Annotated in this window: 71 protein-coding genes and 1 pseudogene (1 of these 72 running past the window's edge); 28 read left to right on the top strand and 44 right to left on the bottom strand. The window is 58.2% G+C overall.

Translation table 11 applies throughout. From position 1 onward, the window contains the following. Positions 1–84: 84 nt before the first annotated feature. From ACIOWA_RS02905 to tssI, 7 genes are all read right to left on the bottom strand, one after another. Positions 85–321 carry a hypothetical protein gene (locus ACIOWA_RS02905; protein WP_401158083.1) on the bottom strand — a complete coding sequence of 79 codons (237 nt, stop codon included), beginning with the start codon at positions 319–321 and terminating at the stop codon, positions 85–87. Positions 322–329: 8 nt separating this feature from the next. Further along, complete coding sequence (locus ACIOWA_RS02900) at positions 330–1,271, bottom strand: PoNe immunity protein domain-containing protein (RefSeq protein WP_401158081.1); 942 nt, start codon at positions 1,269–1,271, stop codon at positions 330–332. A gap of 2 nt (positions 1,272–1,273) precedes the next feature. Beyond that, entirely contained in the window at positions 1,274–2,065 is a 792-nt protein-coding gene (locus tag ACIOWA_RS02895) for a PoNe immunity protein domain-containing protein (protein ID WP_401158079.1), read from the bottom strand. Positions 2,066–2,274: 209 nt separating this feature from the next. Further along, positions 2,275–3,399 (bottom strand): DUF3396 domain-containing protein, encoded by a 1,125-nt coding sequence (locus tag ACIOWA_RS02890; RefSeq protein WP_401158077.1) that lies wholly within the window; start codon positions 3,397–3,399, stop codon positions 2,275–2,277. A 173-nt stretch (positions 3,400–3,572) separates the two neighbouring features. Next, positions 3,573–4,697, bottom strand: coding sequence for a type VI immunity family protein (locus tag ACIOWA_RS02885; protein WP_339507765.1), 1,125 nt, complete (start codon positions 4,695–4,697; stop codon positions 3,573–3,575). Between the two features lie 19 nt (positions 4,698–4,716). After that, positions 4,717–6,003 (bottom strand): VRR-NUC domain-containing protein, encoded by a 1,287-nt coding sequence (locus ACIOWA_RS02880; RefSeq protein ID WP_401158075.1) that lies wholly within the window; start codon positions 6,001–6,003, stop codon positions 4,717–4,719. A gap of 3 nt (positions 6,004–6,006) precedes the next feature. Next, the gene (gene tssI, locus ACIOWA_RS02875) at positions 6,007–8,247 is read right to left on the bottom strand and encodes a type VI secretion system tip protein TssI/VgrG (RefSeq protein WP_401158073.1); all 2,241 of its coding nucleotides are present in this window, start codon (positions 8,245–8,247) and stop codon (positions 6,007–6,009) included. A 348-nt stretch (positions 8,248–8,595) separates the two neighbouring features. On the opposite strand from tssI, the pseudogene ACIOWA_RS02870 reads away from it, so the two are divergent. Further along, positions 8,596–8,848 (top strand): annotated as a pseudogene (locus ACIOWA_RS02870) (hypothetical protein); the annotation flags it as partial. A 117-nt stretch (positions 8,849–8,965) separates the two neighbouring features. Here the strand turns inward: ACIOWA_RS02870 and ACIOWA_RS02865 are convergent. From ACIOWA_RS02865 to ACIOWA_RS02810, 12 genes are all read right to left on the bottom strand, one after another. Next, positions 8,966–9,586 carry a hypothetical protein gene (locus ACIOWA_RS02865; protein ID WP_401158071.1) on the bottom strand — a complete coding sequence of 207 codons (621 nt, stop codon included), beginning with the start codon at positions 9,584–9,586 and terminating at the stop codon, positions 8,966–8,968. A 47-nt stretch (positions 9,587–9,633) separates the two neighbouring features. Beyond that, positions 9,634–10,572, bottom strand: coding sequence for a carbohydrate kinase (locus ACIOWA_RS02860; protein ID WP_401158069.1), 939 nt, complete (start codon positions 10,570–10,572; stop codon positions 9,634–9,636). Between the two features lie 13 nt (positions 10,573–10,585). Next, positions 10,586–12,082, bottom strand: a complete 1,497-nt coding sequence (gene xylB, locus ACIOWA_RS02855; RefSeq protein ID WP_401158067.1) for a xylulokinase — start codon at positions 12,080–12,082, stop codon at positions 10,586–10,588. 113 nt (positions 12,083–12,195) lie between these two features. Beyond that, a complete protein-coding gene (locus ACIOWA_RS02850) occupies positions 12,196–13,668 on the bottom strand; it encodes a mannitol dehydrogenase family protein (RefSeq protein WP_401158064.1) in 1,473 nt (490 codons plus the stop codon). Positions 13,669–13,684: 16 nt separating this feature from the next. After that, positions 13,685–14,788: a sn-glycerol-3-phosphate ABC transporter ATP-binding protein UgpC gene (locus ACIOWA_RS02845; protein ID WP_339464300.1), complete on the bottom strand. Its 1,104-nt coding sequence runs from the start codon at positions 14,786–14,788 to the stop codon at positions 13,685–13,687. Between the two features lie 160 nt (positions 14,789–14,948). Then, positions 14,949–15,779 (bottom strand): carbohydrate ABC transporter permease, encoded by an 831-nt coding sequence (locus ACIOWA_RS02840; protein ID WP_339464299.1) that lies wholly within the window; start codon positions 15,777–15,779, stop codon positions 14,949–14,951. An 8-nt stretch (positions 15,780–15,787) separates the two neighbouring features. Then, positions 15,788–16,714 carry a sugar ABC transporter permease gene (locus ACIOWA_RS02835; protein ID WP_339464298.1) on the bottom strand — a complete coding sequence of 309 codons (927 nt, stop codon included), beginning with the start codon at positions 16,712–16,714 and terminating at the stop codon, positions 15,788–15,790. 152 nt (positions 16,715–16,866) lie between these two features. After that, positions 16,867–18,177, bottom strand: a complete 1,311-nt coding sequence (locus ACIOWA_RS02830; protein WP_339464297.1) for a sugar ABC transporter substrate-binding protein — start codon at positions 18,175–18,177, stop codon at positions 16,867–16,869. Positions 18,178–18,430: 253 nt separating this feature from the next. Next, the gene (locus ACIOWA_RS02825) at positions 18,431–19,336 is read right to left on the bottom strand and encodes an AraC family transcriptional regulator (RefSeq protein ID WP_339464296.1); all 906 of its coding nucleotides are present in this window, start codon (positions 19,334–19,336) and stop codon (positions 18,431–18,433) included. A 90-nt stretch (positions 19,337–19,426) separates the two neighbouring features. Beyond that, complete coding sequence (locus tag ACIOWA_RS02820; RefSeq protein ID WP_339464295.1) at positions 19,427–20,320, bottom strand: phospholipase; 894 nt, start codon at positions 20,318–20,320, stop codon at positions 19,427–19,429. A 113-nt stretch (positions 20,321–20,433) separates the two neighbouring features. Further along, positions 20,434–21,396: a phospholipase gene (locus tag ACIOWA_RS02815; RefSeq protein ID WP_401158059.1), complete on the bottom strand. Its 963-nt coding sequence runs from the start codon at positions 21,394–21,396 to the stop codon at positions 20,434–20,436. A 120-nt stretch (positions 21,397–21,516) separates the two neighbouring features. Beyond that, complete coding sequence (locus ACIOWA_RS02810) at positions 21,517–22,827, bottom strand: glycosyltransferase (protein WP_401158057.1); 1,311 nt, start codon at positions 22,825–22,827, stop codon at positions 21,517–21,519. A gap of 293 nt (positions 22,828–23,120) precedes the next feature. Here ACIOWA_RS02810 and ACIOWA_RS02805 point away from each other — a divergent pair, with 293 nt between their 5' ends. Beyond that, positions 23,121–25,454 (top strand): hypothetical protein, encoded by a 2,334-nt coding sequence (locus ACIOWA_RS02805; protein ID WP_401158055.1) that lies wholly within the window; start codon positions 23,121–23,123, stop codon positions 25,452–25,454. Between the two features lie 99 nt (positions 25,455–25,553). Here ACIOWA_RS02805 and ACIOWA_RS02800 read toward each other — a convergent pair whose 3' ends face one another. After that, on the bottom strand, positions 25,554–25,916 hold the full coding sequence (locus ACIOWA_RS02800) for a response regulator (protein ID WP_401158053.1): 363 nt from the start codon (positions 25,914–25,916) through the stop codon (positions 25,554–25,556). A gap of 264 nt (positions 25,917–26,180) precedes the next feature. On the opposite strand from ACIOWA_RS02800, the gene ACIOWA_RS02795 reads away from it, so the two are divergent. The 5 genes from ACIOWA_RS02795 to ACIOWA_RS02775 are packed head-to-tail and all read left to right on the top strand — an operon-like array spanning position 26,181 to position 32,731. Next, complete coding sequence (locus tag ACIOWA_RS02795) at positions 26,181–29,678, top strand: response regulator (RefSeq protein WP_401158051.1); 3,498 nt, start codon at positions 26,181–26,183, stop codon at positions 29,676–29,678. Further along, a complete protein-coding gene (locus ACIOWA_RS02790; RefSeq protein WP_339464288.1) occupies positions 29,678–30,511 on the top strand; it encodes a protein-glutamate O-methyltransferase CheR in 834 nt (277 codons plus the stop codon). The genes ACIOWA_RS02795 and ACIOWA_RS02790 overlap by 1 nt, the downstream gene beginning before the upstream one ends. Further along, a complete protein-coding gene (locus tag ACIOWA_RS02785; protein ID WP_401158049.1) occupies positions 30,508–31,101 on the top strand; it encodes a chemotaxis protein CheB in 594 nt (197 codons plus the stop codon). Before ACIOWA_RS02790 ends, ACIOWA_RS02785 begins: the two co-directional genes overlap by 4 nt. Next, on the top strand, positions 31,095–32,309 hold the full coding sequence (locus ACIOWA_RS02780) for a hybrid sensor histidine kinase/response regulator (protein WP_339464285.1): 1,215 nt from the start codon (positions 31,095–31,097) through the stop codon (positions 32,307–32,309). The genes ACIOWA_RS02785 and ACIOWA_RS02780 overlap by 7 nt, the downstream gene beginning before the upstream one ends. 44 nt (positions 32,310–32,353) lie before the next feature. Next, positions 32,354–32,731 (top strand): response regulator, encoded by a 378-nt coding sequence (locus ACIOWA_RS02775; protein WP_221729806.1) that lies wholly within the window; start codon positions 32,354–32,356, stop codon positions 32,729–32,731. A gap of 113 nt (positions 32,732–32,844) precedes the next feature. Here the strand turns inward: ACIOWA_RS02775 and ACIOWA_RS02770 are convergent, their stop codons facing one another. From ACIOWA_RS02770 to ACIOWA_RS02760, 3 genes are all read right to left on the bottom strand, one after another. Then, entirely contained in the window at positions 32,845–34,515 is a 1,671-nt protein-coding gene (locus tag ACIOWA_RS02770) for a response regulator (RefSeq protein ID WP_401158047.1), read from the bottom strand. After that, on the bottom strand, positions 34,512–36,014 hold the full coding sequence (locus tag ACIOWA_RS02765) for an ATPase domain-containing protein (RefSeq protein WP_401158045.1): 1,503 nt from the start codon (positions 36,012–36,014) through the stop codon (positions 34,512–34,514). The genes ACIOWA_RS02770 and ACIOWA_RS02765 overlap by 4 nt, the downstream gene beginning before the upstream one ends. Before the next feature lie 110 nt (positions 36,015–36,124). Beyond that, positions 36,125–37,180 carry a tetratricopeptide repeat protein gene (locus ACIOWA_RS02760; RefSeq protein ID WP_339507755.1) on the bottom strand — a complete coding sequence of 352 codons (1,056 nt, stop codon included), beginning with the start codon at positions 37,178–37,180 and terminating at the stop codon, positions 36,125–36,127. Between the two features lie 172 nt (positions 37,181–37,352). On the opposite strand from ACIOWA_RS02760, the gene ACIOWA_RS02755 reads away from it, so the two are divergent. The 3 genes from ACIOWA_RS02755 to ACIOWA_RS02745 are packed head-to-tail and all read left to right on the top strand — an operon-like array spanning position 37,353 to position 40,663. Next, positions 37,353–39,488 carry an FUSC family protein gene (locus tag ACIOWA_RS02755; RefSeq protein WP_401158043.1) on the top strand — a complete coding sequence of 712 codons (2,136 nt, stop codon included), beginning with the start codon at positions 37,353–37,355 and terminating at the stop codon, positions 39,486–39,488. After that, a complete protein-coding gene (locus ACIOWA_RS02750) occupies positions 39,478–39,678 on the top strand; it encodes a DUF1656 domain-containing protein (RefSeq protein WP_339464278.1) in 201 nt (66 codons plus the stop codon). The genes ACIOWA_RS02755 and ACIOWA_RS02750 overlap by 11 nt, the downstream gene beginning before the upstream one ends. A 4-nt stretch (positions 39,679–39,682) precedes the next feature. Beyond that, positions 39,683–40,663, top strand: coding sequence for an HlyD family secretion protein (locus tag ACIOWA_RS02745; RefSeq protein ID WP_339464277.1), 981 nt, complete (start codon positions 39,683–39,685; stop codon positions 40,661–40,663). Between the two features lie 58 nt (positions 40,664–40,721). Here the strand turns inward: ACIOWA_RS02745 and ACIOWA_RS02740 are convergent, their stop codons facing one another. The 7 genes from ACIOWA_RS02740 to ACIOWA_RS02710 form a co-directional block, all read right to left on the bottom strand. Further along, positions 40,722–42,143, bottom strand: a complete 1,422-nt coding sequence (locus ACIOWA_RS02740) for an efflux transporter outer membrane subunit (protein ID WP_221729813.1) — start codon at positions 42,141–42,143, stop codon at positions 40,722–40,724. Next, positions 42,140–45,319 carry an efflux RND transporter permease subunit gene (locus tag ACIOWA_RS02735; protein ID WP_401158040.1) on the bottom strand — a complete coding sequence of 1,060 codons (3,180 nt, stop codon included), beginning with the start codon at positions 45,317–45,319 and terminating at the stop codon, positions 42,140–42,142. Before ACIOWA_RS02735 ends, ACIOWA_RS02740 begins: the two co-directional genes overlap by 4 nt. Positions 45,320–45,334: 15 nt before the next feature. Continuing rightward, on the bottom strand, positions 45,335–46,588 hold the full coding sequence (gene mexE / locus ACIOWA_RS02730; RefSeq protein ID WP_339464272.1) for a multidrug efflux RND transporter periplasmic adaptor subunit MexE: 1,254 nt from the start codon (positions 46,586–46,588) through the stop codon (positions 45,335–45,337). Positions 46,589–46,860: 272 nt separating this feature from the next. Beyond that, the gene (locus ACIOWA_RS02725; RefSeq protein ID WP_401158038.1) at positions 46,861–48,600 is read right to left on the bottom strand and encodes a dipeptidase; all 1,740 of its coding nucleotides are present in this window, start codon (positions 48,598–48,600) and stop codon (positions 46,861–46,863) included. 195 nt (positions 48,601–48,795) lie between these two features. Further along, positions 48,796–49,767, bottom strand: a complete 972-nt coding sequence (locus tag ACIOWA_RS02720; RefSeq protein ID WP_401158090.1) for an FAD:protein FMN transferase — start codon at positions 49,765–49,767, stop codon at positions 48,796–48,798. Beyond that, complete coding sequence (locus ACIOWA_RS02715) at positions 49,757–51,937, bottom strand: PepSY domain-containing protein (RefSeq protein ID WP_401158036.1); 2,181 nt, start codon at positions 51,935–51,937, stop codon at positions 49,757–49,759. The genes ACIOWA_RS02720 and ACIOWA_RS02715 overlap by 11 nt, the downstream gene beginning before the upstream one ends. A gap of 24 nt (positions 51,938–51,961) precedes the next feature. Next, positions 51,962–52,432 carry a DUF2271 domain-containing protein gene (locus ACIOWA_RS02710; protein WP_401158034.1) on the bottom strand — a complete coding sequence of 157 codons (471 nt, stop codon included), beginning with the start codon at positions 52,430–52,432 and terminating at the stop codon, positions 51,962–51,964. A gap of 216 nt (positions 52,433–52,648) precedes the next feature. Here ACIOWA_RS02710 and ACIOWA_RS02705 point away from each other — a divergent pair, with 216 nt between their 5' ends. The 16 genes from ACIOWA_RS02705 (at position 52,649) to ACIOWA_RS02630 (ending at position 65,382) form a co-directional block, all read left to right on the top strand. Next, entirely contained in the window at positions 52,649–53,308 is a 660-nt protein-coding gene (locus ACIOWA_RS02705; RefSeq protein WP_221729819.1) for a response regulator transcription factor, read from the top strand. Next, a complete protein-coding gene (locus tag ACIOWA_RS02700; protein ID WP_339494520.1) occupies positions 53,305–54,648 on the top strand; it encodes a HAMP domain-containing sensor histidine kinase in 1,344 nt (447 codons plus the stop codon). Before ACIOWA_RS02705 ends, ACIOWA_RS02700 begins: the two co-directional genes overlap by 4 nt. 446 nt (positions 54,649–55,094) lie before the next feature. Then, positions 55,095–56,036, top strand: coding sequence for a sigma 54-interacting transcriptional regulator (locus ACIOWA_RS02695; protein ID WP_221729821.1), 942 nt, complete (start codon positions 55,095–55,097; stop codon positions 56,034–56,036). A 117-nt stretch (positions 56,037–56,153) separates the two neighbouring features. Then, positions 56,154–56,360, top strand: coding sequence for a hypothetical protein (locus tag ACIOWA_RS02690; RefSeq protein ID WP_045493062.1), 207 nt, complete (start codon positions 56,154–56,156; stop codon positions 56,358–56,360). Positions 56,361–56,428: 68 nt separating this feature from the next. Beyond that, positions 56,429–57,349, top strand: a complete 921-nt coding sequence (locus ACIOWA_RS02685; RefSeq protein ID WP_401158032.1) for a DNA-binding protein — start codon at positions 56,429–56,431, stop codon at positions 57,347–57,349. Between the two features lie 32 nt (positions 57,350–57,381). Beyond that, positions 57,382–57,738: a type III secretion system inner rod subunit SctI gene (gene sctI, locus ACIOWA_RS02680; RefSeq protein WP_339464265.1), complete on the top strand. Its 357-nt coding sequence runs from the start codon at positions 57,382–57,384 to the stop codon at positions 57,736–57,738. 9 nt (positions 57,739–57,747) lie between these two features. Further along, positions 57,748–58,539 carry a type III secretion system inner membrane ring lipoprotein SctJ gene (gene sctJ, locus ACIOWA_RS02675; RefSeq protein WP_339464264.1) on the top strand — a complete coding sequence of 264 codons (792 nt, stop codon included), beginning with the start codon at positions 57,748–57,750 and terminating at the stop codon, positions 58,537–58,539. Further along, positions 58,539–59,168, top strand: coding sequence for a hypothetical protein (locus tag ACIOWA_RS02670; protein WP_339464263.1), 630 nt, complete (start codon positions 58,539–58,541; stop codon positions 59,166–59,168). The genes sctJ and ACIOWA_RS02670 overlap by 1 nt, the downstream gene beginning before the upstream one ends. Further along, positions 59,137–59,733 carry a type III secretion system stator protein SctL gene (sctL, locus tag ACIOWA_RS02665; protein ID WP_339464262.1) on the top strand — a complete coding sequence of 199 codons (597 nt, stop codon included), beginning with the start codon at positions 59,137–59,139 and terminating at the stop codon, positions 59,731–59,733. Before ACIOWA_RS02670 ends, sctL begins: the two co-directional genes overlap by 32 nt. A 72-nt stretch (positions 59,734–59,805) precedes the next feature. Then, a complete protein-coding gene (locus tag ACIOWA_RS02660; RefSeq protein ID WP_003225084.1) occupies positions 59,806–60,027 on the top strand; it encodes an HPr kinase in 222 nt (73 codons plus the stop codon). Continuing rightward, positions 60,014–60,424, top strand: a complete 411-nt coding sequence (locus ACIOWA_RS02655) for a type III secretion system chaperone (RefSeq protein WP_401158029.1) — start codon at positions 60,014–60,016, stop codon at positions 60,422–60,424. The genes ACIOWA_RS02660 and ACIOWA_RS02655 overlap by 14 nt, the downstream gene beginning before the upstream one ends. Further along, a complete protein-coding gene (sctC, locus tag ACIOWA_RS02650) occupies positions 60,417–62,423 on the top strand; it encodes a type III secretion system outer membrane ring subunit SctC (protein WP_401158027.1) in 2,007 nt (668 codons plus the stop codon). Before ACIOWA_RS02655 ends, sctC begins: the two co-directional genes overlap by 8 nt. A 238-nt stretch (positions 62,424–62,661) precedes the next feature. Further along, positions 62,662–63,072, top strand: coding sequence for a negative regulator of hrp expression HrpV (locus ACIOWA_RS02645; protein ID WP_401158025.1), 411 nt, complete (start codon positions 62,662–62,664; stop codon positions 63,070–63,072). A 97-nt stretch (positions 63,073–63,169) separates the two neighbouring features. Continuing rightward, complete coding sequence (locus ACIOWA_RS02640) at positions 63,170–63,568, top strand: type III secretion system chaperone (protein ID WP_339494514.1); 399 nt, start codon at positions 63,170–63,172, stop codon at positions 63,566–63,568. A gap of 124 nt (positions 63,569–63,692) precedes the next feature. Beyond that, on the top strand, positions 63,693–65,069 hold the full coding sequence (locus ACIOWA_RS02635) for a pectate lyase (protein WP_339494513.1): 1,377 nt from the start codon (positions 63,693–63,695) through the stop codon (positions 65,067–65,069). A gap of 1 nt (position 65,070) precedes the next feature. Continuing rightward, positions 65,071–65,382 carry an HrpW-specific chaperone gene (locus ACIOWA_RS02630; protein ID WP_339464256.1) on the top strand — a complete coding sequence of 104 codons (312 nt, stop codon included), beginning with the start codon at positions 65,071–65,073 and terminating at the stop codon, positions 65,380–65,382. Positions 65,383–65,455: 73 nt separating this feature from the next. On the opposite strand, the gene ACIOWA_RS02625 is transcribed toward ACIOWA_RS02630, so the two are convergent. The 13 genes from ACIOWA_RS02625 to sctW form a co-directional block, all read right to left on the bottom strand. Beyond that, positions 65,456–66,085, bottom strand: coding sequence for an aspartyl/asparaginyl beta-hydroxylase domain-containing protein (locus ACIOWA_RS02625; protein ID WP_401158022.1), 630 nt, complete (start codon positions 66,083–66,085; stop codon positions 65,456–65,458). An 82-nt stretch (positions 66,086–66,167) separates the two neighbouring features. Beyond that, on the bottom strand, positions 66,168–71,132 hold the full coding sequence (locus tag ACIOWA_RS02620) for an AvrE-family type 3 secretion system effector (protein WP_401158020.1): 4,965 nt from the start codon (positions 71,130–71,132) through the stop codon (positions 66,168–66,170). A 114-nt stretch (positions 71,133–71,246) separates the two neighbouring features. Beyond that, positions 71,247–72,338, bottom strand: coding sequence for a type III secretion system export apparatus subunit SctU (sctU, locus tag ACIOWA_RS02615; protein ID WP_401158018.1), 1,092 nt, complete (start codon positions 72,336–72,338; stop codon positions 71,247–71,249). Next, positions 72,335–73,147 carry a type III secretion system export apparatus subunit SctT gene (gene sctT / locus ACIOWA_RS02610; RefSeq protein WP_339464252.1) on the bottom strand — a complete coding sequence of 271 codons (813 nt, stop codon included), beginning with the start codon at positions 73,145–73,147 and terminating at the stop codon, positions 72,335–72,337. The genes sctU and sctT overlap by 4 nt, the downstream gene beginning before the upstream one ends. A gap of 1 nt (position 73,148) precedes the next feature. Next, positions 73,149–73,409, bottom strand: coding sequence for a type III secretion system export apparatus subunit SctS (sctS, locus tag ACIOWA_RS02605; RefSeq protein WP_221729835.1), 261 nt, complete (start codon positions 73,407–73,409; stop codon positions 73,149–73,151). A 7-nt stretch (positions 73,410–73,416) separates the two neighbouring features. Continuing rightward, positions 73,417–74,070: a type III secretion system export apparatus subunit SctR gene (gene sctR, locus ACIOWA_RS02600; RefSeq protein WP_339464251.1), complete on the bottom strand. Its 654-nt coding sequence runs from the start codon at positions 74,068–74,070 to the stop codon at positions 73,417–73,419. Further along, positions 74,067–75,107: a FliM/FliN family flagellar motor switch protein gene (locus ACIOWA_RS02595; protein ID WP_401158015.1), complete on the bottom strand. Its 1,041-nt coding sequence runs from the start codon at positions 75,105–75,107 to the stop codon at positions 74,067–74,069. Before ACIOWA_RS02595 ends, sctR begins: the two co-directional genes overlap by 4 nt. Before the next feature lies 1 nt (position 75,108). Then, positions 75,109–75,657 carry a type III secretion system HrpP C-terminal domain-containing protein gene (locus tag ACIOWA_RS02590; RefSeq protein ID WP_401158013.1) on the bottom strand — a complete coding sequence of 183 codons (549 nt, stop codon included), beginning with the start codon at positions 75,655–75,657 and terminating at the stop codon, positions 75,109–75,111. After that, positions 75,654–76,118, bottom strand: coding sequence for a type III secretion protein (locus ACIOWA_RS02585; RefSeq protein ID WP_339494505.1), 465 nt, complete (start codon positions 76,116–76,118; stop codon positions 75,654–75,656). Before ACIOWA_RS02585 ends, ACIOWA_RS02590 begins: the two co-directional genes overlap by 4 nt. Beyond that, positions 76,105–77,463, bottom strand: coding sequence for a FliI/YscN family ATPase (locus ACIOWA_RS02580; protein WP_401158011.1), 1,359 nt, complete (start codon positions 77,461–77,463; stop codon positions 76,105–76,107). Before ACIOWA_RS02580 ends, ACIOWA_RS02585 begins: the two co-directional genes overlap by 14 nt. After that, a complete protein-coding gene (locus ACIOWA_RS02575) occupies positions 77,460–78,407 on the bottom strand; it encodes an FHA domain-containing protein (RefSeq protein ID WP_401158009.1) in 948 nt (315 codons plus the stop codon). The genes ACIOWA_RS02580 and ACIOWA_RS02575 overlap by 4 nt, the downstream gene beginning before the upstream one ends. Before the next feature lie 12 nt (positions 78,408–78,419). Further along, entirely contained in the window at positions 78,420–80,513 is a 2,094-nt protein-coding gene (gene sctV / locus ACIOWA_RS02570; protein WP_401158007.1) for a type III secretion system export apparatus subunit SctV, read from the bottom strand. Continuing rightward, the gene (gene sctW / locus ACIOWA_RS02565; RefSeq protein WP_401158005.1) at positions 80,510–81,619 is read right to left on the bottom strand and encodes a type III secretion system gatekeeper subunit SctW; all 1,110 of its coding nucleotides are present in this window, start codon (positions 81,617–81,619) and stop codon (positions 80,510–80,512) included. Before sctW ends, sctV begins: the two co-directional genes overlap by 4 nt. Before the next feature lie 265 nt (positions 81,620–81,884). Between sctW and ACIOWA_RS02560 the strand changes: the two genes are divergently transcribed. Continuing rightward, positions 81,885–82,442: a sigma-70 family RNA polymerase sigma factor gene (locus ACIOWA_RS02560; RefSeq protein WP_339494500.1), complete on the top strand. Its 558-nt coding sequence runs from the start codon at positions 81,885–81,887 to the stop codon at positions 82,440–82,442. Beyond that, entirely contained in the window at positions 82,439–83,029 is a 591-nt protein-coding gene (locus ACIOWA_RS02555; RefSeq protein WP_339464243.1) for a GNAT family N-acetyltransferase, read from the top strand. Before ACIOWA_RS02560 ends, ACIOWA_RS02555 begins: the two co-directional genes overlap by 4 nt. Before the next feature lie 81 nt (positions 83,030–83,110). Here ACIOWA_RS02555 and ACIOWA_RS02550 read toward each other — a convergent pair whose 3' ends face one another. Beyond that, positions 83,111–83,782 carry the 3' portion of an HTH-type transcriptional regulator ArgP gene (locus tag ACIOWA_RS02550; RefSeq protein ID WP_339464242.1) on the bottom strand. Its footprint extends 255 nt past the window's final position, so 672 of the gene's 927 nt are visible here — the last part of the coding sequence; its start codon lies off the right edge, out of view; its stop codon occupies positions 83,111–83,113.

Below are 83,782 nucleotides of genomic sequence, written 5' to 3'. Positions count from 1 at the left end.
CTCGGCGTCGGCGAAGGTCATCTGCTTCATCGGAAAACTCGGCGGGTGGAATCTGGGGATTTTGCCAAAATCAGAAAGTCTTTTTCAGAGTTTTCCTAGTGACTCCGAGGTCAGTTTTTTGTAGCTGTCCTGAAGTAATCCGTTAAGGTGTGCTCCAAATTCATCATTGAATTTTCTAAAACAGTCAATAATCTTCAGTTTTTTTCCTGCTGTGTAGCCTTCTTTAAAGTATAAGGTGGCGATCACGCCGAGTTTGACCACGGGGGTACCGTCAGGGAGTTCATATGAGAAATCTTTGGCGCGATTTTCGAGGTTTTTCATTATTTCGGTTACTCTTCGCCAGACCGATACCGGATAGTGTCGCCACAATTGGAGCCTTCATTCTTCGGCATGATCTCGCCTTGGTTAAAGTAACGGCGAGAATCTGCCTCAGCCGGAGTAAACCAGAATCCTGTTTTACTGCATGGTTGATCAGCGTCTATTCGAGCAGTCTGAGATTTGTTGGATACTTGATGATTTCTTGCGTATTCAACCAGTTCTTTCGGATACACCATGTGGTCTATATTGCGATCATCAATACCGTAAAGAAACGCTACTGCTCCTGCTTCCAGCGCCCAATAACCACAGTAGCTACCTTCATCGCCTTGTTTGTGAGAGTCATGCCAAGGTGCTTGTTCGAACGCTGGATACCAACTTTCGCAATATTTTTTTAATAGATTTGAGGCTTCGTGTTTATCCTCTACGTAAATAGCGAGGACTAAAGGTGTATAAACGTCGTGATACCAACGGTCAACATCGTATCGATCAGGTAATATTTTACAAAGTAGGTCTTCATACAGTGTGTCATTACCGCCATAGCCCGCGGGGTCGATAAGCGAAACGAAGCGCTTTAGCAAGTCAGATCGGTGAAGAAGTATGCATAGACTAAAAACCTGGACGCACTCCTCGTATTGGTCTAGCCAGTCATCAATTGTCAATGGTGTTATGTTTGGGATCCCTTCATAAACTGCTAATTTTTTCTGTAGTAGTTCGTAGCTGTTTATGAGGCTTTCCATCAGTGGGATGAGATTGTTTATCTCGTCTCCCGCTGTATAGCGAATGAGTATTTCTTTAAATATTAGTTTTTGGAAGTGTCGGGCTCGAAGAGATTTTTCTTGATCTTCTGAGTCTGCTTGAAATGTATTTTTCTCAAAAAATGCTGTTGTTTTTTCTTTGTTCTTGAAGAAATTTTGATAGCGGTTTTCGCTCAAATACTGTTGTCTTCTATGCATCTTCAAGCACCAACCTGCGATTTTTTCGTGGTTTGCTGGTTTCGGGCATATTTGACGAAGTCTTGTGGATAAATCATATGATCAATTTTGCTGTCTTCGATGTCATACAAAAAGGCAATAGCTCCAGCCTCGAATGCCCAGTATCCAACGTAGTTTCCTTCTTCACCCTGCAGGTGAGTATCATGCCAAGGTGCTTGTTCAAAGGCCGAATACCATTGATTGCAGTATCTTTGCAGAAAATTTGTAGCTTCTTCTTTTGTTTTTGCATATATGGCTTGTACTAGCGGTGAATAAACGTCGTGATACCATTGGTCTACATCAGTTCTGCCAGTCAATATTTTACAGAGTAAATCTTCGTATAACGTGTCATCGCCAGCATATCCCGCATTGTCTATCAATTTAACAAAGCGATTGAGCAGGTCTGTGCGATGCAATAGGATGCAGAGACCTATGACTTGCACGCACTCTTCATATTCGTGTAGCCAGTCGTCTATTGCTAGCGGTGAAATTCCAGGGGACTGTTCCGATATCGCTAGTGCCGTCTGCCGGATTTCATATTTTTCAATCAGATATTCCAATTGTGGAACCAGCGAAGAAATTTCTTCGCCTGCTGTATACGTGGCTGTTAGTTTTCGAAGTGCTAAGCGTTGAGCGAATCTTGAGCGAAGTGTCGCTTCACCTTCGGGGGTGTCGGACTTGAATTTAGTCGTGTTTAAAAGCTCGACAGCATCGTCATGCTCTTTTAAGAAGTTGTTGTAGTGGGCTTCATTAAAGAATTTTTGTCTATTTTTCATTTGGCGACTAAACTTAAGCGAATCTAATGTTCCATATTTTTTATCAGAACTTTCGTCCGTTCATTTACAAGGCATTCTAATTGGCTTGATTGTGATGGAAGGTTTTGTGGCTCTTATTGATCGATTCGTCTGTAAGGTCAAGGCAGAATTCTCTTTGTGCACTTCGCTCAGATCCTGAAATAGATCTAAGCGAAGGGTAGGGGGTGGGCTTAGTCTTCACCTGACCAATACCAAAGCGTATCGCCCCAATCCGAATTATCAATTTTAGGCATTAGCTCTCCCAGCTTGAAGTATTTACGAGAGTTTGGCTTTGCCGGGGTAAACCAGTAACCTTCTTTTGTGCATGACTGGTTCGACTCTATACGGGAAGGAGTGGTGATGTCGTCATTACGGTCAAAGCGCGCATACCATTTATCAGTGCTCTCTTTCTCAAAGCAATTTCCATAGGGTGAGTAGCTATGTAATTGATCCGGAACTGGTATACGTAGAGGCTTGAAAATGTTGTTTGCCGCAACATACGCTGCCGGGAGATACTCCTCAGAGGAACCAAGCTCAGGCCACTCTCCTGCTCGAACGATCAGTCCTTTTTTATAGCTGAGAATATTTATGTCACCGCGACCGCTGAAAGACTTTCTAATTATTGATTCCCCACCCAATCGTTCGATAAGGTCGTTTTCTACAATCGTGAACCAATTTACTCCCTTAATGTAACCAAGCAGTTCCCTTGCAGACGAATGAGGCATCGAATCGACTTGCAGGCCAGGATAACGCTGCGCTAATTCGTATTCTGTTGGCATATAGCTATGGTAGTCGTAAGGCAGAATGCTTGAGAGACCTGCATATCCATGCTCCGCGCCAATTTGGTCACAAAGATAAGTGATCCAATCCTGGAAGCGCTCCACGCCGTTTTCTTCATTTAAGAAAGTCCACGGCAATACAATTTTTATAAATGACCGTTTTTTGTCACCGTGTACTTCAAATGAATTGAGCATTGACATGCTATAGCTGTCGGCCTCATCAGGGCTGCCCGAGCTACCTATGAACCAGCTGAACTGATCATCCGGATCAGTTTGAAGAATATTTTCACGTGCCTTTGTGAAATTGTCTTTTGTAAGTTTTTTTCGACGCCGATAAATCATTGTTTTTAACTGGGATTCAAATTCTTCATAGAATTTAGCGAAGCATTCATCGATTTTGTTCTTTTTTTTGAGACTGTACCCCTCGTTAAAATACAGAGTGGCAATCAGCCCGAGCTTAACCTTCGGCAGGGCGTCTGACTGCTCAATCGTCAAATTATGTGCTTGCTCATTGAGGGCTTTTAAGAGTCGGTCCATGGAGAGTCTCATTTAATGGCATCAAATCGGAAAGTGCACTACCAACTTGAGAGTGGCCCTGTACAAATGTTAAGTACTTGCATAGACCTCCACCCTAGCACATAGCCAGCGATGCCGCTGGCGTCCGTCAATGGTCTTAGATGCCGACTAAAAGAGCTGCTTTATGCCCAATGCTATTTTTCGCTCGACCAGTACCATAATGTATCGCCCCAATCTGAGTCATTAAAACTTGGCATCAGTTCGCCTTGTTGAAAATAACGACTTGAATTGGCGCGTGCAGGAGTGAACCAGATACCTTCTTTCGGGCACGGTTTTCCGGACTCCACACGAGCTGGAGTAGTGACGTTGTCTTCCCGGTCGAACCGAGCATACCAATGTGCAGTGCTGTCTTTTTCGAAGCAATTCCCATGTGGGGAATAATTATGCAACTGACTGGGGGTAGGGATGCGCAGTGATTTAACTATTTTGTTGACGGCCACGTAAGAGGGCGGTGCGCCGTCATCGATTGCACCGAGTTGAGGATAATCTCCTGCTCGGATAATCAAGCCACTACCGTATCTTTCTATATGAACATCACCGCGCCCTTCAAACGCCTGGTGCAGAGCATCCTCTCCCCCAAGTTTCTGCACAAAGGTCTCTCCTAGCACAGTTTGCCAGTTCACCCCTTTGATAAAGTCGATCAAATGAATAGTCAAACTATGGGGCATTGAGTCAACGTCCAGCCCTAGGTACCGTTGAGCGAGCTCAAACTCCATTGGCAAATAGCTATCGAAATCATAAGGAAGGATTGTTGATAATCCACCATATCCGTGCTCGGCGTTGACTTTCGAGCTCAGGAAATTTATCCAGTAATTATATCGAGATAACCCTTCTTCGGTGGTTATAAGTTGCCAGGGTAGTACGATTTTTATATATGATCGAGCATGGTCGCCGTGCAACTCCCGGCTGTTCATGGTTGATATTCCGTACTCTTCAGCTTCATAAATACTGGCGGCGCTAGTAAGTTGCCATTCGTACTGCTCATTTGGGCCGGTGCGTATCGTTTTCTCTACGTTTTTTTCAAGGTTTTGTTGAGTGAGCTTTGTGTACTTATCTTTAATCTGTCCTTTCAAATGGGTCCCGAACTCTTCATAAAAAGCAAGGAAGCAGTCCATTACAGATGTTTTAACTTCGGTTGTGTATCCATTCTTGAAGTAAAGTGTTGCGATCACGCCAAGCTTCACCACGGGTGTACCGTCCGAGAGCTCAAATGACAAATCTTCAGCGCGATTTTCAAGGTTTTTCACTATTTCGTTCACGATCGTTCTCGGCAAATAATTACAAAGCGGGGCGAAGTGCGGGCATGGTGATCGCTTGGTTCAACACCTTAAACAATTCGGGCCAGAACCTCACCGCAAATTTGATTATCATCATCAGCCCAGCGATAAGTGATGCTGGAATCCCGAGCGCTACAACGACCTCACCGACAACAATGATTACTATGGCAGTTGCAACAGCTGAGCCTACGAATACCAACCAATGCACCCAATCAACTTCGCGTAAGGCTTCCAGTGTCAAATCAGTATGTTTCTGTATTTCTGACCAGATTTCGCGTATCTGATCGTCTGTCCAACGCATCACTTGACCGCCGGCCTCGCCAACCCATTCCCACGCTTTCTGTGATTCAAGACGTAGCCACTCGCTTTGAGAACTGATCCAGGCCGCTGCCTCTGCAAGATGTTCTTCAACATCTTGCGAAAGGTCACGGAGACCCCGTCCTCCTTGTTCAATGAGACTGTCCACCGCCGCATCGATTTTTTGCGTCCAACGTTCTACCTGTGCAGGTTTTGGAATTGGTTCGGGACCGTAGACCGGGACAGGTGTGGGCGCCTCTTTAGGCGGACGCTCAGGGATGGGCGGTAGCGTCCATTTGTTAGGGTCGTAAGCTTGTGTGGGTCTTTGCTCTCTGTTGAATTTCTTGTCATCCTCGCGCTCTTTTTTGCTCCGACAATCCTTTACTTCCAATACTGCAAATCGATCAAGATCTCCGGCGATGCGCTCATAGTCCACGCGCTGGCCTCTTCCCAGAACATCGCCAGGAAATTTTACTTCAACAACTCTTTCAACATTGTTTTTATGAGGGGCCCCGTCGTGGTCTAGACATTCTAATCCTGGCCAACGAATCTGGGCATTTTTGACGATGACGACATCTGGCCGACGTAAAAATCCACCCATTGAGTTACTTGGGAAGAACGTCATGGTATGGCGACGATCAGGATCCGGTGTTTTTCCACCTACCAGCGACGAGCTAAGATACGGGATAGGGGCTTGAGGAGGAGGCGGCCTCATATCAAAGCTGACTTCCGCTTTATATTCGAAGAAGAAATCACGAAGATATTCGTCGACTTTGATTAGACCACTCATGACGAGCTGCTTGAGTTCTGCATCCGACTCGCTGCCGTCTTTCAAGCGCTTAAAAGAAAGCTTTGGATATAAAAGACCATACTGAGCCTTGTCCATAAGGTAAGACTGATTCCGCGGAGACACTGTACCTATAGTGACTTGCCCCTCAATGCTAGTTGATGTGCATTTCTTCAGCGTTTCTGGCGATTCGGCTACTGCCATTTATCAGCCCTCCTTGGCATTCAAGTAGTCCATTACCATTTCGGTAGGTGCGGTTTCACCGACCCGGATCAACGGCTTTTTCTTTTCCGGTTTTCGTTCTGGTGTCAACAGTTCCACTGGTGCTGGCTCAGCAGTACGCGCTAAAAAAGTTTTGCCTTCATGGTCGGCGTAACCTGCGATACGAGTCCCATCTGCAAGCCTGAGTGTGTACGCACTACCTACCGCGGGTTCTCCGGTTTTTTCATCGAGTAGCTGATAGCGAGCCTTATGACTACGCGGTGCGCTTTGCAGCAATTTTCCTGCCTTATCCGCCGCAGCCAACCCCGGAATCAACGGAATCAAAATCCCGATCCCGGTCCCCACCCCCGGCGCCCCCCCGGTATTAACCTTCACCTCAGCCCCGCTAATCGTCACACCACCCGCATCAACCTTCACAAAACTCCCGCCAGCCTTGGCGGTCAGTTCCATCCCCCCCTCAACCACAACCTTCTCGCCAGCGTGGTAGTGAATCTCCGTCCCGGCCTCGACAAACTGCGCCGTGCCCACTTTCACATGTTGGGTCACGCCCACCGTCAGGTGGTCATCCGCGCGCATTTCGCTTTTGCGATCCAGATGCGTAATCCGGTGTTCTTCAACCTTGAATTCGCTCAGCGTATTGGCTTCAACGGTGTCATGCCGTTCATTGCCGACGCGAATCTTCTGGTCGTGCTCGATGTTTTCGTCCCAGTCGCGCTGGGCATGGATATAGATCTGCTCGACGCCTTTTTTGTCTTCGATACGGAATTCGTTGTAGCCCTTGCCGCCCGGTGAACTCAGGGTTTTGAAGGTGCTGCGGGTTTTGTTCGCCGGCAGGTCGTAGGGGACGACGTTTTCCTTGTGGTACAGGCAACCGGTGACCAGTGGCTGATCTGGATCGCCTTCAAGGAAGGTGACGAGGACTTCCATGCCGATGCGCGGGATGGCGATCCCGCCATACGCCGCGCCGGCCCAGCCGCTGGCGACGCGCATCCAGCAGGTGGTTTTGTCGTTGGACTGACCGTCGCGATCCCAGTGGAATTGCACTTTGATGCGGCCGTACTGGTCGCAGTGGATTTCTTCGCCTGCGGGTCCGGTGACGACGGCGGTCTGGCTGCCGAGGACTTTTGGTTTCGGGTGTTCAAGGGCAGGGCGGTAGTGCGCGTCCCACGGGGTGGCGAGGAAGCTGTTGCGGTAGCCCTGGTGGAAATCGCTTTTGTTGTCGGTGACGTCGCTGGTGACGTTTTCGCCGAGCACTTGCGGTTGTTTGCCTTCGTGGAAGACTTCGAGCAGCAACCACATATCGTTCCACTCGGCGCGCGGGTGTTCGGCGAGGGTGAGGAAGTGGCCGCTGGTAAGGGTCGGTTCGTCACCTTTGCCTTCGGCGAGTGTGTAGTCGCTGCGATGGCGTTCCAGCGCGCGGGCGGAGAGGACCTTGCCGCGCTCGCGCGTGGTGAAGCGGCCGGGGTAGTCGTAGTCCTCGAGGTCCGGGGCGAAGGGGCTGGTTGCCGTGCCTTCGGGGAGGATCTGCGGCTTTTCGAAGTCGTAGTCGCGGCGGCTGACGCGAGTGGTGCGGGTTTCCAGGCGCAGGTTGAAGCGCTTGATCACCGGTTTGTCAGCGCTCATGCCGGAGTCTTGCTGGTAGCTCACGGCTTTAAGTTTGCGAAACACGGTCTGGTCGTCGCCGAACACCAGTTTGTGGCCGCTACTGCTGTGCTGGAAGTGGAAGTGAATGCCTTCCTCTTCGCACAGGCGCTGGATGAAGTGCAGGTCTGATTCGTCGTACTGCACGCAGTAGTCACGCTCGGGGTACTCGGCGCCGAGCTGGAAGCTGTAGGCGTTGGCGAGGATGCCGCGATCTTCCAGCACCTGAGCGATGATCTTCGGCACTGTGAGTTGCTGAAAGATCTGCTGGTCGTGGTTGTGGCGCAGGTAGGCCAGTTGCGGCACCAGACTGATGCTGTATCGGGTCAGGGTTTTGCCGGAATCGCCTTGCTCGATGCGGTACACCAGGCCGTGGATCTTGCCTTCGCCGGTGGCGCCAAAGGTCAGCACACCGGGCTTGTGCAGCAGCTCTTCGAGCTTCAGATCGGGGCGGGCGCTGACCAGTTCGAGGTCGAAACGGAACGGTTCGTTGAGGGCTTCGCGACCGGTGAAGCTGAGGACTTGCAGGTCGGCGTTGGCGCCTTCAAGCGTGAGGGTGATGTGGGTTGCGTTGGCGTCCAGCATGCCTAGAGTTCCGTCCGTTGAATAAGCAGGTGACGGATGATGTCGGATTAGGCTGACTCGTTCAAGGCGCAAATGCCGTAGTGAGGGGCTTGGCAGCGTATGGGGGAAACCCTTAGCTGGGCCATTTGGCCTAATGAAATCGGGCGTTTTAGCCGATATACCCGCGACGGTTACGCGTATTCAACTGACCGGGCGCATGAGAATTACCAGTCAGTTTCAGACTAGAGTTGCCTGTAGCACGTCAAAGCCATCGGCCATCAACCATGTTCAACGGTGCGATGCTGACGTCCAACGACGTGAAAGATCTTACCCTCGTGGTGTCGCGACGGGACAAGTACACCGCGCGTGTTAAAGGCCGATGTACATCTGATCAAAAGTGCCGACAGCGGCGCCGAAAGAGTCGGCTCCATCGACGGCCACACGCTCAGTGGCGGTTGGCCGCGCATGAATGGCGACAACTCGATGCCTTACTTCGATGGCAGCAACCCGTATCTGGTCAACTGTGTGCAGGTCAACGACTTACCGCACCCGATACGAGAAGTTTACCCGGGATGTGGATGAGACCCGGTTGATGGTGAGTTACAACTTTTGGGTGTTGTGAACCTCAGATTTGTAGTGCTTGATCCGGCGTTTTCGTGAGCAAGCCCCCACCCACAGGTTTCTCGGGTGTTCATAAACAGAGATCCTTGTGGGAGCGGGCTTGCTCGCGAAGGCGTTGTTACAGCCAATGCCAGAATTGGCTCCAGAACCCGCGATTCAAGTCCTCCTTGCAGCCGGCATATTGCTGGGCATACACATTCGAACGACTTTGCACCTTGCCCGCCGTGGCCATCAACCACGCCTTGCTGGCATAGGTTTTCTGCCGATAGCCACCCCAGCCTTCGTGGTAGTTGAGGTACTGGCCGTAGGCGTCGTATTTGTATACGCCGTTGATCGACGTGGTCTTGTCCATGTACCAGCCAACAAAATCGATAGCGTCATCAAAGTCCTCACGGTCGGCCCAGTTGCGGCCGGTGCTTTTCTGGTAGTCGGACCAGACTTCATCCTTGGCCTGGGCGTAGCCCGAGGCGGTCGACACCCGGCCCCAGGGGATTACCCAGAGCAGGTATTTGCGCGGGGTCTTGGCGTCGTAGCGGTAGCCGGATTCCTGATACATGATGGCGAAGGGCACCTGGATCGGCACGCCCCAGCGTTTTTGCGTGACTTGCGCTGCGTCGTACCAATCACTTTTCTCGCGGAAGATCTCGCAGATGTTTTCTGGCGAACGGGGCGGCGAGGTGCCGCAACCCGTCAATAGCGCCGCGAGTATCAGTAGTCCAATCGTCTGCCCTGAATTCAAAAGCCGTTATCCCGTCTTGCGCGTAAAAAGGGCGACAGTCTACGCGCTCAGCTCAATTGGTGACGATAGGGTAAATCCGGACCGGTCTTGCTGCACGTCAGCGCCGCCGCTTGCACGGCAAACTTGAGCATCGCGTCAATCTGCTCGCGCGCAAGATGTTGCACGCCGTCCACCGAATCCAGGCCTTGTTCGGTCAACCAAGTGATCAGCGCGGCCTGGAAGGTATCGCCGGCGCCAACGGTATCGGCGATCTTTACCGAACTGGCCGGCACCGACCATGCACCATGGACGCGGCTGAAGGCCGTCGCGCCGTCACCGCCCCGGGTCAGGAATACCACTTGGCAGCGATGCTCCAGCCAGCCTTCGATGACGCGCTGCGGGTCCTGCCCGGGGTACAGCAGGCTCAAGTCTTCATCGCTGACTTTGATCAGATCCGCCAGTTGCACCAGTGTGGCGATGCGTGCGCGCCACAGATCGATATTCGGCTCGGGATTGAGGCGCACGTTGGGGTCGAGCGTGATCAGGCGTTTGCCGCTTTCGCGCTGGACCAGGGCGAGCAGGGTGTCGGCAATCGGCTGCACCACCAGTGAGAACGAACCGACATGCAGGCCGCGCACCTCGGGGCCCAACGTCGGCAGGTGCGTCAGGCTCAGTTGCCGATCCGCGCAGCCTTCACCGCGAAAGCTGTAATGCGGCGAGCCATTGGCTCCGACGGCGACCATCGCCAGGGTGGTCGGCGCGGCGAAGTCCACCAGATAGTCCGGTCGCACACCTTCATCCTGCAGCACTTGCTGCAAGCGGCCGCCGAGGTAGTCGGTGGACAGTCCGCCAAACAAGGCCGAATCCACGCCCAAGCGGCGCAAGCCGACGGCGACGTTGAACGGCGAGCCGCCGGCAATCGCCTTGAAATTCACTTTCGAGGCCAGACCGCTGGCATCGTTTTCGCTGAAGAAATCAAACAGGGCTTCGCCACACACCAAATACATAATTGTTAGCTCTTTATAGGATTGCGACATGTTGTTGATAGCGTTCATAGGCCTGCTGGAACGCTGTGACGTTGGTGGCAATCGGCAGGGTTTCACTGCTCAGGTCAAGCTTCACGCAGCGCTCGCACAGGTCGGCAAGTGTGTCTTCGTGGCCGTTCGACCATGATTTGCACCATGCCGCTTGAATCGCCGCGCCAAGGGCAGCGGCTTCGCTTTGTTCGGTGCAGATCACCGGGGTGTCCATGATGTCGGCGACGATCTGCCGCCACACGGCGCTTTTCGAGCCACCGCCGATCAGGCAAATGCTGCGGCTTTGTAAACCATTGTGCCGGAGCAAATCCAGTCCATAGCGCAGGCCGAACGTGGTGCCTTCGACGGCAGCGCGGCACAGATTGGCTTGGGTGAGGTTATCCAGCGTCAAGCCGTGCAGGCTGCCGGTGGCATGGGGCAGGGCGGGGACGCGTTCGCCGTTGAGGAACGGCAGCATGCTCACGCCCTCGGCGCCGATGGGCGCTTGCGCGACGAGCTCGTTGAACTGATCGAGATCGAGGTCGAACAACTCGCGGATGGCGACGGTGGCGTTGGTCAGGTTCATGGTGCAGATCAGCGGCAACCAGCCACCGCTGGAGGAACAGAAGGTAGCGACCGAGGCATCCGGACTGACTTTCGGCACGTCGGCATAGGCATACACCGTACCGGAGGAACCCAGGCTCATGGTGATGGCGCCGGGCTGAATGTTGGCGGTGCCGATGGCGCCCATCATGTTGTCACCGCCGCCGCTGGAGATCAGTGCGTTGGGGTTCAGGCCCAGTTGTTCGGCGATGGCTGGGAGGAGGGTCCCCACCGCTTCGTGTGCGTCGATCAACTCCGGCAGCGCTGCTTGCAGGCGTCCGCTGGCGTCGATGTCGCGCAGCAGTTGCAAGTCCCACTGGCGGGTGCGTACGTTGAAATAACCGGTGCCCGAGGCGTCGCCGTATTCGCTGCACGCGCGGCCGGTAAGCCAGTAATTGAGGTAGTCGTGGGGCAGCAGAATTCGCGATATGCGCGCAAATACCGCCGGATGCTGTTCTTTGGTCCAAAGCAGTTTCGACACGGTGTAGCCCGGCGCGATGACCACGCCGAGGCGTTCCAGCGAGCCTTTCTCGCCGCCCAGATGGGTGAGCAGTCGATCATTTTCGGCGCTGCTTTCGGTGTCGCACCAGAGTTTGGCCGGGCGCAACACTTCGCCTTGATCGTCGAGCAATACCAAACCGTGTTGCTGGCCTGACACGCCAATGCCGAGAATCGACTGACCGTCGACATTCGCCGCCAAGAGTGCTCGGCGGGTGGCGAGGGCGAAGGCTTGCAGCCATTGCTGCGTGTCTTGCTCGCGGCGACCATTGGCGCCGCTGATCATCGTGTGTGCGGCGGCGCCCTGGCCGAGGACTTGGCCGCTGGTGGCATCCAGGATGATTGCTTTGGTGCCTTGGGTGCCGCAGTCGATGCCCAGGAAGCGTTGTCGGGTTGTCACAGGAATGTCCTCAGGGTCTCAGGTCTGCCAGCAGGCTCGCCCCACAAGGGTGCGCATTTCAAAATGTGGGAGCGGGCTTGCTCGCGAGGGCGTCAGTCGTCTCACCGCTCGATTCAGGCCAGCACCCGTTCCAATGTTCGCGAAACACCCACTTCGCGCAAACTCTCGCAGCACCACTCGAACGCCGCGACAAACGCCGCCGAACGCGGGATCGCCGTGCCAAAAATCTCCTCGACCGCCAATAATCGCTGAGAGATCAACGCATCCTCCGCCACCAGCCCCTGACAAAACGCCGCGCGCGGATCTGGTATCGAATAGGTGTCGCCGTTCTCATCCATGCCTTTCAAATACAGGGCCCACGCAGCAACGACCAAGGCTGCGCGTTTGGTGTCCTGGCCATCAGCAATCAACCGATTGATCGTCGGAATCGTGAACTTGGGAAACTTCGACGACCCGTCCGAACACACCCGTTCAAGCTGATCGGCAATCGCCTGATTGGAGAACCGCGCTACCAGTGTGTCCTTGTATTCGCTCAGATCAATGCCGGGCACTGGCGCCAGTTGCGGCGTGACATCCTGATCCATGTAAGCGCGCATGTACCGCACGAACAGCGGGTCATTCATGGTCTCGTGGACAAAGCGATAACCCTTCAAAAAGCCCAGATAAGTCAGCGCCAGATGGCTGCCATTGAGCAGTTTGATCTTCATTTCTTCGTACGGCGAAACGTCGTCGGTGAACTGCACACCGACCTTTTCCCAGGCCGGACGGCCGTTGACGAACCTGTCTTCCAGCACCCACTGCACAAACGGCTCACAAACCACCGGCCAGGCATCGTCCACGCCGTGCTTGTCCGCCAGTTGCAGGCGATGCGCGGTGCTGGTCATCGGCGTGATGCGGTCAACCATGGCGTTGGGGAAACTGACGTTCTGCTCGATCCAGTCGCGCAGCACGGGGTCGCGCAACATGGCGAACGTGAGCAACGCTTTGCGGGTGACGGCGCCGTTGTGGGGCAGGTTATCGCAGGACATGATCGTGAACGCCGCCGTGCCGGCGCCACGGCGTTTCTCCAGCGCTGCGCAAAGGAAACCGAAGACGGTTTTCGGGGCTTGAGGGTGTGCCAGATCGTATTGAATCTGCGGCAAGTGCGCCATGAACTCACCGTTGCTGTCGTCGATGCAATAGCCACCTTCGGTGATGGTCAGCGAGACGATGCGGATCTGCGGATCGGCGAGTTTTTCGATGAGGGCCTGAGCACCGTCCTCGGCCAACAGCATGTCGCTGATCGCACCGATCACACGGACTTCGGTGTCGTCGCTATCGCCGAGTTCGAACAGCGTGAACAGGTAATCCTGCTCCTTGAGATCATCGCGGGCGCGGCGGTCTTCGTCGCGCAGGCCAACGCCGCAAATCGCCCAGTCCAGCGCTTCGCCGGTGTTCATCAGCGCGTCGGTGTAATACGCCTGATGCGCGCGATGAAATCCACCGACGCCAATGTGAGCAATGCCCTGACGGGTGTCGCTGAGGTTGTAGGCGGGCAGTTTCACCTCAGGAGCGAGGCGGTTGAGGTTCTGTTCGTTCAGTTTCATCGGATAGTCTCGACAATCAGGCCGCAGCGCGTAGCGGACGGGTCAACGCCAGACCTTCGGCATCGAATAAGTGGCAGTGGGCGGCGTCCAGACACAAGTTCAGTTGCTCGCCATAACGGCTGGCCAGGTCTGCGCGTACACGCATGGTCAGGGCTTCGCCGGCATTGGTTTTGACGTGGCAGAACGTGTCGCTGCCCAAGCGCTCGCTGACGTCAGCGGTGACGTGCAGGGTGCAGTCGCCCGGTTGCGCCAGTTCCAGGTGTTCGGGGCGGATGCCGAGGGTCACGTCGCTGCCAACGCTCAGATGGGCGGCGTTGAAGGGCAGCGTGATACGCGTCCCCGCGTCCAGCGCCACTTCGCAGTGTTGTCCATCGACCCGGGCGATCTTGCCCTTGAGGAAACCCATCTTCGGCGTGCCGAGGAAACCGGCGACGAACAGGTTGGCGGGGTTGTGATACAGGTCCAGCGGAGAGCCCACTTGCTCGATCTTGCCACCATTCAGCACCACGACTTTGTCAGCCATGGTCATGGCTTCAACCTGATCGTGGGTGACGTAGATCATGGTCGCTTGCAAGTCTTTGTGCAGGCGCAGCAGTTCCAGGCGCATCTGCACCCGCAGGGCCGCGTCGAGGTTGGACAGTGGTTCATCGAAGAGGAAAATTTTCGGGTTGCGCACGATGGCGCGGCCAATGGCTACGCGCTGACGCTGACCACCGGAGAGTTGTTTCGGCTTGCGCTCCAGCAACGGCCCCAGCTCAAGGATGCGCGCCGCTTCGCCGACTTTTTTCGCGACTTCGGCTTTGGGCACGCCGGCCAGATCGAGGGCGAACGACATGTTCTTTTTCACCGTCATGTGCGGATACAGCGCGTAGGTCTGGAACACCATCGCCAGATCGCGTTTGGCCGGGCTGACTTCGGTGATGTCGCGACCATCCAGTTCGATGGTGCCGCCACTGACTTCTTCAAGGCCGGCGATCAGACGCAGCAGCGTGGATTTGCCGCAACCGGACGGGCCGACGAAGACCACGAACTCTTTGTCGTTCACTTCCAGGTCGATGCCCTTGATGATGGAAAAACCTTCGAAGCCTTTTTGCAGATTCTTGATTTTCAGGTTGGCCATGGGGGCCTCCGCTTGAGTTATTTCAATTGCACCGGGCAAGCTTTTGGTGGGAGCGGGCTTGCTCGCGAAGCGGTCGTGTCAGTCGGTATCAAGGGTGGATGACACTGCGCTTTCGCGAGCAAGCCCGCTCCCACGGGACATTGCGTTGGGTTGGATAGATTCATTTCACGGCGCCGAACGACAAACCGCGCACCAGTTGTTTTTGGCTGATCCAGCCGAAGATCAGGATCGGCGCACACGCCAGGGTCGAGACTGCCGACAACTTGGCCCAGAACAACCCTTCGGGACTCGAATACGAGGCGATCAGCGCGGTCAGTGGTGCGGCTTTTGACGAGGTCAGGTTCAGCGACCAGAAAGCCTCGTTCCAGCACAGGATCAGCGACAGCAGCACCGTCGAGGCCAGGCCGCCCTTGGCGATCGGCAGCAGTACGCGAACCATTTCCTGCCACAGCGTGGCGCCGTCGAGCCGGGCGGCTTCGAGGATGTCTTTGGGAATGTCCTTGAAGTAGGTGTAAATCATCCAGACCACGATGGGCAGGTTGATCAGCGTGTAGATGACGATCAGGGCCGTGCGCGTGTCGAGCAGGCCGAAACTCTTGGCCAGCAGGTAGATCGGCATCAGCACGCCCACCGGCGGCAGCATTTTGGTGGAGAGCATCCACAGCAGCGTGCCTTTGGTGCGCTGGGTTTCGTAGAACGCCATCGAGTACGCCGCCGGCACCGCGATCAGCAGGGACAGGGCGGTGGCGCTGAAGGAAATCACCACCGAGTTCCAGGCGAAACTGAAGTAGTCGCTGCGCTCGTTGATGTGCAGGTAGTTCTCCAGCGTCGGCGTGAAGATGAACTGTGGCGGCGTGGCAAACGCGTCGATTTCGCTCTTGAAACTGGTCAGCACCATCCAGAAGATCGGGAAGAAAATCACGATCGCGATGGCCCAGGCCAGGGTGCCGAGCAGCAGGCTTTGCAGCCGGCGGGATTGTTGAAGAGTCATGGCAGGCCTCAGGCTTTGTCAGTCAGGTTTTTGCCGATCATCCGCACCAGAATGATCGCGGCGATGTTGGCGATGACCACGGCAATCAAACCGCCCGCCGAGGCCATGCCGACGTCGAACTGCACCAGTGCCTGGTTGTAGATCAGGTAGGCCAGGTTGGTCGAGGCGTAGCCAGGGCCACCGTTGGTGGTGGTGAAAATCTCGGCGAACACCGACAGCAGAAAGATCGTTTCGATCATCACCACCACGGCAATCGGCCGGGCGAGGTGCGGCAGGGTCAGGTGCCAGAAGATCGCGACGGGGCCAGCGCCGTCCAGGCGCGCCGCTTCTTTTTGTTCCTGGTCGAGGGACTGCATGGCGGTCATCAGAATCAGGATGGCGAAGGGCAGCCATTGCCACGAGACAATGATGATGATCGACAGCAGCGGGTAGTGCGCCAGCCAGTCCACCGGCTGCGCGCCGAACAGCTTCCAGACGTAGGCGAGGATTCCGGAGACCGGATGAAAGATCAGGTTCTTCCAGATCAGAGCGCCGACCGTGGGCATGATGAAGAACGGCGAAATCAGCATCACCCGCACGATTCCGCGACCGAGGAACTCGCTGGCTTCAAGCAGAGCGCTGATCAATACACCGAACACCACGCTGATCAGCAACACACTGCCGACCAGCAACAACGTATTGGTGGCGCCGGGCAGGAAGCCGGAGTCGGTCAGGAAGTAAGTGAAGTTCTCAAGCCCGACGAACTGGTTTTCACCGGGGTAAAGCAGGTTGTAGCGGATCAACGAGAAGTAGACGGTCATGCCCAGCGGCACAATCATCCAGAGCAGCAACAGGGCCACTGAAGGGCTGACCAGAAACCAGCCGGGATTGGCCAAACGGCTTTTGCGCTGTGGCTGGGCGAGGTCGATGTGGGCTTTGGCAGTTGAAGTATTCATGGTGATCACAACCGAGTCATACAGACCTATGGAGATCCCATGTGGAAGCGAGCCTGCTCGCGAAAGCGGTGATCAGTGCCATGTGTATTGGCTGGTACGACGCCTTCGCGAGCAGGCTCGCTGCCACAGGAGGCAGGAGCGAGCCTTACGGATTACTTGGGATAACCGGCGCGCTTCATCGCGCGTTCGGTGGTTTGCTGGGCGGCTTCCAAGGCTTGATCCACCGTGGTCTGGCCGATCAATGCCGCCGAGAACAGCTTGCCGACCTGGGTACCGACGGCCTGGAACTCAGGAATGGTCACCAATTGAATACCGATGTAAGGCACCGGTTTTAGCGTCGGTTTGCTCGGGTCCGCCGCCTTGAGCGATTCCAGCGTCACTTTGGCGAACGGCGCGGCGCTCATGTAGGCATCGCTGTAGGTCGAGGCACGCGTGCCTGGCGGTACGTTGGCGATACCGTCGGTTTTGGCTACCAGTTCGCCGTACTCTTTGGAGGTCGCCCAAGCACTGAATTCTTTCGCGGCGTCTTTGGCTTTGGAGCTGGTCGGAATCGCCAGCGCCCACGAATACAGCCATGCCGAACCTTTGTCGGTGACCTGATGGGGCGCAAAGGTGAAGCCGACGTGATCAGCGACCTTGCTCTGAGTCTTGTCGGTCACAAACGAGCCGGCGACGCTGGCATCGACCCAGATTGCGCATTTGCCGCTGTTGAACAAGGCGAGGTTTTCGTTGAAACCGTTGCTGGACGCACCCGGCGGGCCGGATTTCTTCATGGTGTTGACGTAGAAGTTCAGCGCGTTTTTCCACTCAGGGCCGTTGAATTGCGGCTGCCATTTTTCATCGAACCAGCGTGCGCCATAAGCGTTGGCGATGGTGGTGACCAGCGCCATGTTTTCGCCCCAACCAGCTTTGCCACGCAGGCAGATGCCGTACTGCTCTTTGTCTTTGTGGGTGAGTTTTTCGGCGAAGCCTGCAATCTGCTCCCAGGTCGGACGCTCGGGCATGGTCAGGCCGGCTTCCTTGAACAGATCGGTGCGGTAATAGGTGATCGAGCTTTCGGCATAGAACGGCAAGGCGTACAGCGAACCCTTGACCGACAGGCCTTCGCGCACCGACGGGAACACGTCGTCGAGGGCGTAACTGGCCGGCAGATCCTTCATCGGTTCCAGCCAGCCCTTGGCGCCCCACAGTGCCGCTTCGTACATGCCGATGGTCAACACGTCGAACTGGCCACCCTGGGTGGCGATGTCGGTGGTCAGGCGTTGGCGCAGGACGTTTTCTTCCAGTACCACCCAATTGAGCTTGATGTCCGGATGCTCGGTCTCGAAGGTTTTCGAGAGTTTTTGCATGCGAATCATGTCGCTGTTGTTCACGGTGGCGATGGTCAGGGTCTGGGCGCCAAGGCTGACGCTACTGAGGGTCATGCAGGTGAGGGCAAGCAGAGCTTTTGCAGTGGGTTGCATCGTGCACTCCTTTTCTGCGTCCGGAGGGAGGCAGAAGGACAGTTATTGTTTTTGTGTCTTCCTGTGCAGGAAGAATGTGCGCTGATTACAGCCTTCAATCGACGGACTGACAAATCATCCGTCGCACTCTGATCGATACTTTCTTGCACTGGGCTTTGGGGCGATTAACGCAGGGCAGGGGATTTCAGCGAAGGGAGGGTGTCGGATACGTACAGGTTGTGAGCCAAAAACAGAACAAAGCCTGTAGGAAGTGTCAGGTGTGGTTCTGTTCGGTCAGGCGCTGCACGGCGAGGCGTCGATAATGCGAGGGCGTCATGCCCTTGAGTTGCTGAAACCGCCGATTGAAGTTGGAAATGTTGTTGAAGCCCGACTCAAAACACACGTCAGTTACCGGTTTGTCGCCATCGGCCAGCAGTTCGCAGGACTTGCTGATGCGCAGGCGATTGACGAATTCGATGAAGTTGCGCCCGGTCGCCTGTTTGAACACACGGCTGAAATAGGTCGGCGTCATGCCCAGATGCTCGGCGACTTCCTCCAGTGAAATATCCCGGGCGTAGTGGCTGAAGATGTAATCAACAGCGCGGTTGGTGCGGTCGATGTTGTGCTCATCCGCCAATTGCGGCGTGGTGGCGCCGGACAACAACTGAAAATCATCGCTGGCGGCGAGCAATTCCATCAGGATGAAAAAGTGTCCGAGGCGGGTAATCCCCTGAGTGTCGGCGATCCGCTGCATCAGCGCCATGGCCTGACGGATCGTCCGTTTGCAGCGGAATTCGATGCCGTACTGAGCTCGCTCCAACAGCGGTGCCAGGGTTTTCAGTTCGGTGAACACCTGATGGCCGCTCTCGAACAACTCATCCGTGAAATTGACCAGCATGTCGCGCTTCTCGACCACTTCGTGTTCGGCCACCTGGCTGATCCAGTTGTGCGGCAGGTTGGGGCCGGTGAGAAACAGGGTTTCGGGATAGAAGTTGCCGATGTAGTCGCCAATGAACACCTTGCCTGAGCTGGCGACGATCAGGTGCAGTTCGTATTCCTTGTGGAAATGCCAACGCACCAGCGGGCAGGGGAAGCCGTGCTGGCGGTAGATGATGGACAACCCGTTGTGGTCATCCATCAACTCGTAAGAAGGGTCGGTCACGCGGGCGGTTCGGTTCATGGCCTGCTACTTTGTTGTTATCGCCTGCTGATCATGCCTCGTTCGACGTGTGATGTGCCAGTTCGCTCTGACCGCATGCTCTGACCGGGCTCAAGCGGGCTGTGCACGAAGTACCAGCGTCGACTTCTCGATGGCTTTTTCCAGATTGGCCATTTGACAAAAAGACACGATGTTCGAGTTTTTTATAAAGTCGAAGTTAATGATGTTGCACTTCTTCGCCCAGTCCGTTTGGGTGGGGTCAAACCAGGTGTCCAGTTCATTCAGAATTCGCTGCGGGCCACCGACTGTATAGCTCGTCGCAGACAGCGACCAGAGTCGCCACTGGGTCGGTGGGCTGTCTAAAACCTCTGTGATGTAACGGTGCAGGTCAGAAACAGTGACCAGCGACTGGCCAATCCATTTGTGTTGGATCTGTTCATGAAAGCGGTGGTCTCGAGTGTCCCAGCTCATGGGGGCCGCCACCAGGATCCTTTGCAGGGGGCTGATGTCTTTTAACTGACCTAGTGTCAAACCTGCGTTTTCCTGCACAATCATCCGCTCGCCCAGATGTTTCAGCATTAACTGTTTGAATTCTTCGTGATTGAATTCACTGCTGCCTCCCTTGAGTTCATGGAAGTCCAGAATGATGAATTCATTGGGACTTCTTTCCAAAAACGCCTGGACCGCGAGCATGAGATCGCCAAGGTTGCGATTGGAGCGATAGCCGTTGTGCTGAAAGCGAAACTTTTCCAGACCCTGGCCTTCTTTGTCATAAATCAATCGTGCGTCCAGCGCTCTGGCGCCACGATTGAGTTGCGAATAAAAAGAGATGTCCTGGCACGCGAGCCAGTTCTTTCCCGGGAACAAGGAGAAGGAAGCTTCCCAGTCACAGCCGGCATTATGGGCGCCGGGTAGTGTCAATTCACGCAGTGACAGATTGTCGATCTGCGGGGTTGCAGTTATCCATTGAGTCAGGGGTAAGTCGTTCGATTGGAAATCATTCATGTTGTACATCCGGCAGTATTAATAATGGTAGGTCGACGTTTCGACGTGCAGGATGTTTATAGTGGATGGCGTTTGATCAGCCAATGCTTGTTTGAATGCAAGTTATTTAACAGTTAGGGTGTTGGTAGATCTTCGTAGTTTGTTGGTTGTATTGTTTTGGCTTTTTCAACGGCTTTCTCGATATTGGCATTTTTGCAATGCGATACAATCCTGGCGTTTTCAATGAAATCAAAATTGATAATGTTGCATCTTTTAGCCCAGTCGGTGCTGGAAGGGTGAAACCAAGTGTCCAGATGGCCGAGAATGCGTTGTGGCCCGCCGAGCGTATAGCAAGTTGCGGAGAGCGACCAAAGCCATCGTTTGTCCGGGGGGTTGCTTAAAACCCGGTCGATGTAGCGGTGCAGGTCAGAAGCGTCGACAATGGATTGCCCGATCCACCGATGAATCACTGCATCATGAATCCGGTTATCGTCTGTACTTCCTGATACAGGCGCGGCCAGTAATATCCGTTGCCGCGGCGCACGTGCCTTCAATTGACCCAGGGTCAGATGCAGAGATTCCAATGGAATGAGTTGCTCGCCCAGCGTGCGCAGGATCACCTGTTTAAATTCGTCGTAATTGAACCCAGTTGCACCACTTTTCAGTTCATGAAAGTCCAGAATGATGAACTCGTCCGGATTTTTTTGAAGGAACTCCTTGACGTCACGAACAAGGTCGTCAAGCGTGCGGGAGGAACAATAGCCACCATGTTGGAATCTGAACCGTTCAATACCTCTCGCTTGGCTGTCATAAAATAATCGAAGGTCGAGTGCTCTGGCGCCACGATTCAGTTGGCCAGCAAAAGAGACATCCTGACATGCCAGCCAGTTCGCGCCAGGAAGTGGCCAGTTTACAGGGAGTAACTGACAGATCAGCCAGTTTGGACATTGGATCAGTTGATCGTAAGAGGCGTTGCAGTCACACCCGGAATTATGCGCGCCCGGTAATGTCAATTCGCGCAGTGACAAGTTGTCAATGCCCGGTGTTTTACTCATCCAGTCATGGCTGGAGAGTCTTTCAATGTATCCATTATTCATGTGGTGTGTCCTGCATGTGTTGATAGTTGTGCTATCTGAAATGACATGCAGGCTGTTTATAGGTATCAGGGTTTGATGGTGCAATCTCTATATTAATGCGAGTTGTGTGGTCGTGCGGATTCACGCGTTACGGGTCGGCTGGGTATCGCGGTTTTTTGCTTCAATCCACTGAGCCATATATTGAGTACTTTTATGAGCGTGATGGCGCAGCATGCTGCCAATAAAGTTTCGGGTCCTGCGTTCATGTAAGTGTTTTTGGCAATCACGCAGTTTTTCAATTAGCGCCGGCGCGTGTGTTGCCCGTTGGTAACGCTTGCCGAGCAGCGCGGCTCCGGCCAGGTGGGCTGCTTGCCAATCTGCCGGGCAGCGATAAAGCCGTACGGCGGCGTCGGCCAATTGCACTGCGCTGCGGGTGATCGCGCCCGGCCAGGGTTCCTCGTCATGCATGCCTTCCGCGCCAATGGGGGTGGTGACGCTGGGCGTGCCGCACAGCATGGCGTCCACCAGTTTTCCCTTGATGCCGGCGCCAAAACGCAGCGGTGCCAGACATACCCGTGCCGCTGACATGACCTGTAACGCGTCCTCCGCCCAGTTCATTATGTGAAAACCCTGCGCTGCATTGTGCAATGCCATGGCTTTAGGGGGCGTGTAGGCGCCATAGATGTGTAACTGCGCATCCGGCAGTTGTTGACGGATGAGTGGCCAGATCGTGGATTTCATCCAGAGTACGGCGTCCCAGTTAGGCGCATGACGAAAGTTACCGATGCTGAGAAAGTGCGCCCGAGCCTCAAACGCCTTCGGTTCAGTGGTGGGCAACTCCACCATCAATGGGCACCAATGCAGCAACTCGCGTGGTAATCCGAATTGTTTGACCAACAACTCGATTTCTACTTCGGAGATCATCAGATTCAGGTCGCAACGATACAGCGCCGCCACTTCCCGTTTGGCCAGATCGGTGGTGGCCATCAATTCGAATTCTTCGCGCAAGGCCGGCGCAAACAAAACGCTGAAGTCATCCTGATCGGCAGAGACTTTCAACCGCTCCTTGAGTCGCTGGTGACGGGCATGGCGCAAGCTTTGCAGATCTGACGTTTCCAGCACCCGCAGGGCGTCAGGACAGCATTTTTCGACGCGCCAGCCGAACTGCTCTTCCATCATGAACTGGTCGAACAGCACGATATCCGGACGCAGCTCGCTGATGAACATATCGAAGCTGCTGTTGTTCAGTTCGATCGACACTTCGCGGATGCCCAGCGCGCCAAGGTCGGCTTTATGTGCTCCGGGGCTGGCGGGGCTGCTGAAAGTGATGTCCCAACCTTGCTGCACAAAGGTGTCAAGGATCTGCATGACGTGCCCGCTTGCTGCCGAAGAACGGGGCTCGGGCCAGACGTAGCCGATGACCAGAACTTTGGTGACGGTGGGCTGAATCATGAGTGTGATCCTCGGCAGCAGACAGGTAGGCAAAAAAAGGGCGCAATTAAACCACAGAGGTGGCTGCTCGCGCCTGGCCTTCGAAGTAAAACATTCTTTGGTATCTTGTCCATAAGCGTTTGCCCATTGAACAGCGATGGAAGCTAACGTTTGTGTATTGCTCTCCGATCAGTGATGTAAAGATTGCTAATAACTATAGCTTATGTAACTTTGGGGGAGATTGGTAGTTTCTTGCTCGTCCACAGTAGTTAAGTAAGTGCAGTTCGCATTTTATGCTGTGCGGGGAGAAAAACATGAGTAAGCAGTTGCCAGGCATTTACGATGATGCCGACGATTCGTTGTTGTGGTTGCTGGATCCATTGGCAGATTTGGAAACCGTTTTGGCAGCACCCAGAACGGAAACGGTCAGCCTGGCCATGCCTGAGCAAGGTGTGGTTGATGGTGTTGATGTAAATAAATTGGCTGGAGAAATATTAGCGGGTTGTGCCGTCATCACGGATCCAGTGAGTTTTGATCCTGCCTACTTTATTCGTGAGTGCATTGATGAAGCCATAGTGAGTATTGTGTCCGATGAAGAGACGCGTGAGCGCATTCAATATGACAGCCGCATAGCGGTTAAATATTACGCGCTGGAGCCCCCCACGCGCAGCGACTCGCTGACGGGCACTAAAAAGCCTGTCGTCTGGGAAGAGAAAGAATTCACCTTGGCGGAGATATGTACGGATTATCACCTGCGGCAACTAAAAGGCTTTTACGGGAAAGAAGTAAAATGGCCAGACTATTATCCTTCCGAGTTGGTCGCTGTTTTCAATGACGCGGATTATCAGACTGACTTCAAACTCTATGTGAACGACCGGCTGCAAAATCCCGCTGTTAGCGCTTTCGGTAGGTTGTTAAAAAAAGCAGAGTTGAACAAGTTGGTTGTAGAGTTTATCAAGAGTGGTACGCGTGCCGTTGAAGATCAGATCGTCGCTTACGAATACCTCAAAGGCCTGATAAAACCGCGGCTTATCAACTTGCACAGCGATCCCGACTTGAGAGTCGATAACGCCGTGTTTATCGGTCGAGGGAATCTGGATCGAGGCGTGGTGTTCTTCCTCGGTGAAGACAGTGCAGCCTTCGAGTTTCCCGCCGGTCATGACGCAAGAGGCAAGTTCGTAGAGAGCAATGTTGATTTTCAGAAGCGCTTGTTAAAGCGCGTTGCTCTGCGTGACCAGCAAAAATCTTATGTCCATGATTTCAAGTATCGGGGGATGGAATTCCCCCTTTTTGCGACACGTCCAAACTATCGGGAGTTGGTGTTTCGATCCAGTTCGGATATAGGTCAGGATTTATTCGATCGCCAGATCAAACGGGGGCTGGCCGATATTGATACGCTGGTTTCGACACAGGCCGAACGCTGGACCGATTTTGCCCTGGAGGCTGCGGGATATCTTCTGCAGATTATTGCGTTTACCGCCTCTTTGCCTTACGGCGGGACGGGAGCGTTTGCTTCCGCTCCGATACGTATGTTGATTCCTTTCCTGGTGGGGCTCGGTAGTTCTGCGACGGACTTGATCCGCGCCGAAATATCGGATGACCCCTCTGAAGCAGAGCGCCTGAGGATCAGCGCGGCGATCGGCGTGTTGGCCGAACTGGCGGGGCCTATTGCTGAAAAGCTCGTCGGTAGAGCATTGTCGAAAGTCGCCAAGAAGGAAATCGGCAAGCGAGTTGTCCTGGCGCTCAAAAACAGCAATCGTCCCTCCGTTTTTCGCGGATCGGCTACGCGTCTTCGTCGACAGTTGGCGAGCACCACCGGAAAGGAAATCCCCGAGGCTGGCAAAGGTTTGCTAGTGGCCGGTTATCTGGATGAGCTGGCCTCAGGGCCAGGCGTGGCACAGACATTGGCGACCGATACTCAGGTTGTGCGCCTTTCTGGTCCGGAAAAGGGCTTCGTTTATCAGGGCTTCGTTTTCCGTGGTGATATGCGCGATCCGTCGATCATTTTCGAGAGGGGATTCAGTCAACGCGTTCGAATCAAACACCTTGACCAGGTCAATGGTTTGAAAGGCGGCTATGGCGGTGCCCACGACGCGCTCAGCCCCGACGGCGCGGGTATTTCCACTTCTGCTTTCTATAAAAAGGACGGTGCCGGCGCTTTTGTTTATGGCGGCCAGAAAGGTGGATACACCTATTTCATCGACGCACGGCAGATGGAAGGTTTTCATTTATATGCCAATACCGAACTTGCCTTTCGGCCGCATTCGGGCCTGAAGACTCTACCCCCTTTGGAAATCAATTATGCCGTCGATCTGCCGCCGGGCTTGATTCTGGGAGCTTACGATTCGCATGGAAAGTTCATTTCGAACCCCAAGGCAATCAACCGGGCGATTGCAGCAAGCGATGCCAGTCTGTTTGCAGGTGGGGGGCGAGAGGTGGGTCACAAATTCCTCGAGCCACTGGACGGTGAGGAATTGTTCTCCAATCTTGATTTCGGTAACGAATCGGTAAGCGCTCAGGAAAGTAGTGCGGCTGCTCAGCAGTCTGTCCGGGCGCCTGCACAACCGGCGCCAGGGAAGGTGAGTATCGATGACATCACCGCCTTCAGAGAGCGGCAAAAAGCCAAGCGCGATCGCACGAGTGGTTAAGACTTGAGCAATCAGAGGGCTCGTCCACTCTGGTACCCCGGATAAACGCGGCAGACAGGTTTCAAAGGTGTTCATGAAACCAAGCGACAGAGCCGGTTTTCAGCGTTCCAGAATGCCTTTGACCTTGTCCCTCAACTGGTCAATCGAAAAGGGTTTGCCAATGACTTGCATACCCGCCGTTACTTCGATGTTTTCCGCGTATCCACTTGCAAACAGGATTGGCAGAGCAGGCCGCAACAGGCGTGCTTGATTGGCCAGTTCACGACCATCCATACCCGGCAGGCCCACATCGGTCATCATCAATTCAATGTGTTGAGCCTCATCATTAAGAAGCTTCAGCGCCTGCTCGCCACCCTCCGCTTCCAGTACCTTGAAATCCAGTTCCTCCAGCACTTCGATGATCAGCATGCGCACGATGGCATCGTCTTCGACTACAAGGATGGTGGATGCGTTGGCGGACATAATAAAAGCTCTCAAGGGTGGGATTCAGGGGCGTCAGCCGATCAGATGTGATGGGCTCATGCATGAGTAAGTGGCGCATAGCCACAAGTTCCCGGATCGATACAAAAAAGATTAGCTGCATACGGGCGAGCAAGGATAACTGTTGGCGTGACGCTAGACGCGGGCATTTGTAGGAATTTGCTGCTCAAACAGTCAGAAAAATAGATCCACGTTGTCGTTTTGGGGCAAACTCTGTGATTTTCAACAGTTCGACAAGGCTGCCACATGTCCTCTCCGTCTTCGGTTGATGAGCAACGGTTCCGCAAACTCCTGAGTCGCAACGTCAGCCTGCCGCTGGGTGTTGGCGCGCTCAGTGCGGTGTTCTTCGTGTCGCTGATCACTTATCTGCTGTCGGTCATCCAGTGGGTCGAGCACACCGACCGTGTGATCAATAACGCCAACGAAGCGGTGAAGCTCACCGTGGACCTGGAAACCGGCATGCGCGGTTTCTTGCTCAGCGGTGATGAGCATTTCCTTGATCCCTACGAAACAGCCAAACCGCGAATCAACGTGGCGCTCGAAACCTTGCTTGAGTTGACTGCCGACAACCCGGTGCAGACTGATCGTTTGCGTCGTCTTCAGGCGTTGCAGACCGAGTGGGCAAACTATGCAAAATCGATGATCGATTTGCAGCGTTCCAGCGGTGACTATAAAGCGGCGGTCCAGGCCGGGCGCGGCAAGCGCCTGACCGACGAGATCCGCAAGCAGTTCGAAGACGTGATCGACATGGAGCAGCAGTTGCGTGCCTCGCGCAACGAAGACGTGCGCCACACCACGATCTGGAGCATTACCCTTTATCTGCTGTTTGTTGCCGGCATCAGCGGGCTACTGGCTTATATCGGTCGTCGTGATTTGCTCAATCTGTCCAACAGCTACAGCGCCAACCTCGCCGCGCAGCAAGCGAGTGCCAAGCGTCTGGAGCAGCAAGCATGGTTGCGCAACGGCCAGACCGAGTTGGCCGAGCAGGTGCTTGGGCAACTGACACTCAATCTATTGGGTCGCAATATCCTGCAGTTCTGCGCGCAATACCTGGGCACTGCCGTGGCGGCACTGTACGTGCGTGAGGAGCACGGCGGTTTGAAGCGCGTGGCAACTTACGGCTTCTCCCGCGAGCAGGAAGGGCAGGAACAGTCGATTTACAGCGGCGAAGGCATCGTGGGTCAGGTGGCGCAGCAAGCGCGACTGATACGCCTCGATTCGGTACCCGCCGATTACTTCAAAGTCAGTTCTGGTCTGGGTGAAGGCCTGCCACATAGCGTGCTTGTGGTGCCAACCAGTGACGATGAACGGGTCAACGGCGTGATCGAGTTGGGCTTTTTGCGTCCACTCACCGATCGTGATATCGAATTGCTGGAGCTGATTGCCGGCAATATTGGCACGTCCATCGAAGCCGCACGCTACCGTCAACGTTTGCAGGAAGTGCTGGCCGAAACCCAGCAGCTCAACGAAGAGTTGCAGGTGCAACAGGAAGAGTTGAAAACCGCCAACGAAGAGCTGGAAGAGCAGTCACGGATCCTCAAGGAATCCCAGGCGCATCTTGAAACCCAGCAAGTGGAGCTTGAGCAGACCAACGAGCAGCTCGCTGAACAGGCACACGCTCTGGCCGAGCAGCGTGATGCCATGGATCTGAAGAACACCGAATTGAATCAGGCTCAGGTGCAACTCGAAGAGCGCGCCGAAGAGTTGCAGCGTTCGAGCAAGTACAAGTCCGAGTTCCTCGCCAACATGTCCCACGAACTGCGCACGCCGTTGAACAGTTCGTTAATCCTGGCCAAATTGCTCGCAGAAAACCCACAGGACAATCTCAGTGCCGAACAGGTCAAGTTTGCCGAGTCGATCTACTCTGCCGGCAATGACTTGCTCAACCTGATCAACGACATCCTCGATATCTCCAAGGTCGAGGCCGGAAAGCTTGAAGTGATTGCGGAAAACACCAGCGTGGCGCGTCTGGCCGACGGCCTGCGCAGCGTGTTCGAACCCATGGCGGCAGATAAGCGACTGACGTTCAGCGTCGATCTGCTCCCGGATGCGCCGACGTTGTTGTTTACTGACCGCCAGCGTTTGGAACAGGTGATCAAGAACCTACTGTCCAACGCCTTGAAGTTCACCGAACAGGGCGCTGTCAGCCTGACCATCAGCGGTCAACCCAACGATCACATTGCCTTCATCGTGCGTGATTCGGGTATCGGTATTGCGGCGGATCAGCAGGAAAGTATTTTCGAGGCGTTCCGTCAGGCTGATGGCACCACCAACCGCAAGTACGGCGGCACCGGTCTGGGCTTGTCGATTTCCCGGGATCTGGCGACGCTGCTGGGCGGCTCGATCAGCGTCAGCAGCGTGCCGGGGCAGGGCAGTGTCTTCACACTGGTATTGCCGCAGCAATACAACGAGTTCAGTGAAGTCTCGACCGAGCTTCTGACGTTCACGCCGCCGCCACAGACATCGACGGCGGCATTGGCGCCTGCGGTGGTGGTATCGCCCATGGCTGCGCAGCCTATCCCGCGTTTTGCCGATGACCGCAATAACGCGCCATTCGCCACCCGCTGCATTCTGGTGGTGGAAGATGAACCGAACTTTGCGCACATCCTCTACGACCTGGCCCACGAACTCGGCTACCAGTGCCTTGTAGCCCATGGCGCGGATGAAGGTTATGACCTGGCCAAAGAGTTCGTGCCGGACGCGATCTTGCTGGACATGCGTCTGCCCGACCATTCCGGGCTGACGGTGCTACAGCGCCTGAAAGAACACGCCGAAACCCGGCACATCCCGGTGCATGTGATTTCGGTCGAAGATCGTGTCGAAGCGGCGATGCACATGGGCGCCATCGGCTATGCGGTCAAACCGACCACCCGTGAAGAACTCAAGGATGTGTTTGCCCGTCTCGAAGCCAAACTGACCCAGAAGGTCAAACGCGTGCTGCTGGTCGAAGACGACGATTTGCAGCGTGAAAGCATCGCTCGGCTGATCGGTGATGACGATATTGAAATCACCGCTGTCGGTCTGGCGCAGGACGCGCTGGAGCTGTTGCGCACGACGATCTTCGACTGCATGGTCATCGACCTTAAGCTGCCGGACATGCTCGGCAACGACCTGCTCAAGCGCATGTCCACCGAGGATATCTGCTCGTTTCCGCCCGTCATCGTCTATACCGGGCGCAACCTGACCCGCGACGAAGAAGCCGATCTGCGCAAGTACTCGCGCTCGATCATCATCAAGGGCGCGCGCTCGCCGGAACGCTTGCTCGATGAGGTGACACTCTTTCTGCACAAAGTCGAATCGCAGTTGTCCCATGAACGGCAGAAGATGCTCAAGACGGCGCGCAGCCGCGACAAGGTCTTCGAGGGACGCAAAGTGCTGCTGGTGGACGACGATGTGCGCAACATTTTCGCCCTGACCAGTGCGCTGGAGACAAAAGGTGCAGTCGTGGTGATCGGTCGTAACGGTCGCGAAGCGATTGAGAGGCTGAATGAAGTCGAGGACATCGACCTGGTGCTGATGGACGTGATGATGCCGGAAATGGATGGTTTCGAAGCCACCATTGAAATTCGCAAGAATCCGCGCTGGCGTAAACTGCCGATCATTGCGGTGACGGCCAAAGCCATGAAGGACGATCAGGAACGCTGCCTGCAGGCGGGCGCCAACGATTATCTGGCCAAGCCCATCGACCTGGATCGCTTGTTCTCGTTGATTCGCGTGTGGTTACCGAAGATGGAAAGGATTTAGTGGAACGCGAGAATTCAGTGCATCGAAATAGCGAAATCGAATTACGGTTGTTGATTGAGGCGATCTACCTCAAGTACAGCTATGATTTTCGCGACTATTCAGGCGCTTCGATCAAGCGCCGGGTACAACACGCGTTGAGCCAGTTCGAATGCGCAACGATTTCGGCATTGCAGGAAAAAGTCCTGCACGACCCGACCGCGTTCATGCAACTGCTGCAATTGCTCACTATTCCGGTCAGCGAGATGTTTCGCGATCCGTCGCACTTCCTGGCGATTCGCCAGGAAGTGGTGCCACTGCTGAGGACCTATCCGTCGATCAAGATATGGATCGCCGGATGCAGTACGGGCGAGGAGGTCTATTCGATGGCGATTTTGCTGCGCGAAGAGGGCCTGCTGGATCGGACGATCATTTACGCCACCGATATCAATCCGCGCTCGCTGGACAAGGCCAAGCAGGGGATTTTCTCGATGGAGAACGTCCGTGCGTACACGGCCAACTATCAACAGGCCGGTGGCCAGCGATCATTCGCCGACTATTACACGGCCGCTTATGGCTACGCGATTTTCGACAAAAGCCTGTGCGAGAACGTGACGTTTGCCGATCACAGCCTGGCCACTGACAGTGTGTTCTCCGAAACCCAACTGATCTCCTGCCGCAACGTGCTGATCTACTTCAACAAGAAACTCCAGGATCGGGCGTTCGGACTGTTCCATGAATCACTTTGTCATCGCGGGTTTCTGGTGTTGGGCAGCAAGGAGACGCTGGACTTTTCCAATTATGCGAACAAGTTCGAAGCGCTGGTCAAACAAGAACGGATCTACCGCAAATCATGAGCGACGCCGTGACATTACCTCGAATCGAGGCCATTGTGATCGGTGCTTCCGCCGGTGGCGTGGAGGCATTGCTGGCCTTGCTGGGGCCATTGCGAGCGGGGTTTGTGCTGCCGATTATCGTCGTGTTGCACTTGCCGCAAGAGCGCCGCAGCCAGTTGGCTGAAGTCTTCTCCCGACGTCTCGGCATGCCGGTACAAGAGGCCTGTGACAAACAGAGCATTGCTGGCGGCACCGTGTATTTCGCCACGCCGGGCTATCACCTGTCGGTGGAACAGGATCGAAGCCTGTCTTTGAGCCTTGAAGAGCGCGTGCATTATTCCCGGCCCTCGATCGATTACCTCTTTGAATCCGCGGCCGACGTCTACGGGCCGGCACTGGCTGCGGTGTTGCTGACCGGCGCCAATCACGATGGCGCGCGCGGACTGGCGCAGGTCAAACGTCTTGGCGGGCTGACCATCGTCCAGGACCCCGCTGACGCGCAGGTCGCCACCATGCCTCAAGCTGCACTGAACGTTCTGCAGCCGGATCATGTCCTACCCATTCACGGCATCGGCCGTCTGCTAGTCGAGCTGGAACGAATCGCATGCTGAGTAATATTCAAGCCAAACTGCTGATCGTCGACGATCTGCCCGAGAATCTGCTGGCCCTCGAAGCGCTGATCAAGCGCGAAGACCGCACGGTCTACAAGGCGCTCTCGGCTGACGAAGCGCTGTCGCTGTTGTTGCAGCATGAGTTCGCGATGGCCATTCTCGACGTGCAGATGCCGGGCATGAATGGCTTCGAACTGGCCGAGTTGATGCGTGGTACCGAGAAAACCAAGAACATCCCGATCATTTTTGTCAGCGCTGCCGGCCGTGAACTGAACTATGCGTTCAAAGGCTACGAAAGCGGGGCGGTGGATTTTCTGCACAAGCCGCTGGATATCCACGCGGTGAAGAGCAAGGTCAACGTTTTCGTCGACCTGTATCGCCAGAGCAAGGCCATGAAGCAACAGGTCGAAGCGCTGGAGCAGGCCCGCCGCGAGCAGGAAGCGCTGCTGCAAAAACTGCAGAGCACCCAATCGGAACTTGAGCAAGCGGTGCGGATGCGTGATGACTTCATGTCAATCGTCGCCCACGAAGTGCGCACGCCGCTCAACGGCCTGATACTCGAAACCCAGTTACGCAAGATGCACCTGGCGCGCGATAACGCCGCCGCGTTCGCACTCGACAAGATGCACGCCATGGTCGACCGCGACGAGCGGCAGATCAAAAGCCTGATCCGGCTGATCGAAGACATGCTCGACGTGTCGCGTATTCGTACCGGCAAGCTGTCGATCCGGCCGAACCGTTTTGATCTGGTGCAACTGGTCAGCCACCTGCTGCAAAATTTCGCGCAGCAGATTGAAGCAGCGGAAACCGAGGTGTCTTTCACCGCGTCAGAGCCGGTAGAAGGCAGTTGGGACGAGTTCCGAATCGAGCAAGTGATTTCGAACCTGATGACAAACGCTTTGCGTTATGGGGGCCGAAGTCCGATTCAGGTGCGGGTTTACCGTGAGGGTGACGAGGCGAGGGTCGAAGTTCAGGACCATGGAATCGGTATCAGCGAGGAGAACCAGAAGCGTATCTTTCAACAATTCGAACGGGTTAGCGCCAAGACGGTAGTGGCCGGGCTCGGATTGGGTTTGTTCATTTCCGAGCAGATCGTCGCCGCCCATGGCGGTTCCATCGTCGTCGAGAGTCAAATCAACGAGGGCGCCCTGTTTCGCGTTTGTCTGCCGATCGAGGAAAACGGCAAACCCGACGCAACCTCTGAGTGACCGCACGGTCGTATCAGCAGCTATTGACCGAACAAAGGCTTCCCATGAGCGTAGATGCACAAGATGTAGTACTTATCGTCGAAGACGAACCGAATATCTTGATGATTCTTTCCATTTATCTAAAGGATCAAGGGTATCGCGTGCTCGAGGCCGAAAACGGAGAGCAGGCGTTCGAAATCCTCGCGAGCAAGCCACATTTGGACCTGTTGATCACCGACTACCGCTTACCCGGCGGCATCTCCGGCGTGCAGATCGCCGAGCCCGCCGTGAAGTTGCGACCTGATCTGAAGGTGATTTTCATCAGCGGCTATCCGCAGGAAATCCGCGAAACCGGCAGCCCGATCACACTCAAGGCGCCGATTCTGGAAAAACCGTTCGATCTGGATGTGTTGCAGGAGAAGATTCAGGAGTTGCTGGCTTGAGGCACGCTCGTTGAACTGAATCCGCACGAGAAGCTGCCGCAGGCGCCGATCTTTTGATCTTGTTGTTCAAAGTCAAAAGATCGGCGCCTGCGGCAGCTTCTACTTTTCCGTGTTCAGTTTTTGATCATCTCGCGTACCTTGGCCGTCAGCAGATCAAAGGTGAAGGGTTTGGTGATCATCTGCATGCCCGAGTCCAAAAAACCTGCACGTACGGCCGCATGCTCGGCGTACCCGGTGATAAACAGGACTTTGAGCCCCGGTCGGTATTGCCGGCCGATCTCCGCCAGTTGCCGTCCGTTCATGCCTGGCAAGCCGACATCGCTGATCATCAGGTCAATACGCTGAGGTGAGTTGATAATCGGCACCGCAGCGTCGGCATCCGCGGCCTCCACATAGGCGTAACCCAACTCACTGAGCACGGCACTGACCAGCAAGCGAACCGCCGGGTCGTCCTCGACGATCAGCACGGTTTCGCCATCCATTGCATGCGGGGCCTGGAGGGTATCGCGGGCGGGGTGCTCACGTTCTTCACCGCGAAAGCGCGGCAGGTAGAGGTTGACGGTGGTTCCTTCATCGATTTCGCTGTCGATCGAGACATGTCCACGCGACTGCTTGCTGAAGCCATAAATCATCGACAGGCCCAGCCCGGTGCCTTGCCCGATCGGCTTGGTGGTGAAAAACGGATCGAATGCACGGTTGATCACGCTTTTGGGCATGCCGCTGCCGTTGTCGGTGACGCTCAACATCACATAATCACCGGGTTCAAGATTGGGATAGACCTCGGTGAACTCACGGTGCAGCACCTGATTGCTCGTCTCTACCACCAGTTTTCCGCCCTCGGGCATGGCGTCGCGGGCATTGATCACCAGGTTGAGCAGGGCGCTTTCCAGTTGGTTGGGATCGGCCTCGGCGACCCACAGTTTGTCGTCCAGGCGCATGTCCAGATGAATGCTTTCGTTGAGGCTGCGTTGCAGCAGTTCGCCCATCGACAGCACCAGGCTATTCATCTGCACCGCTTTGGGGTCGAGCGACTGCCGACGCGAAAACGCCAGCAGACGGTGAGTCAGGCCGGCGGCGCGGTTGGCAGAGGTCACGCCTAGATCGATCAGGCTGTCGAGGTCTTCGGTGCGCCCTCGGGCCAGGCGTCGGCGCAGCAGCTCCAGGCTGCCGATGATCCCCGTGAGCATGTTGTTAAAGTCGTGGGCGATACCGCCAGTAAGCTGTCCGACGGCTTCCATTTTCTGCGACTGACGCAATGCTTCTTCGTTATGGCGAAGCTGCGCGGTGCGTTCTTCGACTTGTTGCTCAAGGGTTTCGAGGGTTGATTGCAGGCGGCGTTCGCTTTCGCTCAGGTCGATCAGGCGGTCGCGGGCTTCGTACTGTCGACGTCGACCGCGCAGGGCAGTCGAAACCATGCTGACTAGCGTGGCCGGATGAAACGGGCGTTCAAGAAACGTGACGTTGCCCAACTGGCTACTGAGGTGCGAGGAGGGCGCTTGTTGCTGCCCGCCATGGTGGGTGAGCAATATGATCGGCAGGTCCGACCACGCCGGTTGTTGTTCCAGATACACAAACAACGCTTCCAGCTCTGGCCCATGCAAGGCTTCGGCAGCGATCAGCAGCAGGCCGGCACCTTGCTCAAGCTGAGCGCACAGCGAGCCAAGATCGGGTGTGATCAGGCCGCCGTAACCGGCCTCGTTGAGGATCATCAGCGCAATTTGGCTGTCGCGGCCCACCGGTGCCAGAATCAGCGCCTGTTCGGCCAGCGGCATGGTCTGCGTCACAAGTTATCTTCCGAAAGCAAAGGTTTGCTCGCACCAAGGTAGGTCGGCACACCGCGCAGTACGCCTTGAAAAGCGTCCAGCGGTTCGCCGATGGTCATGCCTTGCGACGAAATACGGTATTCGCGGATTGTCGATTCATGGCTGCCGGTACGTTTCTTGATGATCGAGATCGCCCGGCGAACTTTGCCGATCGCTTCGAAGTAGCGCAAAAGGATCACCGTATCGGCCAGGTAAGTGATATCGACTGGCGCCTGCATATCGCCGACCAGCCCATGCTGGGCGACGGTCATAAACGTCGCGGCACCTTGGCGGTTCAGGTACAGCAACAATTCGTGCATGTGCAGCACGAGGGCGTTCTCTTCCGGCATCGCGGCTTGGTAGCCATTGATACTGTCGATCACCACGGTTTTGATATTGCCTTCATCGACGCAGCGGCGCACACGATGAGAGAACTCGCCGGGCGACAGCTCGGCGGCATCGACCTGCTCGATCAGCAGATTGCCCGTGGCCTGTAAGGCCTTGAGGTCGATGCCGATGTTTTTCATGCGCTCGAACAACAACCCCAGCTCTTCATCAAAAATAAAAAGCGCTGCTTTCTCACCGCGGGACACGGCTGCGGCGGCGAAAATCATCGAGATCAGCGATTTACCGGTACCCGCTGGACCAAGAATCAAGGTGCTGGAGCCCGCTTCAATGCCCCCCCCGAGCAGGGCATCCATTTCCTTGATGCCGCTGGTCAATTGCAGGCGCGCATAGTCGCCGCGGTGTTCGGCGGCCACGAGTCGAGGGAACACATGCACGCCGTCGCCCATGATGGTGAAGTCGTGGAAACCACCACGGTACTTCTGGCCGCGATACTTGACCACGCGAATGCGGCGGCGCTCGGCACCGTAGTTGGGTGTGATCTCTTCGAGACGAATCACGCCGTGGGCGACACTGTGTACGGTCTTGTCGAGTGATTCGGTGGTCAGGTCGTCGAGCAGCAAGACCGTGGCGTCGTAGCGTACGAAGTAATGCTTGATCGCCAGGATTTGCCGGCGGTAGCGCAGGGAACTTTGCGCCAGCAAACGAATTTCGGAAAGGCTGTCGAGTACCACGCGTGTCGGCTTGAAGCGTTCAACCACTTCAAAAATCTGCTTGGTCGCTTCGCCCAGTTCCAGGTCGGAGGAGTACAAAAGGCTCTGCTGGTGCTCGGCATTGAGCAGGCTTTCAGGCGGTGTCAGCTCGAAAATTTCAATATTGTCATCAAGCTCCCAGCCGTGGGAGAGCGCCCCTTGGCGTAGCTCACGCTCGGTTTCCGACAGCGTAATGTACAAACAGCGTTCGCCGGCGAGTGCGCCTGCCATAAGAAAATGCAGAGCGACCGTGGTTTTGCCGGTTCCGGGCTCACCTTCGAGCAAGAACACATGTCCGCGAGATAAACCACCGGCCAGGATGTCGTCCATACCCACAATGCCGGTAGCGGCTTTTGCACTGATCAACGCGTTAGATGTAGACAAAAAATGCCCTCTCATGACTAGGGGAGTCGAGGCGCTTTATCGAAAGCGGTCGCCTGATCTACTTGACCCCTTGGCGAGATGGCGGTTCAGAATTTTCTTTGAACGCTCGTTCAGAGCCCTTGCTGCAACGCGGGATCGTCGGGGTTCAGTTGTTCGAGTTGGGCCAGCAGAACCTGCACATTCTGCAGTTGGCCGCTCTCTTTCCAGTAATTGATCAGCAACACCCGTGCTTTGCGATCAGCGGGATGACGCTGAACGATTTCCTGCAACTGCTTTTGCGCGGCCTCCAGTTCCTCGGCGCTGTGCAGAGTGGTGGCGAGGTCGTAGCGGTAATCCTTGTTGTCAGGTTCCAGTTCGACCGCTTTGGACAAGCCGAGCAGGGCGTATTCACGCTGACCGTGGTGCAGCAGCCAAAGACCGAGGGCATGTTGCAGATACGCGGAGTCTGGCTGGGCCTTGAGCTGTCGGGCGAGTAATTGTCGGGCGGCGTCAGTCTGTCCCTGGCGGTCAAGCACATCGATCTGCATGACCAGCGCCTGCAGGTTGCCGGGTTCCAGACGCAGCGTATTGTCCAGTGCAACCTGAGCGTTTTTGAGTTCAGCGTTATGGATGTAAAGGCGAGCCAGTTGCGCATAGTTGGATGCACTTTCAGGTTGGCCCTTGAGCACTTGCTCCCAGCCGTCAATCGCCTGCTGCAGCGGCGCGAAGTACAGCCCTAGCTCATCAGGCGTCAAACCGAGCAGGGCGTTGATCGCGGCAAAACGAACGGTTTGATCCTCATCATCAAGCATCGGCCCCAGCAACAGGCTGCGTTCACCGCCCGGAACCAGTCCAAGCACACTGTTGATTGCCGCTGCACGCACCTTGGGCGATTTGTTCTGCAGGTCCGCATCGGCGAGTTTCAAGGCCAGCGGACTGGGGTAGTTAGCCAGTTCGTCATGCAGCCAGACGCGTCGCTTGACCGACAGATCGGCACGCCCCAATTGTTGATACAACTGACGTGCCGCGCCCGCTTGACCCGTACGGGCGGCGCTCAGCGCTTCGCTGTAACCGTGCCTGATCGCGTCCGGGATCACCGGGGCGCTGCTGCGCAGGGATAACCAGGCCACGGTGATGACCAGCACGAGGCCAAGGCTGATGAGCAGGTAACGGCGGGACTTGAGCATGCAGGATTCCGAAAACAGGCGAACTTGAGCGCAGCGGCAAGCTTCGGTCAGCCCGGCCTGTGAGTCAAACCCGATACATGCGAATCGGCCTACAAGTTGCGTCGACTCTGTGAGTCGTGAAGTTTTCAAGGCAGTGTCTACGCTTGGAGGAGTTGTTTCGACGAGTGTGCCCATGCAAGCCCTGCTCAATTACTTCAAGGCCGTGATACATCCCGGTCAGGCGATCCTGCTGTTTGCCTTGCGCACCATCGCGGCGGGGTTGCTGACGCTGTATCTGGCGTTTGTGTTCGATCTTGACCAACCCAAGTGGTCGATCATGGCGGTCGTCATTGTCAGCCAGCCGCTGGCAGGGATGGCGTTGGCGCGCAGTTTCGGTCAGGTGATCGGTACCACCCTGGGGGCGGCCGTCGCGGTGTTGATCATGGCGATTTTCCCGCAGGCGCCGCTGCCATTCATTACCACGCTGGCCTTGTGGCTGGCCTTGTGCACGGCAGGCGGCACCTTGCTGCGCTACACCAGCTCCCAGGCATTTGTACTCAGTGGCTATACCGCTGTGGTGGTGGCATTACTGGCTATTCCCAATCAGGACGGCACCTTTCTATTGGCCATCACCCGCGTCACCGAGACCCTGCTGGCCGTGGCGTGTGTCTGTGTGGTCAGCTTGCTCACGGCGCGCCCGGAAGCCGTGGCCAAGGGATATTTCGCCAAGGTCGACCAAGTGATCAAACTCGTCGCCAGCCACGCCGCTGCAGTGATTCGCACAGAAGAAAGCGAAGCCCAATTTCAGCACCGACAAATGCAGTTGCTCGGTGAAATCAGCGTCCTTGAAGGGCTGCGGCGACACCTGTATTTCGACGCGCCACGATTGCGCAGTGCCAACAATCTGGTGCTGCTGTTGGGCAACCAGCTGATGTTGCTGACGTCACGGTTGACCGCATTGAGGCATCAGCGCGAACTGCTCACCGAGCGCTGGGAGGGCGATTTGCCGCAGAATGTCCAGCGCCTGCGTGCCGCTGAACTGGCGCTTCTCGATCAGTTGGCGGAGCAGGGGAGGTCTATGTCTGCCGAGACGCGGCATCACTTCGTCACGCTGCAACAGCAGTTCGAAGCATTGGCTTACCAGACTGAACAGTTGACCGAAGACCTGAGCGCCCCCCTGCGGTCACTGGCTTGGGCGTTGCGCTGGGAGCAGGCGCGGCTATTGCAGCAACTGGAGCAAATACTGGAATTGAGCGACGCGATTCAGGAGGGGCGCGAGGCCAGTTGCCTTTATCGCGGTCAGGCCAGCCCACTGCATCTGGATTTCACGCTGGCGACCATGAACGCCATACGAGCCTTCACCGCCTTGCTGGTGGCCGGGCTGATCTGGATCGAAACGGCCTGGGACGGCGCTCGGGGCGGGATGATTCTGGTAGGGATTCTTTGTTCGCTCATGGCGACTTTCCCGCGACCGCTGATGGCCGCGCAAAGTTATGCCCGTGGATTGGGGTTGGCACTTGTGGTCTCGGCGGTCTATCAGTTCATGCTGGTGCCGGCGATCAGCGATTTCGAGTTGCTGGCGTTGATACTTGCCCCTCTGCTTTACGTGATCGCGGTGGGTTTGGCGAGCCCGGCGACTGCCGGAATCGGTATGGGCCTTGGGCTGTCGAGTTTTCTTCTCCTCGGCCCACAGAATGTCGGCACCGGGCAGAACACGGCCATTCAATGGTTCGAGTTTGCCGGTGCTTACGTCAGCGCGGCGATGCTGGGGCTGATCGTCTATGCGTGGATTTTTCCGTTTCGCCCGGTCTGGCGAGTTCGCCGGTTGTATCACGAGGCGCGCGAGCAGGTTTATGAACTGACCAAAACACCGCCTACCGACCAACAACAATTCGCCTTCGAAAGCCGCATGGTTGATCGCCTGACCAGCATGCTTGGCTTGTTGCCGGCAACAAATGACCGCGCCATGCAGCAGCTATATGAAATCAGTCTGGCGTGCGTAGCCTTGGGTGTGGCCACCCACCAACTCAGGCAGCAGGCGCAGAACAATGCACTGCTGACGGATGCGTTCAGCCAGCGCTTGTCTTCAAGCCTGCGCAAGACCGGGCGCTTTGTGGCGGGTCGCCACGACGCACAACTGGCGCCGTTGCTGGTCAAGCTGCACGGGTTGGGGGATGAGCTGGATGATTTGCACGTCGCCAGTCATGAACATTTATGGTCGGTGTTTCGCATGCGTGTAGCTTTGATGATCGTCGTTTCATTCCTTGAGCGCCATGGCGAACAGTTGCAACGTAATGCCCCGGAAGGAGAGCCAGCCCTTGCCCATTGATTTCGAGATTGGCGGCGTTTATCTGCCACCGATTGCCCAGGCCCTGTTGCTGGCCATACCGATATTCATGTTGCTGGACTGGGTTTTGCGCCGACTGGGGGTGATGCGACGGGTCTGGCATGAAGCACTTTTTGAGGGCGCGTTGTATGTCTGCGTCTGTGCCACGCTGATTTTGCTGATGGGAGCCTGATGCCTTGAAAGTGTTACTTGCTCGATTGACGACGTTGGCGGTGGTGATACTGGCAATCGTGCTCGGCTGGTTTGCCTGGGAGCATTACACCCGCGCGCCGTGGACCCGGGATGCCCGGGTGAGGGCGGACGTGGTGACCTTATCGGCTGATGTTTCGGGACGCATCGTCAGTCTGGCGGTGCAGGACAATCAGCATGTCGACAAAGGCCAGCTGTTGATGGAAATCGATCCGGCACGCTACCGCTTGGCGGTAGAGCATTCGCGGCGCGCGGTTGAAGTGGCAAAGGCCACACTGGGGCAGTCGCAAGCCGCGATTGTTGCCAGTGAAGCACTGCTCAAACAGCGTCAAAGCGAAGAGCGCCGGCGGCGTAAGCTCAAACAGGGCTTTGCCATCTCCGGGGAGGAATGGGAAAAATCCAGTACCGATGTGGCTGTTGCCCAGGCTGATCTGTTGCGCAATCAGGCCAATCTCGGGCTGGCCGAAGCCAACGTGCAATTGGCGATTGCCGCACTGACTCAAGCGCAACTGGACCTGCAGCGTACTCGTGTCGAATCGCCGGTCAGCGGCTATGTCACCAACCTGTTGACGCGTCAGGGTGATTACGCGGTGGCCGGTGGGGCGCTGTTGGCGCTGGTCGACAGTGATTCGTTCTACATCAGCGGCTATTTCGAAGAAACCAAACTGCCGCGAATCGAGGAAGGCGATCGGGTGCGGGTTCAGTTGATGAGCGGTGAAACCTTCGGGGGCACGGTGCAGAGCATCGCCTTCGCCATCGCCGACCGTGAAAACGCCCCGGGCAGTCGGCTGCTGGCCAACATCAATCCGAGTTACACCTGGGTAAAACTGGCGCAACGGGTGCCAGTACGGATCGAAATCGACGGTGACTATGCCGGCAAGAACCGCTTGCGGGCAGGTACCACCGCCACAGTCACGATTCTGGAAAACAAAAAAGATCAGGCACAAAAAAGCCCCGCGACCGAATGATACGCGGGGCAAAAAATTTGGTTGGTTGCGGCCAACCAAAGGAGCTCTTTAACAACTCTTACTGAATGGCGACTGTCTCTGGCTGCCAGCCACCCCCCAGCGCCTTGTAGATCGCGACGATGCCGCGATACAAATCGACTTCGGCCTGGGCCTGGCTGTCTTCGGCATTCAGACGTTCACGTTGGGCGTCGAGCAGCACGAGGAAGTCCGTCGTGCCTTCGCGGTAACGAATCTCTGCCAGGTCAGCGGCCTTGCGGCTCGATTCACTCTGACGGATCAGCGAGATCAGGCGTTGCTGGCGTTTGCCGTAATCGCTGAACGCGTTTTCCGACTCTTCCAGTGCCAACAGCACTTGTTGCTCGTAGGTCGCCAAGGCGCCTTCGGCATCCGCATCGGCGCCGCGCAAGCGCGCTCTAACGCTGCCAAGGTCGAAGGCTGCCCACGTAATGCTAGGGCCAAGTGCCCAGGCACTGGCCGCCGAAGAACCGATCTGCGAGCCGCGCCCGGCCGTCCAGCCGAGGAAACCGCTGAGGCTGACCCGTGGGAACAGGTCTGCTTTGGCCACGCCGATCCGCGCCGTGGCCGAGGCCAGCTTGCGTTCAGCGCTGAGGATGTCCGGACGGCGTTGCAGCAGTTCGCCCGGGTTCCCGATTGGGAGGGCCTTGGCAATCGCCGGCAAGTCTTTTGGACTCAGATCGACGGTCAGCTTGTCCGGACGCTCACCCAGGAGGGTGGCGATACGGTTTTTCTGTCGAACCTGTTCCGCCTGCAGTTGCGGCACGCTGGCTTCGACCGAGGCCAGACGCGCATCGGCACGTTCGACATCGAGCTGATCGCCAACGCCGGCGTCACGCAGGCTGATGGTGATCTTGCGCGACGCCTGCTGGTTGTTCAGGTTGGCCACGGCGATCTTTTCCCGCAGTTGGGCGCCGCGCAGTTGACCGTAGGCGTCCACCAGTTCGGCAATCATGGTGACTTGCAGTTGGTAGAGATCGGCCTCGGCTGCCTGTTGGTCGGCGTCGCTGGCTTCCAGATTGCGCTGGATGCGACCGAACAAGTCCAGCTCCCAAGCCATGTCCAGGCCCAGGTCATAGCGTTCGCTGCTGACCCGTTTGGTGGTCTGACCGGGAATCTGCCCCTTGGCCAGATCACTGCTGGCGCGGCTGGTAATGGTCGGCATTGCGTCGTTGCTGGCGTCGTCGCGGATCGCTCGGGCGGCTTTCCAGCGGGCGAACGCCACGCGCAGTTCTCGGTTGCCTTGCAGCGATTGGGTCACCAACTGGTTGAGGGTCGGATCGTCGAACTGCTGCCACCAGATGCCTTCGAATTTCGAACGGTCAAAGTTTTTTTGACCGTTGGCGCCGTCGGTGGCGGTCGTGATGTTGGCCGCTTCCGTCGCCGGGGTCTTGTAGTCGGGACCGACGGCGCAGGCGCTGAGTGCCAGCACCAGCAGGCTCGGCAGGAAGACTTTCAGACTCATTGTTGCGCCTCCAGTTTCAGAGCTTTGGCCGCTTTGCGCGCTTCGCTGCGCTCGACAAAGTTGCGAATCAGTACGTAGAAGACTGGCGTCAGCAACAGACCGAAGAAGGTCACCCCGAGCATCCCGGAGAACACCGCTACACCCATGGCGTGACGCATTTCGGCACCGGCACCGCTGGAGAACACCAGGGGCACCACGCCCATGATGAACGCAAAGGAGGTCATCAGGATCGGCCGCAGACGCAGACGGCAGGCTTCCAGTACCGCCGCCAGCGGGTCGAGCCCCTCCAACTGTTTATCCTTGGCGAACTCGACGATCAGAATCGCGTTCTTGCAGGCAAGCCCCACCAGTACGATCAAGCCGATCTGAGTGAAGATGTTGTTGTCACCGCCGGAGATGATCACACCGGTGATGGCCGACAGCAGGGTCATCGGTACGATCAGGATCACCGCCAATGGCAGGCTCCAGCTTTCGTACTGAGCGGCGAGCACCAGGAACGCCAGCAGTACACAAAGCGGGAACACGAACAGCGCGGTGTTGCCGGACAAAATCTGCTGGTAGGTCAGGTCGGTCCATTCGTAGGTCATGCCGTTCGGAAGTTCATCCTTGAGCAGTTTCTCGATGGCTTTTTCCGCTTGGCCCGAGCTGTAGCCGGGAGCAGCTGCACCGTTGATTTCCGCAGTGATGAAACCGTTGTAGTGCATCACTCGATCGGGACCTGAGGTGTCGCTGACCTTGATGAAGGTCGCCAGCGGGATCATTTCGCCTTTGTTGTTGCGCACTTTCAATTGGCCGATCTGATCGGACTCGAGGCGGAACTGCTGCTCGGCCTGAACGTTGACCTGATAGGTGCGGCCAAAACGGTTGAAATCGTTGGCATACAGCGAGCCCAGGTAGATCTGCAGGGTGTCGAAGATGTCGCTGATCGCCACGCCGTGGGTCTTGGCTTTTTCGCGGTCAATGGCGGCATCGACCTGCGGCACGTTCACGGTGTAACTGGTGAACAGGCCCGCCAGTTCCGGCACGTTGCGGCTCTTGTTGATGATGTTCATGGTTTCTTTGTACAGCTCGTCGTAGCCCAGGTTGCCCCGGTCTTCGATTTGCAGACGGAAACCACCAATGGTGCCCAGACCTTGTACCGGCGGTGGCGGGAAGATCGCCATGTACGCTTCCTGAATGTTGGCGAACTGGCCGTTCAAGGCTCCGGCAATTGCACCGGCGGACATGCTCGGGTCTTTACGTTCGTCGAACGGTTTTAGGGTCACGAACACGATGCCGGCGTTCGGGCTGTTGGTGAAGCCGTTGATCGACAGTCCCGGGAACGCTACAGCGCTTTGCACCCCTGGCTGTTTCAGGGCCAGATCGGACATGCGCTTGATCACGTCTTCGGTACGATCCAGGCTCGCAGCGTCCGGCAGTTGCGCGAAGGCCACCAGGTATTGCTTGTCCTGGCCGGGTACGAAACCGGTCGGGGTGCTGGAGAAACCGAAGAAGGTCAGCACCATCAGGCCTGCGTACAGCAGCAGGGCGATGCCGCTGCCACGGATGACCCGGCGAACGGTGCCAACGTAACCATGGCTGGCCTTTTCAAAGAACCGGTTGAACGGACGGAACAGCCAGCCACCGAAGATCTTGTCCAGCAATTTGGAGAAGCGGTCTTTCGGCGCGTCATGACTTTTCAGTAATACAGCGGCCAGTGCCGGCGACAGGGTCAGCGAGTTGAACGCCGAGATCACGGTCGAGATCGCAATGGTCAACGCGAATTGCTTGTAGAACTGCCCGGTGAGACCGGAGATGAACGCCGCTGGAACAAACACCGCACACAGCACCAGTGCCGTGGCAATGATCGGCCCGGTCACCTCACGCATGGCGCGCTTGGTGGCTTCGACCGGCGCCAATCCGAGTTCGATGTTCCGTTCGACGTTCTCCACTACCACAATGGCGTCGTCCACCACGATCCCGATGGCCAGTACCAGGCCGAACAGCGACAGGGCGTTGAGCGAGAAGCCGAACAGGTGCATCACCGCAAACGTACCGATCAACGATACCGGCACCGCCACCAAAGGAATGATCGAGGCGCGCCAGGTCTGCAGGAACAGGATCACCACCAGAACCACGAGGATCAGCGCTTCGAAGAGGGTGTGAACCACCGCTTCGATCGAGCCACGCACGAAGATCGTCGGGTCATAGACGATGCTGTAGTCCATGCCTTGCGGGAAGCCTTTCTTCAGTTCGTCCATCTTCGCCCGGACTTCGTTGGAGATGTCGATGGCGTTGGAGCCTGGGCGCTGGAAGATCGGGATCGCGACGGCAGGCTGGTTATCCAGCAACGAACGCAAGGCGTATTGACTGGAACCCAGTTCGACGCGGGCGATGTCTTTGAGGCGGGTGATTTCACCGTCATCGCCTGCGCGAATGATGATGTTCTCGAACTCTTCCTCGGTGACCAGGCGGCCCTGCGTGTTGATCGACAGCTGGAAACTCTGGGCGTTCGGGGCAGGGGGGGCACCCAGTTGGCCGGCAGCGACCTGGCGGTTCTGTTCACGAATCGCGGTGACGACATCGGTGGCCGTCAGATTGCGCGAAGCGGTCTTGTTCGGATCGAGCCAGACCCGTAGCGAGTAGTCGCCCATGCCGAACAGTTGCACGTCACCGACACCGTTCAGACGAGCAAGCTCATCCTTGATGTTGAGGATGGCGTAGTTGGACAGGTAGAGCATGTCGTAGCGCTTGTCCGGCGAGGTCAAGTGCACAACCATGGTCAGGTCGGGCGAGGCCTTGTCGACGGTGATACCGATGCGCGTCACTTCCACGGGAAGTTTCGGCTCGGTGCGGGTCACCCGGTTTTGTACCTGCACCTGCGCGTTGTCCAGGTCAGTGCCCAGGGCGAAGGTGATGGTCAGGGTGATCTTGCCGTCAGCGGTCGATTGCGAGGACATGTACAGCATGTTCTCGACACCGGTAATGGCCTGCTCCAGCGGAGCGGCCACGGTTTCACCGATGACTTTAGGGTTGGCACCCGGGAAGTTGGCACGTACCACGACGGTCGGCGGAACGACTTCCGGGTATTCGCTGATTGGCAATTGAAACAGCGAGATCGCACCGGCGATCAGGATCAACAGCGACAGCACCGCTGCGAAGATCGGCCGTGAAATGAAGAATTGGGAAAAATTCATCGGAGTTGTCGTCCCTTAACCGCGTGGGGTCGTAGCAGCCAGCTTCGCAACCGAACCGGACGCACCTTTGGCAGGGGCGTCTTTAGGCGGGTTGCTGGCTTCCAGCGCTTGACGTTGTTGTGCGAGTGCCGCGATGGTTTGTTCGCTGGCCATCGGCACCACTTCAGGGGTGACCGGTGAGCCAGGACGTACCCGTTGCAAGCCCTTGACGATGATCGTGTCGTCCTTGTTCAGACCGGTACGGACGATGCGCAGGCCTTCGATCTTCGGACCGAGTTCGACGGCGCGATAAACGGTGTTGTTGTCCGCGTCCATCACCAGTACGAACTTCTTGCCCAGGTCGGTGCCCACCGCTTCATCGTTGATCAGCATGGCGTCGTAGGTGCCGCTGCCGACCAGTTTCAGCCGTGCATACAGACCCGGGGTATAGAGGCCGTCGCTGTTGTCGAATACCGCGCGACCACGAATGGTGCCGGTCTTCGGGTTGACCTGGTTGTCGACGAAGTTCATGTGGCCCAGGTGCGGGTTGCCGTCTTCATTGGACAGGCCCATATACACCGGGGTGCCGGCCCCGCGCTGACCCTGGCGGGCGAGTTGGGTGTATTTGAGGAATACGCGCTCGTCGGCGTCGAAGTAGGCGTAGACCTTGTCGGTGGAGACCACACTGGTCAGTGGCGTGACGTCGGCGGTCACCAGGTTGCCGGCGGTGATCTCGGCACGGCTCACACGGCCGGTGATCGGCGACGTGACGCGGGTGAAGCTCAGGTTCAGTTTGGCCAGATCCAGTTGCGCTTGCAGCGCACCGACGGCGGCGCGGGCTTCTTTAGCCGCGCTGGTACGCGAATCAGCCAACTCGGCGGAGATGGCGTTGCTGGTACGCAGACGCTCGCCACGAGCCGCCTCGTTTTCACTGCGGGTGGCGTTGGCGCGGGATTGGGCGACCAGTGCTTCGAGGCGGCGAACCTCGGCCTGGAATGGGCGCGGGTCGATCTGGAACAGCAAGTCGCCTTTCTTGACCAGCGCACCTTCGGTGAAGGCGACGTCGTCGATCTGGCCGGAGACCCGTGGGCGGATTTCAACGGTTTGCGGCGCTTCGAGGCGCCCGGTGAATTCATCCCACTCGTTGACCGGTTGTTCCAGCACCTTGGCCACGCTGACTTTCGCAGCAGGCGCGGCGGCGGCAGTCTCCGGAGTCTTGCCGCAAGCGCTCATCACCAGCACGGCCAACATGGCCAAGGGGAAGCGCAAATGTTTGAGTGACTGTTCCATGGATTGATCCGCCAATGTATTGAAGATGGGCGGATGATGCTGGGCGGGGGTGGGATGGCACGAATCGAATGAAGCAAAGGTAACTATCATTCGGAATGATATAAGGGCCGAGTGAGCCCTCTAGCATGCACCTTTCGTTAGGTGGCTATCAATCTCGCTGATGGCAAATTTTTCTTGCCGGCAGTGCAAGGTTCGACGCTGAGGCTGAGCGGCGGGGATTATGTGGCGATTAAAAAGACGAACCCGCCACGGCGGCGGGTTCGAGATTGCAATCAGAGTGTTGGCAACTGGCCGATGCGGCCCATCATTTCCGTGACGATTTGCAGATCCAGCTGGAATTGATCCACGGTCTTGAACTCGCCATCGGTATGGCCGGTGTACTTGACGTCTGGCCGCGCCAGGCCGAACTGCACGCCGTTGGGCAACTCATGCACCGAGGTCGCTCCTGCTGAAGTGCCGAACTCGTGTTTCATGCCCAGGTTCTCAGTCGCCACTGCCAACAGCGCCTTGACCCATTCACCTTCGGGATTGCGGTACATCGGTTCGGCGACCGAATAGTCGAAGGTAACGGCAACGTGGCTGTTCTTGCTCCAGGCAGCCAGTTTCTCAGCGATTTCGGCCTTGAGTTTCTCGGGTGATTTGCCCTTTGGAACCCGCAGGTTGACCGCAAGCTTGAAGGTGTTGTCATCCATCGCGACATAGGTCAGCGACGTGGTCAGCGGGCCCATGAAGGCGTCGGAGAAGCCAACACCGAGTTTGTTGCCCAGGTAATCCAGCCCCCAGTTGTCAGCCGCGTAGCGCGCAGCATCGGTGATGTGGTTGTGCTTGAGCGCGACCTTGCCATCAAGGCTGTTGATGAAGTCGAGCATGCGCGCCACCGGATTGACCCCGGACTCGGGTTCGGAGGAGTGGGCGGATACGCCCGTGACCGTCAACTTGACGTCTTTGCCGTCGACCTTGCTGCTGATCTGGAAATCGCCGCCATTGCGTTTGGCGTATTCGGCGCCGGCCTTTTGCAGGCTGGCCGCCAGCTCAGCGGGCTGGTCGGTGACCAGTGTGGCAACCGACGCCGAAGGAATCTGATTGGTCGCCAGGCCTCCCGTCATCGAGATGATTTGCGCGCCTTTGCCCTCGGCCTGACGCTTGGCAAAGTTGGCCATGACCGTGCCGTAACCTTTCTCGGCAATCACCACCGGATAACCGCCATCCAGCGCCAGGTTGTACTTAGGCGTTGGATTGCGTTCGAAGTAGTAGGGGATCGCGTCGCCAGTGGTTTCTTCGGTGGTGTCCACCAACAACTTGAAATTGCGCGCCAGCGGCAGCTTTTCTTCCTTGATCACCTTCATCGCGTAGAGCGTGACGACGATGCCGTTCTTGTCATCTTCGGTGCCGCGGCCATACATGCGGTCACCGATCAGGGTGATCTTGAATGGATCAAGACGGGTGCCGTCCTTCAGTACCCAGTTCTCCGGCGTCACGGGCACTACGTCAGCATGGGCATGAATGCCGACGACTTCATCGCCGGTGCCTTCAAGGGAAATCTCAAAAACACGGTTGTCGATGTTGCGAAAGTTCAGGTTGAAAGACTGGGCGAGGCTCTTGATCTTTTCGCCGATCTTGATGAATGCCGGGTTGTCATGCTGGGCAACGCCGTCCTTGCGAAAGGTCGGGATTTGGACCAGTTCGCGCAGCGTCTCGGTGGCTGCCGCGCTGTATTTCACGCGGGCATAGAGGCCGAGCAGGCGATAGATCTCGTTCTGTTGTTCAGCTGTCAGGCTTTTGTTGTCCAGAAACGCGCCGATGGCCGGGCCGATGTCGGCCGTTTTGGCCAGGTCGCTCTTGGCCAGGTCACCGAGGAACTGGCGGAAATCCGTGACCGAACCGGCGCTGAAGGTCTTGAGGATTTCAGCGCTCTGTGGCGCGGTGATGTTGGCCTGAGCCGGCCCTGTGAACAACGACAGTGAGGCCAGCATCAGCGAGGTTGCGGCCAGATTCTTGAGGGGGAAATTCATGACTCGGGGCATTCCTTTGCAGGGCAGTTGATAAGACGTGTCTCAGCGCTGAGACACATGCATTTACAAACTAACACTGCAGCGGACAGGCACGGGAGTCCTGAAACGGGATCTGTCGCACAGAACGGTAAAAACGACGCACAAGCGAAAGAGCGCACTTAATGAGCCAACAGGCTTTAACTGTCATTGCGCCGTTTACACCGTTAGAGGCTGTATCTGCGTTTGAAGCTGGCCGCTGACGACGGATATTTCTTTGAATTGGTCGCGGTCGCGCAGAATGAACAAAGCGTCCAGGCCGCGTGCCTGTGCCACGCGTGGACCTTCGATGTCGCCCAGAACCATCAGTGCCGTCGCCCAGGCGTCGGCAAGCATGCACGAGGAAGCCGTCACCGTGACGGACGCGAGTGAGTTGGCCAAGGGGGCGTCGGTCGCCGGGTTCATGGTGTGTGCGTAGGATTGCCCCCCTACATCGACCCAGTGTCGATAGTCACCGGACGTGGCGATGGCACAGTCGCTGAGTTCCATCACCCCCATGACTTCGCGCACACCGCGACAGGGTTTCTCGATGGCTACGGCCCAGGGTTGAGCATCAGGTTTGACGCCCCGGGCGCGCATTTCACCGTCGATGCCGACCAGATAGCAGGTGATGCCGAACCCTTCCAGGCAGCGAGCCAATTGATCGACCCCGAAGCCTTTGGCGATGCCGTTCAAATCAAGATTCAGCGGCGCACGTTTGCGAACCTGATTGCGTTGCAGGTCAACCTCTAGTGCTTTGCTGGCGGACATTCGAGGTTTTGGCGAGTCGGTACCGAGCATCTGTTCGGTGATCGAGGGTTCGTTGGGGCCGAATCCCCAGGCCTGCACCAGATCTCCTACAGCGATATCGAAGGCGCCATTGGACTGTTGACTGACCCGCAGCGCGGCGGCCAACACCGTGGTCAGCTCCTGAGGCACCGACAGCCATTGCTGCTCGGCAGCGGCATTGAGGTGGTTTAGATCGGAATCGGGCTTCCAGGTCGACATCTGCTGATCGACCCGGTGTACCGCATGGGCGAGGCCCAGGCCGATCTCGTCACAATTGATCCCGGGCTCGGCATAGAACAGGGCCGTGTAGCGGGTGCCCATGGTTTCGCCGTTCAAACGGTAGCGTTGCGTATCAGTAGACATCTTCACGGTAGCGTCCTTGTGCCTTGAGCGTGATCACGCTGAGGTTGAGCGGTGCCAAGACCTCATCCAGCGCCTGCATCACCCCTTTGGCCATTTCTCGGCTGCCACACACCAGCACTTGTGCGCCTTTTTCAATCAAATGGCGCAACGCGAGTGCGTCGCTGATCAACCGGTCTTGCACGTAACTACGATCCTGAACCTGGGAAAAAACGGCGCGCAGGGCGGTGAGGCGCCGGTCTGCCAGATAACGGTTGAGCTCCGGTTCGTAGAGGAAGTCGGAAGCGGGGTTGCGTCCGCCCCAATACAAGTGCATCGGGTGCCGCGCCTTGTTGTTGCGGATAAAACCGGCCAGTGGGCCAATGCCAGTACCGGCGCCGATCAGAATGACCGGGTGGGTCCCGGACGCCGGCCGAAATTGTGGGTTGGGCTGGATAAACGCTTCGATCGTCGCACCGATGCTCAAACCATGCAGGAACTGAGAGCAAACGCCGCCTTCATGTTTGCGTACGCAGATCTCCAGAACGCCGTCTTCTGCGCTGCTGGCCAGCGAATAAAAACGCGGAACCGCGCTGCCCGGTGGGACAATGCCGACCAGGTCGCCGGCCTGAAAGCTCGGCAGTGCGCCGGCTGCCTTGAAGCGCAGGACGTGAGTGGGGGCATTGACTTGCTCGCCATAGGCGATGCATTCGGTCAGGACCAGTTGCTGGGTGCGCGGGTGGCTGGGGCGGTGAACCAGCGTCAGTTCGTGACCCAGCACGTCGCCCAAGGCCGCGCCCCAGCGAGCAAATTCCTGTGGAGACTGACGGTTGACCGTTTCCAGTCCCAGCAACGGCGAACCGCCGGCTTGTTCCATCGCTTGTTGAACCTGATGGGCGTACTGACAGAATTGCGCAAACTGCCTGTCCCCCAAACCCAGTACCGCAAAAGGCTGGCCAGGCGTGAGGCCGACCTGGCTCAGTTGCGTGAGAAACTGTGACGCCGAGGCCGGAGCGTCGCCGTCACCGTGGGTTGCGGTGAGGATGAGTATCCGCTGAGCGCCGTGATAATCGGCTTTCCATTCATTGAGTGCGGCGCTATGGACTCGATGGCCTGCCTGGTGCAAGGCGTCGTGCAGGGTTTTGGCAAACCCCCAAGTACTGTTGTTTTCACTGCCCACCAGAATCACGCTGTCGGCGCAGTGAGCCGGGCTGTTGTGCTGGATCTTCGCGCCAGCCTTGCGCCGGCGCCACCAGAGCAGAATGCCGGTCACGCTCATTAACGGCACGCACAGGGCGCAGAGGCCAAGCGGCAGGCCCAGCCACCAGAGGCCTTCGCCGGTGTGCAACTGGTAAATCAGCTCGTAAAGGTTACGCATCGCGTCATGGGCTTGATAGGACAACAAGTCGCCGTTGACCGGATCGACATAGCCGTCGCCCTGAGCGGTGCGCAGAGAGAATACGTCTTGCGGGTTGTCGGCACTCGGGTAGACCAGTTCACGCAGGTCATTCAGGTCGACGGCCTGCAGGGCTGGCAGGCTGGCCACAGGCAAGGCCGGGCCGGCGCTGATGTGAGTGGGGAAGGCCGGCTCGTTCTGAGTGCCGTCGGCGATCAAACCGAACGTGGTGCCGGACATGTATAGCCCGCTCACGGCCGAAAGCAGCAGCCCGAGCAAGGCCAGGCGCCCGACTTCGGCGTGCCAGCGCTGGCTGAAGGTGCCGCGCAGTGGTCGCAGAAGATTGCGCCAGCCACCCAGACGCCGCGCCAGCAACAACGCGCCGGACACCGACAGGATCAACATGAACAGCGCACCGACGCCCGACACCCCGTGACCGGGTGTTGCGAGGAACAGCGAGCGATGCAGGTCTTTGACCCAGCGCGAGAAGCCGGACGGCTCGTAAGGCGCCAGACCCTGGCCTGTCAGTGGATCGACCTTTTCAGCGCCGGAGCGCCCATCCTGGCGGTAATAGACGATGACCGTCCCGGACGCTGTCCGCTGGATTTGCTCAACCCCCGGAAAATGGTCGGCGACGCGCCCGGCCAACTGGCCGACGCTGAGTTGCCCGGCAGCGGTTGAAGTGCTGTGCAGGCGTTCCAGCGCAGGATCAACGGACAATATGGCGCCGCTGATGGCCAATAACATGACCAGCAGAGCGGCAATCAGACCGGGCAGTGAGTGGAACTGGCGAAGCATGTTCGGCCTCCAGAGTGGGCGGTACTACAGGTCGTAGGTAAACGAATCGACATAGGTGCTGCCAGTCACCGGCTGCCCCGAACCCTTTGAGGTCAGCGGCACACTGATGTCGGCTCGGCCTTCGCGCTTGTCCTCGACGGCACTGTCGATCCGGATCTGATACCCGGCATCAATCAAGGCGTCTGCCAGTTCAACACTGACCTTCAGCGTGCGGCCGCTGCCGACACTGGCGCCGCTGACGCCGTCAAATTCGCTGCGCTGCATGCCGCTGCCACGGGCCCAGTCGGTCAAGTGGCGGTAGTACTTGGCCTTCTTGCCAGCGACCCAAAGGGTTTTTTGGTATTGGCCATTGGCATCTGTGACATAAATCGCCAGGTACGCATCGTTGCCGCTGTAGTTTTTGAGCTGGGTGGTCAGCGTCACTTCACGCGCCTGGGCCAACCCTGGCAGAGCAATGGCACCAATGAGACAGCCTGCTGCGATGATTATTTTCATGTGGATGTCCTGTTTGAGCGTTGTGGCGAGAGCCTGTACCCGTTGGCTGACAGCAACCTGAAAGGCCCGGAAATAAATCGGCGATGACTATTCGGCGGCGCGTTCGGGCAGGTAGTCCTCGTTGTCTGCGCCATACTGAAAACCTGCTGAATCTTCAGATTCACGTCAGGTAAGGCGGTTAGGGTGCGACACAACAACCATCACAGGAGGCGCCAGATGCGGGTTTTATTGGTCGAGGACGCAGCCGGGCTGGGGGAGGCCGTGCGCGAGCAGATCGCCGATGACGGCCATGCCGTTGATTGGGTGCAGCGCCTGGACCATGCACGTAATAGCGTGAGCTCTACGCCTTATGACTTGATCCTCCTGGACTTGATGCTGCCGGACGGTCGCGGGCTGGATTTTTTGCGTCAGCAACGTTCAGCCGGAGACACAACACCGGTGATCATCCTCACCGCTCAGGATCAGATATCCGATCGTATCGCCGGCCTCAATGCCGGGGCCGACGACTATCTGGTCAAACCGTTCGACCTGTTCGAGTTGTCGGCCCGCGTGGCGGCTGTGGCCCGCCGTTACAGCGGTAACCCCAATCCGCAAATCAAACTCGCTGATTTGCAGGTCGACATGAGTGCCCGCACGGTGATGCGCGCCGGTGTATTCGTCGACCTGACGTCGCGTGAATGGGCGCTGTTCGAAGCGTTTGTCCAGCGTCCGAGCGCGCTGCTGTCCAAGTCGCAACTGGAGGAGCGTCTGTACGCGTTTGGCGCCGAAATCGAGAGCAACACCATTGAGGTCTATATCAGCCGACTGCGTAAAAAACTGGGCCGTGACCTGATTGAGACTGTGCGTGGCATGGGTTACCGGTTGGCGTCCGTATGAAGTCGCCCTCAAGTCTGCAAAAACGCCTTGGCCTGGGATTGACGCTGGGTATGACGTTGCTCTGGCTGGGCGCGACCGTCGGGGCCTGGCTGGTGGTGCAGCATGAGTTGAACGAGGCGTTCGACAGTGCATTGGAGGAGACCGCACAACGCATCCTGCCCCTGGCGGTACTGGAAATCAGCAATCGTGAAGAGCCCCGTGAAGCTCAACATGTCGCCACCCTGAAAATGGACAACGAATACCTGATGTACGTGGTGCGCGATGCCAAGGGTCAGATTCTGATGCAGTCTCACGATGCCAATCCGAAGATCTTCAACCCACAACCGAGTGAAGGCTTTTCCACCACCAAAAAATATCGTCTGTACGGGGCCAGTGCGTTGCGCCAGACGTTGTTCATAGACATTGCCGAACCCTTGGGGCATCGCCGTGAAGCGGCCCGGGAAGCTTTGTTCGCCTTGCTGTTGCCGTTACTGGCGCTGATTCCCATCAGTCTATTGGGCACCTGGTTGTTTGTTCGCATCAGCTTGCGCAGCGTGTTGGCCTATCGTCGCGCGGTTGAAGCGCGCGGTGTGGGAGATCTGTCACCGATCAACGTGACGCGGTTGCCGGCTGAAATCGACCCGTTGGCTGACGCGGTCAATCACCTGCTCGAACGTTTGCGCAAGGCATTGGAGGCCGAGCGCAGCTTTACCGCCAATAGCGCCCATGAACTGCGCACACCGCTGGCCGCGACGCTGGCGCAGATCCAGCGCTTGCGCCACGAAGCCCCAGAGGGGCCGTTACAAGTGCGTGCAGCGAAGATCGAAAACTCACTGCGCGAACTGGCGCGACTGTCCGAAAAGCTCATGCAACTGGCCAAGGCCGAAGGCGGCGGGCTGTTGTCCGAAACCCCGCAGGATCTGATTCCGTTGCTGGCCCATGTGGTGGATGAGTGGAATCACAGCAGCGGGCAACGTATCGAGTTGCAACTGCCCAAACAGCCCAGTGTTTATTCGACGATTGATCCGGACGCTTTCGGCATCCTGTTGCGCAACCTGATCGAGAATGCGCTCAAGTACGGCGCGGCAGATCAACCGGTTCAGGTCAGCCTGACCCATCAGGCAGTGCTTCGCGTCATCAACGGTGGCCCGGCCGTGCCCGAGCCGGTTTTGCAACGGCTGACCGAACGCTTTGTGCGAGGCAGCCGTGAGGCCGGGGGTTCAGGGCTGGGGTTGGCGATCGCCAAAACCATTGTGCAAGGCGTCAACGCGAGCATGGTTCTGGCATCACCTGCAACAGGTCGACTGGAGGGCTTTGAAGTGTGCATCTTTTTACCGCTTTGCTCGATGAGCCAAAACTGAGGTTTTCTGCGCAAGCTGAGCCCCGCGTGCCGAAACGCTCCATACCCCTTGAAACAAGGTTGTGATAGATAGAATCACCGGGGCAGGCTGATTGATATTCACTATGATCGGACGGCTCAATTTCAATTTTGCGCGTTCATGAAGTCTGTTTAGACTTCGCGGCAGCGCACGCCCCGTCGATTGACAGCCTGGCGGCAGATTTGCACAAATACGCCTCCTTGGTTCAAGCCGCATTGCCGGACAGATTCGGTGAGTGGGGGGATCGGCCGGGTAACGGAACTCCGGGCACGCGTTGATCTCTATCGCCCAGAAAAAAAAGAATGTTGTGGCAGGCATACATTGCGTTTGCGACGTCGAGAGCCCTTTCCGTGTTTTGCGTTCAGGAAGAACCGGCGTCCTGTATTCCTCGATCCCGACAGAAGTGATCATCATCATGAGGGAACAAGATGACTGGGGGCTTTTCGAACAATCACGCCGTACAGTGGGAACATGAAGTTCTCGACATTGTAGGGACGCTGCAAGCCTTTATCAGAAAGGCTGCGCCATTGAAGGTCGACATGGTGCTGGAGGGGGAGACCGGCACTGGCAAAGACACATTGGCGCGTCGAATCCATGCGTTATCCTGCCGCGAAGGGCCTTTGATTGCGCTCAATTGCGCAGCGATTCCGGAGCAACTGGCCGAAAGCGAATTGTTCGGTGTCATGGCCGGCGCCTATACCGGCGCTTCCAAGTCCCGGGCCGGTTACATCGAAGCGTCCAACCACGGCACGCTTTACCTTGATGAAATCGACAGCATGCCGCTGCTGCTCCAGGCCAAGCTGCTGCGAGTGCTGGAAATGCGGGGTATCGAACGCCTCGGCTCGACACGCTTCGTGCCGCTGGATCTGCGCGTGATCGTCGCCACCCAGACCCCTCTGGAAAAACTCGTGGAGGAGGGCAAGTTTCGCCGGGACCTGTTCTTTCGTCTCAACGTCATCAAGATTCAGCTACCGACCCTGCGCTCGGGCTTGCAACATATCCAGCCGCTGTTTCAGCGCTTCGTCAATGAAGCCGCCGTGCGCCATCACCAACCCATCCCCGAGCCTGATCCTGATCTGCTCAAGCGCCTGCTCAGCCATCGCTGGCCGGGCAATATCCGCGAGCTTAAATGCGCAGCCGAGCGTTTCGTGCTCGGGATGCCGCCTCTGCAGACGGACGATCCCTGCGCTGACAGCCCATCCTGCGTGCCGCTCAAAAGCTATTTGCGCCTTTTCGAAAAAACCCTGATCCAGGATTGCCTGTCGCGCCATGCCAAGTGCATCGACTCGGTCATCAGCGAACTGGGCATCCCCCGGCGCACCCTGTACCACCGCATGAAAAGCCTGAGCATCGACTCCCCCGAGCTCTGATCAGGGCAGCCGAGCGAAGATTCACTGCCGTCGTGGAACCGCTTCCGAAAATCGACCACTCATTGTTCGAACACCATTGGGGTGTTCAAACAACCTTCGATTATCAGGAGTAACACTATGGCCGGTACCGCATCCCTTGGCGCTTCGATGGCTGCCATGACGAAGATGGACGCCACTGCTGCTGCAACCACCACCATGAACGCCGAGGCTCAGTCCAACAAGATGATGACCGATACCGTCAACGGTATCGCCAGCGCCTATCAGGACTCTGCGACCAAAGCGCAGAACGCTGCCCAGCAAACCGGCAAGGCGATCAACTACTAAGTGGTCGTGGGCTCTCTCGACTTCGGTCGGGAGGGCCATGACTTGTGCAGTCAAGCAGGAGCACTTCTATGTTTTCTTCTTCGATAAGCATGCCCCAGACCAGCTCGTTCCAAGGTGGCTTCAGCGCGGCCAACATGAGCGAATTCCAGAGCAACTCCGACAGCACCGCCGGGCAGATCGCCTCGTTGCTGGGCGACGCGCTGTTTGAAAAAAACGGTAGCGGGGCGAACATCCGTGATGCGAAAAATCCGCTGCTCGAAATGATCGCCGACTACATGGACAAGAACCCTGAGCAGTTCGGCAAGCCCGACGATGCCACCGGCAAGGTGCGCAGTTGGCGCGATGAATTGGGTGAGGACAACTACCTCAACAGTGATGAAAAACAAGCTTTCACCAAAGGCCTGGAAGGTTTGATCAAAGACATCCTGGGGGGTGGCACCCAGAGCGGCGGCAACGCCAGCGCAGGTGCTGGCAGCGGCTGGAATCCTGGTGCGGGCAGCACGGGCGGTAACCAGAGCAGCGGCGGCATCCAGGATTTGCTGTCGTCGCTGCTCGGCAACCTCGGTGAGGAAAAGCTCGGCAACCTGCTCAAACCCACCGGCGATCCCATGCGCGACGCGCGAGGCGAAATGGCCTTTTCCAACGATGACAAGGACGTGCTCAAGGAAGTCGCGCGCTTCATGGACATGCACCCCGAAGAGTTCGGCAAGCCTGACGGCAAGTCCAAGGACTGGATGGGTGAATTGTCCGAGGGCGATCTGTTCATGTCCAAGGGTGAAAGCAAGCAGTTCCAGAAGGCCATCGACATGATCCAGGGCGAGGTCAAGGGCAGTGCCCAGGGCAACTCGCTGGGGGGGCTGTTTCCCAACGCCGAGCAGAACTTCCTCAATGGCGGTGCCGGTAACACGTTGAAGACCGACGCCAGCATTGCGGCCGGCAACGTGCTTTCAGTGTTGGTGCAGCAAAGCACCACCAGCTATCGCGGCTGAGCGTAAACCTTCGTCCTGGCAGGAGAGCATGAATGGCGATTACAGGGGTAACAGCTAACCACTCGGGTTTATCCGTTGCTGAAGGGCTGCCGCTCAGGCCGCCTGCCGAGGCGGACATTGCCTGGTTCAATGCGCAGATGCAGCAGGCGGCGACCCGAGCGCCGCGCGAGGATGCGCCTGATTCGGCGATCGTCCGGGCCTCCACAGCGTTGCAGAAGGACGCCGAAAAGGCTGATCGCGACTTGCAGCGAGCGTCACGCTCAACCGATCCGCAACAGGCATTGCAGGCCAACCGGTCGCTGTCTTCGTTTTATCTGGAAAGCTTGCTCAGCGCCAAACTGGTGAGCAAGGCCGCCCAGAGTGTGGAAAAACTCACCAGTCTTCAATAAGGCCAGACCATGCATTCCAAGGTACTCAGGCTGCTCGTGCCGGCCCTGATGATCCTGTTGCTGAACGGCTGTGGTGAGCGCATGGAACTGCACCGCGAGTTGTCCGAACAGGACGCCAACGAAGTATTGGCAGAACTGGCAAGCAAGCACATCGATGCGCAGAAGCGCCTGGACAAAAACGGTGTTGCGGTGCTCGTGGCGACTCGGGATATTTCCCGAGCGGTCAGGGCACTGGAGGCGGTTGGTCTGCCGCGCCGCTCACGCTCCAGCCTGGGCGAAGTCTTTCGCAAGGAAGGGGTGATTTCCTCGCCTCTTGAGGAGCGGGCGCGTTATCTCTATGCCTTGTCCCAAGAGCTTGAGCAAACCCTGTCCCAGATCGACGGCGTGGTGGTGGCGCGGGTGCATGTGGTGCTGCCTGAGCGGGTTGCCCCGGGTGAACCGGTTCAACCGGCGTCTGCGGCGGTGTTCATCAAGCATCGCCCGGAACTTGATCCGGACAGCCTGTTGCCGCGAATCCGGCGCATGGTCGCCAGCAGCATCCCGGGAATCAGTGGCGCCGATGACAAGAAACTTGCGGTGGTCTTCGTCCCCGCTCAGAGCTATCACGAGGCCGTGCAAAAAGTCAGTTTTGGCCCGGTACAAATGACTCGCGAGCGCTGGCAGTTCTGGCAATGGTTGCTCGGGTTATGTGCCGTGGCGGGGGTGTTGCTGCTGGGTGGACTGCTGGTCCTCAACCCGCGATGGCGTCAGCGGCTGGCCAAAATGTTGGGTGGCGCCAGAACGGCGCCAACCGATTCGTGATGAATTCGCCGCAGGTATCACCAGAGCAAGCGCTGGCCTGGGTCCGTTGGTGGGTGCAAGGCGCACGGCGAGCCGAGAGCGGTTGGGCGCTGGGAGAGCAGGGCATTGAGCCTTGCAGCCTGGCGTTTTTGCGCCGCCACTCAGGGCCTTGGCTGGATGCACACCTGGGCATGAGCCACGAATGGCCGCCGTCCCCCAATCCGGTTTTGTTACCGTTGCTCGCGCTTGATTGCACGCAATGGCGGCGGGTGCTGAACCTGGTGGTGGCGGTCTGCGCCGGCAGTCAGTCGGCTGAGGTGGGCGGATTGAGCCGCGCCGAGCTGATCTGGTGTCGCCGGTTGGGTAAAGCGCTGCAACCCGGTCACTGGTTGCCGCCGTCGTGGAGTGCCGACAGTCCTGAAATTCGAGGCCTGAGACTGTTGCGGGCGTGGGTCGGCGATGCGGTGTGGCGACGTTTGCGCCTGATATTTGATCGCTCACGGGTGGCGGCGGCTGAGGCTCACGGTTTTGCGCCATTGCCACCCCAGCGCCTGACCAGTCTGTGGCAGGCCGTCGGTTGGTACGCCCTCACTTTCCAGAATGAACAAGGAACGCCGCATGTTGACCCGCCGCAGCCTGACCCTCAGTGATTCCCGGGCGTTGCCCGATGGCCCGGTGTTGCGTCGTGAAACCCTCGAACAGAGCCTGATGGCCGATCAACTGCTTGAGGCCGCCCGCAGCGATGCCGAGCAGATACTGGCCGAGGCTCGAAGCCAGGCAGAGCAACTTGCCCATGAGGCTCGCGAGCAGGCCGGTGCCCAGATCTGGCGCCAAGCCGATGCCTTGTTCAGCGAATGGCAGGCCCAGCGCCAGCAAATGTGGGAGCAGATCACCAGCAGCGCCGAAACCCTGGTGACCCGCACGCTTGAGTGTCTGCTGGGCGAGCTGGAGCAACAGGAACGAATCGCGGCGTTATTGCGTCAGATCGCGGCAGCCCATCCCCGGGAGGACGTCGGGACATTGCATTGTCATCCGCAGGATCTGGCAGAGGTCGACCGCCAGGTGCAATCGGCACAGGCCGTCTGGAGTGTTCGCGCCGATGCGCAACTGCCGCGTGACAGCCTGTGCCTGCGTACCACACTGGGAGACTTCAGCCTGTCCTGGAACGCGTTGGTCAGCCATGTGTGGCCATTGCCGACCACCCCGAAGCAATGATCACCGCGTGACAGGGAACCAACTCCGGTAGTCGGCCACTCAGTGGGCAGTTCTCGGATCTGGAGTCTCACCATGCTGTCTTCTGATGCACTGCGCCGCCGCCTCGACAACACCTTTGAACACACGCAAAAGGATCTGGATTCTGCGGCCTTGTCGCTGGATGCCTTTTCCCCCGATGACTGGCACGCCTTCAACTCGGCGATCCGCCAGTCTTCTACTGCCAGTTGGGCGGCCAATCAGGAAATTGTCGTCAAACACAACCTGGCCAAGGCAATCATCAATGAAATCCGCTGAGCTGACGGGCACTCTGCAACGTTGGCTGGACAGCGGCGAGGGCGAGTTGACGCTGCATATCGATGAGCAACCGGTGCGTTTGCAGCGGCGCCCGGCCGGGGTGTTGTGTCGCGTTGACTTGAGCGTTGTCTGGCGCGGCGGCGACGCCGGACTTGAGGCGGCAATGCGCTTGGCCGGGCCAAGTCTGGGGCGGTTCAGTGCGGCCTTGGCGCTGGACCCGCAGGAGCGTCGACTGTGCCTGATGCGTTATCTGGCGTCCGAGGGCGTGACGCCGATCATCGCCGCCCTCGAAGCGTTGGCCAATCAGCGCGAAGTCTGGGAGGTGATGCTGGCCGTCAGCCCTGCACCCGCCCGCGCGCATAACCGTTCTCTCGCCTTGGGACACCGCTATGTTTAAGCACTTGTGTGGGATGTCCTTGTGTTGGGCACTGGCGTTGCCCGCGGTGGCCGCCGTCCCGCAAGACTGGGGCCAATCGGCCTACGCCTATGAAGCCACGCAAACCTCGCTGGATACCGTGCTGCGCGATTTCGCCAATGCCTTTGGTGTGGGCCTGAGTGTGACCGGCGTCAGTGGCATGCTTGACGTCAAACTGCGGGCCAGCAACGCCGTGGAGTTTCTTGATCGGCTGGCGCTGGAGCATCAGTTCCAGTGGTTCGTTTACAACGGCAAGCTGTATGTCAGCCCGCAATCGGCGCAGGTCGCGCAGCGGCTGGAGGTGTCTGCTGACGCCGCGCCGGATCTCAAACAGGCACTGACCGATATCGGCCTGCTGGACAAGCGCTTCGGTTGGGGGGAGTTGCCCGATGAAGGCGTGGTCTTGGTCAGCGGGCCCCAGCGCTACGTTGAACTGATCCGCAGCTTCAGCAAAGAAAAGGTCAAGCCTGACGAGAAGCAGCAGGTGATGATGTTTGCCCTGCGCTACGCGGCGGTGGCCGACCGGCAGATTCAGTATCGAGACCAAACCGTCACCATCCCCGGAGTGGCCGCCATTCTTGAGGGACTGCTGGAGAACCAGCGCTCCACGCCACCTTCAGCCCTCGATCCCAAAGCCAATATCAACGCCTTGCAAAGCATGGCCGACAGCGCTCGGGGCAAAATCCTGCGCCTGGCCACCGAGCGGGTCAGCGGCCGCAGCGAGGCCAGAACCGGTTCGGGCGGGCAGCGCCGTGTGGCAGCCGATGTGCGCAACAACGCCGTGCTGATCTATGACAAACCGGACAAACGCGCGCAATACCAGCAATTGGTGGAGCAGCTGGATCTGCCGAGCAAGCTGGTTGAGATCGACGCCATCATCCTCGATATCGACCGTAATCAGTTGAGCAACCTGGAATCACGCTGGTCGGTGCGGGCGGGCAGCGTGACCGCCGGTAGTTCGCTGCTCGGCAGCGGTTCTTCGACGTTGTTCATCCGCGACTTTGACCGGTTCTTCGCCGAGATCCAGGCGTTGGAGGGGCAAGGCGTGGCTTCGGTGATCGCCCGCCCCTCGGTGCTCACCCTGGAAAATCAGCCAGCGGTCATCGACTTCAGCCGCACCCAGTACATCACCGCCACCGGCGAGCGAGTGGCGACCATTGAACCTGTGACCGCTGGCACCAGCCTGCAAGTGATTCCGCGCACCATTGCCGGTGTCGGGGGCAATCGTTTCCAGTTGATCGTTGATATCGAAGACGGCCAACTGGAACAATTGCGTGATCAGCAGACGCCGACCGTCAAGCGCGGCACCGTGAGCACGCAGGCTGTGATCGCCGAGAACCGTTCGCTGGTGATCGGTGGTTTCCATGTGGACGAGCGTGGCGACCAGCAGCAACAGGTTCCGGTGCTTGGGCAGATCCCGTTGATCGGGCCGCTGTTTTCCTCCAACAAACGCCAGATGTCCCGGCGCGAACGGTTGTTTATTCTGACGCCGCGCCTGATAGGGGATCAGATTGACCCGGCACGCTACGTCGCCAGCGAAAATCGCGGGCAACTGGATCGGGCGCTGGCCTCCGGACGTGAACCCGGCAAAGCCTCGGTTATGCGTGCCACGATTGCCTCGACGTTTGCCGGGCTGGTGAAGGGTGGTATTCCCAGTGATATCAAACAGTCATCATCTGGTGTGGCCTTGGGCGATCTGTGTAAAGTGAGCCACGGTTTCACGCTGGATCGTCAGCGGATGCAGTGGTTCAGCGCGACAGATTTTCGGGTGGCGGTGGGTGTGGTGAAAAACACCAGTGCCAAAGCCCTGCAGTTCGACCCGGCGTCCTGTTCAGGATCACAGACATTGGCCGTAACAGTTGCACCCCAGTACCTCTTGCAACCTGGTGAATCAACTGAGGTTTTCGTGGCTTTGCGACCGATAGCAACCTCTACGTCGGCGGCGGCACCGGCACGGATATCGATGTTGCCCCCACAGTAACGGGGGTTATAAAAATAACTCAATAACGCGGCTCTTATCATTCAAGTGTCTTACTGTCTGGCTCGCACGGCCAGGCGCAATGATCAAAAGTCCTACAAGGAAGGTGACGAGATGAAGTTGTATCAGGCCGGTATTGTGACAGCGGGTCTGCTTTTGTTGAGCGCTTGTACTTTAATACCTGGGACTGCATGTGGCTCAGGTGATTGTCAGCAACTTGACGTCAATAATGGCGAGTTGAATGTCTGGTGGTCGCCCACACTGCGTGATGGCGGTGGTGAATACAGTACGGTGTCTCTGCATGACTGAAACGATTCTTCAAAGTAGTGACCAGCAGGATTTCCTGATGCGTATCGGCGAAAAGCAGGCCAGCGTGTGGCAATGGGCGCCGGGCATCGAGTTCGTTTGCCGCAAGGAGAGCCTGGGCTGGGGCCTGGCGTTGAATATTCAGCGACAGGCGCAACGTCCCGATCTGTTTTCGGAAGCGCTTAAACGCCGTTTCGAAAATGTTGAATCCTACGACGGTTACTACATTTGCCTGGATAGCCAACACACTTTCGTGGTTTGGCATGAACTCAACATTGAATATCAGGGAGAGCAACTACAGGCGTTACTTTGCCAACTCTTGTCCTTGGCCGGTTTGAAGCACTGACCCCGGTATTTCTATTCAGCACGGAACTCTTCGTCCTTGTTTTTCCACTCATGTTGCGTGTCGGCAGCGGCCGACGAAATAAACTTGAGGAAAAACAATGGCGACCCCCGAGTCCATCATCCAGCGATTAATTGCCCAACTGGCCAGCCAATTGGGCACGCCTCTTACCTTCCAGCGCGGTGTTTGCGCGTTATATGACAGTGACCGTGTTCAGGCCGCTGTCATCGAATTGCCGGAACACAGCGACACCGTGGTTTTTCATTGTCGTCTGGGCGCCGTTCAACCGGGCGTCGACGCACTGCAACGGTTACTCACCCTGAACTTCGACGTCGCGACCTTGCGCGGCTGCTGGCTGGCGCTGGATCAGGGCGATGTACGCCTTTGCACCACGCGCGAATTACAGCGACTCGATGAAGACAGTTTTTGCAGTCTGGTGCACGGCTTCATCGCCCAGGCCCGCGAAACACGCCTGAGCCTGGCACGCATGATCAATTGACTCTGAAGGAACCGACGTTAAACGACGGCCACACAGACACCGTGAACCCGCGCCAAGACGTGGGCGACACGGTGGATCGTGGAGCATTGGGCTGCGATTCGGACATTCTTGCCTGTGGGGTGCGATGCAGATGATGGATATGAAAGTGTTTTCAGGGTTGACACAGAACGGATCGGTGGGCGCTCTGGCCCTTGAGCCAGGCGCGCTCACGGGGCAGAGCGCACCTTCGGGTTCCTCCGGGTTAAAGGAGCTGGCCGCGATGCTGGCCGAAATGCTGTTGGGCGCTTCCAGCGGCAAAGACGCCAGCGCCTCCGGGCAGAGTGCGGGAGATGACCTGCTGCACAAATTGCAGGGCGCGGGCGCCAGCACGCAGGGCAAGGACGGCCAGCCTGCCGTCGATGGCAGTGGTGGCGATTCGGCCAAAGAGTTGCTCACGCAGGTGCTGATGGCGCTGTTCGAAAAGCTCCTCGGTGGCGACAGCGCTCAAGGGGGGGATAGCACACAGGGCAAAGGCGTGGGCGGCACTCAGGGTGTGGGAGGTAGTGCAAACCCTGAAGACCTGGTGAACACCCTGATGAAAAGTCTGGGCGATGGCTCGCTCAATAGCGCGATCAGCCCGACTGCCGATGGCGGCGGTCAGGTGTCCGGGGATGAGCGTCTCAAGGCGGTGCTGGAGATGATCGCGCAGTTCATGGATAGCCATCCGCAGACCTTCGGTACACCGCACGGCGGTGGCGACACCACGTCCAACAAGGGCAGCCAACCCGTGGCGAGCAACAATGCGCTGGCGCCGGTCCCGGACTCCAGCCTGAGTCCGGAAGAGGGCGCCCCCGCTACTGAGCTGCCGACGCTGGATAATTCGGGGGCAGCACCGGTGTCGTTCCCCACGGCCTCAAGTAACCCGACCGTGGTCAACAGCACCATCAAAGTGGGGCCGGGCGAGGTGTTTGACGGCGGCGGCAAAACCTTCACCGCCGGTGCGGCCCTGGGCGACGGTGGGCAGGGTGAGTCGCAGAAACCGCTGTTCGAACTGGCTGAGGGCGCCACCCTGAAAAACGTGGTGATCGGTGACAACGGTGCCGACGGTGTCCACGTCAAATCCGCTGGCGAGCAAGCGGTGAACGTCGACAACGTGCATTGGACAAACGTCGGTGAAGACGCGTTGACGGTGAAGGACGGCGGGGCCAAGGTGACTAACCTGAACATCACCAACAGCAGCGCCCAAGGCGCGGCAGACAAGATCTTCCAGTTGAATGCGGACGCCAATGTCAATGTCGATAACTTCAAGGCGAAAGACTTCGGCACGTTCATGCGTACCAATGGCGGTCAGCAGGGCAACTGGAATCTCAACCTGAGCAACGTCAGCGCCGAGAATGGCAAGTTCTCATTCGTCAAAAGCGACAGCGAGGGGCTGAACCTCACCACCCACAATATCGATCTGAACAATGTCCAGAACGCTTACAGCAAGCTGCCTGAATCGACCCGTCATCAGGAGGTCTGAGATGAGCGCGCAGCAATCGCCCAGCGGTGGCTGGAAAGCGCTGGTGCAGGGCAGCGGCGAACTCGACGCGAGTCAGCGCCAGGCCTTCGAACAGGCTATCGCGTTGATCAGCCAGCGCTTGCAGGCGACTTTGGACAAACCTGCGGGGCGCAGCGCTGAACGCTTCCACCTGCCACGTTACATCGACCGTCTGGAACGGGATTTCCAGGCGGACGCCGGTCACGATCAACTGCAGCAAGCCGCTGGGCTGACCGCTTACTGGATTGTCCGATTACTGGCCGAGTGTTTGCTGGAAGCGAACGAACGGCGTTAAGGGGGCAGCACCACACGCTGTAAAAAACGGGCGCCTGCTGACAGGCGCCCGTTTTTTATGGGTTCGACCCGCGTCAGGCGTTCGCTGGGTTGACGGGCACCTTGTGCAGTCTGGCTTGCTGGAACTCCAGGTAGAGGATGGATCGAGGTGCATCGCTGGCATTGACCACGAAATGATCCTGCGAGCCGTCGAAGATCGCTGCGGCGCCGCAATGGTGCTGATGAAATTCGCCGGCAACGTTCAAGTACGCGTAATTGCGCTCGCATGCGGCTTCGAGGGTCAGGTGCATTTGCAGCAAGCCTTCCTCACCGACCTCCGGGTGGCGGTGGGTGCTCAGCCAGGCGTGGGGGGCGAGCCGTGCAAGGGCGGCGACCTTGAGCCCGCGCACGGTGTCAAGCAGTGCAAGGGTCTGAGGCAATGCAGCACGGGCCGGTGCCAATGCCTGATCGCGAAACACCAGCGGGTATTGCACCCAGTCGCGGTTACCACCGGCTTCGCCCCAGCCTTTGAGCCAGCCATATCGGCCGCCTTGTTGCAGGTGCGCCGTGACCTCGTGATGAATCTGCTCATGGGGTTTGTCAGTGCGATCGATGTCGAGCACCGGCGCCTGTAACGCCAACAGTTCCTGATGCATCAGCGGCCACTGGGCGGCCAGTTCGGCCAGCCGTGGAAATTCGTTGAGGGGATAAAACGCAGGGCGCATGGAGCCTCCTTGAAAGCTTGAAACCTGGCCACGAGGGCGAAAAAGCGTGGCCGCGCGGGCCACGCCAAAAGTGTCAGCGGGCTTAGCGCTTGAGTTCCAAGCCATCTGTTTTCAAGGCGTCCACTGCGGCCTTGAGTGGTGCCGAAGGCCTTGAAAGTTCGCCATCAAGGAAGTAGTTCCTGGGTGCATCCTGATCCTGGCCGTAGCTGAAGTTGATCTTGCCCAAGGTCTTGTTGACGTTGATTGACGCACTGCTGTTGTAACTGACCAAGGGCAGTGGCGAGGAGAAGGTCTCCGGCTGGCTGACGCTCTGGAACACGGTGATGGCCTTGATCCGCATGTTGTTGCGGTCGCTGAGCAACGCAGCCAGTTCTTTCTGTGACAGGTCGCCTTTGCGGCTGCCTTCATCGACGCGGTCCTGCACCGAGTCCTTGAGTTCCAGCCGCACCCTGGCCAGGGTGCCCGGCGTGCCTTGCAACTCTTTGATCAAGGCCTTTAAGGTCGGGTCCTGGCCGAGCAACGTCGATACCCGCTCGGCGTTGCTTGGCGAGTGCATTGGGCTGACCAGGCTCATCACTTTGGACACCATGCCTTGCTCGCTCAGACGCGAAAGGTTGGTGTAAGAGCTTTCGAAGCGACCACTGTCGAGCAGGCTGTGCTTGGCATCGGCGGCCTGTTGCTGCACTCCCGCGCGTTTCAGGGCGCGGAGGGCCGCATATTGCTCGTCGTTTTCCGCCGGTTTGTCGGCAAAGTGCCGGTTCAGATCGGCCAGTTGCTTGTGCAGTATTTCCTTGGCGCCAAGGCCGGCGTAATCGTCATGGTTGCTATCTTTCAGACGCGCCACCGTCTGCTGGGAAGCGGGGTCCTTGAAGGCGGCGCCGAGGCTGTCGCCCAGCTTGCTCAGGTTGGCGCTGGTCAGCGGTTCGGCCTCCTTGAAGGTGAACTTGACGCGTTTTGTGGTTTTGTTATCGACCGAGACCGCCGCAGCGCCACCCAGTGGTGCTACGACGCCCTGCGAGGCGCTGGAGGCCTGTGTGTTGCTGCCGGCGAGCTGCGCCCGGGCAAACACCGAAGCGCCCAAGTTGTTAAGCGCCCGAGGCCGGTTGCGGCTGCTTTCCTGGAGTTCGCCCGTGTTGCTGTGTTGGTTCACCGAGTAATGGGTGTAGTTGAGCAGATTGACGTTAACCGTACCGCCCACCCCCAATCGAGTCGCTGCCGACAGAGGCGAGCTGTCTTTGTCCGTGAGGCCGAGGGCCACGCGCATTTCGGCGGTGGCGCTGGCATTGACGTCAAAGTTCAAACGCAAGCCTTTCTGGGTTTCGTGGTCGACACCTTTTTTCATCACATCAAGTGGGCTCAACTGCCCGCTGAACAGGTTATCGACGAAGTGATCGATCTCCTCGTCAGGCACGGTGAACACCACGCCGTCGCGTTGGGTGCGGGTCGCGGTTCCCGTAACGTCTACACCCAGGCGCAAGGCCGGCGTCAGCAGCCGATCGTTACCGATATCGACCTTGGTGAACTTGTCCACTTCGCCATCCTTGAAGAACCCGGGCCAGTAGTCTTTGCCGCCACCAACGCCGGCACTGGCGATGCCCGCACCTTCGCGCTGCATATAGATCGTCACTCCCTTTTCACCGCGCTCGGCATTGAGGTTGTAGTTGCGCCCGCTACCCAATGCGCCACTGGGCCAAGGCCCCATGCCCTTGTTGGCCAGCGACACGAAAGGCGTGCTCACATTGAGCCCGTAACTGCGTTGCAGCGCGATTTCATCGTCAGGATGCTCCAATTGTTTGAGCGCCGACTTGAGCTTGTCCGCCAGTTCCGCCTGGGTTTTGCTGCCGGTGGCTGCGCGCAGGTTGACGCTGGTAGCGTGGTCTTCTTTCTTGAAACCGTTGAGGAAGGCCTTGATGCCATCGTAGGAGGCTTCCAGGTTGGCGTGATCGGTGAAGCCCATGTCGGTGATCTGCTTCACCGGGTGCTCGCCATAGGTCTTGTCGCGCAGGAGGCTCAGATCAGTTTTCAATTGCGCCAACTGTCGGCTGTTGTCGCCCTGCGCACTGACCATTTCAGCCTTGTCCAGCAGCAAGCCAAGATTCTTCATGGTGACCACGTCGAGGGCCAGCCGGGCCTTGGTCAACCCTTGGCCGTCGCTGACATCACGGCGCTGGCCCAAGGGAATGTCGGCCTTCTGGTGAGAGAGTTTCATGCCTTTGTCTTGCAGGGTCTTGAGCAGGGTGCCGGTAGGATTGTGCTGCGAAGGTGCGACGTGCTTGAGCGCGCCTTGCACCTCCTTGAGCAGGTCATGGCCGGCACTGGCGATGTTGAGTTTTTCCCCCAGGTTGCTCAGCTTCATGCGCAGTTTCGTGCGTTTGGACGGCGGGTTCGGTTCGCCGTGGATGTTCAGCAGGCCTTCTTTCTGGTGCAGCAGTTTCGACTTGCCGTGCTCCTGGCCCAAATGTCGTGTGGCGCGCAGGCTGTTGTCTTCCAGTTCACTGCGCAGGGATTCGAGATCCTGCAACAGTTGGCCACCTTGTGGCCCGAGATCAAGCTGGCTGATCCGTGACTTGAGATCCCGACCGGGGGCGGCGGGTGCCTGGTCATGGTTGAGAAGCTCCAGCGCCTTGAACAGATCGCCTTCGGAGTCGTACAGCGGGCGCAATCCTTCGCGACCATGATGGTGATGCTGGATGTGATTGCCGATGTTCTTCATGAACCGCGGAGGTTCCATGGTCGGCTTGAAGATGTGGGCGCGGATGAACTCGCCCGTACTGGGCCTGTTGGTGTTTTCCATGGAGCCCCGGCCCATGAAGGTGGCGGTAAAGCGTGCGGTCAGCCCGGTGCCTGGAATGCGCGCGGTTTTCTCGCCACCGCTGACCCGCGAGAACAACTCACTCAGGGCGTTGTGGTCGGCCGGACGTGGCGTCAATGGCTCCCAAGTCTTGCCCTTGAGCTGCATCTGCGAGTGATTGTCGTCGTTCTTGAGCGTCACGTTCAGGCGGTTGTCATCGCCGGTGCGGATGCTGTGGACCTGGTGTCCGGCAGGCAGTGGCAGAGGTTTCCACGCTGCCTCGGGGCGCGGTTGGTCAGGGCGCGCCTGCCAATCGTCTTTGGCCATCGTGAACAGTTTGCCGTCAGTGGTCAGGGCATGCAGGTTGTGGTTTTCGTCCAGCGCCAGGGAGGCCACGCTGCCTTCCAGGTCGATTTGGCTCAAATCGCTGGCGGTGCCGTCGGGGTGGTGAACGGACAGGCGCTCGTTGGTATCGAGGGCCACGAACTGTTTGTCGTTGAGCATCGCGAACGCGGTGACTTGCCGGTCTTCGAGACCGGGCACAGGTTCACCGAGGGCCACTTTGGTCGAGCGTGGCGGCTGATTCAGGGTGTGGCTGCTGCCCACGGTTACCGGGTTGTAGTTCGGGCTGACGTCGAGCTTTTTCAGTTGCCCGTCTTGCAGCAGGTAGGCCTTGCTGTCGATGCCGCGTTGCAGATGCGTGACATCCTTGATGCCCGTGTCTTTCCAGTCCTGGCTGGTCGAGTCCCAGCGCTGGATGCGTTGATCGCTAAGGCCGACACGGCCCAAACGGTCGAGGTCAAACGTCTGGGCCGGCGTCGGCGGCGTGCTGCCGGGAATGCCGCGCTTGTTGTCCAGCACCAGTGCGTCGCTGAGATTCCAGCCATTGTTGAGCCGTAACTCCGGCTCGTCGATTTGATGGGAGTGGGTCTGGCCGGTGCGATCGCTGAGCAAAACCTGCAAATCACCCTGATCGCCATGGAGGAAACCGCTGACCTGATGTTTACCACCCAGACGTTCGCCCTCAGGGTGGAAGTGTTCCTCGGGCATCAATCGCAGGGTTGGCGAATCGGGGGCGAGATCGGCACGCTTGATGCTGTACAAACGGCCCTCGGTATCGCTGATGAACAAGCGCTCAGGGCTCATGCCGATGTGTTTGGGCTCGGCAGTGCCGCCGTTCAGTTCAAGGGTTTTGGTGTGGCTGGACGTCGACGCGCCTTGATTGAGGTCGAACAACTGCAGCGTCTGGCGGTGATCGCCACTCAAGGTGGCGACGTGCTGATCGGCGCTGACGGAAAACGCTTTCAGGCCCGGCACCTCGATAGGCAGTACGCCTTCGCTGGAGAGATCCACCAGGTGGTCGCCGGTTTGCCCATAAAGTTTGCCGTTACCTTGACTCGACAACTGGCTGAACTTGATCTGTTCGTGATCCGGTGGTGTATGCCAGGTGCCATTGGCTTGGTCGAATTCGTAGAGTTTTTCGTCGTGTAGCCGTAACGGCTGACCGTCGCTGTCCTGATGGATACCGGTCAGGTGCCCTAGATGGCTGCGCCCGATGGTGTCCAGAACGCCGCCATTACTCACGCGGGCTTGCTGGTCATGCAGGGCCAGGGAGGATGGCGCACTGTTGTTTTCTACCGGGCCTGCGGGTTGGCTGCTGCGCAGCGCCACGACCGCAGAGGGTGACTGCTTTACATGCAGCAAATGACCTTGGGGCTCCAGCAGCAGATGATCCTCGCCACTGTCATTACTCGTCGCCGCCTGAAAGTGCTGACCGGATCGGGTCAGGGCATTGCGCAGCAGGTCCGCGACAGCGGTGGATGTGAAATTGACGAAGTCCGGCTGCCCCTTGTCATCCAGACGTACATGCGCCGAACTGTTCTCGGCCGGCACGTTCGATTGAGCGCGCTCGCCCGGAGCACTGAAACGGGCGGCATGACTGCGGCTCAGCCTTGGCGCCGGCGGCGCATTGCTGGCGGTGGAGGAGGAGGCGGCGGGCTCGCTAGCCCCTGCGCTGGCCTGGGACGCCACATTGCGCCGGCTGCTCGAAGAGGCGGCGGACTGCCGCGGTGTCGCCTGCGTATCCTGGCGAACACGGCCGACCAGATGCATGAAACGTCTGCCTAGATCGCGCAAGGAGTGACCGCTGCGCTGGGTCGGTGCCTGAGATTGTTGCTCTAGCCCCTGAGCATTGTTTGTCGTCTGGGAAATGATTGGCAGCGGCGTCGACGCGGCCCGTTGAATCGATGACTCCATAGCAGGACTCCAGGTCAGAAACTGACACGGCGGGGTCGTTAGGTCCGCCTTGGGCGTTCAGGAAAATTTCCTTTGCCCTGAGTGGTCGTCGCTTGCACCTGGTTCCTTCGTGTCTCAGTAGGGCGTGCCGGGCATTTCGATGGTTTGCGACTGAACGTGGTCGTCGAGTTCGCGCAGCAGGCGATAGACCTGCGCCACCGCTTGCAGGGTTTCGCGCGGGATGAATTGGCCGACCTCGCTGCGGTATAACGTGCGCGCCAGCCATACATAGCGGATCACGGGCACGCCGGCCTTGCGCGCACGCTCAATCAGTTCCCGCGCGTGGGCATCGTGGCCCTTGTCAATAATGCGCGGCAGCGGTGTCTGCTGGGGGCGATAGAACAAGGCGACGGCGTAGTGGGTGGGATTCACCAGCAGCAGATCGGCGTCTTCCACCGGCGCTTTGGCAGGCGTGGCGCCGGCCGGTTGCTGGAGCATTTCCCGGGCCAGCGACTTGCGGTGCGACTTCATGTGTGGGTCGCCCTCCATCTGCTTGAACTCCTTGCGCACATCTTCGTGGCTCATGCGCTGGCCCTTGATGAAGAAGTATTTCTGCAAGGCGAAATCGACGATCGCCAACACCAGCAACAACCCCAGGCAGATCCGCGAGAGTCGGTGGAACAGAGCGATCATTGCGTGCCAATAGGTGTTCAGGTCACTGTTGGCCAGGCCGATCAGATCGCCCAGCGCCGGCGGCAGCACCAGATACAGAACCACGCCGATCAGCACAGCCTTGCACAGGCTGTTGAGCAGGTTGAACAACTGACGCGAGGAGAACATTTGCTTGAATTGATTGAGCGGGTTGAGCCGCTCGAAATCCAGCTTCAGCGCCTCGGGCGCAAACAGCGGCCCGAATTGCACCCAGCCGCCCATCAGGCGCATGGCCACGGCAATGCCCAGCACGGGCAACATGAACAGCAACAGCTCCCAGCCAGCCTTGGTCAGCACTTCGCCGACGCCCGCGCCGAAGGGCCGGTCCATCTGCTGCGAGGGCAGGTTCATCAGCGCCTTGAGTCGCTCGATACCGCCCTCGGCCAGGCCCAGAATCAATTCCAGCAGCGCGCCGAAAATCAGCAGTTTGGGCACATCCTGACTTTGTCCGACCTGACCTTTTTTGCGTGCGTCGGCGAGTTTCTTGTGCGTGGGCTGCTCGGTTTTTTCGCTCATGGGAGGGCTCCAGGGGTTGCCTTGAGCAACAACGGCAGCAGGTGCTTGAAGTCAGCCAGTTGCGCCAATTGACCCTGGCCAAGCCAACACAGCATCGGCAGATAGAGCACCAGAAAGCCCAGGCCGACCAGGCTCTTGGCCGGCATCGCCAAAGTCGAGACCTGCAACTGCGGGCTGTACAGGCTGAGGATCGCCATGCCGAACTCGATCAGCAGCAACAGGCCCACCAACGGTGCGGCGTATAGAACCATGCAGCGAAAGGTGCTCGCGAGCAGCTTCAGATAAAGTTCCCACCCGTCTGTGGCGGGCATCGGCAACCAGTGGTTGGCGGGCCACACGGCGTAGCTGTCCCAGATCACCTGCGTCAGGGCGGCATAACCGCCACCGAGGATCAACAACAGGATCAGCAGTTGTTTGAACATGTGCCCCAGTTCGGAAGTGTTGTCCCCCAGCGCCGGGTTGATCTGGCCGCCGATCAGCGCGCCGCGCTGGTTGTCGAACAGGCAACCAATGGACTCGAACATCCAGAACGGCATCGCCAGCAGCAGCCCAAGCAACAGGCCGATCACGCTCTCTTTGAGTATCAGCCCGCCAAGATCGATCCAACCCAGATCATGCCCCGCCAGGCTGGCGCGAATCCCCGGCATCGGCACCAGTGCCAGCGCGAGCACGATGGCGTGGCGCAGCATGCCTTTGATCTCGCGAAAGGCGAACGCCGGCACCAGGAACAGGCACGGATAAAGACGAGCCATGCCCAAGGTCAGGGCGAGAATGGATTGGGACACTTCGTTGAACGCCGGCCCGAACATTTCAAGCCCTCGTCTGCGCGATCATGCCGAACGCCAGGTTGGCCAGTTGCATCAACTCGACGCCAATCCAGCGTCCGGTCAGGGCCAGTGCAATGCCCACCGCCACCAGCTTGATGGCAAAGGGCAGGGTCTGGTCCTGCAACTGCATCACCGCTTGCAGCAAAGACGTCAGCACGCCGACGATCACCGCGACGATCAGTGGCGGCGCCGACAGGACCACCACGAGCAACATGGCTTGTTTGAACAGCGTCAATGTGTCCATGTTGCCCTCACAGGTAGCTATAGAAGAGGCCGTCGAGCAGCCGTGTCCAGCCATCGACGAGGACGAACAGGAGGATTTTCAGGGGCAGGGAAATGGTCATCGGCGCCACCATCTGCATACCCAGCGCCAACAGAATGTTGGAGACGATCAGGTCGATCACGATAAAGGGCACGTAGATCAGAAAGCCGATCTGGAAACCGGCCTGCAATTCCGACAGCACAAACGCCGGGACGATCAGCAGCAAGTCGTCGCGGCTGGCCTTGGCTGCCATTGCCGCCGGCCACATTCGTTGAGTGTTCTCCAGAAGATGGGTCTGGATGTCCGGGTCGACATTGCGTGCCATGAAGTGGCGAAGGGGTTCCAGCACTTGCGTGCCGGCGGTTTGCATGGCGGTGAAATTGTCCAGACGCTGCGGCATTTCGCGAAAGCGCTGACCCATGTCGTTGAACACGGGCGCCATGATGAACAGCGTTGCCGCCAACGCGATGCCGTACAGCGCCATGTTCGGCGGCGCCTGCTGCACGCCGATGGCGTTGCGGGTAATCAGCAGCACCATGGAAATCTTCAGGAACGCGGTGCAGATCATCATCAATAAAGGTACCAGCGACAGTGCGCCCAGAAAGAGGGCCAGCGTCAGCGGATCAACGTCCTGCACATTCACGGGCGCAGCTCCAGGCGGGTAATTTGCAAACCCAGCCGACCTTCGATGTCCACCAGTTCACCTTGAGCCAAAACGAGTTCGCCCTGGCACAACATGGCCTGCCCCGGCGTGCAACCGCTAAAGCGCAAGACCGAGCCGACGCTGAGGCTGCGTAGCTGGCCGAGGCTCAGGTTGAGGCTGCCGGCTCGCAGGGTCAGCGCCACCGGCAGATCGTCGAAACGTTCGCTGGCCGTGTCATCAACCGCTAGCGTCGACGCGTCGACCTCGTTGAGCGGCTCATGATCGCCAAGGGCAAAGTGATCGAGGGAGGCATTCATCGGCAAATCTTCCAGTTCGGTGAGTGTGAAGTGCAGGGCAGTTGCCGCTTGCTGGCGCAGGTGCAGGCGGCAGGCGCCGACTTGCAGGCTGCCCAGCCCTTGGGCGGTAAACAGCGGTTGGGGAATGAGCAAAACGTCCCCCGCTCGCAGGGTGAGCAGTTCGCCTCGGCTCAAAGCGCAATGGCCCAGCAGCAACGGCAAGGACACCGGCCAGTCCCGATCGCCGGTGCTGGCCCGGGAGGCTCGCCACGGGCCATGGTCGAGCCAGCGCAGCAGGGTGTCGGCGGCGATTCGCAAGCGACTGATGTGCGCGCCCGCTGCGGTGCTGTGCAGTTCCAGCAAACAGTCCAGCCCTGGCGCGGGCGCCGTTGCCACGGCATGCAGCGGGCTCAATGCGACTTGCAGTTCGGGCGCCAGATATTGGTTGTACAGCGGCCAATACCAAGGGCAGTCCGTTGTGGCCGTCATCGGATCGGCGAGGATTGCCGGGCATGAGGAAAGCTCGCTCAGCAGTGGCCCGGCGGCATCGAGCCAGAGCAGACCGCAGGCAGATTCGAAGGCCGTGGCGGGCGGTGTGTGAAAGGGCCGTGGCGCCAGGCGCAGGGTCAGGGTGGCGGGCGACGGCTGCGACAGGTGCAAGCTCAGACCCGCGCCCACACGTTCGCGCACCGAGGCCTCGGCCTGTGACAGGCTGCGCAGGCGCAATGCTTGAGCATTCACTTCAATCGTCCTCGCGGTGCAGGCTCAAGCGCACCGTGCGGCCCAATTGCTGTGCCAGCCATGCGGCGCTGGCTGACTGCTGAGGCTCGACTTGGCGCCACGCCTCGCGGGCCATATGCACCGCGATTTCCAGCGTCGTCCCCCGAGGTGTCACATTGACCTTTACCGTGCCAAGGTTCGGCAGTTCCAGGTGCGCTTCAAGGACCCCGGGCTGCAGCTCATCCAAGTGCTGTTCCAGTCGGGCCAGCAAGGTCTCCCATAACGCGAGGGTGCTTGGTTCCGGTGTCACAGCGGCGCCTTGTGAAGACGACTCGGGGTGTTGCTGCGGGTCCTGAAACCCGCTCCCGCCGACGTCGGCCATCAGTGACGGGTCCAGGTTGTCGAACGTTTGCAGCAGTTGCTCGAACTGCTCACTCTCGTCACGGGTTTCACCGCGCAGGTCGTGACGGCGCTCGGATCTGACTGGCCACGCCGAGACCGTCTCCTGACGCGGTCGGGGTGCTTCCGGCGGGCGCGGTGGCGCCTTGAGCGTGGCGTGACGCGGGTTCATGAAGCCTCCTGGGCGAGGTCGCGCAAGTAGTCGAGTTTTTCCACGTCACGTTGGCGGCGATGCAGTTGCCGTTCGCTGTCCTCAGTCCATTGCTGCTGTTGCCGGCATTCTTCCTGCAACGCTTTGTAGCGCTGCTCCAAGCGCTCGATTTGGCGCAGGGCTTGCTGCTCGCCGGTTAGCCATTGGTTCATCTCGTTGAGCGGCAGACGACGATTGATGTGGGCATCGCGCTGTTCCAGGCGCGCCAGGCCATGCTGTTCGCGCCGTTGTTCAAGCTCCTTCGTCAGTTGTTCCAGGCTTGTGTGCAGGGCCTTGAGCACCGAGCGTTGACGCTGCCAGGCCTGTTCGGCCATGGTCAGCCGATGGCGGCGGATCGGCGTCAGCACATCGAGCGTCGCCGTCAGGTTGTTGGCCATCGAATCATTGGCCGGTGACGGGGAATCGGTATCAGACTGGGGCATGAGCGGTTACCTGTAGAAGGTGGTCCAGGGTTTCATCGAGCGGCACCGGATCGCGCAGCGATTGCTGCAGAAAGGCATCGATCCGTGCGCGAGCGTCCACGGCGCAATCGGTCAGCGGGTCATTGCCAGGCTGGTACTCGCCCAACTTGATGAGCATTTCCACTTGCTGATAGGCCGCCATCAGCCGGCGTAACTGTGTGGCCCCTTGTTGCTGTTCGGTTCCCACCACCTGGCTCATGGTCCGGCTCAGGCTGGCGAGGATGTCCACCGCCGGGTAATGGCCACGCTCAGCCAGGCGTCGCGACAACACTATGTGGCCGTCAAGCAGCGAGCGCACTTCATCGGCCACCGGGTCATTCATCGAATCCTGCTCAATCAGCACCGAATACAGGGCCGTGATGACACCGTTTTGGGTGCGTCCGGCGCGTTCCACCAAACGTGGCAGCAGGCTGTAGACCGAAGGCGGCAGGCCGCCACGACCGGCCGGCTCGCCGCTGGCCAGGCCGATTTCTCGCTGGGCACGGGCGAACCGGGTCAGCGAGTCGATGATCAGCAACGTCGATTTGCCCTGCTGGCGAAAACCTTCGGCAATCGCCGTGGCCGTGAACGCGGCTCGGGCGCGTTCCATGCTGCTGCGATCGGACGTGGCGCAGACCAGTACGGTGCGGCTGCGCAGTTCTTCGTCCAGTTCATGGTCAAGAAACTCGCGCAGTTCCCGGCCCCGTTCGCCGATCAGACCAAACACAATGGCCTGGCACGGCGTGTTGCGGGCCAATTCGGCGAGCAAGGTGGTTTTGCCACACCCGGCGCCGGCGAAGATCCCCACGCGCTGGCCTTCGCCCAGGGTCAGCAAACCGTCGATTGCGCGCAGCCCAGTGGCCAGCGGTGCTTCGATTCGCGGGCGTTCGCTGGCCGCTGGTGCATCGCGGATCACCGGCAAAGCCCCCACCGATCCGGCCGCCGCGAAGGCTTCGGGGCCTTCGCCGTTGAGGGCGCGGCCAAAACCGTCGAGTACGCAGCCCAGCAGGTGCTCGCCCACCAACAGGCTGTGCGGCTGGAACAACGGCGTGACCCGCGCGCCGATGGCGATGCCGTCGAGTGCTCCAAGGGCGGCCAACAAGGTGTGTTCACGGTCGAAGCCGACGATTTCGGCCATCACCTGATTGCCGTCGGCGCGCTGGATCTGGCACAGGTCACCGATTCGCGCGCGGGGCATGCGACTGTGCAGAAGAATGCCGTTCACCCCGGCGATGCGCCCATGGATGGACACCGGCGCGCAGTTCGCCAGGCGCTGCTGGTGCCCGCCGCACCAATCCTGTAATTGTGCGATGGCTGCCTGGATCACCAGCTCACCTCGATGCGCTGATCGCCTTCGAACACCACCTGATGTTCGCTGATGCCCACCAGTCGCACGCCGGCCACTTCGTCGCCGAGGAACACGCGGCGACCATCGCTGGTGAGCACGTTGGGCAACCGCGCCAGGCTGATCTGGACAATGCTGAACGGCAGCAGAGGTGTGGCTTCGGGCAAGTCGCTGAGCACCGGTATCGGGCTGCGGTACTGTTGCTCGAAACGCAACAACATGCGTTCGGTCAATTGCAGTAGATCGTCCTCGTCAAAGCGTCCCTTGAGGAGGATTTTGCCCGGTTGTTCGACCAGGCGGATGCGGCCCTGCAACTCGCGTTCGGTGAGCATGCGCTCCAAGACCTCACGCACCTGGGCGGCGTTCTTGAGCGGCGTGCGGGTGGGCACGGGCACCGGGACAGGTGTCGAATTTGAAACCCCGGAATTCACGCCCCAGAACAACGCCACGAGAAACAGCAGCACAGATCCTGCAACCAATGCCGGGCCCAACAGTGAGCGTGATGGCGCTGGCGTTGCGGGCATTGCTTCGTCGCGCTCGGCATTCATTGGCGGCAACGTGGTTTCAACGGGTTCGGCGTGTGGACCGTGCGCGTCGTCGTCCTGATCTTGCGGCCACTCGGTGTTGGCGCTGACCACCGACAGCCATACGCCGTTGAGGGCGAACGGTGTTCCCGGTTGCAACGTGGCGATGGCGTCAACCTTGTGCCCCTCGCTGTCGGTCACCGGGCCATCTTTGCGCGCCAGTGACCAGGTGTCGTCGACCAGCCGCAGCAGGCAGTGGCGATCCTTGATGCCAGGGTCGTACAACGCCAGATCGGCGCCCACTGCAGAGCCGATCGACCATTCGCCACCGTTCAATGGCAGCGCCGCCCCACGGTGCAGGCCGGTGAGCACGCGCAGTTCATACATCATGTCCGGTTTCATCGCACAACTCCGTCAGGCCAGCAGGTCATGGGCTTCTTGCAGATCAACGCGTCCCAGCACCTGCACTTGCACCGAGGACAGCAACTCGGCGAAGGACAGCACTGGAACATGGTTGAATTGTTCTCTGAGCAGCCCATGCAGCGGGCTGCGCAGGTCCTGGGCCACCAGCAGCACCGGTGCCGGGCTGGCGCGCAGCGGGAACGCCGCGCTCAATTGTTGGAGCAAGGCATTACCCACCTCCGGCTCAAGGGCAAACCAGGCTTCGCTCTGGCCTTGGCGCAGGGCGTCGCGCAGCAAGACTTCGGTTTCCGGCGTGACCAACCAAGCGTTGAGGGCGCCATGCTCGGTGTGTTGGTGGCAGATTTGCGCCTTGAGGGCGATGCGCACGTAATCGGTGAGGGCGTTCAGGTCCCGCTCATGCTGGCCCTGTTCGATCAGTGTCTCGGCAATGGGGCGCACCGAGCGCAGCGATACCAGTTCGGCGGACAGGCGCTGCAACACCGCGGCAAAACGCGCCAGCGGCAGGGTGCGTTGCAGTTCCTGGGCAAGCTCCGGCTGTTCGCTTTCGAGCCAACTGAGGATCGCTTTGCTTTCCTGCAAACCGATGAATTGCGGACCAGTCGCCTGGAAGGCGCGGTCCATGCGTTCCAGAATCAGGTCCTCGGCACTGACCGGCTCCACGCTGCTCATGCGCAGCAAGGCGTGGTCGGGCGCGAACCACACCCACTCGGTTTCATCACGCTCTGCCAGTCCCGGCTCACCGTCATGCAGTTCGCCGCATTGGCGCAGGTGCACAGCCATTCGGCTATCGCTCCAGGTGGCGCGGATCAGCGGCACTTCGTAGACGCAAAAACGCAATTCGTCTTCGCCACAGTCCTCGCAAAACTCCAGGTCGAAGGAGGGCAGTGTCAGCCCGAAACGGTGCACCAGCGTGTTGCGTCGCTGGCGAATGCCGTGCAGCAGTCGCTCCAGCGCCACGCTGTCTTTGTGGCTGGGATGAAACTGCAACAGATAGGCCCGGGACGGGTTGAAACGCCGGATGTCTTCGCGGCCATTGAGCTCTGGTGCGCCGTTGCGCGCGGCGCCGTCGTGGTCCTGGAGGATCTGTTTCTGGCGGATGCGCCACAACTGGATCAAACCGCTGAACAGACAGATCATGCTGATACTGATGAACACCACGCTGGGCATGCCGGGGATCGCCGCAAAGCCGAGCATGCCGATCGAGGAAAACACCCAGGCCTTGGGTTGGCTGGTCAACTGTTCGGCGATTTCATGACCGATGTTGGCGTCACCGGCCTGACTGTCCGGGGCTACGCGGGTGATGATCATGCCGGCGGTGAGAGAAATCAGCAGCGCCGGAATTTGAGCGATCAGGCCGTCGCCGATGGTCAGCACCGAATACAGGTGCATGGCTTGCGCGGGCTGCATGTCGTTTTGCAGGACACCGATGGAGAAACCGCCAATCAAGTTGATGAAGACGATCACCAGGCCGGCGATGGCATCGCCTTTGACGAACTTCATCGCACCGTCCATGGCGCCGAATAACTGGCTCTCCTTGGACAACTGCTCGCGACGCTGGCGAGCCTCGCGGACGTTGATCAGGTTGGCGCGCAGATCGCTGTCGATGGACATCTGTTTACCGGGCATGGCGTCCAGCGTGAAACGTGCCGCGACTTCGGCCACGCGTTCGGAGCCCTTGGTGATCACCAGAAAGTTGACGATCGTCAGGATCAGGAAAATCACCAGACCCACTGCCAGATTGCCGCCCACCACAAAGCTGCCAAACGCCTCGACGATGTGCCCGGCATCCTGTTGCAGCAGGATCAAACGGGTCGTGGCGATCGACAGCGCCAACCGGAACATGGTGGTCAGCAGCAGCACCGCAGGAAATGTCGAGAACGCCAGCGGCCGCGGCAGGTACATGGCCAGAACGATCAGCAACGACGAGATGCAGATGTTCAGGGCAATCAGCACATCCACCAACGCCGTGGGCAGCGGCAGGATCATCATGAACACGATGGCCATGACCATGACCGCGCCGACGATCTCGGTACGGCGCATCACCGCGAGTGCCAGGCGGTTGAGGCTGTGAATCAGGCGATTCATTGCAGGCCCCGCCCTGGTTCGGCCAGCCCCAGGGCCTGACGTTCTTGCCGGGCGAGTTGATCCATCAGGTTATGCAGCAGGCGCAGGCCGTTTTGCCGAGTCTTTAGATCCTTCCACAGCACCAGTGGCAGGTTTTGCAGCAGTGGATACAAGCCATTGAAGTACAGCGGCTGCAAGTGCGCTGCATTGCTCAGGGTGTCATCGCTGAGCAGGGTCAGGTCGCGGGCGAAAAAGCCGTTGGCGCAAAAGCGCAGCAGGCGTTTGCTCATGGCCAGGGGCGTCATGCTGTCGCGCCGCTGTTGCTGGCTCAAGCGTTGCAACAGGTCGTGACACGCCTTGATCATGTTGTTGAGCTGCCCGCAGGAGCCCAATCCACGCAGCATCGAGCCCAGTACTGCGCCGGGCAGGGACGGCGAAAGGGCGGCGATATCGTCGGCCAGCGCGCGCTGCAGGGTACGCAACCCCCGGGAGAACTGTTCCTCGCTGAAGTGTTCGAGCAGGGCTTCGAGCAGACTGGCCAAGGGTTGTTGACCAATAATCGCCTTGTAATACAGCTGACGCATGGCCGCGCGTTGCTGTGGATCACGGCTGAACAGGGCGATGGCACTGGCCGTGTTGAACCCGGCACGGATTTTATCGCCGTGCACCAACCGTAACTCATCGATCAGGTCTCGGGTGCTCTGCGCTTGGGCCTCATGACCTTCACCGAGAGCCAGGTGCATCGCCTGCTGCAGCAGAATATCGGCGCGCGCTGGATCGTTGTCCGCCAGGTTCAGGGCCGTCTGCAGCGACGGCTGTTGCTGCAACTGCTGCTGCATGCGGCGGGCCTGTTGTTCGAGGCTCGGCTGGTCGGTGTGATCAAGGAGGCGGTAAAGCTCAACGAGCTTTTCGATGCGCTCGACCCGCTGTCCTCGGGTCGCGTCGCTGATATGGCGTTCGTCCAGGCTTTTGCTGTGGCGTTCGATGCTCTCGCTGAACTTCAGCGCCACTTCTTCCATGGAATCAATCAGAGGATTTTTGGCCACGGTCGACGACGTTTCCGTGCCGGGCAAAGGACGCGGCAGCAAATCCAGGGGCAGGGCATCGTTGTAGTTGGATACTTTCATGGAGGCGCACGTTCCACCGCTATACAGGTGGGCAGTGAGTGGCGTTTGGCGGCGTCGGGTTCCCTCGTTGTCGTCAGGTTCAAAAACCTGTGCAAGAACTGGCACGGGGTTTTTGTCAAAAGTGCAACAAATGGCAAAAATCACGTTTTTCAGGTTTAAAAACTGTTTAAAAACAGTCGGTTGAAAAAGTACCAAGGTTGGTACGCTCGCTGCTCTCTATCCCTCCCGCCAATGTCGGCATAGCGTGAGTGATGAGGGATCAAGCGTGGAATCGAGTCGTGTTCAAACGGAAGCGAAAGTCATTGCCGCCATCAAACTGGATTTGGGCGGTCTGGCACACAGCAGCGAGAAAAAGTTGCGCGGTTTCATAACCAAACGGGTATTCAATCCAGCCGATGTCGACGATCTGATGCAGATGACTTATCTGGAAGCCTGGCGTAACCAGCACAAGTTCACCGGGGCATCGAAACCGGAAACCTGGTTGTTCGGCATTGCCACTAATCTGGTCAGCAATCACTTCAAAAACTTCTATCGCCGGCCGCAGAACACCGTGTTGGAAGATTCAGGAATCGAAAGCCTGGAATATGGTCATGATCCGAGCCAGGTCAGTGAGCACCAGCGCTTGCTCAGCCGCACCCTGGAAGCCATCGACGACTTGTCGGTTGACATGCGCGCCGTGATTGACCTGGTCGTGGACTCAGACATCAGCTATCAGGACGCTGCGCAGCAACTGGGCGTGCCTATCGGCACTGTGCGTTCTCGCCTGGCGCGGGCCCGGGGCCAGTTGAAGAGCAGCGTCTATAACGAGAGGGCCAGCGCATGAACGTATTTGTCCGCCGGCCTCAGCCGACTGTCCTGCCTAGGGGCGTACGTGAATCCTGTGACGCCGATTTGCCGGCAATGATGGACATCTTCAACGAAACGGCGGGAACCGGCGCCAATTCGCCGGTGACCCGGCCCATGACGCTCGAAGAAGTGACGTTCTACATCAACCTTTATAAACGCGACGGCTTGCCGGTGTATGTACTGGAGCGCGGCGGCGAAGTGGTTGGCTGGCTGTCGATCAATCGCTTCAGTTGGGGGACTCAGGCGTGCCGCAATACCGGTGAAACGGCGATTTATGTGCGCGCCGATCGTCACGGCAGCGGCATCGGCGTACGCCTGGGCCATGCCACGGTGATACTCGGCCGCCAGTTTGGCCTGGAAACCCTCGTGGCCTGGATCATGGCGGCCAACGTCCCCAGTCAGCACATCGTGCAGTCGATCGGTGCGGTGCTTTGGGCGCGCTTGCCCCGTATCGCCCGTTTTGGCGAGGAGCGGGCAGACGTGCTGTTGTTCGGGTTGCCGCTGTGCGAGGAGGGCCTGGCCATGGCTCGGCCGCTTGATGTTGAGCAGGGGGCTTTACGCTAAGGGCCCATTTTCATCCACTACTGTGCAGCGGCGACTCAGGTCGCCGCTGCCGAGTGTATTCCCGACGCACAGTGGCGCGGCTTACTGCTTGGGCATGGTGGAGCGTTTTACCGGCCCCTTGCTGCTCAAGATGCGCCGTGCGGCATGGACCGCTCGCTCCGAAAGCGCTTCCATGCGCGGTGATTGCAACGCCCAGGCGTGCCAGTAAAGCGCTACATCGGTGAAGTGTTCCGGCGCGACGTCCACCAGATCCCGACTTTTGAGCAAATCGCTCACCTGCATATACGGCACCATCCCGTAGCCGAGACCACGGCGTATGGCTTTGAGGCGTGCTTCTGGAAGTGACAAGTAGTGCGTGGGGTAGGCGTCTGCGTGCAGGCCGAAACGTGACTGCATGAAATCAGACTGCAAGGTGTCCTTGCGCGAATAGGCAAATACAGGTGCCTTGCGCGCAGCAGAGCGGGTCAAGCCCTTCGCAAACCATCGCTCCTGAAACGCTGGCGATGCCACCAACTGGTAACGCATTGACCCCAGCGGCTCTGTAAAACAACCTCGCATAGGCTCTGAGCGTGTGCCGATGCAGCCGATCACCTGACCACTTTCGAGCAATGCGTAGGTGTGATCCTGATCGTCGACCACAACGTCGAGCAGAATGTTTTCGTTGACGAATATCTCGGCCAGTGCAGGAAAGAACCATGTCGCCAGGGTGTCGCCATTGACCGCGATGACCACACGCAGATGATCTTGTTCGTC

It is taken from the genome of Pseudomonas sp. NPDC087614, from assembly GCF_044743485.1.
Lineage (GTDB): Bacteria > Pseudomonadota > Gammaproteobacteria > Pseudomonadales > Pseudomonadaceae > Aquipseudomonas > Aquipseudomonas baetica_A.
The sequence above is the reverse complement of the archived record's forward strand: the minus strand, read 5'-3'. Positions and strand labels throughout refer to the sequence as shown.

Bases quoted from the DNA above. Each gene is read 5' to 3' on its own strand.
- ACIOWA_RS02830 (WP_339464297.1), bottom strand. From the start codon at position 18,177: ATGCAACCCACTGCAAAAGCTCTGCTTGCCCTCACCTGCATGACCCTC.
- sctL (WP_339464262.1), top strand. From the start codon at position 59,137: ATGTTGACCCGCCGCAGCCTGACCCTCAGTGATTCCCGGGCGTTGCCC.
- ACIOWA_RS02575 (WP_401158009.1), bottom strand. From the start codon at position 78,407: ATGAAACCGGACATGATGTATGAACTGCGCGTGCTCACCGGCCTGCAC.
- ACIOWA_RS02815 (WP_401158059.1), bottom strand. From the start codon at position 21,396: ATGAATAATGGATACATTGAAAGACTCTCCAGCCATGACTGGATGAGT.
- ACIOWA_RS02720 (WP_401158090.1), bottom strand. From the start codon at position 49,767: ATGTCTACTGATACGCAACGCTACCGTTTGAACGGCGAAACCATGGGC.
- ACIOWA_RS02805 (WP_401158055.1), top strand. From the start codon at position 23,121: ATGAGTAAGCAGTTGCCAGGCATTTACGATGATGCCGACGATTCGTTG.
- sctS (WP_221729835.1), bottom strand. From the start codon at position 73,409: ATGGACACATTGACGCTGTTCAAACAAGCCATGTTGCTCGTGGTGGTC.
- ACIOWA_RS02590 (WP_401158013.1), bottom strand. From the start codon at position 75,657: ATGAACCCGCGTCACGCCACGCTCAAGGCGCCACCGCGCCCGCCGGAA.
- ACIOWA_RS02625 (WP_401158022.1), bottom strand. From the start codon at position 66,085: ATGCGCCCTGCGTTTTATCCCCTCAACGAATTTCCACGGCTGGCCGAA.
- ACIOWA_RS02635 (WP_339494513.1), top strand. From the start codon at position 63,693: ATGCAGATGATGGATATGAAAGTGTTTTCAGGGTTGACACAGAACGGA.
- ACIOWA_RS02760 (WP_339507755.1), bottom strand. From the start codon at position 37,180: ATGCTCAAGTCCCGCCGTTACCTGCTCATCAGCCTTGGCCTCGTGCTG.
- ACIOWA_RS02840 (WP_339464299.1), bottom strand. From the start codon at position 15,779: ATGACTCTTCAACAATCCCGCCGGCTGCAAAGCCTGCTGCTCGGCACC.
- ACIOWA_RS02640 (WP_339494514.1), top strand. From the start codon at position 63,170: ATGGCGACCCCCGAGTCCATCATCCAGCGATTAATTGCCCAACTGGCC.
- ACIOWA_RS02700 (WP_339494520.1), top strand. From the start codon at position 53,305: ATGAAGTCGCCCTCAAGTCTGCAAAAACGCCTTGGCCTGGGATTGACG.
- ACIOWA_RS02630 (WP_339464256.1), top strand. From the start codon at position 65,071: ATGAGCGCGCAGCAATCGCCCAGCGGTGGCTGGAAAGCGCTGGTGCAG.
- tssI (WP_401158073.1), bottom strand. From the start codon at position 8,247: ATGCTGGACGCCAACGCAACCCACATCACCCTCACGCTTGAAGGCGCC.
- ACIOWA_RS02810 (WP_401158057.1), bottom strand. From the start codon at position 22,827: ATGATTCAGCCCACCGTCACCAAAGTTCTGGTCATCGGCTACGTCTGG.
- ACIOWA_RS02725 (WP_401158038.1), bottom strand. From the start codon at position 48,600: ATGAATTTCCCCCTCAAGAATCTGGCCGCAACCTCGCTGATGCTGGCC.
- sctT (WP_339464252.1), bottom strand. From the start codon at position 73,147: ATGTTCGGGCCGGCGTTCAACGAAGTGTCCCAATCCATTCTCGCCCTG.
- ACIOWA_RS02710 (WP_401158034.1), bottom strand. From the start codon at position 52,432: ATGAAAATAATCATCGCAGCAGGCTGTCTCATTGGTGCCATTGCTCTG.
- ACIOWA_RS02785 (WP_401158049.1), top strand. From the start codon at position 30,508: ATGAGCGACGCCGTGACATTACCTCGAATCGAGGCCATTGTGATCGGT.
- ACIOWA_RS02860 (WP_401158069.1), bottom strand. From the start codon at position 10,572: ATGTATTTGGTGTGTGGCGAAGCCCTGTTTGATTTCTTCAGCGAAAAC.
- ACIOWA_RS02755 (WP_401158043.1), top strand. From the start codon at position 37,353: ATGCAAGCCCTGCTCAATTACTTCAAGGCCGTGATACATCCCGGTCAG.
- ACIOWA_RS02845 (WP_339464300.1), bottom strand. From the start codon at position 14,788: ATGGCCAACCTGAAAATCAAGAATCTGCAAAAAGGCTTCGAAGGTTTT.
- ACIOWA_RS02820 (WP_339464295.1), bottom strand. From the start codon at position 20,320: ATGAATGATTTCCAATCGAACGACTTACCCCTGACTCAATGGATAACT.
- ACIOWA_RS02660 (WP_003225084.1), top strand. From the start codon at position 59,806: ATGCTGTCTTCTGATGCACTGCGCCGCCGCCTCGACAACACCTTTGAA.
- sctW (WP_401158005.1), bottom strand. From the start codon at position 81,619: ATGAAAGTATCCAACTACAACGATGCCCTGCCCCTGGATTTGCTGCCG.
- ACIOWA_RS02795 (WP_401158051.1), top strand. From the start codon at position 26,181: ATGTCCTCTCCGTCTTCGGTTGATGAGCAACGGTTCCGCAAACTCCTG.
- ACIOWA_RS02835 (WP_339464298.1), bottom strand. From the start codon at position 16,714: ATGAATACTTCAACTGCCAAAGCCCACATCGACCTCGCCCAGCCACAG.
- ACIOWA_RS02895 (WP_401158079.1), bottom strand. From the start codon at position 2,065: ATGAAAAATAGACAAAAATTCTTTAATGAAGCCCACTACAACAACTTC.
- ACIOWA_RS02850 (WP_401158064.1), bottom strand. From the start codon at position 13,668: ATGAAACTGAACGAACAGAACCTCAACCGCCTCGCTCCTGAGGTGAAA.
- ACIOWA_RS02715 (WP_401158036.1), bottom strand. From the start codon at position 51,937: ATGCTTCGCCAGTTCCACTCACTGCCCGGTCTGATTGCCGCTCTGCTG.
- ACIOWA_RS02775 (WP_221729806.1), top strand. From the start codon at position 32,354: ATGAGCGTAGATGCACAAGATGTAGTACTTATCGTCGAAGACGAACCG.
- sctU (WP_401158018.1), bottom strand. From the start codon at position 72,338: ATGAGCGAAAAAACCGAGCAGCCCACGCACAAGAAACTCGCCGACGCA.
- ACIOWA_RS02655 (WP_401158029.1), top strand. From the start codon at position 60,014: ATGAAATCCGCTGAGCTGACGGGCACTCTGCAACGTTGGCTGGACAGC.
- ACIOWA_RS02890 (WP_401158077.1), bottom strand. From the start codon at position 3,399: ATGGACCGACTCTTAAAAGCCCTCAATGAGCAAGCACATAATTTGACG.
- ACIOWA_RS02670 (WP_339464263.1), top strand. From the start codon at position 58,539: ATGAATTCGCCGCAGGTATCACCAGAGCAAGCGCTGGCCTGGGTCCGT.
- ACIOWA_RS02880 (WP_401158075.1), bottom strand. From the start codon at position 6,003: ATGGCAGTAGCCGAATCGCCAGAAACGCTGAAGAAATGCACATCAACT.
- sctI (WP_339464265.1), top strand. From the start codon at position 57,382: ATGGCGATTACAGGGGTAACAGCTAACCACTCGGGTTTATCCGTTGCT.
- ACIOWA_RS02740 (WP_221729813.1), bottom strand. From the start codon at position 42,143: ATGAGTCTGAAAGTCTTCCTGCCGAGCCTGCTGGTGCTGGCACTCAGC.
- ACIOWA_RS02705 (WP_221729819.1), top strand. From the start codon at position 52,649: ATGCGGGTTTTATTGGTCGAGGACGCAGCCGGGCTGGGGGAGGCCGTG.
- ACIOWA_RS02735 (WP_401158040.1), bottom strand. From the start codon at position 45,319: ATGAATTTTTCCCAATTCTTCATTTCACGGCCGATCTTCGCAGCGGTG.
- sctC (WP_401158027.1), top strand. From the start codon at position 60,417: ATGTTTAAGCACTTGTGTGGGATGTCCTTGTGTTGGGCACTGGCGTTG.
- ACIOWA_RS02620 (WP_401158020.1), bottom strand. From the start codon at position 71,132: ATGGAGTCATCGATTCAACGGGCCGCGTCGACGCCGCTGCCAATCATT.
- ACIOWA_RS02685 (WP_401158032.1), top strand. From the start codon at position 56,429: ATGTTTTCTTCTTCGATAAGCATGCCCCAGACCAGCTCGTTCCAAGGT.
- ACIOWA_RS02800 (WP_401158053.1), bottom strand. From the start codon at position 25,916: ATGTCCGCCAACGCATCCACCATCCTTGTAGTCGAAGACGATGCCATC.
- ACIOWA_RS02900 (WP_401158081.1), bottom strand. From the start codon at position 1,271: ATGCATAGAAGACAACAGTATTTGAGCGAAAACCGCTATCAAAATTTC.
- ACIOWA_RS02695 (WP_221729821.1), top strand. From the start codon at position 55,095: ATGACTGGGGGCTTTTCGAACAATCACGCCGTACAGTGGGAACATGAA.
- ACIOWA_RS02585 (WP_339494505.1), bottom strand. From the start codon at position 76,118: ATGCCCCAGTCTGATACCGATTCCCCGTCACCGGCCAATGATTCGATG.
- ACIOWA_RS02645 (WP_401158025.1), top strand. From the start codon at position 62,662: ATGTCTGGTGGTCGCCCACACTGCGTGATGGCGGTGGTGAATACAGTA.
- sctV (WP_401158007.1), bottom strand. From the start codon at position 80,513: ATGAATCGCCTGATTCACAGCCTCAACCGCCTGGCACTCGCGGTGATG.
- ACIOWA_RS02905 (WP_401158083.1), bottom strand. From the start codon at position 321: ATGAAAAACCTCGAAAATCGCGCCAAAGATTTCTCATATGAACTCCCT.
- ACIOWA_RS02825 (WP_339464296.1), bottom strand. From the start codon at position 19,336: ATGAACCGAACCGCCCGCGTGACCGACCCTTCTTACGAGTTGATGGAT.
- mexE (WP_339464272.1), bottom strand. From the start codon at position 46,588: ATGGAACAGTCACTCAAACATTTGCGCTTCCCCTTGGCCATGTTGGCC.
- sctJ (WP_339464264.1), top strand. From the start codon at position 57,748: ATGCATTCCAAGGTACTCAGGCTGCTCGTGCCGGCCCTGATGATCCTG.
- ACIOWA_RS02690 (WP_045493062.1), top strand. From the start codon at position 56,154: ATGGCCGGTACCGCATCCCTTGGCGCTTCGATGGCTGCCATGACGAAG.
- ACIOWA_RS02555 (WP_339464243.1), top strand. From the start codon at position 82,439: ATGAACGTATTTGTCCGCCGGCCTCAGCCGACTGTCCTGCCTAGGGGC.
- ACIOWA_RS02780 (WP_339464285.1), top strand. From the start codon at position 31,095: ATGCTGAGTAATATTCAAGCCAAACTGCTGATCGTCGACGATCTGCCC.